This is a genomic window from Pseudoalteromonas sp. CO325X (genome assembly GCF_004208955.1).
Classification (GTDB): Bacteria; Pseudomonadota; Gammaproteobacteria; order Enterobacterales; family Alteromonadaceae; genus Pseudoalteromonas; species Pseudoalteromonas ruthenica.
In genome coordinates this window covers 57,672-173,014 of sequence record NZ_SGPG01000010.1, presented here as the reverse complement: position 1 = coordinate 173,014, position 115,343 = coordinate 57,672, and the positions used below count along the sequence as shown (strand labels likewise).

General features: G+C 47.1%; 105 protein-coding genes and 2 pseudogenes (2 of these 107 cut by a window edge). 42 read left to right on the top strand and 65 right to left on the bottom strand.

Features of this window, described 5'->3' with window-relative positions; all coding sequences use genetic code 11:
• The 4 genes in view from EXT46_RS04150 to EXT46_RS04135 are tightly spaced (at most 8 nt apart) and all read left to right on the top strand, a layout consistent with a single transcriptional unit that may run on beyond the window.
• Positions 1 to 417, top strand: the 3' portion of a protein-coding gene (locus EXT46_RS04150) for an enoyl-CoA hydratase (protein ID WP_022944551.1). Its footprint begins 363 nt before the window's first position; 417 of the gene's 780 nt are visible here — the last part of the coding sequence; its start codon lies beyond the left edge, outside the window; its stop codon occupies positions 415 to 417.
• Entirely contained in the window at positions 417 to 1,550 is a 1,134-nt protein-coding gene (locus EXT46_RS04145; protein ID WP_022944550.1) for an enoyl-CoA hydratase/isomerase family protein, read from the top strand. The genes EXT46_RS04150 and EXT46_RS04145 overlap by 1 nt, the downstream gene beginning before the upstream one ends.
• Before the next feature lie 8 nt (positions 1,551 to 1,558).
• On the top strand, positions 1,559 to 2,446 hold the full coding sequence (gene mmsB, locus EXT46_RS04140) for a 3-hydroxyisobutyrate dehydrogenase (protein ID WP_130145392.1): 888 nt from the start codon (positions 1,559 to 1,561) through the stop codon (positions 2,444 to 2,446).
• 2 nt (positions 2,447 to 2,448) lie between these two features.
• Positions 2,449 to 3,222: an SDR family oxidoreductase gene (locus tag EXT46_RS04135; protein WP_022944548.1), complete on the top strand. Its 774-nt coding sequence runs from the start codon at positions 2,449 to 2,451 to the stop codon at positions 3,220 to 3,222.
• A 51-nt stretch (positions 3,223 to 3,273) separates the two neighbouring features.
• Here EXT46_RS04135 and EXT46_RS04130 read toward each other — a convergent pair whose 3' ends face one another.
• Complete coding sequence (locus EXT46_RS04130) at positions 3,274 to 5,007, bottom strand: hypothetical protein (RefSeq protein WP_130145390.1); 1,734 nt, start codon at positions 5,005 to 5,007, stop codon at positions 3,274 to 3,276.
• 160 nt (positions 5,008 to 5,167) lie between these two features.
• Here EXT46_RS04130 and EXT46_RS04125 point away from each other — a divergent pair, with 160 nt between their 5' ends.
• Both EXT46_RS04125 and rmf read left to right on the top strand, forming a co-directional pair.
• A complete protein-coding gene (locus EXT46_RS04125) occupies positions 5,168 to 6,985 on the top strand; it encodes a protein kinase (protein ID WP_130145388.1) in 1,818 nt (605 codons plus the stop codon).
• Between the two features lie 455 nt (positions 6,986 to 7,440).
• Entirely contained in the window at positions 7,441 to 7,611 is a 171-nt protein-coding gene (gene rmf / locus EXT46_RS04120; RefSeq protein WP_026111006.1) for a ribosome modulation factor, read from the top strand.
• Between the two features lie 61 nt (positions 7,612 to 7,672).
• Here rmf and fabA read toward each other — a convergent pair whose 3' ends face one another.
• Positions 7,673 to 8,188 carry a bifunctional 3-hydroxydecanoyl-ACP dehydratase/trans-2-decenoyl-ACP isomerase gene (gene fabA, locus EXT46_RS04115; protein ID WP_026111005.1) on the bottom strand — a complete coding sequence of 172 codons (516 nt, stop codon included), beginning with the start codon at positions 8,186 to 8,188 and terminating at the stop codon, positions 7,673 to 7,675.
• 238 nt (positions 8,189 to 8,426) lie between these two features.
• Here fabA and EXT46_RS04110 point away from each other — a divergent pair, with 238 nt between their 5' ends.
• Genes EXT46_RS04110 through EXT46_RS04100 form a run of 3 tightly spaced genes read left to right on the top strand, consistent with a single transcriptional unit; the run spans position 8,427 to position 10,567 of the window.
• Positions 8,427 to 9,290, top strand: a complete 864-nt coding sequence (locus tag EXT46_RS04110; RefSeq protein WP_022944216.1) for a 6-carboxytetrahydropterin synthase — start codon at positions 8,427 to 8,429, stop codon at positions 9,288 to 9,290.
• Positions 9,283 to 10,143 (top strand): M23 family metallopeptidase, encoded by an 861-nt coding sequence (locus EXT46_RS04105; RefSeq protein ID WP_130145386.1) that lies wholly within the window; start codon positions 9,283 to 9,285, stop codon positions 10,141 to 10,143. The genes EXT46_RS04110 and EXT46_RS04105 overlap by 8 nt, the downstream gene beginning before the upstream one ends.
• Positions 10,133 to 10,567 carry an acyl-CoA thioesterase gene (locus EXT46_RS04100; RefSeq protein WP_022944214.1) on the top strand — a complete coding sequence of 145 codons (435 nt, stop codon included), beginning with the start codon at positions 10,133 to 10,135 and terminating at the stop codon, positions 10,565 to 10,567. The genes EXT46_RS04105 and EXT46_RS04100 overlap by 11 nt, the downstream gene beginning before the upstream one ends.
• A gap of 89 nt (positions 10,568 to 10,656) precedes the next feature.
• Here EXT46_RS04100 and EXT46_RS04095 read toward each other — a convergent pair whose 3' ends face one another.
• From EXT46_RS04095 to EXT46_RS04065, 7 genes are all read right to left on the bottom strand, one after another.
• Complete coding sequence (locus tag EXT46_RS04095) at positions 10,657 to 11,739, bottom strand: hypothetical protein (protein ID WP_130145384.1); 1,083 nt, start codon at positions 11,737 to 11,739, stop codon at positions 10,657 to 10,659.
• A 44-nt stretch (positions 11,740 to 11,783) separates the two neighbouring features.
• A complete protein-coding gene (locus EXT46_RS04090) occupies positions 11,784 to 13,103 on the bottom strand; it encodes a Na+/H+ antiporter family protein (RefSeq protein WP_130145382.1) in 1,320 nt (439 codons plus the stop codon).
• Between the two features lie 3 nt (positions 13,104 to 13,106).
• Positions 13,107 to 15,047, bottom strand: a complete 1,941-nt coding sequence (locus tag EXT46_RS04085) for a DUF3488 and transglutaminase-like domain-containing protein (protein WP_130145380.1) — start codon at positions 15,045 to 15,047, stop codon at positions 13,107 to 13,109.
• On the bottom strand, positions 15,044 to 16,021 hold the full coding sequence (locus EXT46_RS04080; protein WP_165381051.1) for a DUF58 domain-containing protein: 978 nt from the start codon (positions 16,019 to 16,021) through the stop codon (positions 15,044 to 15,046). The genes EXT46_RS04085 and EXT46_RS04080 overlap by 4 nt, the downstream gene beginning before the upstream one ends.
• A 1-nt stretch (position 16,022) precedes the next feature.
• Complete coding sequence (locus EXT46_RS04075) at positions 16,023 to 16,931, bottom strand: MoxR family ATPase (protein ID WP_045978794.1); 909 nt, start codon at positions 16,929 to 16,931, stop codon at positions 16,023 to 16,025.
• 11 nt (positions 16,932 to 16,942) lie between these two features.
• The gene (locus EXT46_RS04070; protein ID WP_022944208.1) at positions 16,943 to 17,323 is read right to left on the bottom strand and encodes a response regulator; all 381 of its coding nucleotides are present in this window, start codon (positions 17,321 to 17,323) and stop codon (positions 16,943 to 16,945) included.
• Positions 17,324 to 17,735: 412 nt separating this feature from the next.
• On the bottom strand, positions 17,736 to 18,266 hold the full coding sequence (locus EXT46_RS04065; protein ID WP_130145376.1) for a cold shock domain-containing protein: 531 nt from the start codon (positions 18,264 to 18,266) through the stop codon (positions 17,736 to 17,738).
• A 254-nt stretch (positions 18,267 to 18,520) separates the two neighbouring features.
• On the opposite strand from EXT46_RS04065, the gene EXT46_RS04060 reads away from it, so the two are divergent.
• Positions 18,521 to 18,754: a hypothetical protein gene (locus EXT46_RS04060; protein WP_130145374.1), complete on the top strand. Its 234-nt coding sequence runs from the start codon at positions 18,521 to 18,523 to the stop codon at positions 18,752 to 18,754.
• A 39-nt stretch (positions 18,755 to 18,793) separates the two neighbouring features.
• Here the strand turns inward: EXT46_RS04060 and EXT46_RS04055 are convergent, their stop codons facing one another.
• The 6 genes from EXT46_RS04055 to EXT46_RS04030 all read right to left on the bottom strand — a co-directional run bounded on the left by EXT46_RS04055 (position 18,794) and on the right by EXT46_RS04030 (position 24,761).
• Positions 18,794 to 19,186 carry an MAPEG family protein gene (locus EXT46_RS04055; RefSeq protein ID WP_022944205.1) on the bottom strand — a complete coding sequence of 131 codons (393 nt, stop codon included), beginning with the start codon at positions 19,184 to 19,186 and terminating at the stop codon, positions 18,794 to 18,796.
• A 151-nt stretch (positions 19,187 to 19,337) separates the two neighbouring features.
• Positions 19,338 to 20,051, bottom strand: coding sequence for an SIMPL domain-containing protein (locus EXT46_RS04050; protein ID WP_165381050.1), 714 nt, complete (start codon positions 20,049 to 20,051; stop codon positions 19,338 to 19,340).
• A 100-nt stretch (positions 20,052 to 20,151) separates the two neighbouring features.
• Positions 20,152 to 21,708, bottom strand: a complete 1,557-nt coding sequence (locus EXT46_RS04045) for a SulP family inorganic anion transporter (protein ID WP_045978789.1) — start codon at positions 21,706 to 21,708, stop codon at positions 20,152 to 20,154.
• 110 nt (positions 21,709 to 21,818) lie between these two features.
• Positions 21,819 to 22,277 (bottom strand): Lrp/AsnC family transcriptional regulator, encoded by a 459-nt coding sequence (locus tag EXT46_RS04040; RefSeq protein WP_022944202.1) that lies wholly within the window; start codon positions 22,275 to 22,277, stop codon positions 21,819 to 21,821.
• Between the two features lie 68 nt (positions 22,278 to 22,345).
• Positions 22,346 to 22,987 (bottom strand): MBL fold metallo-hydrolase, encoded by a 642-nt coding sequence (locus EXT46_RS04035; RefSeq protein WP_130145370.1) that lies wholly within the window; start codon positions 22,985 to 22,987, stop codon positions 22,346 to 22,348.
• 4 nt (positions 22,988 to 22,991) lie between these two features.
• Complete coding sequence (locus EXT46_RS04030) at positions 22,992 to 24,761, bottom strand: M14 family metallopeptidase (protein ID WP_130145368.1); 1,770 nt, start codon at positions 24,759 to 24,761, stop codon at positions 22,992 to 22,994.
• Positions 24,762 to 24,880: 119 nt separating this feature from the next.
• Between EXT46_RS04030 and EXT46_RS04025 the strand changes: the two genes are divergently transcribed.
• Positions 24,881 to 25,708: an SDR family oxidoreductase gene (locus EXT46_RS04025; protein ID WP_130145366.1), complete on the top strand. Its 828-nt coding sequence runs from the start codon at positions 24,881 to 24,883 to the stop codon at positions 25,706 to 25,708.
• A gap of 72 nt (positions 25,709 to 25,780) precedes the next feature.
• On the opposite strand, the gene rplT is transcribed toward EXT46_RS04025, so the two are convergent.
• The 4 genes from rplT to thrS form a co-directional block, all read right to left on the bottom strand.
• Positions 25,781 to 26,140, bottom strand: a complete 360-nt coding sequence (gene rplT, locus EXT46_RS04020; protein ID WP_022944198.1) for a 50S ribosomal protein L20 — start codon at positions 26,138 to 26,140, stop codon at positions 25,781 to 25,783.
• Positions 26,141 to 26,155: 15 nt separating this feature from the next.
• Complete coding sequence (rpmI, locus tag EXT46_RS04015; protein WP_022944197.1) at positions 26,156 to 26,356, bottom strand: 50S ribosomal protein L35; 201 nt, start codon at positions 26,354 to 26,356, stop codon at positions 26,156 to 26,158.
• A 208-nt stretch (positions 26,357 to 26,564) separates the two neighbouring features.
• Positions 26,565 to 27,125 (bottom strand): translation initiation factor IF-3, encoded by a 561-nt coding sequence (gene infC, locus EXT46_RS04010; protein ID WP_022944196.1) that lies wholly within the window; start codon positions 27,123 to 27,125, stop codon positions 26,565 to 26,567.
• 60 nt (positions 27,126 to 27,185) lie between these two features.
• Complete coding sequence (gene thrS / locus EXT46_RS04005) at positions 27,186 to 29,096, bottom strand: threonine--tRNA ligase (protein WP_022944195.1); 1,911 nt, start codon at positions 29,094 to 29,096, stop codon at positions 27,186 to 27,188.
• A gap of 246 nt (positions 29,097 to 29,342) precedes the next feature.
• On the opposite strand from thrS, the gene EXT46_RS04000 reads away from it, so the two are divergent.
• Complete coding sequence (locus tag EXT46_RS04000) at positions 29,343 to 29,783, top strand: DUF3010 family protein (RefSeq protein WP_022944194.1); 441 nt, start codon at positions 29,343 to 29,345, stop codon at positions 29,781 to 29,783.
• Positions 29,784 to 29,823: 40 nt separating this feature from the next.
• Here the strand turns inward: EXT46_RS04000 and EXT46_RS03995 are convergent, their stop codons facing one another.
• Positions 29,824 to 30,846 (bottom strand): DNA topoisomerase IB, encoded by a 1,023-nt coding sequence (locus tag EXT46_RS03995; protein WP_130145364.1) that lies wholly within the window; start codon positions 30,844 to 30,846, stop codon positions 29,824 to 29,826.
• Positions 30,847 to 31,132: 286 nt separating this feature from the next.
• Here EXT46_RS03995 and EXT46_RS03990 point away from each other — a divergent pair, with 286 nt between their 5' ends.
• The 3 genes from EXT46_RS03990 (at position 31,133) to EXT46_RS03980 (ending at position 35,435) form a co-directional block, all read left to right on the top strand.
• A complete protein-coding gene (locus EXT46_RS03990) occupies positions 31,133 to 31,573 on the top strand; it encodes a PA2169 family four-helix-bundle protein (protein WP_022944192.1) in 441 nt (146 codons plus the stop codon).
• A gap of 186 nt (positions 31,574 to 31,759) precedes the next feature.
• Positions 31,760 to 33,475 carry an AMP-binding protein gene (locus tag EXT46_RS03985; RefSeq protein ID WP_130145362.1) on the top strand — a complete coding sequence of 572 codons (1,716 nt, stop codon included), beginning with the start codon at positions 31,760 to 31,762 and terminating at the stop codon, positions 33,473 to 33,475.
• Between the two features lie 115 nt (positions 33,476 to 33,590).
• Entirely contained in the window at positions 33,591 to 35,435 is a 1,845-nt protein-coding gene (locus tag EXT46_RS03980) for an ABC transporter ATP-binding protein (RefSeq protein ID WP_130145360.1), read from the top strand.
• A gap of 185 nt (positions 35,436 to 35,620) precedes the next feature.
• On the opposite strand, the gene EXT46_RS03975 is transcribed toward EXT46_RS03980, so the two are convergent.
• From EXT46_RS03975 to lrp, 10 genes are all read right to left on the bottom strand, one after another.
• Positions 35,621 to 37,420: an ATP-binding protein gene (locus tag EXT46_RS03975; RefSeq protein ID WP_130145358.1), complete on the bottom strand. Its 1,800-nt coding sequence runs from the start codon at positions 37,418 to 37,420 to the stop codon at positions 35,621 to 35,623.
• Positions 37,421 to 38,614, bottom strand: a complete 1,194-nt coding sequence (locus tag EXT46_RS03970; RefSeq protein WP_130145356.1) for a hypothetical protein — start codon at positions 38,612 to 38,614, stop codon at positions 37,421 to 37,423.
• Positions 38,615 to 38,785: 171 nt separating this feature from the next.
• The gene (locus EXT46_RS03965; protein WP_130145354.1) at positions 38,786 to 39,082 is read right to left on the bottom strand and encodes a hypothetical protein; all 297 of its coding nucleotides are present in this window, start codon (positions 39,080 to 39,082) and stop codon (positions 38,786 to 38,788) included.
• Between the two features lie 223 nt (positions 39,083 to 39,305).
• Positions 39,306 to 39,725: an MAPEG family protein gene (locus EXT46_RS03960; RefSeq protein ID WP_130145352.1), complete on the bottom strand. Its 420-nt coding sequence runs from the start codon at positions 39,723 to 39,725 to the stop codon at positions 39,306 to 39,308.
• Positions 39,726 to 39,827: 102 nt separating this feature from the next.
• The gene (serS, locus tag EXT46_RS03955) at positions 39,828 to 41,123 is read right to left on the bottom strand and encodes a serine--tRNA ligase (protein WP_022944186.1); all 1,296 of its coding nucleotides are present in this window, start codon (positions 41,121 to 41,123) and stop codon (positions 39,828 to 39,830) included.
• Positions 41,124 to 41,131: 8 nt separating this feature from the next.
• Entirely contained in the window at positions 41,132 to 41,515 is a 384-nt protein-coding gene (gene crcB / locus EXT46_RS03950; RefSeq protein ID WP_022944185.1) for a fluoride efflux transporter CrcB, read from the bottom strand.
• Positions 41,502 to 42,785 carry a replication-associated recombination protein A gene (locus EXT46_RS03945; RefSeq protein ID WP_053911930.1) on the bottom strand — a complete coding sequence of 428 codons (1,284 nt, stop codon included), beginning with the start codon at positions 42,783 to 42,785 and terminating at the stop codon, positions 41,502 to 41,504. The genes crcB and EXT46_RS03945 overlap by 14 nt, the downstream gene beginning before the upstream one ends.
• 46 nt (positions 42,786 to 42,831) lie before the next feature.
• Positions 42,832 to 43,476, bottom strand: coding sequence for an outer membrane lipoprotein chaperone LolA (gene lolA, locus EXT46_RS03940; protein ID WP_130145350.1), 645 nt, complete (start codon positions 43,474 to 43,476; stop codon positions 42,832 to 42,834).
• A gap of 9 nt (positions 43,477 to 43,485) precedes the next feature.
• On the bottom strand, positions 43,486 to 46,113 hold the full coding sequence (locus tag EXT46_RS03935; RefSeq protein WP_130145348.1) for a DNA translocase FtsK: 2,628 nt from the start codon (positions 46,111 to 46,113) through the stop codon (positions 43,486 to 43,488).
• 124 nt (positions 46,114 to 46,237) lie between these two features.
• Positions 46,238 to 46,717, bottom strand: a complete 480-nt coding sequence (gene lrp / locus EXT46_RS03930) for a leucine-responsive transcriptional regulator Lrp (protein ID WP_022944181.1) — start codon at positions 46,715 to 46,717, stop codon at positions 46,238 to 46,240.
• A 141-nt stretch (positions 46,718 to 46,858) separates the two neighbouring features.
• Between lrp and ald the strand changes: the two genes are divergently transcribed.
• Complete coding sequence (ald, locus tag EXT46_RS03925) at positions 46,859 to 47,980, top strand: alanine dehydrogenase (protein ID WP_022944180.1); 1,122 nt, start codon at positions 46,859 to 46,861, stop codon at positions 47,978 to 47,980.
• A gap of 307 nt (positions 47,981 to 48,287) precedes the next feature.
• Here the strand turns inward: ald and EXT46_RS03920 are convergent, their stop codons facing one another.
• The 3 genes and pseudogenes from EXT46_RS03920 to EXT46_RS03910 all read right to left on the bottom strand — a co-directional run.
• Positions 48,288 to 48,950: a hypothetical protein gene (locus EXT46_RS03920; protein ID WP_130145346.1), complete on the bottom strand. Its 663-nt coding sequence runs from the start codon at positions 48,948 to 48,950 to the stop codon at positions 48,288 to 48,290.
• A gap of 799 nt (positions 48,951 to 49,749) precedes the next feature.
• On the bottom strand, positions 49,750 to 50,592 hold the full coding sequence (locus EXT46_RS03915; protein WP_240701082.1) for an IS3 family transposase: 843 nt from the start codon (positions 50,590 to 50,592) through the stop codon (positions 49,750 to 49,752).
• 11 nt (positions 50,593 to 50,603) lie between these two features.
• Positions 50,604 to 50,879 (bottom strand): annotated as a pseudogene (locus EXT46_RS03910) (transposase); the annotation flags it as partial.
• Positions 50,880 to 51,054: 175 nt separating this feature from the next.
• Between EXT46_RS03910 and EXT46_RS03905 the strand changes: the two are divergent.
• Positions 51,055 to 52,198: pseudogene (locus tag EXT46_RS03905) on the top strand (IS110 family transposase).
• Between the two features lie 32 nt (positions 52,199 to 52,230).
• Here the strand turns inward: EXT46_RS03905 and EXT46_RS03900 are convergent.
• The 3 genes from EXT46_RS03900 to pssA all read right to left on the bottom strand — a co-directional run bounded on the left by EXT46_RS03900 (position 52,231) and on the right by pssA (position 54,884).
• Positions 52,231 to 52,434, bottom strand: coding sequence for a hypothetical protein (locus EXT46_RS03900; protein ID WP_130145342.1), 204 nt, complete (start codon positions 52,432 to 52,434; stop codon positions 52,231 to 52,233).
• Positions 52,435 to 52,677: 243 nt separating this feature from the next.
• Positions 52,678 to 53,292, bottom strand: a complete 615-nt coding sequence (locus EXT46_RS03895) for a hypothetical protein (RefSeq protein WP_130145340.1) — start codon at positions 53,290 to 53,292, stop codon at positions 52,678 to 52,680.
• 266 nt (positions 53,293 to 53,558) lie between these two features.
• Positions 53,559 to 54,884 carry a CDP-diacylglycerol--serine O-phosphatidyltransferase gene (gene pssA, locus EXT46_RS03890; RefSeq protein ID WP_130145338.1) on the bottom strand — a complete coding sequence of 442 codons (1,326 nt, stop codon included), beginning with the start codon at positions 54,882 to 54,884 and terminating at the stop codon, positions 53,559 to 53,561.
• A 261-nt stretch (positions 54,885 to 55,145) separates the two neighbouring features.
• Between pssA and trxB the strand changes: the two genes are divergently transcribed.
• From trxB to infA, 4 genes are all read left to right on the top strand, one after another.
• Entirely contained in the window at positions 55,146 to 56,096 is a 951-nt protein-coding gene (gene trxB / locus EXT46_RS03885; RefSeq protein ID WP_045978766.1) for a thioredoxin-disulfide reductase, read from the top strand.
• A 30-nt stretch (positions 56,097 to 56,126) separates the two neighbouring features.
• Entirely contained in the window at positions 56,127 to 56,870 is a 744-nt protein-coding gene (gene aat, locus EXT46_RS03880; RefSeq protein WP_130145336.1) for a leucyl/phenylalanyl-tRNA--protein transferase, read from the top strand.
• Positions 56,836 to 57,540, top strand: a complete 705-nt coding sequence (locus tag EXT46_RS03875; protein WP_022944172.1) for an arginyltransferase — start codon at positions 56,836 to 56,838, stop codon at positions 57,538 to 57,540. The genes aat and EXT46_RS03875 overlap by 35 nt, the downstream gene beginning before the upstream one ends.
• A gap of 97 nt (positions 57,541 to 57,637) precedes the next feature.
• Complete coding sequence (infA, locus tag EXT46_RS03870) at positions 57,638 to 57,856, top strand: translation initiation factor IF-1 (RefSeq protein ID WP_010560183.1); 219 nt, start codon at positions 57,638 to 57,640, stop codon at positions 57,854 to 57,856.
• A 68-nt stretch (positions 57,857 to 57,924) separates the two neighbouring features.
• On the opposite strand, the gene clpA is transcribed toward infA, so the two are convergent.
• Both clpA and clpS read right to left on the bottom strand, forming a co-directional pair.
• On the bottom strand, positions 57,925 to 60,192 hold the full coding sequence (gene clpA, locus EXT46_RS03865; RefSeq protein ID WP_130145334.1) for an ATP-dependent Clp protease ATP-binding subunit ClpA: 2,268 nt from the start codon (positions 60,190 to 60,192) through the stop codon (positions 57,925 to 57,927).
• 26 nt (positions 60,193 to 60,218) lie between these two features.
• Positions 60,219 to 60,536, bottom strand: a complete 318-nt coding sequence (clpS, locus tag EXT46_RS03860; RefSeq protein ID WP_053911292.1) for an ATP-dependent Clp protease adapter ClpS — start codon at positions 60,534 to 60,536, stop codon at positions 60,219 to 60,221.
• A gap of 200 nt (positions 60,537 to 60,736) precedes the next feature.
• Between clpS and cspD the strand changes: the two genes are divergently transcribed.
• The 9 genes from cspD to EXT46_RS03815 all read left to right on the top strand — a co-directional run bounded on the left by cspD (position 60,737) and on the right by EXT46_RS03815 (position 69,519).
• Complete coding sequence (gene cspD, locus EXT46_RS03855; RefSeq protein WP_022944168.1) at positions 60,737 to 60,958, top strand: cold shock domain-containing protein CspD; 222 nt, start codon at positions 60,737 to 60,739, stop codon at positions 60,956 to 60,958.
• Between the two features lie 303 nt (positions 60,959 to 61,261).
• Positions 61,262 to 63,484, top strand: a complete 2,223-nt coding sequence (locus EXT46_RS03850) for an NADP-dependent isocitrate dehydrogenase (protein WP_130145332.1) — start codon at positions 61,262 to 61,264, stop codon at positions 63,482 to 63,484.
• 64 nt (positions 63,485 to 63,548) lie between these two features.
• Positions 63,549 to 64,184 carry a pseudouridine synthase gene (locus tag EXT46_RS03845; protein ID WP_130145330.1) on the top strand — a complete coding sequence of 212 codons (636 nt, stop codon included), beginning with the start codon at positions 63,549 to 63,551 and terminating at the stop codon, positions 64,182 to 64,184.
• Positions 64,177 to 64,620, top strand: a complete 444-nt coding sequence (locus EXT46_RS03840) for an NUDIX hydrolase (protein ID WP_130145328.1) — start codon at positions 64,177 to 64,179, stop codon at positions 64,618 to 64,620. The genes EXT46_RS03845 and EXT46_RS03840 overlap by 8 nt, the downstream gene beginning before the upstream one ends.
• Before the next feature lie 83 nt (positions 64,621 to 64,703).
• On the top strand, positions 64,704 to 65,804 hold the full coding sequence (gene mnmA / locus EXT46_RS03835) for a tRNA 2-thiouridine(34) synthase MnmA (protein ID WP_130145326.1): 1,101 nt from the start codon (positions 64,704 to 64,706) through the stop codon (positions 65,802 to 65,804).
• A 1-nt stretch (position 65,805) separates the two neighbouring features.
• Positions 65,806 to 66,408 (top strand): high frequency lysogenization protein HflD, encoded by a 603-nt coding sequence (gene hflD, locus EXT46_RS03830; RefSeq protein ID WP_045978760.1) that lies wholly within the window; start codon positions 65,806 to 65,808, stop codon positions 66,406 to 66,408.
• Positions 66,409 to 66,476: 68 nt separating this feature from the next.
• A complete protein-coding gene (purB, locus tag EXT46_RS03825) occupies positions 66,477 to 67,844 on the top strand; it encodes an adenylosuccinate lyase (RefSeq protein WP_130145324.1) in 1,368 nt (455 codons plus the stop codon).
• Positions 67,845 to 67,909: 65 nt separating this feature from the next.
• Positions 67,910 to 69,052, top strand: coding sequence for a cupin domain-containing protein (locus tag EXT46_RS03820; RefSeq protein ID WP_130145322.1), 1,143 nt, complete (start codon positions 67,910 to 67,912; stop codon positions 69,050 to 69,052).
• 8 nt (positions 69,053 to 69,060) lie between these two features.
• On the top strand, positions 69,061 to 69,519 hold the full coding sequence (locus EXT46_RS03815) for a GNAT family N-acetyltransferase (protein ID WP_022944160.1): 459 nt from the start codon (positions 69,061 to 69,063) through the stop codon (positions 69,517 to 69,519).
• On the opposite strand, the gene EXT46_RS03810 is transcribed toward EXT46_RS03815, so the two are convergent.
• The 5 genes from EXT46_RS03810 to EXT46_RS03790 form a co-directional block, all read right to left on the bottom strand.
• Positions 69,503 to 69,925, bottom strand: a complete 423-nt coding sequence (locus EXT46_RS03810) for a DUF4826 family protein (RefSeq protein WP_130145320.1) — start codon at positions 69,923 to 69,925, stop codon at positions 69,503 to 69,505. The genes EXT46_RS03815 and EXT46_RS03810 overlap by 17 nt on opposite strands.
• Before the next feature lie 83 nt (positions 69,926 to 70,008).
• Positions 70,009 to 71,250, bottom strand: coding sequence for a lipoprotein-releasing ABC transporter permease subunit (locus tag EXT46_RS03805; RefSeq protein ID WP_130145318.1), 1,242 nt, complete (start codon positions 71,248 to 71,250; stop codon positions 70,009 to 70,011).
• Positions 71,247 to 71,945 carry a lipoprotein-releasing ABC transporter ATP-binding protein LolD gene (gene lolD / locus EXT46_RS03800; RefSeq protein WP_130145316.1) on the bottom strand — a complete coding sequence of 233 codons (699 nt, stop codon included), beginning with the start codon at positions 71,943 to 71,945 and terminating at the stop codon, positions 71,247 to 71,249. Before lolD ends, EXT46_RS03805 begins: the two co-directional genes overlap by 4 nt.
• Positions 71,938 to 73,146, bottom strand: a complete 1,209-nt coding sequence (locus tag EXT46_RS03795; RefSeq protein WP_130145314.1) for a lipoprotein-releasing ABC transporter permease subunit — start codon at positions 73,144 to 73,146, stop codon at positions 71,938 to 71,940. Before EXT46_RS03795 ends, lolD begins: the two co-directional genes overlap by 8 nt.
• Before the next feature lie 101 nt (positions 73,147 to 73,247).
• Entirely contained in the window at positions 73,248 to 74,141 is an 894-nt protein-coding gene (locus EXT46_RS03790; protein ID WP_240701081.1) for a LysR substrate-binding domain-containing protein, read from the bottom strand.
• Between the two features lie 89 nt (positions 74,142 to 74,230).
• On the opposite strand from EXT46_RS03790, the gene EXT46_RS03785 reads away from it, so the two are divergent.
• A complete protein-coding gene (locus tag EXT46_RS03785; RefSeq protein WP_053911303.1) occupies positions 74,231 to 75,358 on the top strand; it encodes an S-(hydroxymethyl)glutathione dehydrogenase/class III alcohol dehydrogenase in 1,128 nt (375 codons plus the stop codon).
• Positions 75,359 to 75,366: 8 nt separating this feature from the next.
• Complete coding sequence (fghA, locus tag EXT46_RS03780) at positions 75,367 to 76,215, top strand: S-formylglutathione hydrolase (protein WP_130145310.1); 849 nt, start codon at positions 75,367 to 75,369, stop codon at positions 76,213 to 76,215.
• A gap of 23 nt (positions 76,216 to 76,238) precedes the next feature.
• On the opposite strand, the gene EXT46_RS03775 is transcribed toward fghA, so the two are convergent.
• On the bottom strand, positions 76,239 to 77,756 hold the full coding sequence (locus tag EXT46_RS03775; RefSeq protein WP_240701079.1) for a BCCT family transporter: 1,518 nt from the start codon (positions 77,754 to 77,756) through the stop codon (positions 76,239 to 76,241).
• Positions 77,757 to 77,918: 162 nt separating this feature from the next.
• Positions 77,919 to 79,811 (bottom strand): beta-ketoacyl synthase, encoded by a 1,893-nt coding sequence (locus EXT46_RS03770; protein ID WP_130145306.1) that lies wholly within the window; start codon positions 79,809 to 79,811, stop codon positions 77,919 to 77,921.
• Between the two features lie 122 nt (positions 79,812 to 79,933).
• On the opposite strand from EXT46_RS03770, the gene EXT46_RS03765 reads away from it, so the two are divergent.
• On the top strand, positions 79,934 to 80,929 hold the full coding sequence (locus EXT46_RS03765) for a helix-turn-helix domain-containing protein (protein ID WP_130145304.1): 996 nt from the start codon (positions 79,934 to 79,936) through the stop codon (positions 80,927 to 80,929).
• Between the two features lie 7 nt (positions 80,930 to 80,936).
• On the opposite strand, the gene msrA is transcribed toward EXT46_RS03765, so the two are convergent.
• Positions 80,937 to 82,163 carry a peptide-methionine (S)-S-oxide reductase MsrA gene (gene msrA, locus EXT46_RS03760; protein ID WP_240701080.1) on the bottom strand — a complete coding sequence of 409 codons (1,227 nt, stop codon included), beginning with the start codon at positions 82,161 to 82,163 and terminating at the stop codon, positions 80,937 to 80,939.
• Between the two features lie 204 nt (positions 82,164 to 82,367).
• On the opposite strand from msrA, the gene EXT46_RS03755 reads away from it, so the two are divergent.
• The 5 genes from EXT46_RS03755 (at position 82,368) to EXT46_RS03735 (ending at position 88,093) form a co-directional block, all read left to right on the top strand.
• Positions 82,368 to 83,669: an MFS transporter gene (locus tag EXT46_RS03755; protein WP_130145300.1), complete on the top strand. Its 1,302-nt coding sequence runs from the start codon at positions 82,368 to 82,370 to the stop codon at positions 83,667 to 83,669.
• Between the two features lie 78 nt (positions 83,670 to 83,747).
• A complete protein-coding gene (pxpB, locus tag EXT46_RS03750; protein WP_130145298.1) occupies positions 83,748 to 84,416 on the top strand; it encodes a 5-oxoprolinase subunit PxpB in 669 nt (222 codons plus the stop codon).
• Positions 84,409 to 85,350 (top strand): biotin-dependent carboxyltransferase family protein, encoded by a 942-nt coding sequence (locus EXT46_RS03745; RefSeq protein WP_130145296.1) that lies wholly within the window; start codon positions 84,409 to 84,411, stop codon positions 85,348 to 85,350. Before pxpB ends, EXT46_RS03745 begins: the two co-directional genes overlap by 8 nt.
• Positions 85,351 to 85,623: 273 nt before the next feature.
• Positions 85,624 to 87,300: an asparagine synthase B gene (gene asnB / locus EXT46_RS03740; RefSeq protein ID WP_130145294.1), complete on the top strand. Its 1,677-nt coding sequence runs from the start codon at positions 85,624 to 85,626 to the stop codon at positions 87,298 to 87,300.
• A complete protein-coding gene (locus EXT46_RS03735) occupies positions 87,281 to 88,093 on the top strand; it encodes a PhzF family phenazine biosynthesis protein (RefSeq protein WP_165381049.1) in 813 nt (270 codons plus the stop codon). Before asnB ends, EXT46_RS03735 begins: the two co-directional genes overlap by 20 nt.
• Here EXT46_RS03735 and egtD read toward each other — a convergent pair.
• On the bottom strand, positions 88,073 to 89,041 hold the full coding sequence (gene egtD / locus EXT46_RS03730) for an L-histidine N(alpha)-methyltransferase (RefSeq protein WP_130145290.1): 969 nt from the start codon (positions 89,039 to 89,041) through the stop codon (positions 88,073 to 88,075). The two genes, EXT46_RS03735 and egtD, sit on opposite strands and share 21 nt — an antisense overlap.
• On the bottom strand, positions 89,034 to 90,230 hold the full coding sequence (egtB, locus tag EXT46_RS03725; RefSeq protein ID WP_240701078.1) for an ergothioneine biosynthesis protein EgtB: 1,197 nt from the start codon (positions 90,228 to 90,230) through the stop codon (positions 89,034 to 89,036). Before egtB ends, egtD begins: the two co-directional genes overlap by 8 nt.
• Positions 90,231 to 90,429: 199 nt before the next feature.
• Between egtB and EXT46_RS03720 the strand changes: the two genes are divergently transcribed.
• Both EXT46_RS03720 and EXT46_RS03715 read left to right on the top strand, forming a co-directional pair.
• Complete coding sequence (locus EXT46_RS03720; protein ID WP_130145286.1) at positions 90,430 to 92,595, top strand: S46 family peptidase; 2,166 nt, start codon at positions 90,430 to 90,432, stop codon at positions 92,593 to 92,595.
• A gap of 258 nt (positions 92,596 to 92,853) precedes the next feature.
• Positions 92,854 to 94,434: a BCCT family transporter gene (locus tag EXT46_RS03715; RefSeq protein WP_130145284.1), complete on the top strand. Its 1,581-nt coding sequence runs from the start codon at positions 92,854 to 92,856 to the stop codon at positions 94,432 to 94,434.
• A 52-nt stretch (positions 94,435 to 94,486) separates the two neighbouring features.
• Here the strand turns inward: EXT46_RS03715 and EXT46_RS03710 are convergent, their stop codons facing one another.
• The 7 genes from EXT46_RS03710 to EXT46_RS03680 all read right to left on the bottom strand — a co-directional run bounded on the left by EXT46_RS03710 (position 94,487) and on the right by EXT46_RS03680 (position 104,060).
• Entirely contained in the window at positions 94,487 to 95,194 is a 708-nt protein-coding gene (locus tag EXT46_RS03710; RefSeq protein ID WP_130145282.1) for a 3'-5' exonuclease, read from the bottom strand.
• Positions 95,194 to 97,089: a DUF294 nucleotidyltransferase-like domain-containing protein gene (locus EXT46_RS03705; protein ID WP_130145280.1), complete on the bottom strand. Its 1,896-nt coding sequence runs from the start codon at positions 97,087 to 97,089 to the stop codon at positions 95,194 to 95,196. Before EXT46_RS03705 ends, EXT46_RS03710 begins: the two co-directional genes overlap by 1 nt.
• Before the next feature lie 88 nt (positions 97,090 to 97,177).
• Complete coding sequence (locus tag EXT46_RS03700) at positions 97,178 to 100,264, bottom strand: efflux RND transporter permease subunit (RefSeq protein ID WP_130145279.1); 3,087 nt, start codon at positions 100,262 to 100,264, stop codon at positions 97,178 to 97,180.
• A 3-nt stretch (positions 100,265 to 100,267) separates the two neighbouring features.
• Positions 100,268 to 101,284, bottom strand: coding sequence for an efflux RND transporter periplasmic adaptor subunit (locus EXT46_RS03695; protein WP_130145277.1), 1,017 nt, complete (start codon positions 101,282 to 101,284; stop codon positions 100,268 to 100,270).
• A 303-nt stretch (positions 101,285 to 101,587) separates the two neighbouring features.
• Positions 101,588 to 102,658: an endonuclease/exonuclease/phosphatase family protein gene (locus EXT46_RS03690; protein WP_130145275.1), complete on the bottom strand. Its 1,071-nt coding sequence runs from the start codon at positions 102,656 to 102,658 to the stop codon at positions 101,588 to 101,590.
• Positions 102,659 to 102,784: 126 nt separating this feature from the next.
• Positions 102,785 to 103,015, bottom strand: a complete 231-nt coding sequence (locus EXT46_RS03685) for a DUF6500 family protein (RefSeq protein WP_053911322.1) — start codon at positions 103,013 to 103,015, stop codon at positions 102,785 to 102,787.
• 58 nt (positions 103,016 to 103,073) lie between these two features.
• Positions 103,074 to 104,060 carry a rhodanese-related sulfurtransferase gene (locus tag EXT46_RS03680; RefSeq protein ID WP_022943844.1) on the bottom strand — a complete coding sequence of 329 codons (987 nt, stop codon included), beginning with the start codon at positions 104,058 to 104,060 and terminating at the stop codon, positions 103,074 to 103,076.
• A 165-nt stretch (positions 104,061 to 104,225) separates the two neighbouring features.
• Between EXT46_RS03680 and EXT46_RS03675 the strand changes: the two genes are divergently transcribed.
• Both EXT46_RS03675 and EXT46_RS03670 read left to right on the top strand, forming a co-directional pair.
• The gene (locus EXT46_RS03675) at positions 104,226 to 105,575 is read left to right on the top strand and encodes a DEAD/DEAH box helicase (RefSeq protein WP_045978736.1); all 1,350 of its coding nucleotides are present in this window, start codon (positions 104,226 to 104,228) and stop codon (positions 105,573 to 105,575) included.
• A complete protein-coding gene (locus tag EXT46_RS03670) occupies positions 105,575 to 106,414 on the top strand; it encodes a S1-like domain-containing RNA-binding protein (protein WP_130145273.1) in 840 nt (279 codons plus the stop codon). Before EXT46_RS03675 ends, EXT46_RS03670 begins: the two co-directional genes overlap by 1 nt.
• An 18-nt stretch (positions 106,415 to 106,432) precedes the next feature.
• On the opposite strand, the gene EXT46_RS03665 is transcribed toward EXT46_RS03670, so the two are convergent.
• From EXT46_RS03665 to gyrA, 10 genes are all read right to left on the bottom strand, one after another.
• Complete coding sequence (locus EXT46_RS03665; protein ID WP_022943841.1) at positions 106,433 to 106,816, bottom strand: hypothetical protein; 384 nt, start codon at positions 106,814 to 106,816, stop codon at positions 106,433 to 106,435.
• Between the two features lies 1 nt (position 106,817).
• Positions 106,818 to 107,525: an orotidine-5'-phosphate decarboxylase gene (gene pyrF, locus EXT46_RS03660; protein ID WP_130145271.1), complete on the bottom strand. Its 708-nt coding sequence runs from the start codon at positions 107,523 to 107,525 to the stop codon at positions 106,818 to 106,820.
• Positions 107,526 to 107,536: 11 nt separating this feature from the next.
• Positions 107,537 to 108,673: a lipopolysaccharide assembly protein LapB gene (lapB, locus tag EXT46_RS03655; protein WP_130145269.1), complete on the bottom strand. Its 1,137-nt coding sequence runs from the start codon at positions 108,671 to 108,673 to the stop codon at positions 107,537 to 107,539.
• A 2-nt stretch (positions 108,674 to 108,675) separates the two neighbouring features.
• Positions 108,676 to 108,972, bottom strand: coding sequence for a LapA family protein (locus tag EXT46_RS03650; RefSeq protein WP_045978733.1), 297 nt, complete (start codon positions 108,970 to 108,972; stop codon positions 108,676 to 108,678).
• Positions 108,973 to 108,993: 21 nt separating this feature from the next.
• On the bottom strand, positions 108,994 to 109,281 hold the full coding sequence (gene ihfB / locus EXT46_RS03645) for an integration host factor subunit beta (protein ID WP_022943837.1): 288 nt from the start codon (positions 109,279 to 109,281) through the stop codon (positions 108,994 to 108,996).
• A 61-nt stretch (positions 109,282 to 109,342) separates the two neighbouring features.
• Positions 109,343 to 111,010: a 30S ribosomal protein S1 gene (gene rpsA, locus EXT46_RS03640; protein ID WP_022943836.1), complete on the bottom strand. Its 1,668-nt coding sequence runs from the start codon at positions 111,008 to 111,010 to the stop codon at positions 109,343 to 109,345.
• A gap of 95 nt (positions 111,011 to 111,105) precedes the next feature.
• Positions 111,106 to 111,822 carry a (d)CMP kinase gene (gene cmk, locus EXT46_RS03635; protein WP_130145267.1) on the bottom strand — a complete coding sequence of 239 codons (717 nt, stop codon included), beginning with the start codon at positions 111,820 to 111,822 and terminating at the stop codon, positions 111,106 to 111,108.
• A 154-nt stretch (positions 111,823 to 111,976) separates the two neighbouring features.
• Positions 111,977 to 113,257: a 3-phosphoshikimate 1-carboxyvinyltransferase gene (gene aroA, locus EXT46_RS03630; RefSeq protein ID WP_130145265.1), complete on the bottom strand. Its 1,281-nt coding sequence runs from the start codon at positions 113,255 to 113,257 to the stop codon at positions 111,977 to 111,979.
• Positions 113,257 to 114,339, bottom strand: coding sequence for a 3-phosphoserine/phosphohydroxythreonine transaminase (gene serC / locus EXT46_RS03625; protein ID WP_045978730.1), 1,083 nt, complete (start codon positions 114,337 to 114,339; stop codon positions 113,257 to 113,259). Before serC ends, aroA begins: the two co-directional genes overlap by 1 nt.
• A 129-nt stretch (positions 114,340 to 114,468) precedes the next feature.
• Positions 114,469 to 115,343 carry the final stretch of a DNA gyrase subunit A gene (gene gyrA, locus EXT46_RS03620; protein WP_045978729.1) on the bottom strand. 1,798 nt of this gene lie beyond the right edge of the window, so only the last 875 of its 2,673 coding nucleotides appear in the window; its start codon lies off the right edge, out of view; the stop codon is at positions 114,469 to 114,471.

Below are 115,343 nucleotides of genomic sequence, written 5' to 3'. Positions count from 1 at the left end.
ATCGCCGAAGAGCAAGCGCAGATGGCCTTACCTGAGGCAAAAGTGGGTCTGCTTCCGTGTGCTGGTGGCACTCAAAATCTGGCGCTCTTAGTTGGTGAAGGTTGGGCTAAGCGCATGATTTTGTGTGGTGAGCGTATTAAAGCAGACAAAGCGCATAGCATAGGCTTAATTGAAGAGGTCGTTGGCAGCGGTGAAAGCTTAGATAAAGCTCTTGCCCTCGCTGAGCAGGTAGGTGAGCAAAGCCCAGTCGCGGTCAGCTATTGTAAAACTCTAATACAACAGGGTCGTCATGGCGATATTCGCAGCGCTTTGCCACTTGAACGCGAGTTATTCGTGAAGCTATTCGACACCCAGGACCAAACCGAGGGCGTTAACGCGTTCCTTGAAAAGCGTAAAGCGAAGTGGGTGAATGGCTAATGGACGAACTTATCCCGTTAAATAATCAAGACGCCGAAGTTGTCTTTGAACTGGCTCAGTGCAGCAACGGCTCTAAAATTGGATTGGCAACGCTCAATGTCCCTAAGGCTCTCAACGCGCTGAACTTGAATATGATTCGCTTGCTTGATAAGCAATTGAAGCATTGGGCCGATGACGATGAATTAGCCTTTGTAGTTCTTAAGGGGATGGGTGATAAAGCGTTTTGTGCTGGTGGTGATGTCGTCAGCTTGCACAGCGCTATGGCTACAGGGGAGCCTGCAGACTATGGGCAAACCTTTTTCAGTGAGGAATATCGTCTTGATTATGCTATCCACTGTTACAACAAACCGATTGTTGTGTGGGGCGATGGTATTATCATGGGCGGCGGTATGGGCCTAATGGCTGGCGCCAGTCATCGGGTGGTCACTGAGCGCTCAAAGCTTGCAATGCCAGAGATCACCATTGGCTTATACCCTGACGTAGGCGCGAGCTACTTTTTGCAAAAAGCTCCGGACAACATTGGCTTGTTCTTAGGCCTGACCGGGGCATTGATGAATGCCGATGATGCGCGCTTCGCTGCCCTTGCCGATCACAGTATCGATAGCAACAAGTTTACCGCCTTACTGGCAACCTTGTGCGAGCAGAGTTGGGGCAAAGTGGCTGCACTGAATCATGATAAGCTCACTCAACTTTTGAAGAAGTTTGATGGTGAGTCAAAAACCATGGAAAAAGGTGGCCTGCGCACTCATTTGAATACCATAAATCGTATGAGCGAATACAGCGATTTAGCGGGTAAGGTAAACTACCTTACGGGTATAGAAAGTGATGATAAATGGTTAGCTAAAGCCGTAAAAACGCTGAAGCATGGATGTCCGCTAAGTGCTCACCTGGTATTTGAACAACTTAAGCGTGCTCAAGGGCTGTCACTCAAAGCCTGCTTCAAAATGGAGCTGGGTATGTCGGTGACGTGCTGTGAAGTGGGTGAGTTTCAAGAAGGGGTGCGCGCATTGCTGATAGACAAAGACATGAGTCCGCAGTGGCAATACCCCAGTTTGCAAGAGGTACCTGAGTCGGTAATTGAGCGCTTTTTTAATCGCCAGTGGCGTGAACACCCACTTGAAACCCTAGTCTAGGAGGCAGCATGGCAAAAATAGGATTTATTGGTTTAGGTAATATGGGTGCGCCTATGGCGCGTAACCTAATTAAGGCCGGCCACGCGGTGAGCGTGTTTGATCTCAATAAACAGGTGGTCAACGAGCTTGCCGATGAAGGCGCGCATGCAGGTACAACCGCTGATGAGGTCACTCACGGCGCACAGTTTGTGATCTCCATGTTGCCAGCTGCAAAGCATGTTAAGTCGCTGTACTTGGCAGACGATGGTTTAATCCATCATTTAGCCAGTGACACCGTAGTGATTGACTGTTCAACCATTGATGCGGCCAGTGCCACTGAAGTCGGACAAGCCTTAGCCGATAAGGGCATTGCCTTTGTCGATGCGCCCGTCTCGGGCGGGGTCGCTGGAGCCAGTGCTGGTACCTTGACCTTTATTGTTGGTGGCGCTAAGACTCACTTTAATGCCGTGCAACCGGTCCTGGAAGATATGGGGAAAAATATCTTCCATGCTGGCGATATTGGCGCCGGTCAGGTGGCAAAAATCTGCAATAACATGCTGCTGAGTATTTTAATGGCCGGGACCAGTGAAGCTCTGCAAATGGGCATTAATCACGGCTTAGACCCCAAAGTGCTGTCGGACATCATGGTCAATAGCTCGGGGCGGAACTGGACGTTAGAATTGTACAATCCTTGCCCTGGGGTACTGGAAAACGCGCCATCAAGCAATAACTATCAGCCCGGTTTTATGGTCGATTTAATGGCCAAAGATTTGGGCTTAGCACTGGAAGCCGCGCAGAATTCTGGCTCGGCTACCCCTTTAGGGGCGCTTAGCAAAAACTTGTACACCCTGCTACAAAACCAAGGGGCAGGGGCGCAAGACTTCAGTGCTATATTCAATTTATTCGAGAAGAAGTAACTATGGAATTAAACAACAAAGTAGTCGTCGTCACCGGTGGTGCCCAAGGTTTGGGATTATCGATGGCCGCTATGGCGGCGAAAGCCGGTGCACATTTGGCGCTGATTGATATGGACAGCGCTTTATTAGACGAGGCGATAGCACAGCTAAAAACTCACAGCACGCTCGCCGATGCCAAAATCCAAGGCTATATCTGCAATGTCAGCGTTGAACAAGAAGTTGAGCAGACATTCGCTGCTATAGCAAAAGACTTTGGTGCTATCCACGGCTTGATAAACAATGCCGGCATCTTGCGTGATGGTTTATTTATCAAGGCGAAAGAGGGCAAGGTGGTCGATAAAATGTCACTAAGCCAATTTCAATCGGTCATTGATGTTAACCTGACCGGGGTGTTCTTGTGCGGGCGCGAAGCCGCCGTGCACATGGTGGAGCACGCCGAGGGCGGGGTGATTATTAATATGTCCAGCGTCGCTCGTTCCGGAAACATGGGGCAAACTAACTACTCAGCTGCTAAAGCGGGTGTAGTGGCCATGACCACAAGCTGGGCTAAAGAGCTTGGTCGTTATGGTATTCGCGTGGGTGCTATTGCACCTGGCGTGATCCGCACTAAAATGACCGATGCAATGAAGCCTGAAGCGAAAGAGCGTCTTGTTAAAATGAAGCCGGTGGGCCGTTTAGGTGAAGCAGAAGAAATCGCGCATACGGCGAAGTACATCTTCGAAAATGATTTCTTTACCGGTCGCGTGGTCGAGATAGACGGCGGTATTCGCTTGTAGTATTGGCAAGCTAAATAAAACAAAGGGCGCCGTTGGCGCCCTTTTTAGTGGTTATTTACTTTTGCTGATATTGGTTTCAGATTTCATCTCAATGCCGTTGTCGGTGATATCTGTTGTCAATGATAGCTTCATGTTTTGCTTAGCCAACGAGTGGATTTCAGGTGGCAATTCTTCACCTGTACTGGCGGCGGCTTCGAGAACAATGTCCATCATCGGTGCAAATTGCAGGCTCATACCTAATACACCATTGGCATCCACGGCTTGTGAACTCATGTCAGCGGCGAGCGCCGTTGATTTTTCACCATTGTATACGGTGATGTGTTGACCGTTTATAGCCAGTTGAGCATCCACATTACCGCTGGCAGGCACAGGCATAATTTCATTCATCGAAATAGGCGTGCCATCACTAGGGATTTCAATTTGTGCTAGCTGCGGCACTAATCCTTTTGCGGTGTTTATGAGTGTGGTTGGATCATCGGCGCTAAGCGTGACTAACGCATCAATATCACTTACTTGTGGGGTATAGCCACTGAAATCCATCACCACATTTTGTACGCTAATGCTGATCCCTTTTACTCCAGCAGCCATGCCGGTGGCCATCGCCATAGCCATTGGGTTTGATTGTTTCGCTTGCTGTTGTGCCATCATTAGCGGCTCACAGGTAAACTCAGCCTGCGTAAATGCGCTCCAAACGGTATTAGCAAGTGGTGCAAGTTTACCCACATCGATACCGTAGCCGACGCTAAATAAGCCATCGTCTTTATTGGTCACGTGACTTGGAATAAAGCCGCGAACAGTTTGTAACGCGCCCAAAATATCTTTGTCCGTGCTTTCAATCACAATATCCGCATCAAAGTCGGCGCTGCTGTCACTGACTTTGACATTTGACGTGCCAGAGACGATAGCGGGCCATTTCGCTGCAATAGCTGGAATGTCTGCTTTACAACCAGGGGTGCGCAAAGCTTGTATTGCTTGTGCTTGGCCCATTTTCGAAAGGATGGCATCAAGCATACTGCTTAAACGTGAAGGTTTGTCAGCGACTGCTGCTGAAGCTAATGCTTCAAAGTTAACGTAGCTAATCGAGCTGCCGTCCCACTGATACTTATTGATGTAGTCATTAACACGATTGGAGCTGTTTAAACTTGTTTGCGCTTTTTCAGTGGCAAGGGCTAAGGCAAGGTCATCTTGATTGTTGAATTCACTATCTAGGGTCACTGTTAGCCAGTTATCTTTAATCGCAGCGATAATCGCCACGGAGCTGCTGTCATCAAGTGCAAGGGTAAAGCGGGTGTAAGACTGCGAATTCAATGATTCATCAGCGTAGCTCACGCCTGCGTTGTCGGCTGCTTTTTTCAGCGTATTGATAAAATTTTGCGGCTGCTCGAGCTCAGCGCGCATGACCGGCATTAAACCAATAGCGTACCCTAGGTAGCGTAGGTCATTACCAATGCCCCACGTTTGCGTATAACTGCCATCGCGTACGCTGCTCTCGTACTGGTTTAGTAGTTCGAAGAAGAATACGGCGTTAACGTTTCCTTGAGCCTTTGCACGTTCGATAGCTTGGGTGAGCTCTTCGTCGGTGCCGCTGGACATCATGTCAGAGGGTAACAACTGTGCGTATTGCTTATATGGAAACGGTTTTAACTGTGAAGCAAAAAAGACAGTATCAGCAGGCACATAATCTAGCTCAGCCATACTCGCGCCGCCGCCAGCACCTTGGTTTGAATAATAAAGGCCTGCCGCCACAGCAGCGGCAACAGCACCGCCGATTAGTACTTTTTTCATGGGAATTCCCTTTCGTTGTCGTTCAAAGCGTAAAAGAATACGTTATTGCCGTTTTTAGGACAAGCATTTTAGGCGCGCAAAGTGGTGCTTTATGTTGTCGAATATGTAACAAAAAGCGTAAACTTAGCAATTAGTTAGCAGATAACACCCAGAGGCAAGCTTGGCGCAACGGGCAATCACCAATTTTTATATTAATGAAGAGCAATCTATTTATTTGCTCTCCCATCGCGATGCTAAAAAGCATAAGCAATGGCTGAATATATGCATTAAACAGCTCACCATGCTGGGCTATAAAAATGTTGAGTTAATTGGCTCCGGCGCATTTGGTTTTGTGTTCGCAGGTATTGATGATAGGCAACAACACTGGGTGTTTAAATTCTCTCGTATTACCTTAGCGCAATCGGTGCGCGATAGGCTTGAAGACGAAGCCTATATGCTTTCACGTTTTGATCATCCGATGATCCCGCAATTTTATGCCTTTGAGCGGGTAAAAAAACAAGGCATATTGATGATGGCGCGAGCCGAGGGTGAAGACTTAGAACAATTATCTATTCGCCAAGGCAAGTTTACTGCCAAGCAACTTCTCGATTTAGCGCTGCAGCTCCACCAGTTATTACACGTATTACGAGACTACCGAGGTGGGATCACTCCTATGCCCGTTGTTCATGGGGATATTAAGCCTTCCAATTTGGTCTGGGATGAGCGCAGCAAAACCTTGTCATTGGTTGATTGGGGGAGCTCTGTTTATGCGCAGCTGGATGCCAGTGGGCAGCCCATTGCCGCAAATGTGATGGACTTAATGTCTGCAGATGTAACCAATACCAACGCGCGCATGGGGGATGTCTACTTTATTGGTGATGAGCAAATGTCTGGGGCGCAATCGTCTCCGCGTTTTGACGAGCAGGGGGTGGCGTCAACGTTGTACGCGCTGGCGTCAGCGCAGTCGTGCCGTTTTGGTGCGCAAGTGATACCTGCTTCATCGCTGGGGTTGCCTAAAGAATTTGCCCGGGTGATTGATGCTATGCTCAGTAAAGACAAGGCAACGCGCGACGCCGGCGGCGACTATTTTATGCGTAATATGCCGACCATGGCCCGCGCCTATGTTCCTGACAATCCGGTGGTCCGAGATAAAGCATTGATCCCAGTTTGGAAGGCGCAGGTAGCGACTTTGCCCGATACGGTAGTGTACAGCTCGCGTAAGCAGTTTTTGCGTCAGGCAGACAGTCAACAGCGGTTGGTTGATGTTAATGATGCGCAATTGGAGCGCTATTACCGAGAATTTTTATTTGACACCGGTGATACTGAAAAAGCGTTTTTGGCAGCGATCAGCCGCTTGGCGAAGTACCCCGTTGTGGGCGGTTTGAGCTTTCACTGGAAGCAGTCATCACTGTTTGTTGAATCAAGCTTGATCTTGTATGACGAGTCATTAGAGCCTTCATTCCAAGATGCGGTAGATAACACCGTGAAGTTGGCGCAAGGGATCACCCAAAAAGGGTTGTTTAAATGTTGTTTATTCGATGCCCGACAGACAATTCAACTTGAGCGTGATGCCACCGGCGCCTTTAAGTTCGAGCAACTGCCACAATTGCATTATGACGTTATTAATATACCCGGTACTGAGATGCTGAGGCCGCATTCTTATTTTGAAGATGGTAAAGACCCGGATGAGCAGCTACAGCTTCCCAAGAAAATCATTCAATGCGTATTTGAGCTTAATAAAATCCACCACACCGGATGCATCATTTTTGAATCTTTACCCCAACGTTTGAAGATACACCATTATTATCGGTTATTGGATGCCAGCCAAGAAGAGCGGTTTAGCCAATTACTTGATGAGATTATGCAATACGCGATGGCCATTGACGGCATAGGTGTTGCGGGCTTTATGAAACTCCCTTACAAAAACACGCGAGAGTTCGAATTGTGCGCCGTGCAGAGCGAAGACTTCCTGGCAAAAAATCCTAAAAAACATAATTGAGCCAGTAATCTCGTGCACAGTGCATGACTAAGCACATAACAAAGCCAGCGTGGTGTTGAACTTAGAGTTAATGTTATTCATGGACATAAATTATGGCAAATTTGTGTCAAATTAAGGGTTGAATTTAAGGTCAATAGACGGCAGATTAGAACTAAGGGCAGGAACTTTTTTAGCGAAACCACTGTCTTTATTTACAAGCGTTAGGCGCGTGTTTGGTCATTTAAGCGCGCGCTAAAATCCACGTAAAAATAGTCCAATAAAAAGGTCGGCGAACGCGAGGTACGACCACTGAAATTTTTCAAAACTAAATTTAATCCGCGCTCAGCCAGTTAGGGTTTGTCAATAGGCAAAGGTTAAATTTGTTGATTGCAAGTGACAGTTTTATTAACTATCCATTAAATGTAGATGACCGATTCACTACAACGTATCAAAACTATAATGGTGAGGACTTACCTATGAAGAGACAAAAGCGTGATCGTCTAGAACGTGCACATTCTCAAGGTTATAAAGCAGGCATGGCAGGCCGTTCAAAAGAACATTGCCCCTACCAACAAATAGATCCACGATCACAATGGCTCGGAGGGTGGCGTGAAGCCGTCGAAGACCGCTCTATGTATAAAGTATAAAGAGCAAAGGAATAAAAGAACGCCGCAATTACGCGGCGTTTTTCGTCTCTAGCGTCTACATTTAAAAAGCGCTGGTATCTTGGAATAAACCCACTTTTAGATCTTTAGCTTCATAAATAACGCGGCCGTCTACTTCCACTGTGCCATCGGCCATACCCATGAATAATTTACGCTTAATCACGCGTTTCATCTGGACACGGTAAGTTACTTTTTTAGCAGTAGGCAAAATTTGTCCGGTGAATTTTACTTCACCTACACCCAGGGCACGCCCTAAGCCAGGGCCGCCAGACCAACCAAGGAAAAAGCCAACGATCTGCCACATTGCATCGAGGCCAAGGCAACCGGGCATCACCGGATCGCCTTTAAAGTGACAATCAAAAAACCATAGGTCGGGGTTAATATCGAGTTCAGCGACAATTTCGCCTTTACCGTACTGCCCACCATCATCAGTGATTGAGGTGATACGGTCCATCATCAACATGTTATCGATAGGCAAGCGGCAGTTACCTTCGCCGAACATTTCACCTTGGCCACATGAAACCAAGTCTTCTTTGGAGTAGCTATTTTTTTGTTCCATAACACACTTTATTGTCGAAAATTTGCCAGCTACTTTAGCGTACACTTGTACGCTAAACAACTCTGAACAGTGCTTTAGGATGCTATTTTTACGCCATTTTTGTGTCTGTAGTGTGACTGCTTCGTTATGGCCACGTAGCAATGTTGGATTTATCACCAAGGATTCAAATTCAGGCAGCATTTTTACTTCATCCCTTGTATAATTGCGACATCTTTTCAACTGCATGCAAGGACAGTGTATGACGCTCTTCGTCAACGACTTAACCGTGATTGATTTCTCCTTTTTTTGCCCCCAGCGCGGCCCGGTTGGTGAGAGTTGGATTGTTGACTTGACTTTAGACGGCGATTTAAACGATGAATCTATGTTGCTTGACTTTGGTTTAGTGAAAAAACAAATCAAGGGCATTATTGATAACAGTGTTGACCACACCCTGGCGGTACCCACTAAAGCCAATATCGATATCCTTCAGGGCGATGACAAAGTGACGCTGGAAAGTAACTTTGGCGATAACAACGAACACCATTTCGCCATGAGCGGCCCAAAGCAAGCGGTTTGCTTGATTGACGCACCGAGTATTAATGAGCAAGTAGTGACCGAGTATCTAGTCGCAGAAATCACTCCTCAGCTGCCAGAGAACGTCAAAGGTATTACTTTGACGTTGCGTGCTGAGCAGCATCAGAGCTTTTATTATCATTATTCTCATGGCCTAAAAAAACACGACGGCAACTGCCAGCGAATTGTTCATGGCCACCGCTCAACGTTAGGCGTTTGGCTAGATGGTATGGCTATGCCTAGTGTGCAAAAGCAGTGGGCGCAGCGTTGGGCTGATATTTACTTGGTCAGCGAAGAGGACGTGGTGGAGGCTGCACACTTACAAGATATAAGCGCAGCACCGGGAGACATCTGTAGCCGTTACCATGCTAATCAAGGTGAGTTTGAATTGGCAATCAGTGCAAAGCGTACTGAGGTACTGCCTTGTGATACCACAGTCGAATGTATCGCCGATTATATGGCCAAGCAAATTAAGCAAGCTTACCCGGATAAGCAAGTAGAGGTTCGCGCCTATGAAGGTGTAGGCAAAGGGGCGATTGGTTATGCTTAAACGTATGGCAATTACCGCCTTGCTCCTAGGGGCATCATTGTGTGTGCCCATTAATGGCGAAGCCCAAGAGCTGCCGACCCCATTGATTAAAGGTCAGTTGACCCAAGGCGGTATGGTTATAGGGCAGCTACAAGATGCTAAAAAGGTCGTTTTTGCTGAGCGCGAGCTTAAGCTTAGCAAAGATGGCTATTTTGTTTTTGGCTTCGGCCGTGATGCACAAACTGATCAGCAATTAAAGTGGCAAAGCCAAGATGAGCAATGGCATCAACTTGATTTCAGCATTGCTGAGCGTGAGTATCAAATAGATAAAATAGAAGGTGTGGCAAGTAAATATGTCGCCCCGCCTGAAAAGGTTTTAGAGCGCATCCGTAACGATGCAAAACTGGTTCGCCAAGCGCGTGCTAACAACAGTGAACGCACGGCGTTCCTTGAGCCGGTATATCGTCCTGCAGTGGGTCGAATTTCCGGTGTGTATGGCAGCCAGCGTTACTTTAACGGCACCCCTAAACGGCCACACTTTGGTCTCGACATCGCTAACAAGACAGGTACACCTATCTACGCACCAATCAGTGGTGAAGTCGTGATGGCGCATCCTGAGCTTTATTATTCCGGTGGCACCGTTATTTTAGACCATGGTTATGGCATTACCTCCACTTATATTCACATGCATAAGGTGTTGGTTGATGTGGGCGATACCGTGAAAACCGGCGATGTGATAGGGCAAATAGGGGCTACTGGCCGGGTAACTGGCCCCCATTTAGATTGGCGTTTCAATTGGTTTAATGAACGATTGGATCCACAATTACTTATGATTGATACATTAGCGAGTGAAGTTAATACGAATGAGCAGTAAGTTAGATAAAGAAGCCGTTGTTGCACAGCGCATAGAAGATTCGGAAACATCGGTAACTAAAACCGTGTTTCCTGGGCGTACCAACCACCATAATACCTTATTTGGTGGCGATGCACTGGCATGGATGGATGAAGCGGCATTTATTGCAGCAACCCGTTTTTGTCGCAAACCATTAGTGACCATTTCGTCCGACCGTGTTGATTTTAAAGAAGCAATACCGGCGGGCACATTTGCTGAATTGGTTTCTCGCGTAGTCCATGTGGGCAATACCAGCTTAAAAGTGGATGTGGAGATATTTCTTGAAACCATGCACCGCGATGACAAACATTTAGCGATTCGTGGCAGCTTTACCTTTGTTGCTGTGGATGACAATCACAGGCCAACGCCTGTAGTGTGCGAACGCATGCTCAACGGGTTTAAATAAACACTTATTGTTAGGCCGCAGAATCGCGGCCTTTATTCCACCAATAAGTGAACACATCATACAATGTGTGGTTTTTACATACCGTAGCATCACTGTGAAGGGTAGTAATATTCGGCTTTGACAACGCCGCCCATGTCTAACCCCAATAGCAATGAAACGGACTGCTCATCGCTGCTCAGTGGCAATAGGCTTAATACGCCGCCATGATAGTCGGCACTTGTATCATAGTGAAAGCGCTGCCATTGCTCGCCACCATTATCACTTACGTCGACATAAAGAGGCTGGGGGGCACGTTTTTGACTCTTGTTCCATCCAGCACTAATTAGCGTGTGAGTATTTTCTGTATAGATAAAATCAAAATAGAAACGATAGGGTACCTGTTCATCTCGGTAGATTTGTGTCCACGTTTCGCCTTGGTCGGCACTTTTCATTAAGCCACCTTCACCACTGATAATAATCTCCTCCTGGGAAGTGGTTTTAATCGCTTTAATTGTGCTCGGGGCAGGAAACAAGTCGTGGTATTCCTGCTGTGCAAGGTTTTCCAAATCTACGCGACGCAATATTGGGTTTTCGATTGCACCTTGGCCACCGTACCACAGCATATTGCCGCTTTTGTGCATAGAGGCCGTCATGCCGGTAGCCGCATACCCATATTCTCCTGCCAGCACTTGCCAACTTACTCCATCATCATAGGAGGCCGAAAGAACCAAGTTCCCGGTCCCGTATAAGGCTGATTCGGTGCAATAGAGTGCGTAGATGTGTTCACTTTCGCTTGGGGCAAAACGATGCTCAATATGACTTAGCTCTTCGTTCATCGACACTTTCGTCAGTGTCGAGCGTTGGGCTGGGCGAGTGGCATAGAAAAGCTCGGTGCTGTTTGCACACATGGCACTGATAGGGGCTGAGGTCGTGGCTACTTTCTGCCACTGAGTAAACGTATCATTGCTGGATTTAAATAAGCCGGTGTCAGTCCCGGCATAAATCGCATCGTTGAAATGAACCAGGTGATTAATGCGCTCGCCCGACAGCCCCGCATCTGTAAAGGTAATACCTGAAGGTGTTGGCTCAGGTTCAGGGGCTGGCTCTATCGGTGTTGAAGTTGCGTTATCGCTGCCGCCGCAGCCAGTTAACGTGGCACAAATAACACTGAGTAATGTTAGTTGCTTGAACATCTCACCTCCTTGTGTGGGTACTAATTGACTAAAATCTGTCCCCTTTATAGCACAAGGGCCGCTAGCCACCCAAACAAAACCAGTGGAATATTAAAATGTAAGAAGGTTGGTACCACGGTATCCCATATGTGGTCATGTTGGCCGTCGACATTCAATCCTGAAGTGGGCCCGAGTGTTGAATCTGACGCCGGTGAACCTGCATCACCCAGGGCGCCCGCCGTGCCTACTAATGCAGCCGTGGCCATTGGGGAAAACCCCAGTTGCAAACACAAAGGAACGAAAAGTGCTGCAATAATTGGAACTGTAGAAAATGAGCTGCCGATCCCCATGGTAATGAGTAGTCCTACTAGCAGAATAAGCGCCGCCGCTAATGGTTTGTTGCCTTGAATCATATCTGCGGCACTGGTAACGAGTGAATCAACATGACCGGTGGCTTTCATAACTTCGGCAAACCCTTGCGCTGAAATCATAATGAAGCCGATCATCGCCATCATCGCCACTCCTTTGGAGAACACATCTTGATTTTCATGCCATTTAACAATGCCAAACACAGTAAACACAATCACCCCAACAAGACCACCGAGAATCATCGATTGACTCAGAAATTGAGCTGCGAGTGACAGCACGATTGCCACAGAGCCTATGGCTAAGACCTTTGATGGGTGGGCTATTGCATTCTCAGTCTCTTCTGTAGCGAGCGATATATTGTTATAGCTGCGGTTTTTGCGATAACTGATAAAAAGCGCAACACATAAGCCGAAAACCATGCCCAGTGCCGGGATCACCATAGCTAGAGGAACGCTGGTTTTGTCGATTGATAAGCCATTCTCGACCAAATTTAAATGCAAAATGTTGTATAAATAAATACCCCCAAAGCCATAAGGTAACACCATATAAGCCGTAGCTAAGCCGAAGGTGAGTGTGCAGGCGAGGGCGCGGCGGTCTAACTTTAAGCCATTCGTGATACCTAACAGCGGTGGAATGAGTATAGGAATAAAAGCGATATGAACAGGAATGAGATTTTGTGATGCCAAAGAGCAAAAGAGAATCACTGAAAGCACCGCAAAAGATAAAAACCGCGAAGAAATATGCTCTTGCCCCATCATTTTCAATAGTCGACGAGCGAGTAAAGTGGTGAGGCCAGATTTCGAGATAGCCACTGCAAAGGCGCCGAGCATAGCATAACTGAGAGCAATTTCAGCGCCGCCTGAGAGGCCATTATTGAACGCTTCCACCGTAGTTTTTAAAGGTAGTCCAGCGATTAATCCGCTGGTTACAGCTGCGACAGTCATTGCCACGATTACGTTCACTCGTAACAGGGTGAGTGCAAGCATCAAAATGACGCCAATTAATACCGAATTCATATTCTAGCCTATTATTTTTATTGCTTTTTTTACCTGTTTTACAAGGTCTTTTTTCTGTGCTTTAGTGAGCGGGCGTTGCTTATAAGCGGCCAATGTATAAAGCTGCTCTATACGTGCAAGTGGGGTTGCCGCGCCGGGGCAGTGTGTGGCTAATTGTGCCAGCTTTTGCTTGGGTGTGCTATTTTGCGAGCTAAGCAGTGCCTGTTTATCTGCATATAAAAACAGCCTATTCAGCCATTTAGCGCTGAAGCTCATTGACTGCTGTTGTTTGCGACTACCCAATAACAATAACCCAAGCAGAACAAGTGCAACCACGCAAAGGGCCAACACCATGCTGTACTGTGCTATTTGGTTACCAAGTAAATCTTTAAGCACGCTTTTTTGTTTTTGTTGATCAAAACCAAGCACCCACTTTGTCCAGCTGTAATCGAGCTCTTCCAATGTTAATCGCAACCAATTCAATGCCTCTATATGGCTCAACTGCAATAAGCCGACATCAAGGTTATCCATAAACTCTTGTTGCAGCTCTTGAACCTGAGAGAGCGAGCCATTCAATCGCTCTGGCGCGACCACACTGGTTGCATCAAAACGCTGCCATTGATTGCCATCATAATACTCAACCCAGGCGTGGGCATCATACTGATATACACGCAGGTAATTACCCTGTTCACTTTGCTCTCCTCCCAAATACCCTGATACCACACGTGCGGGGATCCCGGCAGCACGCATTATAAATGCACTTGTACTAGCATAATGGCCACAAAAGCCACGCTTAGTTTGGGTGAGAAATACGTCAAGGGAATTGTCATCGGTGATCGGCGTTGGAGTCAACGTATAGCTAAAGCCTTGTTGTTCATAAAAGCCCATCAGTCGGCTAGCAAACTGGTTTGCCGTGTTTGTACTTTGACTCAACTGCCGGGCTAACGCTCTTGCCTGCGGATTCCCATCCGTTGGCAGTAGGCGGTTAAGACGTGATTGGTAATTAGTCAGGACACTTGCTTGCACCGGTCGGTAAAGCAATGGGTATTGAAAGCTCGATGCTGCTGACTCTTTGCGCTTAAGTAAACCGCCTCGTAAATTCTCTACTTTTTGACTCGGGCTAACACTGTCTTGCAATGCATATAGCCAGCGGTTTGCGGAGCTTTCTAAGTACACAGTGGCCTGAGCGCTATAGCTCTGCCAGTCTATATATGTACGAGGGCGAGGAGGGCGCTGCGCTTTTATCCATGCTTTGCCGTCGAATTCTTCATGATTAAGCGCTCGCCAATAATAGGGGGGCGCTGGAAGTTGCCCTGGAAACTCAGCACGAAACACCAAGTCATCGGACTTCGCCAGATTGGCAATATTGAACGGGTCTATACGCTCATTAAGGCCTGTTTTAGCACCGCCAGCGCCAGGAAGTTTCCAAAATGCAGGTACTTTAGGAATAAATAACAACAATAACGCAGCGATGGGGATTGCCATAGCGAACGAGCCAAGTGCTTGAAAGTAGGCTCGTTTGGGCGTGCGAGCGCCATGTAAGGCGGCTAAAGATGCCAGTAAACAAACGTAAAATATGCCTACTAATATTGAGCTATATAAAGACTGTTGATAAAGGAACACAGTCGATAATGAAAAGAAGGTAAGCACAATGACAGTCGATAGCTGCTTGGACGTTTTCGCTTGTAAGAGCTTTAATATTGCTGCCTGTAACAGCATTGACACGAACAGTAGGACACTTTCATCATAGCTGACCGACACAAACAGCACACCTAAACAAGCCGCAGCCAATAAGTTAGTAGCCAGTGCACCTGGGCGAGTCAATGACTTGTTTGCCAGTAACAAATTCCAAAGACACAGTAACAATAACAGGCTCAGCATTAAGGAGGGGAGTTCTGCGCCTATTAACGTGAAAATACCGATGTAGATGACACTGAGCACCGTGCTAACAAAAGACAGCATCATTTCTCTCCATTTTTAAATAAAGCCAGTGCACGCAATGCATTAGTATAATGGGAGGGGCTGTTATCAGCATCAAACTGAGTACTGCCAATACGCAGCGCAAGCTTTGTTTGGGTGCTTTTCGCCTGCTCAATGGAATAGGCCATTGCACTCAGGCGTTGCTCAACACTGCCTTGCAGTGATGCGTAGTCGAGCATATATTGCGCATCCTGATAAGATACAAACTCTTTCACTAACAACTGCTCACGCTTGGCAAAGTGTTTCCAAGAAATGCGGCGGTAGTCAGCGCCCTGTTTATATTCATTCAAGGCATAAAACTCTTCATTTCCTGACTGCGGCTTAAGCGCGTTCACTTCACCTTGATTTTCACTGGCCTCATAGGTCAGTGCAGTATTGTGCGCTTGTGCAGATGGATAAACAAAGTAATGGGCATGTGGCTCTAGATAGCTCCATACTTTAGCGAGGCCAAATGGGAATCCCGTTGAAATCTGAAGTCGTGTTGCTGGATACTTGCCACGGGAACATTTACGGCCACTTACAAGCACGACCTGGGCATCTTGGCTAACGCGTTCAACTTCCTTACATTGACCTTGCCACGTTACTTTAACGCCATAGCTGGTACGCGAGTTATTGCATACAGTAATATTCAATACAGGTGTTTGGTTCGCAAAAACATCACTAATATTATTAAATTTGACCTCGAGGCCCTTTAAGTTGGTATAGGCCTGAATTAACGACATCAATACCAACACCAACATTAAATAAGAGACAACTTGCACTAGGTTATTCTGATAATTGGCGGCCAAGATAAAGTTCAACACGGCAATAAGTAAAAAGCCCAAGCCCAGCTTAGATGGCAGCACATATAACGAACTGTGACCCAGTGTCAGGTGCTTTTTTTTGTGTTTATCACGCAGCAGTAGGGATTCTATTCGCGTTCGTATGGACGACCATCCCTGTTGCATTGTTGCGAGCATACTAAAGCGGAACCTTGACGCGAGCGAGAATATCACTGCATACAGAGCCTTGACTATAAACGTCATGCGGATTAATACGATGCTCACAAATACTAGCGAACACAGCTTGCACATCTTCTGGCATAACAAAGTCACGGCCTTCCATAAATGCCCAAGCCCGTGCACCTTGGGCGAGCGCGATGCTGGCACGAGGAGATAAAGGGTGACTGATATCTTTATCATGACGGGTGTGAGTCACGAGTGACAAGATATAATCAACAACGGTATTGGCTATAGTGACCTTATCAACATTGGCCTGCATGGCTTGTAATTGCTCGGCACTGATAATGGCATCAATCGCTTTATCACGCTGAGGAATATGGCCACGAATGAGTTGTTTTTCCGCATCGGCTGGGGGGAATCCTAAGCTTAAGCGCATAAAGAACCGGTCTAGCTGTGACTCTGGCAATGGAAAGGTGCCGGATTGATGCTGTGGGTTTTGCGTTGCAACCACAAAAAATGGAGTAGGGAGCGTATATCGTTCAGAGTCGATGCTAACACAGCCTTCTTCCATGGCCTCAAGCAAGGCACTCTGTGTTTTAGGGCCCGCGCGGTTTATTTCGTCGGCGAGTACCACTTGGCTAAATACCGGACCTTTATGAAACGAAAAGCGCTGCTCTTGAGTGTTAAAAATGCTTGCCCCCAGAATATCTGCTGGTAACAAATCACTGGTAAATTGAATACGTTGATAACTCATCCCCAGGGCTTGTGCCAAACCATGCGACAGGGTTGTTTTACCCATACCTGGAAGATCCTCTAATAATAAATGGCCGCGCGCTAACATTGCACACAGAGCTAACTTTATTTGCTGTTCTTTGCCATAAATAACATCAGCTAGGCCTAAGGTCAGCTGTTTTAATTGTTCTTGCATAAGGGGGCTTATTAATTTAGTTCTAAACGCTTCATAACCATATCAACCTTATTCGCGTTGAATGGTTTGCTAATGTATTCTTGCGCACCGAATTCCCAGCTATGTTCTACGTTTTCCTGGGAGTTATGATCAGCGCAAAGGATAATTCGACTGTGGGGATGTAAATCTTTTAGGTAACTGACGACGTCGCAACCATCAGTGTCTGGGAGCGCTATATCCACAAATATCACCTCAGGTTCCAGTTGTGATAACAGCGGTTTGGCCTCTGCGACATCTGTAGCAACCGCAACTTGGTCGTAACCCAGCTCGGTGAGGATGGTGGTCAAAGAACTTCGCATGGACTGATCATCATCAATGATCAGAATCGGCTCCAAAGGGCGAACAAACTCCATAATACGTCTTTTTATTCGTGGTTTGGTTACTAATACTATGCGATAAGCGCATATTGCTCAATACAACCATAGACTAAAGCGCAGTAACTAACTAGGAAATTGTATAAATTGGTAAATGAACAACACTTGTCACAACATACTAAAAGCCGTAACCACTCTAAAATGTCCGATACCGTCTAGTATTGGACTTTTAGTGTCGGTTTCTATGATAGTTATCTGGTTATTATAGTGACCACCTATAAATTAGATTATGTTAAATAGCGTTTAAACCTATTTAACCAACATCAATCGTCTAGTTAATGTATGACACAAACAAGCCTCTTTCGCTTTGAACCCATCAATCTCACTCTCGTACAGAGCAAAGCGTTCATTACGGTTCATCGTTAAAAGCTTGTAGCTAGGCATTTATCTTTTAAAACCTTGAGTCACTCTCACAAGGGTTGCCATCGTTATCACCGTCCATTTTTGTATTCGGACAATTTCGAATGAAAAACACAGCTTCTTCTCGCGATCTCATTTGGCTACAGTACTGGCGCCCATCACACTTGAATGTTTGTCGTGGCGTGGTGTCGAATGCGGTGTCTGGGATTTGTTGAATAGCTCTTGGACTGCCGACTTGCTCGGTAAAATCTAAATAGTTAAATAATAAAACCGACATAACCCCAACCACTAATACAGGCACTAGCTTATTCGCACCCGCCTTGTTGGTGCTTTTTGAGGTTTTGAATTTCTTCGCGGCAACTCCCTCTATACGAGCATTTGTCGCGCGCGTTTTCCCTTCATGCCTTTCAACTTCAAAGTGAATATAGTCGCCTTGTTTTGGCGGTCGACTCATGTGCTTAAGCGTTGAAATGTGAATGAAGGTATTTGATGAAAGCTCTGCTGCGCTGATGAAACCGAACCCTTTATCGTCATTCCAATTGACTAGCTTACCGCGATACATGTGCTCATCCTTGTTAGCAAATAAAGCTGCGATATTACAAATAATTACCAAGAAAATCTATAAATTACTCGTTGAATCAATCCGCTAACAGCCATTACAGAAAAGGTTTGGCTACAGTTCCTCAGTCTTTGTCGGCGCTTGTTTTAAATCGTTACACTTTTTGCGTTGCAAACGAACGCTTTGAATATAAAAATTACCTGAGTTACCGCACGTATAGTCAAAATTTTAACAGTGTGGGCATTAAGGAGAAGTCAATGAAGTACGCAATCATCATCTTAACTGCAGCACTGGCTGGCTGCGCATCCCCTGAACAACAGCAATCATTTGAACAAGCTATGCTAGAGCAAGCAAACTGCTCTGGTGAGGTTGAGCAAAGTTATCGTATGACCTTTTATAGCTCAGACAAGCCAGAGAATGTGGGTAAAACCGAGCTGCAAAAAAAATGCAACCCGATCCCTACCCATAGTGATTTTGAGAAAAAGAAATAGCCATTTTCGTTAGGTTAAAATAACAAAATAATCAGGGCTTTATAAATAGAGCCCTAACGTCGCATCGAGCAGTAAGCTAATCGCCAATAAAACGATGACAGAGAATGTCAGCACCATGCTCACCACGCGAATCTTAAGCTGCTCATTGCTTTGGGCGATATTGCTTGCGTGCAGTAACCTCCCTAATACTAAGGCGGCACCAAATAGGTGGCAATAATGACTCGCTAAGCCTTGATACTCATTGAGAAAAAGTAGAATCAGTGCAAATGGCACATACTCAATGAAGTTTCCGTGTGCGCGAATAGCGCGTATTAAGCCTTCATCTTCGCCTGTACCTATGGATTTTTGAGCTTTGCGCCGTGCTTTAACAACATACATACTCAACTGCACGTAAACCAGCGCTAAAATTGCAGCGTAAATTGAGACTATCACCCTAACCCCTTAACAAATCAAAATTTGAGTAAGAACTTACAGGGCTTGGAGTAAAAAGAAAAGTGCCGACGGTAAACAAAATGCGTTTAGCCGCCGGCAGTTGGAGAGGTCGTTTCGATATCATGACTGCATCATGATAATTTCTATACCCTTAGTCCTCGAGCAAAAACACCGCGTTCACTTTCGCAGTGACTTTGATTTCACCGATGTTGTAAGCATCTTCCACTTTCGCGCTACCGGCGCTATCAGCTCGTACCATCATGGCCTCGACCTGCGGCATTGGACGCGCGTAATCTTGTTGGGCACTGATACTATAGACCTTTTCAATGCGGGCGTTGAAACCTTCTGCGTAGGTACTAGCTTTGGCATTTGCATCTTTGAATGCTTTTTGCTGCGCTTGGCTAAAAAGCTCATCATGATTGGTTAAACCAAATTGCGACTGCCCTACTTGATTAGCCCCTTGCTGAATAAGGCCTTGCAGAGTTTGCGCATAGCTATCAATATTGCGCAAAATAATGCTGAGGTTACGACTGACTTCATAACCGTCAAATTCGTTGGTTTGAGTATCGCGGTTATAACGCGTTTTGCTGCGCACATTCAGTTGGCTAGCGTGAATATCTTTGCTGGCAACTCCCTGCTCTTTTAACGCCAGAATCATGGCCGCAAGTTTGTCATCGGCCGCTTTCTTTGCCGCAACAACATCCTTGCTGTGTTCATTGACACTGACATTCAACGTGACCTTGTCGGGAGTGGCCCACACTTCCCCTACACCAGTAACTTGAACGTGAGGTTCATCAGGGATACTGACAGCATGAGCGCCGAATGCGATGCCTGATGTAAGTATTAGAGAAATAAGCTTTTTCATGTTTTTACCCATTAGCAAATAATGCTATCCAGTTTAGGGTGAAAACGTTAATTGTGCCTGAATAAAAAAGGCCAGCATGACGCTGGCCTGTTATTAAATGTTATCCGAGTTTATCGGAAGCAACCCGGTATTTGGGGTCTTCGATAACATTGATCTCGACTAAATCGCGCGCTTTATGCAGTAGTTGCTTACAGTCAGGGCTAACATGACGTAGGTGTAAGGTTTTACCTTGCTTGGTGTATTTCTCAGCAAGGTTATCTATAGCTTCAATGGCACTGTGATCAGCAACTCGGCTATGCTTGAACTCTACAATGACATCTTTAGGGTCATTCTTAACATCAAATAACTCAATAAAGTTTTTCACTGAGCCAAAGAACAAAGGTCCATGTAACTCATATACTTTTGACCCTTCTTCATCAATGTAGCTTTCGGTGTAAATATGTTTAGCATGCTGCCAAGCAAACACTAGCGCAGAGACAATAATACCCACGCAGACCGCAATGGCTAAGTCTGTGGCCACAGTTACGGCACTGACCAAAAAGATAACGAAGGCGTCAGATTTAGGTACTTTGCGCATAATGCGGAAGCTTGACCATTCAAAAGTGCCTATAACCACCATAAACATAACGCCAACCAGTGCCGCCAAAGGCACCATCTCAATATAGCTAGCGGCAAACAAAATGAAGGCCAGAAGCATCAGAGCAGCTGTCACACCCGATAAACGACTGCGGCCACCCGAGTTGATATTAATCATTGATTGGCCAATCATGGCACAGCCACCCATCGCGCCAAAGAAACCACAAGTCAAGTTAGCTGCGCCCTGGCCCATGCATTCTTTATTACTTTGACCACGGGTGTCTGTGATTTCGTCAATTAGCGTAAGCGTTAGTAACGATTCGATCAGACCAATGGCGGCAAGAATAACCGCATAAGGCAGAATAATCTGGAATGTTTCCCAGTTGAGCGGCACTTGAGGAATATGGAATTCAGGCAAACCACCGGCGATTGTGGCGCTGGCATCACCGGTCATATCTTTAACAAAGTCGATAACCGTGCGGGCTTCTAAATCTAACCCTAAAACTAAACCCGTCACCACGACAATCGCTGCCAAACTTGAAGGAATAGCAGTGGTTAGTTTAGGTAAAAAGTGAATGATAGCCATGGTCAAAGCAACCAGACCCAGCATGGTAGCCATCATTTCGCCCTGCATCCACTGCATTTGGCCATCGTCGCCAAGTACTTTAAATTGGCCAAGTTGAGCGAGAAAGATAACAATGGCCAAGCCGTTTACAAACCCCAACATCACAGGGTGCGGCACCATACGAATGAACTTACCAAGTTTAAATACCCCAGCGAGAATTTGCAGTATGCCCATCAACACCACCGTGGCAAACAGGTACTCGACCCCATGGGTCACGACGAGGGAGGTCATGACAACAGCAAGGGCACCGGTGGCGCCAGATATCATGCCCGGGCGACCACCTAATAAAGAAGTTATTAGGCCAACAATAAAGGCAGCGTATAAACCAACCAGAGGGTCTACTTGGGCTACAAAAGCAAAGGCAACGGCTTCGGGGACCAGCGCTAGGGCCACCGTCAATCCAGACAATATATCGTTTTTAGCAGAGCTTGGGGCTTTGCTTAATAAGTTAAACATTCATTCCTCGTGTACGTTAGGCAGAGCTCTTCGAAAAGGCCGCAGAGTCTAGCAAAATACCGAGAAATTAACAATTGAGTAAAAAGCTGAAGGCAGGCTTACTGCCACTTTTACAGTGGCAGTGCGGTGGAGCGCTTAACACAGGTCATAGTCACATTCGAATGTACTTCTTGCACATAGGGAAGGCTTAATAAGTGGTCTCGAACGAACTGCTCATAGCCTTCAATACCCTTGGAGATAATACGCAACATAAAGTCCATGGTACCCGCCATAGTGTAGCATTCAGTGACTTCATCATAGCTCATTATCAGCTTTTCAAAATCTGCGAGCTGGTCTCGGCCGTGGTTAGACAAACGTACATGGGCGTATACAAGCATATCGAAGCCTAGCTGCTTCTCATCTAGCAAGGCCACTTTGCCTTTGATATAGCCCTCCTGCTCAAGACGTGCAATACGGCGCCAACATGGTGATTGGGAAAGGCCGACTTGATCGGCTATTTCGGCGGTCGATAAACTGGCATCCTGTTGCAGCAATGCCAAGATCTGACGGTCAACTTGGTTTAATGACATTGATTTTTCTTTTTTAATTGTGAATTAGGTAAAATTATACATAACGCAAGGGTTTTCGTCTGTACTTTTTAACCGAATTTTCCGCTAATAAACGGGTTTTTATGACGCTCTTGTCCTACAGAGGTCTCTTCACCATGACCGCTAAGCAATCGATAGTCATCATCTAGGCTAAGCACCTCTCGTTTGATAGAAGCGATTAATGTTGGGCCATCGCCTTTAGGAAAGTCCGTCCGCCCTATTGAACCTTTAAAAATCACATCGCCAACTATGGCAAGTTTATGACTATGACAAACAAAAATCACGTGCCCTGGCGTATGTCCTGGGCAATGGCGTACTTCAAATTGCTGCTCACCTAAACTTATGGTGTGCCCATGCTCGAGCCAGGTGTCGGGCAAAAAAGGCACTTGCGGCGCAAAGCCAAACATCTGAGCCTGCTGCGCCAAGGCATCAAACCAAAATTGCTCATCTCGTTGCGGGCCAACAATGTCGATTTGGTAATGTTTGCGCAATGTATCCGCTGCACCAACATGATCTAAATGGCCATGAGTTAGCCAAACTACACTGGGCTCAATGCCGCGCTGTGTTAACGCACGGATGATTTTATCACTATCGCCACCGGGGTCGATAATAGCGGCCTGACCACTTTGTGCGCATTGCAATATGCGGCAATTTTGCATAAAGGGAGTAACAGGAATGGTGGTAATTTTCATAAGTTTAAAACTGCATTAATATTGGGTAGTGCAAATAATGCTGATCATAATACGGTGTTTGCGCATAAAGCCAAGTTCTGCGAGCATCACTGTCGTTTGCAAAGTCTTCATCTTCAAGCTTGGCGTGGTAACGCTCGGCGATATCCGGGTTTGATTCAAGCATTTGCTGGGCATATGGAGCAAGTGCATAGTTCTCAACATACTCAGTGCGCTGAAAAATACTGTGGAAGAAGCCCCACTGGAACAATGAGTCTGGCGCCTCTGGGTGCAGCATATGTGTAGCCAAAAGCCCTAAGGGTTGTGTCGTGCTAACCTTCAGCCACTGTTGATTTACTGTCGTTTTCGCCGTGCTGTAATCAAACTCTGCACTAACGCGAAAGCGTCCCTCAAATGGTGCTTGAGCAAATTGATGATTAACAATACGTGCTTGTGCCAATGGCAACTCGGTGTCTGCTGTAACAGCCTCTATTTCAACCCCCTGCATTTTTAAGGTCGCGATCACATCAGTATACTGGCGTGGAATATAGAAAGCCTTGGGCACATCAACCTCGGTTTTTATCTCCTTTTGCCAGAATATGGGTAACGCATCGTAATGCTTAGGTTTGCCTAAATAACGTACTTCTTTAGCACCGGTTGCTGTGCTTTCATAGTAATCATAGGCAATCCCCTTAAAGGCAATGGTATCAGGCTCTTTGGCATAGCTGCGTTCAACAACGAGGCGTTCTTGCTGCTGCGCTTTAGACTGTGCCACGGCCGCGTTTATATCATCACCATGGCGGGTCAAGGCGGTGATAGCGCCGTCAATGAGCACATAAGTCCCCAATACCCGTTGTTTATAGGGCTTAAGCGAATGGTTTTCTACCAAAATGGTGGGTAAATGGCGTAACTCGCCCCAACCATTTGAATAGCGAGGCCCAGCGACCCACCCAGCAAGACCTTTCGCAAAATCCATTTTATCCATGACGAACACTAAAGGCCCTGGGATATGGCCCATTTCTTCAAGTTTCTGGTCAATGACAGGCGCAATCCATTGATCCATCGCAGCTGTCACTTTTGGTGTGGCGCTGGCGAACGTTGGCGCATAACCATAGGTAATATCGTATTGGTAATCTGCGCCATCGGTAACATGAATATCGAGATATAGACTAGGTTGATACTGATTAACAACCTTAGCTAATGCGCGCACACCAGGGGTATCAAGCTTAGTGAAGTCACGGTTTAAATTGAGGTTTTGACCATTGGTTCGAAAACCCATAACAGCAGGACCGCGCTGGTTGATGCGATTATAGGCACTGGCACGCTCGTGACCGTCGACGTTTAAAATCGGTATAAACAGTAGGTTAACGCTTTTCAAGATATCCAATCGTTTACCGGTGGCAATGTCTCGCAACAACATAAAGCCTGCGTCTTTACCATCAATTTCACCACTGTGAATACCCGCTTGAATCAATAACGTGGGTTTGTCGCTATTAGCAATGTGCGCCGCGCTATTGCTTCCTTGCTCGCTGGCAACCAGCATATTGATATCACGGCCAGCGTCACTTTGACCTATTTTAACTAGGCTGAACTGGGTCGGGTTAGCCTGTTGTAAACGCTTTAAATAGGTCATCGTCGCTTGATAGTCGGGAGAGATCATTCCCCCAGAGTGTTCAAACGCCGTGGTTAACACGCCTTGTTGCTGCATCAACGCTTCACTTTGGCCTTGCCAAGAGATCAGTTTGGGCAAGTGGGCATCAGCGGCTAGGGCCGTGGCTAATAACAAGCTGGTAAACATAATACGCTCTTTTTGTTGTTGTTTTGCTGTATTTGAGTATAACAAGGGGGCTTTAAAGGTGGCCAGGATTGCGACGAAATGGTAGTTTTTCGCTATGACGTTGGCACTGAGTGCAAATTATGAAAACCATTCTTATCACCGGCTGCTCTAGCGGTATAGGCTATTACTGTGCTAAACAACTGCAAAAGCGCGGTTACCAAGTGATCGCTAGTTGTCGCAATGTAAACGACGTACGTGCTCTCAACGAGCAAGGCATCACCTGTGTGCAGCTTGATTACACCGATACTGACTCCATTGAACAAGGGCTAGCCGATGCCCTGGCTTTTAGCGGCGGTAAATTAGACGCTTTGTTCAATAATGGCGCTTATGGCCAACCTGGCGCTGTGGAAGATTTACCCGTGGCGGCGCTGCGCCGGCAATTTGAGACCAATGTTTTCGGCTGGCATCACCTTACCCAATTAGTATGTAAAAAGATGCGCCAACAAGGTCATGGCCGTATCATTCAAAATTCATCGGTGTTGGGGTTAGTCACCTTGCCCTATCGCGGCGCTTATAATGCCAGTAAATTTGCATTGGAGGGATTAACAGATACCTTGCGCTTAGAGCTACAAGGCTCCGGTGTATATATTTCTTTGATTGAGCCTGGGCCGATCAGTTCGCGCTTTCGTGATAATGCACTGCACGCATTTTTAACCTCAGGCATTGATATCGAAAAAAGTGCGCACCGAGATAATTATTTAGCGCAGCAGCGGCGGTTGGAATCCACCAGTGGCCCTCAGCCTTTTACCCTTGGACCTGAAGCGGTTTATAAACGCTTGGTGCATGCGTTAGAGTCGCAGCGCCCGCAGGCCCGTTACTATGTTACCACGCCCACCTATCTATTCGGTTTCCTTAAACGTATTTTACCAAGCAGCTGGCTTGACTGGGTGCTTACCAAGTCGCGCTAATGGCTATAGACGTGATTTTCAGGCATTAAAAAAGGAGCCAAAAGGCTCCTTTCTTCTGCTAACACAGGTAGATTAAGCTGAAAGACCTTCTTTCGCTTTAGCTACTAATGCTGCGAATGCAGTTTGGTCATAAACAGCGATATCTGCAAGGATCTTACGATCGATTTCTACAGAAGTCTTCTTAAGACCGTTGATGAAACGGCTGTAAGACAAACCATTTTGACGAGCTGCTGCGTTGATACGTGCAATCCATAGTTGACGGAAAGTACGTTTCTTCGCACGACGGTCACGGTAAGCGTATTGACCCGCTTTAGTAACCGCTTGGAAAGCTACGCGGTAAACACGTGAACGTGCACCGTAGTAACCTTTAGCTTGCTTTAAAACTTTCTTGTGACGTGCGCGCGCGATAGTACCGCGTTTTACTCTTGCCATTATTCTATACCCCTATTAAGCGAATGGTAACATACGAGAAACTAAGCCGTGATCGTTCTTGTGAACCATTAGCTTAGGACGTAGGTGAAGCTTACGCTTAGAGGTTTTCTTGGTCAGAATGTGACGAAGGTGCGCTTGTTTACGCTTGAAACCACCAGAAGCAGTTTTCTTGAAGCGCTTAGCGGCGCCACGGTGTGTTTTTAGCTTATAAGCCATTGCAATAACTCCAATTGATATTGCTTAAATTTAGCAAGCAGGCGGTTTGAGTTCACAAACACTTTTTTGGCCCAACTTACTCCCAAAACCGGTGAGAGCGCTTAAAAAAGCGCTCTACTTCAACCGGATAGATACAGGTGCCATTGCCTTAGAAGATAAGTCATGTGGCTTGTAAACCTGCACTAATTCGTTAAACGCGCGGAGTATACTATTTTTTAGCCACCGGCGCTAGCATCATGATCATTTGGCGGCCTTCCACTTTTTTCGGGAATGACTCGACCTGTGCCAACTCTTGCAGATCATCTTTAATGCGATTCAAAAGCTCGATACCAATTTCTTGGTGGGCCATTTCACGACCACGGAAACGGATCGTTACTTTTGCCTTATCGCCAGCTTCTAAGAACTTGGTTAGATTGCGAAGCTTAACTTGGTAGTCACCAATGTCTGTACCAGGGCGGAACTTAACTTCCTTAACCTGAATTTGCTTTTGCTTCTTCTTCTGTTCTTTTTGCGCTTTGCTTTTTTCAAAAAGGAACTTACCGTAGTCCATTACCTTACAAACGGGGGGTTCAGCATTTGGGCTGATCTCTACTAGATCGACACCCGCCTCATCCGCCATTGACTGAGCTTCACTCAGGGACACGATGCCTGCTTGTTCACCTTCAAAGTCAATTAGTCGAACTTCTTTTGCCGTAATATCTTCGTTAATACGATTTTTTTGGACCTGTTGTTGGCCCTTTTTTCCGCCTCTAATGGTACGTTCCTCCAAGAATATTAAAAACTAAAAGGGTGTATTCGATACTGTTTGATACACCCTTTCGATCACAAATTACTGTCTTGTTTTAATTTCATTTGTGATTTTAGTGATAAAGTCATCGACTTTAAATTTACCTAGGTCTTCACCTGTACGTGTTCTTACTGCCACTTCTTGCTGCTCTACTTCTTTGTCACCAACAACTAGCAAGTAAGGAATACGTTTTAAAGTATGTTCGCGAATTTTAAAGCCAATTTTCTCATTTCTCAAGTCGGCTGCGGCGCGAATACCCAGTTTATTCAATTTTTGTACAACTTCGTGCACATAATCAGACTGTTTGTCAGTGATATTCATAATCACCACCTGCTTAGGAGCAAGCCAGGTTGGGAACAGCCCTGCGTATTCTTCGGTCAAAATACCGATAAAGCGTTCGATTGAACCCAGAATAGCACGGTGAATCATCACCGGAGTGCGACGCTCATTGTTCTCAGCCACATAAGTTGCGCCAAGACGTCCTGGTAACATAAAGTCTAGCTGTACTGTACCACACTGCCACGCTCGCTCTAAGCAATCATACAAAGTAAATTCAATTTTCGGACCATAGAAGGCACCTTCACCTGGTAGGTATTCGAATTCAATGTCTTTATCGCTCAATGCTTGCGCCAAGGCTTTCTCGGCTTTATCCCACAGTTCATCTTCACCGATGCGCTTTTCTGGGCGTGTAGAAAGCTTTACAACAATCTTTTCAAAACCAAAGGTCGAATAAGTGTCGTAAACCATATCGATACACGCCGTCACCTCTTGCAAGATTTGCTCTTCTGTACAGAACACATGAGCATCATCTTGAGTAAAGCCACGTACGCGCATCAATCCGTGCAACGCACCCGATGGCTCGTTACGGTGACAACAACCAAATTCGGCCATACGCAAAGGCAAATCACGGTAAGATTTCAAACCTTGGTTGAAAATCTGCACGTGACCAGGACAGTTCATTGGTTTAATAGCATACTCACGTTTCTCTGACTCCGTGGTGAACATGGCATCGCCGTATTTGTCCCAGTGGCCTGATTTTTCCCACAGTCCACGGTCCATCATTAGCGGCCCTTTCACCTCTTCATAGTCATATTCGCGCAGTTTTTCGCGAACAAACTCTTCGAGCTCGCGGTAAATGCTCCAACCATCATTGTGCCAAAACACCATACCTGGCGCTTCTTCTTGCCAGTGCCATAAATCTAGGGCTTTACCAATTTTACGGTGATCGCGCTTTTCCGCTTCTTCTAAGCGCTGCAAGTAGCCTTTAAGTTGCTTCTTATCACCCCATGCGGTGCCATAAATACGCTGCAACATTTTATTGTCAGAGTCGCCACGCCAGTATGCACCTGCTACTTTCATCAATTTAAAGTGCTGACAAAAGCTCATATTGGGTACGTGAGGACCACGACACATATCCACGTACTCTTCGTGGTGGTACAAACCAGGACGGTCATCCTTAGCGATATTCTCGTCCAAGATTTCAACTTTATAAGGTTCGCCACGTTGTTCAAACGTGTCGCGGGCCTGTTGCCAGCTCACGGTCTTCTTAACCACGTCATATTTGGTTTTCGCAAGTTCTTTCATACGCTTTTCAAGCGCTTCTAAATCTTCTTGCGTCAGCGAGTGCTCCATATCGACATCATAATAAAAGCCGTTGTCGATAGTTGGACCAATGGCCATTTTTGCATCAGGATACAATTGCTTAATGGCGTGGCCGATAAGGTGCGCACAGGAGTGACGGATAATTTCTAAACCGTCTTCATCTTTTGCGGTGATGATCTCTAACCGTGCGTCTTCGCTGATTAAATCACAGGCGTCAACACGCTCACCGTTAACACGCCCAGCGATGGTCGCCTTGGCAAGGCCTGGGCCGATGTCTTGTGCTACGTCTAACGTGGATACAGGGTTTTCAAATGAACGCTGACTGCCGTCAGGAAGAGTAATTACTGGCATGTTTAATCCTTGTACAGTGGTGACACCTACGCCGCGCCACGTGTATTTATTTGTCTATTTAATAAGTCTAATCAACGCTTATACCAACAAGCATTGCGATGATACTGCCGCCCACACAGCGTGAGCGAGGCGTTATTTTGGCGCGCTATAGAGGTAAATACAAGGCTCGTCTGCTAATTTTCTTAACAAATTTTGTATGCGCTTCTGATATACTAATGCCATTGATAAAAAAGGTGATATTTGACTATGCATACTTGCGGCGTAGAAATAAAAGGCAGTGAAGTTTTACTATGCCTTCTAAGTAAAGAAAATGATGTGTTTGACATCCGTGATGTGCGCCAAACACGTTTTGTTTTAAGCGATGCCAACGATACTGAAGAAATCCAAAAGTTTCATCGCGACTTCAAAAAGCTGATGGAAGATTACCAAGTGGATGCTATCGCCATCAAAGCGCGACCTCATAAAGGAAAGTTCGCTGGCGGCGCGGTTGGCTTTAAAATGGAAGCGGCACTGCAGCTAATAACTAACTTAGATGTGCACATTATTAGTGCCACAGAGATGAAAGAACAGCTTAAGCGCAACCCATTACCTATTGAGTTCGCTGATACGGGACTGAAGAAGTTTCAAGAGCAAGCCTTTATGACGGCGTATGTCGATATTATGCTGCGCACTTACGCTAAGCAGTAATCCCCCCGACAGTAACAGGCCGCAGAAATGGCCTGTTACGTCATCGCCCGGTAATAATCGCTAACGCATGCCTCTCATCCATGTCCAACTCCTCGGCTAAAGAGCGCGGTGTCGCGTCAAAATGCGCAAACGGGTGTTCATTTTCATAGTGTTCGCTGAGGTGTTCTAACACCTTCGGGTGAATATAATACTGTTCGCAAATGTTCGCGGTATTGCCTAACTGCTTGGCAACGAGTTTAACCAGTTGAGACTTAAATTTGCGCCTTGGGTGCGCCTGTACCTGCTCTGCGGCTACGTGGGCAAAGCGGACCGCCATTCGCGTCCCCGCCCAGGTGCGATAATCTTTGGCGCTAAAGTGGCCGCCAAAAACACGGTGGATAAATTCGTTAATATCATCACTTTGTAGGTCATGCCATTGGCCTTGTTGATAATAACGTAGCAAGCTATACCCTTGTTGCTCTGCACTTGAAGCCACTAATTCAGCAAGCTCAGTATCGTCAATGCGCACCTCTCGGTGTTTTGCGTGTTTACCTTTAAAGCTAAATTGTACATGGTCGTTTTTAATATCCACATGCTTGCGTCGAAGCGTGGTTAACCCACAAGTTTCATTGGCTTTGTAATAATTATTATTGCCTACACGAATCGCGGTAAGGTCTAAGATTGCGCACCCAAGCGCGCACACTTTGTCTTTCGTCCAATCAGGTTCTGCCAATAAGGATAAACAGTGCCCTCGCGCATCTGGAAGCTGAGCAGCGAATTCACCTAACTTGGCAAATTTTTTTTGCTGTTGCGCCAATTGCCAATGGGCGTGGTAAATGTATTGTCGCTTTCCTTTGCCATCAACGCCAACGGCCTGCACCTTATTGTACTGGCAAGCGCTAATACGTACATCACGCCACATAGGAGGCACAGCCAACTCTCGCATTCGTTTTAAGTAAGCACGACTGGTTATCTTTTCCTTATCAAGATGGAAGTATTCAAATCCTTTTCCCCGTTTACGACGCGTTGTCGTAAGGGTATTACACTCGTGGTAGGTTGTGCTTGGGGCAACGTTACAATCCATTCTTCTTCCTTCTTTTTCCGATAATAGCTACTACGCAGCACATCTTCACCTGGAGCACTGTGAAAGGTAAAAAATAATACGTTTTGTTGGTTGTACGACTATGACGTTTTTACCGCCTGCGATTGAAAAGCTTTCATAGTTGCCCATGAAAAAGGCGTTGGCTTACACATTCAAGCGTTCGAAGATAAAGATAAAACACTGTTTAATAATGGTTTTTATGTATTCCCTCGATTTGGCACAAGCATTGCTCCTATTAAATCGAATTCAAAATTGAAGGAGCACAATTATGACAATGCAACGTTCAGAGAAAATCACAGACATTATCAAAGTACTAAAGGGTGGCATTGATTTTTACTCCGATGCCAAAGACAACATTGATAGTAATGATGTACGTACCGTGTTCCAAAACATGATCGATGAAAAGCACAAAGCGGTGACCGACTTGCAACCCTTTGCCATTGAAGAGCAAGGCGAAATTGAAACCGGCTCAGACACCCTGGTAGATGTACGTAAAACCTACACTAAGGTGATGAGCGCGATTAAGAGCAACGAAGAACATACGTACATTAAACACCTTGAAGAGGTCGAAGATAAAGTGCTTGAAGAGTTCGACGATGCACTAGAAGAGTCGCAGCCACCTCAGTGCGCACAAGTTCTTTCTCAGCTTCGTGAACGCATGCAAATTTGCCACGATAAAATGAAGGCACTGCAAGAAGCAACGAGCTAAATTATTTCTCTCCCCAAGACGATGTAGCGGGCCCATGGCCCGCTTTTTTATGTCGACAAAAACTAAACCTTTAGTCTAATTCCAACAGAAACCACCTCAAAATAATGGAAAGTGTCGACACTCTGTGCTTGATTAGGTGTTGAAGAACCTAAAATGACAACATCTATCCGGGCAAGGAGGCAGTCAATGCCGCAACAACAAGACAATCACTCCCCTTCACTACCGTTAACGTTGAGCCAGTACCACGGCTCATTTTCAACGCCGCTTAGCGAGCGAACCATCGCCGAGCATCTTGATTATATTGTCGACAAACACCCAGACAATGAGGCGATTGTCGTTCGCCACCAAGGGATCCGTTGGACTTACCGCCAGTATTTACGGGAAATAGAGCGCCTCGCTGCGGGCTTACTCGCTCTAGGTGTGCAGCCAGGGGATCGGGTTGGCATTTGGTCACCCAACAATATTGAATGGTCCTTAGTGCAATTCGCAAGCGCCAAAATTGGCGCCATTATGGTGTGCATTAACCCCGCCTATCGCCCTCATGAGTTGGCCTTTGCCATTAACAACGTGGGTGTAAAGTATTTGGTGATGGCCGAGCAATTTAAAGCATCAAACTACGTTGACATGATCTACCAGCTTGCACCGGAATTAAAAGACGGTAGCAAAACCACCCTGCAAGCGCTGCCCACTTTAGAGCAGGTAATTATTCTCTCCGAGCAACCTTTTGCCGGCATGACATCATTTACGTCGGTTCAACAACTGGGCGAGGATGCGCACTACCAGCAAATGCGGGTTATTGAAGCGCAACTTCGACCCGATGACGCCATTAATATTCAATTTACCTCGGGCACAACCGGGAACCCCAAAGGCGCCACGCTCTCGCACCGCAATATTTTAAACAACGGTTTGCTGGTTGCCCAAGCGATGCACTTTAATGATAAAGACAGACTGTGTATTCCAGTGCCCTTGTACCATTGCTTCGGCATGGTGCTGGGCAATCTAGTGTGTTTGGCCAGCGGTGCCTGTGCGATATTTCCAGCTCCCTCATTCGATGCAATCAGCACCCTAAGCTGCGTTGAGCAAGAGCGCTGTACGGCGCTCCACGGCGTACCAACGATGTTTATTGCGCAATTAGAACACCCCGACTTTCAGCAGTACGACCTTAGCACTTTGCGCACCGGAGTCATGGCCGGCAGCACCTGCCCGCAAGAATTGATGCGCAAAGTACACAGTGATTTTCATATGCGCGAAGTGGTGATTGGTTACGGGCAGACCGAGTGCAGCCCCATCAACCATATTACCCAAAACGACGCACCAATTGACAAACAAGTGCAAACCGTGGGCCGAGCAATGGCGCACACAGAAATTAAAATTATTGATGAACGCGGTCAAATCGCTGCCATTGGTAGCCCGGGTGAAATTTGTGCTCGCGGCTACTGTGTGATGCAAGGCTATTGGGGTGATGAAGCGAAAACTAACGCCACTATCGACGCTGAGGGCTGGCTACACTCTGGCGATTTAGGGGTCATGGATGAGCAAGGTTACGTGACCATCGTTGGCCGTATTAAAGATATGATCATTCGTGGTGGCGAGAACATTTATCCGCGCGAAATAGAAGAAGTGCTGTATTTGCACGATGCTGTCAGTGATGCGGCGGTCTTTGGTATCCCCGATGATAAATTTGGCGAGCAAGTATGCTTGTGGCTCAAAGCAAAGGACAACCGCGATATTGATGAGCCGCAAATTCGGGCCTACCTAAAAGATCAACTCGCCTATTTTAAAGTGCCTAAGTATATTCGTATCGTCGAGGAATACCCGATGACGGTCACCGGGAAATTACAAAAGTTTAAAATGCGCGAAATGATGCTTGCAGAGCTCAATGAACAAGCACAAAGCGCGTAACTAGGTGTCGGCATAGTCATCACAGTGGTGCAAAATTAGCACACTCGTTGCGCTAGGTTTTACGCCGCAAAATCGCTACACTGACGCCTTAAATCAGTTAGTTATGTGTGGTGCTATGCTTTCCTTTTTCGAAAAACTAACCGCCCCTTTTCCCGAGCGCACAACTACCGCGCCACCCAAGGGATTATGGGCTTTTTGCCGTTATTACACCCAAGGCATGGGCTGGCCGCTGGCGGTGATGTCAATCAGCGCCGCCTTATTAGCCATTGTTGAAGTTTCGCTATTTAGCTTTATGGGTCAACTCGTTGACTGGCTTGGACAGACAACCCCGGAACAGCTGTTAAGCACCGAAACCGATACGCTTTGGTTTATGGGTCTGGTCACTATCGTGCTGTTGCCTATTTTAGTGTTTGTTCACTCAGCCGTTCTCCACCAAAGCTTGCTCGGTAATTACCCCATGGCCATTCGCTGGTTGGCGCACCGTTACCTACTGCGCCAAAGCGTGAGCTTTTATGCCGACGACTTTGCCGGGCGCATTGCCACTAAGGTGATGCAAACGTCGTTGGCGGTAAGGGAAACCGTCATCAAGCTACTGGATGTCGCGGTGTATATTGTGGTGTATTTTTCCGCCATGCTGTTCTTTGTTGGCCAGGCAGATTGGCGCTTAATGATGCCAATTTTAGGCTGGCTTGTAGGTTATATTGCAGTGCAGCGTTATTTTATTCCGCGCCTGAAAGCGGTCGCCGAGCAACAAGCCGAAGCCCGCTCACAAATGACAGGCCGTATTGTTGATAGCTACACCAACATCGCCACTATCAAACTCTTCTCTCATTCATCGCGGGAGGAGCAATATGCCCGTGAATCGATGGAGCTGTTTTTAGACCCGGTATATCGGCAAATGCGTTTGGTCACTAAATTACAAGTGAGTGTGCAGCTGCTTAACTATGGTTTGGTGGCGGTGATTGCAGCATTGTCGATTTACCTTTGGTCTATTAGTTTAATCAGCGTCGGCGCCATTGCCATTGCCGTTAGTTTAGCACTTCGCCTTAACGGCATGGCGCAGTGGATTATGTGGGAAGTCAGCGCCCTGTTTGAAAATATCGGCACCGTTGCCGATGGCATGAACACCTTAACGAAACCCATAACCATAACCGACGCAGAGGATGCCAACACGCTGAAGGTGACCCATGGGCGCATCGACTTTAATAACATTACCTTTAATTATGCCAAGCCAATTACCCCGTCACACCCACCGGTGCTCGATGGGCTATCTCTAAACATTGCTGCTGGCGAAAAAGTTGGGGTTGTTGGTCGCTCTGGCGCCGGTAAATCAACCTTAGTTAACCTGTTATTGCGCTTTTATGATGTTGAGCAAGGACACATTCGTATTGATGATGCGCCGATAAACCAGGTGACTCAGGAAAGCCTGCGCCAACATATCGCTATGGTGTCACAAGACACCGCGCTGCTGCATCGTAGCGTGCGCGAAAATATCGGTTATGGCTTAGCCGATGCCACGGATGAGCAAATCATCGCCGCTGCGAAAAAGGCTGAGGCATGGGACTTTGTTAGTGAACTGGAAGACAGTCATGGTAATAAAGGGCTGGATGCGCAAGTGGGTGAGCGCGGCGTTAAGCTATCAGGTGGCCAGCGTCAGCGTATCGCGATTGCTCGCGTACTGTTAAAAGACGCTCCTATTTTAGTACTCGATGAAGCCACATCAGCTTTAGACTCTGAGGTAGAAGCAGCGATTCAAGCGAGCCTAGATACCTTAATGGAAAATAAAACCGTTATTGCCATTGCCCATCGCTTATCGACCATAGCGCAAATGGATCGCTTAGTGGTGATGGACAAAGGCCATATTGTAGAGCAAGGCACACACCAAGAGCTTATCGCCCAAGGGGGGATCTACGCCCAACTGTGGGCCCATCAAACCGGTGGCTTTATAGGAACAGACTAACGAGCAAGGGGCCATACAAGGCCCCTTTTTTCTCAGTTTTAATTTCGTTGAGGAATAAGGTTAACAATAAGTAGTAAAGCGCCCTACTCGGTTATTTAGCTTTGTACTGACATCAAAAAAGGCGAACAATGAGAGCAAAAGTCTTGCACGGTGCAAGACATGCCCCACCATTTCCGCAAACAAAGCTATACCTCTTTTTTATCAACAAGTCCCCAGAGTTCAGCAAGATCAACATCATCGCTGGCAGGACGGCTTTCTTTGCTTTCGATGTAATCTACCTGCATTACAATCGGTAAATCGAAAGCAGTGCCAGTTACAACACATGCTCCTTTAGATAGGTTCGGTATCAAACTTTTAGACATTCGATCTAGCGTGCTAATCGTGTTGTCTATCAGGAACAAGTCCTTATCATTGACAAGCCTATGGATAAAAAAGTTATGAAGTTGAGACATTATCGTAGGTGAAATGTCTGCTGGTCTTTGACTTGATAGGGTCAGATACATCCCAAACTTGCGTCCCTCTTTGATGATCTCTTCGAACATCTCCAGTCTGTAATCTTTCCAGATCTCGTGCTCACGGTTTGATTGTTGCGACAAGATGTTATGTGCTTCATCGATGATGAAGTGCAACGTATTTTTAGGGGGCGTATCGACGTTATCTCTATGTTCTTGATAAAACATCTTCGCTAGCAGCAAAGGCACAATTTTCTTAGTTGCTTGATTACATCCTCTCAACGAAACAACATTCAGTAGCTTGAACTCATCATTTACATTTTCTTTGACAATAAAGATTTTTCGTAGATCATTCACAGCACTTTCAACTCTCTTCAAAAGAGGTTGAATGTGCTCAAACTGAATATTCCCATATGATAAATCTCTAAGTAACTGAAGGTTAATACGCACGACCAGCTCATCTAAAGGATCAATGTTAGCTAGATCTAATGCGTTTAAGATTGGTCTCAGGTTGGCGGTAAAACCCTCATTAGAATCAAAATACTCCCAATTTGGCATCGCTTTACATGCAAATTTCGAGTTTTTATCAAACCAAAAAATGTTACTTAGCTTATCTATTAGAGGGGGGTCTGAAAGGTGCTCTGCGATAACCTTAAGATGAACTAAAGAATCTCTACTTTGCGCTGGACTTACAAAACATAGGTAAAACGTGCCTATGAGGTAGTCCTTTAAACTTTCACCTTTCTTTATGTCTTTTTTTCTTCGCTCAATAATACGGTTGATGAATGGTGTCTGGGTATTAGAAGTTGCTTGAAATAGCAGAGCTAATATCTCAGTGTTCCAAATCTGGTCACTTGCTAACGGTAACTTTTCACCTTCCTTTTTCCCCGTGCTTAGGTTGAATGACTTTTTGTTCTCAGGGGTCTTGATCAATTGGTTACCACTGTATTCACCGTTAAAGTCAATCAATAGAAACTGACTTTTGCCTATCAGCTTCTCTTCAAAATTAGAAAATAACTCCGCATATAACCTAGTGAGCGTGTTAGATTTACCGCTCCCCGTATTACCAAAAATACCAATGTGACTATTAAAAATCCTATTCCATGGAAGTGATACGGGTAGTTCCTCTTTCAGCATTTTTCCAATATTGAACGTTCCATCTGTTCCCTGACTAAAAATGCTGACGACTTGGTGCTCGTTGAGTAAGTAAGCTTTGTCTTTGATCATCGGCATTAGTTTAATGCCGTCTTTAAACTTATTCTGCTCAAAGTAACCGATGGGCTTGGCTTCTACTTTGCGGATATATTGAATTTTTTTGTCTTCTAGTTCAAATCGGTTTTCATCCAGATACTCACCCTCAACAATACACACGATGAGACAAAAGCCACGCTTAACGCCAATGTATTCACGTATAGAAACACCCTTGTACTTCTTTCCATCATGGAACATAGTTTCCAAACTTGACTCATCAAAGATGCGCAGAGTGACTTGAGTACCACGAACCGCAATGACTTCACCAACGTTGATGCTCATTTAGTCGTCACCTCTAAGCAAGTCAGCATTGAATACCGCTTCGTTGAACTTAGTGAAGTCTAAGTTTTCACCGTCGAACTTTATTAGTGTGACGTTCCTATAACCACCAAAGTAGCCATACATAGTTTCATGCTCTTTGTCGTTAAAGCAACAAACGAATACTTGTAGTTTGTGGTTAGACAGTGAACGTTTAATCAAGTTACGAATGTGCTCGTCAGCGAACGAAAAAGCAAAACTAACTAAAATCGAATTTTTCTCTTCCAAATGATAACTGAGCAAGCGAAGCATTTGGTAATAATGCTCCTCGAAAACAGTTTCATGAAACTTCCATTTAGTTGGATTGACGATAGGGAGTTTATCGTAAGAATTCCAAAACGCAGTTAGGATGCCGTCATTAACCTCCACTTTAAGGTCGAGTATATCTTGTGTTGTTTTGGTTTTATCATTCAGAATTTCACTTAGCTGCTTAAGGCTGTCGCGAGCTTCTTCTGGAATTACCCCAGCAATATTGAGAAAATTGTACTCTACCTTAATAGTGTCATTTAACTTACGCCAATAAGCAGAGCCATGCAGATTGATAAAGTTGATTTGTGGTATATCAGATGAGTTTCGTCCGAATACACCTGATTGACAGAGGTAATTATTGAAATTGCGTGCTGATAGGGTTCTTTCGAGAAAGCCACTCGCCCCGTCATTGATGTTGAATTCAAGATTCCCTTTCTTAATCATCTTGTCTGCTACTAATGGGACACAGCCATCGTAGTTAGTAGTGAAAAGGTTACAACGTCTTTGAAAGTCACTCTTCTGCTGCAATAGCCTTACGATAGAGTCGATGAAAATCTCATAATTTTCGATAGTCTCTTTTCTTAGCTCATTTTTTTTACAGACCTCACACTGATCGTCGTTCGTACATTCTTTAGCATGAGGAATATAGATATCACTAAGCTGAAACTTACATACAGGTTCGATAATGTTTTCGTAGTAGTACATAAACAGCAAAGCATGATGACTTTTATACTCTTCTCCCAGTTGATCTAGCTTAGTTGCGAGCGTTTCAATCGTTTCGTTGTTCTCTTCATTATCAGAGTCTTTGAGGGGCAACCATAGAGTCGGGAATAGGCCACTTGAAGCTCCTGCACCGATAAGAAAGTTGAGCTTGTGTTGGTAGATTTCGTTTAAGGGTATAGTTGCCATTTAGACTCGTTACTGAATTGATAAACGTGTTGTTTCATAGTAAATGTATTAGATAAATTCAGTCAAAGAATAGTGTGAATAAATAGTGAATATATCCACCGAATGAAATATTTAAGTCGTTATCAACGGTCGTTACTCGCTCTCAAAAGTCAGATAGCAAACCTGTTGCCACTAAGACATAACAACTTTATAAATTGATACACAATAGAATAGGCTGACAAGAATTCCCGCACCCAAAATGGCTCTCTCTTTAGCTGCTTGCCTAGACTGCTTTTTGAGCACAAATACACTTCTAAATATTGTACTTGGGATAACCAATATCATACCCAGTAACGCTGGGAAAAGGGCTAACATGAACCCGAAAGGCACGTTAATATCTTGGCTTTGCAACGAAATGCCGACAATAAAGGCGATAGCCATCGAGATAGCAAAGGCCCCAACGCCAAGTAAAATAGAAAACAGAGCCATAAAAATCCTTTTTATCTATTGGGCCATTAGCGGCTTATATTAGCCAAGATACTTAAAAAACGCGGAATTTGCCACAGACCCCAAACCGCTTTAATAAAAAAGCGAGTGAGTTCACCCACCCGCTTTCAGTATGCCTCTATCTCTAAGACATTTCACCCGCTTCAAGCTCGTAGATTCTACTGCTCACAGCATTAACAATTAAATACACCCCACACCCAAAAGATTAAAAGAATAAGATTTCCAGTGTGAGTAGCACGAGCATCACGATATTCGCGAGCCAGCCGATCATAAAGAAATAACTCCGGGGGCTGGGGTTGGATTCGGTGGCAATCACGTAGTAAAGCAGCATATGAATGACTCTAGCGCCGACGAATACCGCGCTGGCTATAGCGAAGATGGGCCCTGACACCCCCAAGTGCAGACCGACTAAGGCACAAACAATATACAGCGGCGCGTTTTCTAATGTATTTTGAAACGTTCGGTGGGCACGAAAGATAAATGAGTCATGAGACAGGTTATCATCAATTTTTCCAGGAATAGCGTTATCGGCCCTCGCCTTTACGGTTGACGCCACAAACCACTGCGCTACCAACATCCAGGCAAACAACACCAATGACACCAAAATAACCGCAGAATAGTCCATACTTTCTCCTTGTAATTTGCTTTGTATTAGCTACGGTCAAGGCGTGCGGTGCGATCAAAAAAGGCCGCGTAAAATGCGGCCTTTTCAATAAGCTACTAATAGTTACGCAGCACTGATACGCTCTAACCCACCCATGTAAGGGCGCAGCGCCTGTGGCACTTCAATACTGCCATCCGCCTGTTGATAATTCTCCAAAATAGCCACTAACGTACGGCCCACGGCTAACCCTGAACCATTGAGTGTATGCAGTAGTTCCGGTTTTTTCTCGCCCGCACGGCGGAAACGCGCTTGCATACGGCGCGCTTGAAAGTCGCCCATATTTGAACAAGACGAAATTTCGCGATAGGTGTCTTGTGCTGGCAACCACACTTCTAAGTCATAGGTTTTCATTGCACCAAAGCCCATATCGCCGGTACACAACACTACTTTACGATACGGCAATTCAAGCGCCTGCAAGATTTGCTCGGCATGAGAAGTTAGCTCTTCCAGTGCCTGCATTGAATCTTCAGGTTTAACCAACTGCACTAACTCAACTTTATCGAACTGGTGCTGACGAATTAAGCCCCGCGTATCGCGGCCATAGCTGCCTGCTTCACTGCGAAAACACGGAGTATGCGCAGTCATTCGTACTGGCAGCTCTTTTTCTTCAAAGATTTCGTCACGCGCACAGTTCGTCAGCGGCACTTCAGCGGTAGGGATCAGGCTAAAGCCATCATCGTGCTCACCCAGTTTCTCTGTGTGGAATAAGTCTTCGGCAAACTTAGGTAGCTGACCCGTGCCTAACAAGCTGTCTTTATTCACTAAATAAGGCACATACATTTCGGTATAGCCATTTTTATCGGTGTGCGTATCGAGCATCAATTGCACCAACGCGCGATGCATGCGCGCGATTTGCCCACGCATTACTGTAAAGCGGGCACCCGAGAGCTTCACCCCGGCTTCAAAATCCAGCCCTTTATCCAGCGCCTCGCCTAAATCAACATGATCTTTAACCTCAAAATCATAGCTTTTTGGCTCACCCCAGCGGCTAACCTCGACGTTATCGTCTTCATCGTTGCCTGCTGGAACATCCTCTGCTGGCAAATTAGGCAGGCCTAAAGCAATGTCTTTTAATTCATTGAGGACGGCATCTTGCTCTTTTTTAGCATTTTCGAGCTCATCACCTAAGTTGGCAACGGCATCCAATAAAGGTTGAATATCTTCACCCTTCGCCTTCGCTTGACCAATGGCTTTGGAACGGGAGTTACGCTCGCTTTGTAATTCTTGCGTTTTAGTCTGTAGCGCTTTACGTTGTTCTTCGAGTTGTGCCAGTTTCGCTACGTCTAATTCAAAGCCACGTGCCTTTAAACGGGCTGCTGTTTGCTCTACGTCCTGACGAAGATACTTTGAGTCTAACATGTGAGTTTTTAACCTTTTTGCGTTGTTAGCATGAGGCCTATCCAAGCCATAAATATACACATCCCCACATTAAGGAGGACGTTTAACGCCACTTTCAACCACTGCCCTTGCTGAAGCAACAACAGCGTATCCATGGAAAATGTAGAAAATGTTGTCAGCGCGCCCAAAAACCCGACTCCGAGTGTGACGCGGTGCGGATGCGATAGCATTTCGCGATCCAACAGGCCATATAATATGCCCATTAACAATGAACCGAGAATATTAACCGCCAGCGTGCCAAAAGGGAATCCCTTAGGCAGCAGTTTTAGTGCTAATTCACTTATACCAAAGCGGGCGCAGGCACCCAAGGCCCCGCCAATGGCAATAAAAAAGTAGGTACTAAGAGCGCTCATAGCGCTTCCTGTCGCTTTGCGCATCACGCTCTTGCAAATAAGCAAGCTTATCACTAATGCGTTTTTCTAAACCACGATCGCTCGGGTGATAATAACGGCTGTCAGCAATCTCCTCGGGGAAGAAGTTCTCGCCTGCTGCATAGGCTCCCGGCTCATTGTGGGCATAGCGATAATCCTCGCCGAAGCCCTGCTCTTTCATTAATTGCGTGGGCGCATTGCGGATGTGATAAGGCACATCGAGATGGGCGGTCTCTTTCGCGTGACGTTTGGCCTCATTAAAGGCCATATATACGGCATTACTTTTCGGCGCACTAGCTAGGTATAAGGTGGCTTGAGCTATGGCACGTTCACCTTCGCTGGGGCCAACGCGATGAAAAATATCCCAAGCATTCAGCGCCACCTCCATGGCTTTGGGATCTGCATTGCCGATGTCTTCGGTGGCAATTGCTAGTAGCCGCCGCGCAACGTACAAGGGATCGCCTCCGGCGGTAAGAATACGGCAATACCAATACAATGCTGCGTCCGGAGCGGAGCCGCGCACTGATTTGTGAAAAGCAGAAATCAAATCGTAGTAATGATCGCCCCCCTTATCGTATTGGGCAACCATTTGCGGCGCGACTTGTTTGAGCACCGCCTGATTAATACAGCCTTGGTGTTGCTGCGCCAAATTTGCCGCCACTTCCAGCAGGTTAAGCACACTGCGGGCATCGCCATTGGCGCTGTGGCACAACTGCTCAAGGCTATCTGGCTCGATGGTCACACCTTGCTGGCGAAGAATGTCATCCTGTTGCAGGGCCTGATTCACCACTGCCTGCAAATCTTCCGCTGAAAGCTTTTTCAGCGTGTACACTCTGGCGCGCGACAGCACGGCGTTATTCAATGCAAAAGAAGGATTTTCTGTGGTAGCACCAATAAAGATGAAGGTGCCGTTTTCAACATGCGGCAATAGTGCATCTTGCTGCGACTTATTAAAGCGGTGTACTTCATCCACAAACAATAAGCTGCGTTTGCCTTGTTGTTGCAGCAAGTCGCTGGCACTGGCAACGGCCTCACGGATATCTTTCACCCCGGCGCTGACCGCCGATAACTCCAAAAACTGGGCATCGCTGTGGTGCGCAATAATATGCGCCAGCGTAGTCTTACCGACCCCAGGTGGCCCCCACAAAATTAAGCTGTGACAGTGGCCACTTTTAATAGCTTGGTACAAGGGTTGCTCTGTACCTAATATGTGGCTTTGGCCGATGTACTGATCCAATGTGTGTGGGCGCATGCGCGCCGCCAACGGGCGCACATCGGGGGCAAAATCTAGGGAGAAATTATTCGCCACGGTTTATCTCGGCTTGTGGCGCACGCTGGTCATCAACAAACACGTGCCCAGGAATGGTAAATTCAAACACGCTGTCATCAATATCAACATTGCGCTTGGGCGCATCAAAATGAAAGTGTGAACGCTGACCTGATTGGTCAAGCACCTCAAGCGCCGCAACTTGTTGCTGCTCATCAAAATGCAACGTCAGCTTTTCTACTTGCGCATCTTCAGTATTTTTCGGAGTAATCTCAAAGCCGGCTTCGATTTGCTTGATACTAAACTGCTGCCACAACTCGTCATCTTCTGTGGTGAGCAGAATAAACGGCGTATTATCAATTAGTTTAGAGGTATCCAGTACCGTCACTTGCTCGGCGAAAGGGTCAAAGTAATAGCTATCAACCCCGTTGGAGACAAACAAGGTTTCGTCTGGTTGTTGTTGCTCCCAACGAATTTTCCGTGGTTGCTCTAGTTGCAACGTACCTTTACTTTCACTCACCAGCTGCCCTTGCGGGTCAAACACTTGCTGTGAAAAAGCCGAGCTGAGTGAGTCCAAACCCTTTAGCTGTTGTTGCAGCATCTGTGCGTCGTCGGCAAAAACCGTTGATGAAAACAGGGCGGCACTTGCCACTGCACTGTATAAAAATTGTTTCATATTACTTCCTTAGCCAGCGTTATTCTTAACTAGCACTTCACGGGCGCCATTATGGCCGGGCGAACTGACTAAACCGGAGTGCTCCATTTGTTCAACCAATCGCGCAGCGCGGTTGTAACCAACACGCAGTTTACGCTGTACACTTGATACCGACACACGACCACTTTCAATAACAAAAGCGCAGGCCTCGTCATACAATGGGTCTGATTCATCGTCGCCGTCTTCGGATGTTTCCCCAGGCAGCAATACGTCTTCGACGGCGTCACCATTGAGTATTTCATCCACATAATCAGGTTTACCTCGGGCCTTCCAGTCACTCACAACCGCGTGAACCTCATGGTCGTCAACAAAGGCACCATGAACACGGACTGGCACACTGGTCCCAGGTGGCAAATACAGCATGTCACCCATGCCCAAAAGGTGCTCGGCCCCTTGTTGGTCAAGAATAGTGCGCGAGTCTATTTTCGAGGACACCTGAAACGCCATACGTGTAGGGATATTGGCTTTAATCAGGCCGGTGATCACATCCACCGATGGACGCTGTGTAGCCAATACCAAATGAATGCCTGCAGCCCGTGCTTTTTGTGCGATTCGGGCAATGAGCTCTTCCACTTTTTTACCAACAATCATCATCATATCGGCGAATTCATCAATCACCACGACAATGCTGGGTAACTTGTCTAGCTCTTGCGGCCCATCAGCCATGCCATCTGTATCTTTGAACAAAGGATCTAAAATAGGTTCCCCTGCGGCTTTAGCATCAAGCACTTTTTGGTTGTAGCCCTTAAGGTTACGCACCCCTAAAGCCGACATCAGTTTATAGCGGCGCTCCATTTCACCAACACACCAACGCAGTGCATTGGCCGCTTCTTTCATATCAGTAACCACTTCACACAGTAAGTGTGGGATCCCCTCGTACACCGATAACTCCAGCATTTTCGGGTCGATCATGATCATGCGCACATCTTCTGGTGGCGATTTATATAGCAAGCTTAAAATCATCACATTAACGCCCACTGACTTACCCGAGCCGGTGGTACCTGCTACCAATAAGTGCGGCATTTTAGCTAAGTCTGCAACCACAGGTTGCCCGGCAATGTCTTTACCTAACACCATGGTTAGTGGCGATTTATTTTGCTCAAACTTAGGGGCATTGATCACTTCTGATAAGCGCACGATTTCGCGGTGTTTATTTGGCAGCTCAAGGCCAACATAGGTTTTCCCCGGGATCACCTCAACCACACGCACACTGACCGCAGATAACGAGCGCGCCAAGTCTTTCGACAAACCAGAAATTTTCGCGACCTTTACACCCGGTGCTAAATCGAGTTCAAAGCGTGTAACTACCGGACCGGGATAAACCCCTACAACCGACGCTTGTACGCCAAAATCTTGCAGCTTGCTTTCTACTAACCGAGAGACAGCCTCGAGTTCTTCTTCAGAAATGGGGTTTTTCTGTTTATCCGGCCTATCAAGTAAATCCAACGAAGGAAGCGGCTCCATGGGCGGCTTTTCTTCTAATAGTTGTTCGAATTTCTCTTTGGCTGTTGGCGCCTTTTTTTGTGCCACTGTGGTTGATGCCACTGAATTGTTGGTCTCTTTGTGCGCTGATGCAACACCCGTGTTCACCCCTTTATTTTGGGGCTGTGTACTTGGTGTAGCCTCGGTGGGCGCTTGGTCTAGCTCGTTGAGCGCGCTGACGGTATCAAAGCCCTCATCATCAATGGCGCTAAAATTCATCTCATCGCCGAGCATGGCATCAATATCATCAAATGCCGGATGTTGTTTAGGCGCCTCTTTAGTAGCGCTCTGCGTATCACTGTCACTGCTTTGCTCCTGCCAAGGCTCTTTTTTAGGCTCGGGCGCAAACATAGCCGCAGCTTTATCTAACAATGATTTGTCTTTATTGGCTTCAACTTCAGTTTCAGCGTTATCGCTTTTAATTTCTAGCTTTGGCTCTTGAGCGCTCTGCGTCGCTTCCACTTGTGGATTTGGCTCATTGGCTAAGCTGCGCTGCTCGGCTTCAGCAAACTCACTTTGGTATTGCCCACGTTTGCTTTGCAACCACTGCCAAACAAACAAGGCCGCTTTCATAACATACGCGCCCAAGGTATCAACAAATTGAACCCAAGAAACACCTGTAAGTAAGGTCATGCCGGCAAAGAAAAAGCACAGCAATAGGATAGAGGTACCCGTGAAATTAAATGCTGGCATCATCGCACCGGCAATAACATCCCCCACTACCCCACCGGAAGAAAAATAAAAAATATCGTCAAAATTAATGGAGCTAATAGCGCAAGCGCTCAATGTAAACAGCACTAAGCCGATGAGGCGCAGCGCCAAGGTAACATAATCTAAGCTAAGCACTCTGTGGGGGCGTTTAAAAACGAGATACCCAAACAGTTGAATGGCTGCGGGAACTAAAAACGCCAACCAACCAAAACTAAATAATAAAATATCCGCCACCCACGCACCCGCAGTGCCGGTGATATTTTTAACATCGACAAACTCACCTGTTTGCGACCAGGACGGATCGGCTGGGTCAAAACTCACCAGCGCACACAAAATAAAAATGGCTAGCGCGGTGCTGACTATTAAGCCAGTTTCAAGCAGTCTTTGGACACCATTTAGGCGCATATTCCATTATCCTTATTCTTTCTTTCGATACTACAGCGCATTACTCTTACCTTATCAATTCTCAGCTGAATATGCACTGGGTTTATAATCAGTAATTGTAATCGGCACGAGCATTAACGGGCCCTTAAGGAACTTGTGGACGGATAATTAATGCCTCTTCACCTTTTACTTCTTCCATGACCACATAAGTGCGGCTTTCACTGATATTGGGTAGCTTCAGCAAAATATCGCCAAGCACCTGACGATACTCAGACATATCGGTCACTCGTGTTTTCAGCAAAAAGTCGAAGTTCCCTGATACTAAGTGGCACTCCACAATCTCATCGTGCTTTTTTACCGCTTGGTTAAATTCGTCAAACACATCGGGAGATGTTTTGGTAATGGTCACTTCCACATACACCAACAGCGCCTGACCGAGCTTGGCGGGGTCGACCACCGCTTTATAACCACGAATATACCCTTCACGCTCAAGTTTTTTCACGCGTTCCAAACAAGGGGTCGCACTAAGGCCAATTCGTTTTGCCAATTCAACGTTGGAAATACGGCCATCCCGTTGCAATTCGACTAAAATTTTACGGTCGATACGGTCTAGTTGTGTATACATAGTTAATGAAAGTGGATTTATCTAATTTTACTTTGATTTAAGTGTATTCAACTGGCTTGAAAATGTAAAACAGTGAGACACACTATTTAGGCATAAGTACAATAGTGAAAAATTTTCCTGTTCACAAAAGGTATAGTAACTATGATTATTGGTGTACCAAAAGAGATAAAAAACCATGAGTACCGTGTTGGTATGATCCCAGCCAGCGCGCGCGAACTTATCAACCATGGTCACGAGGTCATTGTTGAAACGAATGCTGGTTTAGGCATTGGTTTTACTGACGAAGATTACATCGAAGTAGGCGCAAAAATCTTACCAAATGCGGCAGATGTGTTCGCCCAAGCAGAGATGATCATCAAAGTAAAAGAGCCGCAAGCTGTTGAGCGTGCGATGCTACGCCAAGATCAAATCTTGTTTACTTACCTTCACCTAGCGCCAGATTTACCACAAACTGAAGACCTAGTGAAAAGCGGCGCTATCTGTATCGCATACGAGACCGTAACCGATGCTAAAGGCGGTTTACCGCTACTTGCGCCAATGTCAGAAGTGGCGGGTCGTATGTCTATCCAAGCTGGTGCTCAGGCACTTGAAAAGTCAAAGCAAGGCCTTGGCATGTTGCTTGGTGGCGTACCGGGTGTTGAGCCTGCTAAAGTTGTGGTTATCGGCGGTGGCATGGTTGGCCGTAACGCAGCCCAAATGGCTGTCGGCCTAGGCGCTGATGTGACCATTTTAGACCGTAACGTTGACGTACTACGTAGCCTTAACGCTCAGTTTGGTTCTCTTGCTAAAGTAGTGTATTCAACTGCCGACGCGCTAGAGAAGCACGTACTGGATGCTGACTTAGTGATTGGTGGTGTACTTATCCCAGGTGCTGCTGCGCCTAAGCTTGTGACTGCTGAGCACATCAAAGCAATGAAGCCTGGTGCCGCGATTGTTGACGTAGCTATCGACCAAGGTGGTTGTATTGCCACTTCAAAGCCAACTACTCATGACGAGCCAACATACATTGTTGATGACGTAGTTCACTACTGCGTAGCGAATATGCCAGGTGCAGTACCACGTACATCAACTTTCGCGCTTAACAACGCGACATTGCCGTACATCATCAAGCTGGCTAACAAAGGCTACAAGCAAGCACTTCTTGAAGACGAGCACTTCCTAGAAGGCCTTAACGTCATCAAAGGTAAAGTAACTTATAAAGAAGTTGCTGAAGCATTTGATATGGAATACCTTGACCCACGCACTGCGGTTGAGAGCCTATAACGACTAGTTATAAGTAACTAAATATAAAGGGCAGATACACTATCTGCCCTTTTTTATTGCCGATTAACAACTGTTCCCGATTATCTACGACCCTACCCCTAATAATGCGAAACTTGTAAGCCTTTAATTTACTCAGTGACTGTTAATGAAGAAAAAGATGAGACGGTTGGACACACTCGATTTTGGACAGAAATGAGTTAGAGTATATATTCGGTAACGCCCCAATAAGGGGCTTTTAATTGTTGGCTAAAATAACGAACGCAGTGAAAAAAGCCAGCCGTAAAAAGTTCTGCACTGTAATGGCTTGTTATGTTGCAAATAAATATTGGCTAATATACTCAGCAATAAATTGCTCTATTTCTGGTTCTGTTTGCCATTTAGACTCAGATACAGCCATGACATGTATTTTAACTTTACGAGCTGCCTTGTCAGTAGGTGCTAGGACCGTTGGCATAATATTAATGTGCGTAGGTATACTTTTCATCTGTGGAAAAGCGTCAACTAATTTAGCTTCAAATCCAGTTTGATTAAGAGTGCTTAGCTTTTTATCTGCTTCATACTCATCCATTCCTTTTGGTACATCGACCAACACTATCTTATTGAGTTTCTGTCTACTTTTTAATAACCCATCCAAATAGAAAGCAATAAACTCTTTTAATTCCCCGGTTTTCTCCCAGCCGTCTTCTGTCGTTACAATGATTCGGTATTTATATGATTCTCCTTTATCGTCACCCGTACTAAAAGTTGTATTAAAAACAGTAGGTAATATATTAAAGTTTACCTTTCTACCTCGAACAGATGGAAACTTTTTCACTACAACAAATTGCAGCTTTTTTATATCCATTTTATTTAAGAAATTTTGCCCTTCGTCCAATGTCCAGCCCTTTGGCATATCAACATTAGTCATTACTTCTACTGGTTGGCATCCTAACAATGCTGTGAAAAGAAGTAAGGCTAATAATTTTTTCAATTTTAACTCCATATAAAAATAAATCTCGATGCTACAAGGCACCATTGCCTTGTCAAGAATTTTTATTCCATATTTTGATCGACATCTCCACATGACCACGATGAACAGATAATCGGAATACGCCTTATGAACTTAACGCTTTGATCAGGCAATTCATTTTCGCAGCGCTCCAGAAATTCGTCAGGGTGCTTGGGTACGATAGCAACTATATTGGAATACTTGAACCTGAAATCTCCGGAATGCCGCCACTCTCGCTCCCATGAGAAATCATGTTTTTCGTGCATAATATTGACCAAAGAGTAGTAATGTACGATCTCCTTATAGTATTGCCCACGCACTTTCTACTTATGAAATGCATCAACTCCTTTAAAGTGGCGCTCAAACTCGCTCAAGAGATACTCACGCAATGTCGTTCTTTCAGCATTGCGATAGATAGCAGGGTTGGTCCCGACTTCAATCATATTTTTCCGCCAAAAAGCTAGCCCATATAGTTGTAATCGTATTCTTCTAGGGAAACCTTCGACAGCCAATTTGTTAATTTGGTCTAGTGGAATTTGAGTAAAGCATATTGTTTTAGATGCCTACTTTAATTGGCTCGTCAATTTCATCTTGTTTATTTTTGGGCTAAAAAAACAATGATGATTGCGTGCCTCAATCCTTTTGTCTTTCAGAATACTAATTAAATTATCTTCAGCATCTATATTTCTTTTGTAAGGTGCACTAAGAATCTAGATATATCAGATCGTTCCAATGATCTCTCCTTTGAAACTGGTCTTCCCCATCAAAAGTAGACAGGTTATTACGCAAACCGTTGTTCATACTCCAGCGGGCTCAGGTAGCCTAACGCTGAGTGACGTCGTTTGCGGTTATAAAATATTTCAATGTATTCAAACATACAGGATTTAACGTGTTGTATCGAGTGGAATTTCTCGGCATAAATCAGCTCAACTTTGAGACGACTGAAGAAGGATTCCATCACCGCATTATCCCAGCAATTGCTCTTTCGGCTCATGCTGATTATCGCACCTGATGAACGCACTAAATCCTGATAGGCCACCGCACGGTACTGCACGCCTCTATCTGAGTGAAGCATCAAACCTGGTTTAACCTCCCTGCGGGCCAGTGCCATGTTGAAAGCATCTGAAATCAGCTTGACCGTCATCGACGTGTCTAATGCCCAACCGACAATCGCCCTTGAGAACAGGTCCATCACAGCGGCTAGATAAAGCCACTGGCCGCGAACACGGATATAAGTGATATCTGATACCCATTTCCTGTTGGCACGCTCTGTGATGAACTGCTGGGCAAGCACATTCCCTTCTACATTCGAGTTTGAATAGCAGCTGCGACTGTAACGAAACGCCTTGCCATTTCTTGCCTTAAGAGCCAGCTCTTGCATAATTTTAGCGACCGTATTGAGGCTACATCGAACACCGCTGGCATTGAGTTCATATGTTATCCTGGGCGCGCCGTAGCGTGCCTTAAAGACCTCATAAGCCTCTTTCACATGATGGGCCAACTCAGCATGTTTCTGTGCTTTATCGCTCGGCTTTCGGCTCAGGTAACGATAAAAGCCAGAGCGTGAGACTTTCGATGCTCTGCACATCAGGGTGATCCGGAACTGGCCTACATACTGCGCAATCAGCGCGTACTTTACTCCTGGCTTTTCGCAAAGTACGCGGCTGCCTTTTTTAAGAATTCATTTTCTTCTTTCAGGTCGTGTAGCTCGCGCTTGAGACGGCGCAGTTCCTCACTTTCATGTTTCGAGTAATCAACGCCTTGAACGGTATTAAATTGCTTGTCGGAAAGACGGTTGAATTGCCTACGCCAGTTATAAATTTGCTGGGCGCTGATCCCCAGCTCTTCGGCGACGGATTTGTTGGTATTTCCGGGTTGCTCCACCCTGCGAACCGCTTCGCGACGAAACTCTTCGGTATAGGCCTGGGTCTAGTCATGAGACACCTCTTTTCTAACTATAGAAGGTGTCTACTTTTTGGGTAAGTCCTCCATATAGGCATAATGACTCCCACACGGTGCTAGCGTGGGTTAGCTTAAAGCCAGAGCCATAATTAGTTTGCAAATTAACTAAACAGCAGAGGCTAGCATGAACAAACATAGCATACTTTTCATTGGCTTAGACACACATAAAGAATTTCATGAGATCGCTTATCTTGAGGACCATCGAGGCGAACAACCCGTGCATTATGGCCGTATTCCTTCGGCTAAAGCGGCCGTTAAAAAGCTTGTCAGGCAATTTGAATCTAAATACCCACACGCAACTTTGCATTTCGTCTATGAAGCATGACCCTGTGGTTACTGGATTTATCGGCTCATTACCAGTCTTGGTCATTGTTGTTATGTGGTTGCCCCGTCACTTATTCCTGAGAAGCCTGGCGAGCGTGTAAAGACTGATAAGCGTCATGCCATTAAGTTGGTCATCTGAAGACCTCACTCCTATTTATGTTCCTGAGCCGGAAGACGAGGCCGTGCGAGACTTATCTCGCGCTAGAGAAACGGCCATGGAAGATTTGAAAGACGCTAAGTACCAACTTAAAGCGCTGCTTCTGCGCAATAACATCAATTACAGTGGAACAGCAAACTGGTCACTCAAACACCTGCGTTGGCTCACTGAGTTGATATTGCCTCATCCTGCTCAACAGATTGTATTACAGGAATACATTCAAACCATCAATGAGCGGATGGATAGACTGAAACGGCTCGACAATGAACTTGAGTATCAGGTCAGAAACTGGCGCTATTTTCCTGTCGTCAAAGCCATACAGGCCATGCGAGTTGTCAGGCTGTTGGTAGCAGCAGGTGTGATTGCAGAGCTCGGCGACTTAACTCGCTTCGACCACCCAAGGAAATTAATGAGTTATGTAGGCTTAGTCCCTTCAGAGCATTCCAGTGGCGGCAAACGTCATTTAGGCGCAATCACCAAATGTGGCAATGGCCGAGCAAGACGGTTGTTAGTGGAAGGAGCGCACAGTTATCGCTACCAGGCAGCAGTGACCACTGAATTGCAAAAACGCCAAGAAGGGTTGCCCAAGCAAGTTGTTGATATGGCCTGGCTCGCACAACTAAGGCTGTGCCGTCGATATCAGCGTCTGATACATAAAGGCAAACACTACAACGTGGTGGTGACTGCTATCGCGCGGGAAATGATTGCCTATATCTGGGCGATTGCCAGAGAGACAGTGTTAAGTCCGGTTAATCCAAAACTACGTATCCCAGGGGTTCCGGCATAAGATGAAAAGCGGCTTTGAGTTAACACATTGGATCAAGCAGCGGGTGTGGCACAATCACCGAGGGCGTTAGGATGGCAGTAATTAGCAATAGTTATTGAACCACGAACATAGACTGAAGACAGTGTGTCGCTGTGAAGCAGCCACGGCGGACTAAGTAAGGTAGGCGCTGCTAATCGACAGATTAGTAATCCACGGATACCACCGGGGCGACGCTTCGCCATGATAACCGACGACATTACTTGCTTCATTCGATGTGTTAACTCAACTTATTGAGGAAAACTGATTATCAAGGGCTTAAAAAGTTAGGCAGGGTTCAGTGTAACCAGCTTGACATGGGGAGTCATACCAACGCCCGCATAAGGGGCAGCAAAACGTAGCGGCAGTTAGTTTAAACTTGGGCGAAGCTCTAAAACTAATCGCCGCGTAGTTTTGATGTCCCAGCCGCGCTTTTCAGCAACGACTTGATGCGTTTGTTATGCCTAAACCCACGATGGGGTTAAACCACCATGGCAAATAGCTCTATCGAATAGATTGTTTACCAAAATTGGTTCATAGATATAATCTTTGTTTAATGGCTCAGTTACCATAGCACCTGGTTGACCAGAGAGCTTTCCTTTAGCCGCTAATGAAAACTGAAGAGTAAGATCGATAACACTCAGATCAAACGAAGTTAGCCAAACGTGTATGTTAACGTCTGAAACGCCTTTACCTTTCTTGATTAAAGCCTCTATTGACTCCTTGCTTGCTAACGAAGGCTCTGGCTCACCTTTGTAATAGACATTGCCCACGGTCAGAAAGAATGGTAGCCCAGGTAATCGGCCTCGGTCTTGTAAATCCTCTATTAACTGAACTGCGTAGGTGGAATATTCTAAACATTTATTTGCAGGCTTAACAAAGCCATTTTTTATAAATTGTTCCTTTAGCTGCTCTACTAACTTTAAATTAAGAGAACGGTAGTCATTTTGATTCCCTGATTTTTCAATTCTATCAATCAAATCCCCCAACACATCTGCATCTAATGACCAAGCTGGGAGCAACTGGTTACCGAGCTTGATAGCTTCCAAAAAATTTTCTTTATATTCAAATTTACACATTGGGGTTCCAAATATCTAGGCATAACACATTTTTAGCGAGCGAATCGCGCATTTTTCTACTGCGCTACCGCTCACTTTTCTGAGTGATATATTTTTAACAGACTAGCTAACTCATTGCCAATATTATTAAAAATAGCCATTGCTCGTTTTTGTATTGCTACAAAAGCACGCGATTGGGTCGTTTTCTTGACTATGTGAGCTATTACGCAAACAAAAAAGCGACCCGTTATGAGTCTCTTTATAAAAGTGAATGCTACGATATGGCTTTAAATGAAGCGTTTTACGACAAAATCCACTTTGACGCGCTTAGCCTGGCCAAGGATCTTTTGCACTGGCTCTGGGTAGTCAGCCATTTGCTCCAGCTCTTTATAGCTGTTCAAGCGGGTACAATGTTGCATAATCGCCTGCTTTTCTTGCTCAATCGCTGCAACCATTTGTCCGTCTTTATCATCAATAAAAATGCCGTTTTCGATATCCAGACCCCAAGCTCGAGGATTAAGGTTATGACCACTTAATAAGTGATAGCGCTTGTCGCTGCATATGCCCTTTAAGTGAAACGAGTTGCTATCATGTTTCCACAGGTACACATTGAGATTACCCGCTTCGATGAAGCGCTTTTGGTTTTTTAGGAACTTGGCCAAAATGGTTTCGTATAAATAAGGCAGAGCCCCTACTTTCGAAAAGCGCTCAGTCGGAGGGATGTAAAAATCATTGGCGGTTTTATCACCGACAACAATAGTTACTTGCTTACCTTGACGTAACAGCCTGCGTAGCGCTCTTAACAGCGGCGTCGGGAAGTTAAAGTAAGGAGTATAAAGCACAAGCTCATTATCGGTAATATCAAACAGTTGCTTGATTAAACGGTTAAGTTTGTTGTTGCGCCGCCCGAGCCCAATAAAAGGACGTACGGTTAAGGGGGCATGACTGTCTTGGCTGCTCTGGCGATAACTTGCTTTTTTCAGTGCCCTGACTAATTGCTTGTGCTCGGCTTTAATGTCGACAAAGGCTGGAATTGGCCGTTTGTCTAAACGCGGCACGGCGTCAGAGGCGATTAAGGTCTGCTCTATAAATTCCACAAAGGCGTCACTTAATTGTGCTTGCTTGATAACAAAATACCGGTCTAAGCGGTAGCGCTCGAAATAGTGTAGATAAACGTTATTCAGGCTCGCGCCGCTGTACAGCAAAGTGTCGTCGATGACGAAGCCTTTGAGGTGCAGTACCCCAAACAATTCCTTTGCTTTTACTGGCACGCCATATACTTGCACGTTGGAGCCGCTTTGCTGCAAGCGCTGGTAATACAAAGCCGCATTGCCCTCGCTTTTGTCGGCACCAATGAGCCCACGCTGAGCACGATGAAAATCGACCAGTACTTTCACTTCCAACTCTGGGTTTTGGCGCGATGCGTCATGTAATGCATCAAGAATTTCCCGACCCGCTTCATCATCTTGAAGGTACAAAGCGGTGATATAAATACGGTGTTTAGCCGAGGCAATCAGCTCAAGCAGTCGCTGCCGGTAGCTTTTTGCATCAAGTAAAATATCAATGTCTTGTTGTTCGAGCGCATAGCCCGCTTGATGTTGCCAAAAATACATGAGGCCCTTATTTTTCTGCGTCGCCGGGGGCGCACCCTCGGGGCGAGTTTATAATTGCCCTAGAACATAGCAAAAAAAATATCACAGGTCATGAAATAACGGTTTGTTATTCGTTATTTGCTGTAATAACGCACAAGTACAGATTTTTTGACATCCTGCGGTTTTAGCGCTGAGTTATGTTTGCAAAATTGTTTACTTATGGATTGTTTTTCTTAGAATCACCCGCATAACTATGTTCACATGAATTAATTGGAAAGTTGTATGAGCGCCAAACACTGTAAATTACTTATTCTTGGCTCCGGCCCAGCGGGATACACCGCAGCCGTCTATGCCGCCCGTGCTAACCTTAACCCAGTGCTGGTTACTGGTATTCAACAAGGCGGTCAGTTAACCACGACCACTGAAGTTGAAAACTGGCCTGGCGATGCCCACGGTTTAACGGGTCCGGCTTTAATGGAGCGTATGAAAGAGCATGCTGAGCGCTTTGAAACTGAAATTGTGTTCGATCACATCAACGAGGTGAATACCCAGGTTCGTCCGTTCGAACTTAAAGGTGACAGCGGCACGTACACAGCCGATGCGCTGATCATCGCCACCGGTGCATCAGCTAAATACCTTGGCCTTGATTCAGAAACTGCCTTCCAAGGCCGTGGCGTGTCTGCGTGTGCGACCTGTGACGGATTCTTCTACAAGAACCAAAAAGTGGCTGTTGTTGGTGGCGGTAACACCGCTGTTGAGGAAGCGCTGTATTTGTCTAACATCGCCTCTGAAGTTCACGTAATTCACCGCCGTGATAGCTTTAGAAGTGAGAAAATCCTTTCTGATCGATTATTAGAAAAGGCTGAAAATGGCAACGTAACTATCCATTGGAATCGTACACTTGATGAAGTGTTAGGTGACGACATGGGCGTAACAGGTGTGCGTATTAAAGATGCCAATTCTGACGCCACCGAAGAGCTTGATGTAATGGGCGTGTTTATTGCGATTGGCCATAAGCCGAACACCGATATGTTCCAAGGCCAGTTAGAAATGAAAGACGGTTATTTAGTTGTTGAATCAGGCCTAAATGGAAATGCTACACAAACCAGTGTGGAAGGTGTTTTTGCTGCCGGTGACGTGTCTGACCACATTTACCGCCAAGCAATCACCTCTGCTGGCACAGGTTGTATGGCGGCGCTCGATGCCGAGCGTTACCTAGATAACTTAAAATAAGTATTGATGGGGCTACGGCCCCATTATTCTATGACTCAATATTTACACCACTTGGGTAGCATTGACGAAGGCTTCCCACACCCGAATACTGCGCTAGAGAACCCTGATGGCCTCCTTGCTATTGGTGGTTGCCTTAGCCCTTCACGCTTAAGCGATGCGTATCGCCAAGGTATTTTCCCTTGGTATAGTGAAGGTGAACCTCTTATGTGGTGGTCTCCTAGCGAGCGCGCCGTCATCGAGCTTGATGATTTCCACGTTAGCCGCAGCCTGCGTAAAAGCGCACGCAAACTCGCTATCAGCGTAAGCGTGAATCAGTGTTTTGCTGAGGTTATCCATCAGTGCAAAGTCCAACGCATAGCGCAAGAAGGTACTTGGATCACAGATGCGATGGAGCACGCATATATCCAAGCTCACCATCAAAACCTTGCCCATAGCGTCGAAGTATGGCAAGGCCCCCGTTTGGTTGGCGGACTTTATGGCATTATGCAGTCACGGGTGTTTTGCGGTGAGTCGATGTTTTTTCGCCAACGGGACTGCTCCAAATTAGCGATGTGGGCGCTAGTGGAATTGCTCAAGCAACATGGTGGAGATTTTATCGACTGCCAAATGATGAACCCCTATTTGGCGCAGTTGGGGGCAACTCCCCTACCCAGAGAGGATTTTTTGGCTAGACTTAAAGAGAGTAATCAATATCCCATTGATTTGTCTTTTTGGCGAGCACAACAACTAGAGTCTCCTTATGGCGCAACACCTTCCCATAAAAATAGGCCTTAGCCAACGTTTTCCTTGTAGTTATCTTGATGAACAAGAAGAACAGCTGTTGGTTATTCTTGATCCCTTATGTTATACCCCACAAGGGTTTGAAGCGCTCTTGCAACATGGCTTTCGCCGTAGTGGTGAACAAATATATCGACCCCATTGCCCCAGTTGCACGGCCTGTGAATCGGTGCGCATATTAGCCAGTGAGTTCACACCTTCACGTTCGCAAAAGCGTAAGCTTAATAAAGTCAAAGAGTTTGCCGTGCATGTGAGTCACTTTGAGCGTCCTGAATACTACCCGCTGTACGAGCGCTATATTAATGAGCGCCACAGTGATGGCAGTATGTATCCCGCTGAGCGCAGTCAGTTTGAAAGTTTCTTACTGTGCAAGTGGATGAACATCGCTTTTATTGAGCTTTGGCATCAAGAGCGCTTGATTGGCGTTGCCGTTACCGATGTTATGCCCAACTCCTTGTCTGCTATTTATACTTTTTTTGACCCGGATTATGAGGCGCTTAGCTTGGGAAGCGTGATGATCCTTAAACAGATAGAGCATGCCCAGAAGCTGGCAAAAGACTTTGTCTATTTGGGATATCAAATCGATGATTGTCGCAAGATGCGCTATAAATTACAGTACCGACCAGCGCAAAGATTGCGTGCAGATGCGTGGATTGCCGTCGAATGAGCACAAATTCGACAAATTCAGTGCCTTGGCTTTACTTATTCGTTGCTTTTCGGCACAATCGCATGCGTTTAACTATCACAGAGGTGTTACGCTAGATATGGCGAAAGAAGACGTAATTGAAATGCAAGGGACGGTACTTGATACCCTACCTAATACTATGTTCCGTGTAGAACTAGAAAACGGCCACGTAGTTGTGGCGCATATTTCCGGTAAAATGCGTAAAAACTACATTCGTATTTTGACTGGTGATAAAGTAACTGTGGAACTTACGCCTTACGACTTAAGCAAAGGCCGCATCGTTTTCCGCGCGCGCTAATTTGCCAGCGAAGCCAGTTTAGCAAAAAGCCCAGCAAGTGCTGGGCTTTTTGCTAAGTGCCACGCACGTTAGGCGGGGCTAAGCTCTTCAGAGTAGTTAAACTCCAGTTTATCGTTTTTGACATCCACTTTCACATCACCGCCATCAACGAGCTGACCAAATAAAATTTCGTTCGCTAATGGTTTCTTAACTTGCTCCTGTATCACTCGCGCCATTGGCCGTGCACCCATGGCTTTGTCATAGCCTTTATGTGCCAACCAAGTACGTGCTTCGTCGGTCAGTTCAAGATTGACTGATTTCTTATCAAGCTGTGCTTGCAGCTCTACCAAGAATTTATCAACCACTTGCAAGATCACCTCGGTATCAAGGTGGTTGAACCAAATGATATTATCCAAACGGTTTCTAAACTCTGGCGTAAACACCTTGTTGATTTCCGCTAACGCATCATGCGATGAGTCTTGCGTGGCAAAACCAATGGAATTTTTCACCGTTTCTTGTACACCCGCGTTGGTGGTCATCACTAAAATAACATTACGGAAGTCCGCCTTGCGGCCGTTGTTATCGGTTAGTGTGCCGTGATCCATAACCTGCAACAAGATATTGTAAATATCGCTGTGTGCCTTTTCGATTTCATCGAGTAGCACAACGGCATGTGGCTGCTTGATCACCGCATCAGTCAATAGCCCTCCTTGCTCGTAACCAACATACCCAGGCGGTGCGCCTATCAAGCGACTTACGGCATGGCGCTCCATGTACTCAGACATATCAAAGCGAATGAATTCAATCCCCAAGCACTTGGCTAACTGTTTAGTCACTTCTGTTTTACCCACGCCCGTTGGACCTGCGAATAAGAATGAGCCCACCGGTTTATCTTCGTTGGCAAGGCCTGAGCGCGACAAACGTATCGCAGAAGATAAAGCCTCAATTGACTGATCTTGACCGAACACCAACATTTTGAGGTTGCGGTCGAGGTTTTTCAGCACTTCTTTGTCGCTTGAAGACACACTTTGCTGCGGAATACGCGCTATCTTAGCGATAATTTGCTCAATATCGGCAACATTAATGGTTTTCTTGCGCTTAGATACAGGCTGCAAGCGTTGATTTGCACCCGCTTCATCAATGACATCAATGGCCTTATCCGGTAAATGACGCTCATTGATATATTTTGCACTTAGCTCTGCCGCTGCACGCAGTGCCTTTTGCGTGTAGCGTATGCCGTGGTGCTCTTCATAACGTTCTTTCAGACCATTAAGAATTTTTGCAGTGTCTTCAACGCTTGGCTCGCTCACATCTATTTTTTGGAAACGACGCACTAGAGCGCGGTCTTTTTCAAAAATGTTCTTAAACTCGTTATAGGTCGTCGACCCCATGCAGCGAAGCTCACCACTTGATAGCAATGGCTTAATTAAATTCGATGCATCCATGACACCGCCCGATGCTGCGCCGGCACCAATAATGGTGTGTATTTCATCAATAAAGAGAATGGCCCCAGGTTCTTTTTGAAGCTGTTTGAGCAAACTCTTTAACCGTTTTTCAAAATCCCCCCGGTACTTAGTACCAGCAAGCAAGGCACCCATATCAAGGGAATAAACCACGCCATCGGCGATAACTTCAGGGACTTCATTGTGAATAATACGATAAGCCAACCCTTCGGCTATGGCTGTTTTACCCACGCCAGCTTCGCCGACCAACAACGGGTTATTCTTTTTGCGCCGGCACAACACTTGAACAGTACGCTCAACTTCTTGATCGCGACCGATCAGCGGGTCTACCTGCCCTTTTTCTGCCTGCACGTTGAGGTTAGTGGTGTATTTGTCGAGAATATTTTGCTCTTCCGACGCTTCACCACCCATTTCCTCGTGAATTTCTTCATGATCACCGAGTTCTTCACCCTCGTCGTCCATGCGCGAAATGCCATGAGAGATAAAGTTCACTACATCGAGGCGATTAACGTCGTTTTTCTTCAATAGGTAAACGGCTTGGCTCTCTTGCTCAGAGAAAATAGCGACCAGCACGTTGACGCCTGTGACTTCACTTTTCCCAGACGACTGCACATGAAACACGGCACGCTGTAAAACACGCTGAAAACCGAGTGTTGGCTGGGTTTCCCGTTCTTGTTCAAGATCTGAGATGACCGGCGTTGTTTCATCAATAAACTCAGATAATTCGTTACGCAACAAACTCAAGTCAACACCGCAGGCAATGAGGGCTTCATTCGCGGATGGATTATCTAGTAATGCCAGCAGCAAATGCTCCACCGTCATAAACTCATGGCGGCGTGTGCGGGCTTCTTTGAACGCGTTGTTCAAGGTAATCTCTAGATCTTTATTTAGCATTGGCAACCCCCAAAACTTTCAAACTTTTATTCCTGCTCACAACTGCAAAGCAGTGGATGCTCATGGTCACGGGCGTAGCGGTTAACCTGCTCTGTTTTGGTATGGGCAATATCTGCAGGGTAGATACCGCAAACCGCTTTACCCTCGTGATGGACCTTGAGCATCACGTCTGTTGCTCTTTCGCTATCCATATTGAAAAACGTTACTAATACTTCAATAACGAAGTCCATGGGCGTGTAGTCGTCGTTATTTAAGATTACCTTAAACTTACGCGGTGGCTGCAGCTTTTGCTTTTGCTCGTCACGACTACGCTCTACAACACCTGAATCTTTCATTCCACTCATATCTAAATATAGTCTTGTCTCTAGATCTCAAGCAAACCTGAAATCAAAAATAAATAAACTGTTAAAAAAATGCACAAAAAACTTGACTGAATGACCAAATAAACTACAGTCAAACGTGGACTGGCTATTCATTCGCCAGTCTAACAAACTATCAGGTTTAGATTAACTAAATTAGTCAACTTATAGAAGGATGTAGAAGTATGGCTTGTGGAAAAGTCAAATGGTTCAACAACGCCAAAGGGTTCGGTTTTATCCAAGAAGATGGTAGCGAAGAAGATATCTTTGCCCACTATTCCACTATTCAGATGGACGGATATAAAACACTGAAAGCTGGCCAAGATGTTACGTTTGAACTGCAACAAGGGCCTAAAGGCCTGCACGCAACCAATATTGCACCAACTGATGGCTCTGAACCGCTTTAATGCGGAAAGACCTAAGTGCTTTTGAGGCGTACGCAGACATTCAACAGTACATCGAAGAGCGGGCTTTGCAGTATTTCGGCTCGCTTTGATCTCCCCCTGACCCCTCCCTCTTTTTTGTTTACCGTAAAATTCTTTCATTTGTGTAAACATTACTTGAATTTTTTCTAATCGCCCTAACGTCTAGGTGAATGGAGCTTTTCTGTTTAGCTTGTTACACTGCCATACAGTAACAGCACGAGTTGGCCGCGCTAAACTAGACTTTAAAAGCGGTCGATACGATACAACGATAAATTAGGACACAAAATGACCTCGAAAATCATTTATACAAAAACTGATGAGGCGCCAGCCCTGGCTACCTACTCACTCCTACCTGTTATTGAAGCCTATTCCAAAGCTGCGGGCGTTGAGGTAGAAACCCGTGATATCTCGCTAGCCGGGCGCATCATTGCGCTATTCCCCGATTTCCTAAATGAAGATCAGCGCATTGGCGATGCACTTGCCGAATTAGGTGAGTTGGCAAAAACACCTGAAGCAAACATTATCAAATTGCCTAACATCAGTGCCTCAATTCCACAGCTGAAAGCGGCTATTAAAGAGTTACAAGCGCAGGGTTATGCCCTTCCAGATTACCCAGATGAGCCAAAGAACGAGCAAGAACAAGACGTTAAAGCACGTTATGACAAAGTAAAAGGCAGTGCGGTAAACCCTGTATTACGTGAGGGTAACTCAGATCGTCGTGCGCCTTCTTCTGTAAAAGCATACGCTCGCAAAAACCCACATTCAATGGGTGCATGGAGCAAAGATTCACAGTCACGTGTCGCGTCAATGCAAGACGGCGATTTCTTCGGCTCTGAGCAGTCAGTGACCGTTGATAAAGCCACTAGCGTGCGTATCGAGCATGTTGACGGTGCAGGTAACACCACCGTATTGAAGCCGGAAGTAAAATTACTTGATGGCGAAATTATTGATGGCTCACGCATGAGCGCAGCAAAATTACAGGCCTTTATTGGCGAACAAATTGATGCTGCGAAAGAGCAAGGCGTGTTGTTCTCGCTGCACATGAAAGCCACTATGATGAAAGTGTCTGACCCAATTATCTTCGGCCACGCGGTCAAGGTGTTCTATAAAGACGTTTTCGACAAGCACGGTGAGCTCTTCAATGAGTTAGGCGTAGACGTTAAAAACGGTATTGGCGATGTGTATGCACGTATCGAAAACCTTGATGAAGCCAAGCGCAAAGAAATTGAAGCGGACATTATGGCCGTGTATGACAAGCGCCCACGCGTAGCCATGGTTGACTCAGACCGAGGCATCACCAACTTACATGTCCCCAGCGATGTGATCATTGACGCGTCAATGCCAGCCGCTATTCGTTCATCAGGTCAAATGTGGAACGCCGATGGCCAGTTGCAAGACGCCGCATTTGTTATCCCAGATCGCAGCTACTCTGGCGTATACGATGCAACCGTTGAGTTTTGTAAAAAGCACGGCGCATTTGACCCAAGCACCATGGGCAGCGTGCCTAACGTCGGCTTGATGGCGCAAAAAGCAGAAGAGTATGGCTCACACGATAAAACGTTTGAGATTAAATCAGCCGGTAAAGTACGCGTTGTCGATGCGAACGGTCACACCTTAATCGAGCACGATGTTGAAGCCGGTGATATTTGGCGTATGTGTCAGGTTAAAGACGCGCCTATCCAAGACTGGGTTAAACTAGCAGTGAATCGTTCACGCGCGTCAAACACCCCTGCGGTATTCTGGTTGAATGAAAACCGCGCCCATGACGCCGAGCTAATCAAAAAGGTGAACACCTATTTACCTCAACACGATACTGACGGCCTAGATATTCGTATCATGGATCCAGTCGCGGCAACGCAGTTCTCATTAGAGCGTATTAAAGAAGGTAAAGACACCATTTCCGTTACCGGTAACGTACTGCGTGACTACCTAACTGACCTATTCCCAATTCTAGAGTTGGGAACCAGTGCAAAAATGCTGTCTATCGTTCCATTAATGAATGGTGGCGGCCTGTTTGAAACTGGCGCTGGCGGTAGTGCACCTAAGCACGTGCAGCAATTCCAAAAAGAAAACCACTTACGTTGGGATTCTTTAGGTGAATTCCTTGCGCTGGCAGCATCATACGAGCACCTAAGCGGTCGCTTTGACAATGCCAAGGCACAAGTGCTCGCCGATACGTTAGATGCAGCAACAGCGAAGTTCTTAGATGAAAACAAATCACCGTCTCGTAAAGTAGGTGAAATCGATAACCGTGGTAGCCACTTCTACTTAACGCTGTTCTGGGCCGAAGCGCTTGCAGCTCAAGATGACGATGCTGATCTAAAAGCACGTTTCACAGAAATTGCAGGTGAGTTGCGTAGCAACGAGCAGAAGATTATGGATGAGCTTAACGGTGCCCAAGGTAAAGCCATGGACATTGGTGGTTATTACCAGCCAAATGAACAACTTGCCTTCGGCGCGATGCGTCCAAGCGAGACATTTAACGCGATTCTAGCTAAACTTAAGTAATCGCCATTAATGCATTGGAAGGCACCCATAATGGGTGCCTTTTTTATTGGAAAAACTAACATTGATGAAACAACCACGTGGATTTAAAAGCGCAAGCGGACATGCACGCACACGCCCGAAAAAAGCCAGCAAGCCCCCGTTGCCGAAAGAGCAAGTAAAAGTCGTGCTGTTTAATAAGCCTTTCGATGTGCTTAGCCAATTCACCGACGCTGAAAAACGGCAAACCCTGGCGGATTTTATTCCAATTAAACATGTGTATGCCGCTGGTCGCCTAGATAGAGACTCTGAAGGCCTGCTACTACTTACTAACTGCGGTAAGTTACAACATCAACTGGCCAATCCGAAAAAAAACACCTTTAAAACCTATTGGGCCCAAGTCGAAGGCGCAGTCAGTAACGAAGCGCTCGAGGCACTACGAACCGGGGTCGAATTAAAAGATGGTCTGACCCGCCCTGCCAAGGTAAGTGTGATTGCCGAGCCACCTCACCTTTGGCCTCGTAACCCGCCTATTCGTGAGCGCAAAAGTGTGCCCACCACCTGGCTGCAAATTGCTATCAGTGAAGGGCGTAACCGCCAAGTAAGGCGCATGACCGCCCATGTAGGCCACCCGACCCTTAGGTTGATCAGAGCCAGTATAGGTGAGTATCAACTGGGTGAGTTACAACCCGGCCAGTACCAGGAACTGCGCCCTTATGCATAAGCCAAATGTCACAGTCGCCATGGTTGTAAAGAGTGCAGAGCGCTATTTACTGGTAGAAGAGCGCGATAAAAGCACCGGGCAGCGCGTATTAAATCAGCCAGCGGGCCATTTGGAAGCGAACGAAAGCTTAATTGCAGCAGCGCAGCGCGAGTTATTGGAGGAAACGGGGATCAACCTCGCGCCGCAAGGCCTGGTGGGTATTTACAGCCTCCAAGCGCGCAATGGCACCCATTACTTGCGATTTTGCTTTTTTGCTGAGCTCGATGAAGCGAGTGAAACCGCTCCCCAAGATAGCGATATTATTGCCTGCCACTGGCTGAACATAGCGCAAATCAAGGAGCAGCCATTGCGTTCGAGCATCGTGCTAACATGCATTGATGACGCCCAAAACCGCCCTGTTTTACCCTTAGAATATCTGCGTCATTGTCAAGACTAAGCGCGCAGCAGTACTTCAAGCCCTTATGTAAGCGTGGTATAATCCGCGCCTTAGTAGCAACGTGATAGTTATTTTCAGTTTTTATGACCGATAACAGCCAAATAAAAGTCATCGTCGGCATGTCCGGCGGTGTAGATTCCTCCGTCTCAGCATACCTGTTAAAAGAGCAAGGCTACCAAGTGGAAGGCTTGTTTATGAAAAACTGGGAAGAAGACGACAATGACGAATATTGTGCCGCCGCCGAAGATTTAAAAGATGCGGAAATGGTATGCGAAAAGCTGGGAATTGAGCTGCATACGGTCAACTTCGCTGCTGAATACTGGGATAACGTGTTTGAGTACTTCTTAGCCGAATACAAGGCAGGACGTACCCCGAACCCAGATATCATGTGCAATAAAGAAATCAAATTTAAAGCCTTTTTAGAATTTGCTGCAGAAGCCTTAGGCGCCGATTACATAGCCACAGGTCACTATGTGCGCCGTGAGCAACGCGGTGATAAGTTTGTTATGCTGCGCGGTGAAGACGACAATAAAGACCAAAGCTACTTTTTGTATACGTTGAGTCATGAACATATCGCGCAAACCCTCTTCCCGGTCGGTGATATTCCCAAGCCACAAGTGCGTGCCATCGCTGAGCAACAAGGCCTAGTCACCCACGATAAAAAAGACAGCACCGGTATTTGCTTTATCGGCGAGCGCAAATTTAAAGACTTTTTACAGCGTTACTTGCCCGCCCAACCCGGTAACATTGAAGACACCGAAGGTGAAGTTGTCGGCGAGCATGAAGGCTTGATGTATCACACCCTAGGACAGCGTAAGGGTTTGCATATAGGCGGTTTAAAAGAAGGTTCAGGTGAGCCTTGGTATGTGGTTGATAAAGACATTGAGCGCAACGTGCTTATCGTTGGTCAAGGCAAAAATCATCCACGGCTATTTAGTAATGGCTTAAACGCCAATAAACTGCATTGGGTTGATCGCATCGGGCCTAAGGGCACGTGCCGACTTACGGTAAAAACCCGCTATCGCCAACAAGATATTCCCTGCACCGTGGTCGCTGGTGAAGACGGCGTCGCACGCGTGCTGTTCGATGAGCCACAAAAAGCAGTAACACCCGGTCAATCGGCGGTCTTTTATGACGGAGATGTGTGCCTAGGTGGCGGCATTATCGACTCGGTGATTAAATAATATGAATGCCAATCAGATCATGGCCCTAGCCGCTATGTGCCAAGTGGCCATTCAAGTACAAAAGCTCGCTAAGTATGGCCAAGCCCAGCAAAGTGATATCGAACCCCTGCTCAATTCGCTGGTAGTTACCGACCCGGATAACGTCGAAGATGTATACGGCTCTCGTCGCGAGCTATACAGCGGCTATCGCGCCCTGGTGGCTCAGCTAAGTGCCGGCACCGAGAAAAATGTCGAACTCGTAAAATATGTCGGTGGCTTAATTCAGCTCGAGCGCATCTTAGCTTCCAAGCCCGAGGCATTGAATAAGTTGGGTAGTGAAATTCAAACCACTAAAAATAAGCTGACTCATTTAGAGCTAATGGATGAGTCCATTATTGCCGCTTTTGCCGAGACATATGCGACGGTAATAAGCCCCCTAGGGCAGCGTATCCAAGTATTTGGTCAGCCTCAACTACTGAAACAAAGCAGCATCCAAAACCGTATTCGCGCCCTGCTATTAGCCGGTATTCGCGCGGCGGTGTTATGGCGCCAGTTAGGCGGTAAACGGCGGCACTTTATTTTTGCCAAGCGCAAGATGTTGGCATTGGCCAAGGAACAACTTTAAACCCCAGCGCCGCCTCCGGCGGCGTACACATAGACATTATCGTTCAAACGTAAAACTTAGGAGTTAATATGGAGCTTTCAGCGTTAACCGCGATCTCTCCGGTAGATGGGCGCTACGGTAGCAAGACCAGCGAATTACGTAGCATTTTTAGTGAATACGGCCTGATCAAATACCGCGTACAGGTAGAAGTACGTTGGTTACAAGCTCTTGCTGCTGCCGAGCAGATCACTGAAGTTCCGGCTTTAAGTAGCAAAGCCAATGCACTCCTCGATGGCATTGTCGCCAATTTCAACGAGCAAGACGCACAGCGTGTCAAAGATATCGAGCGCACCACCAACCATGATGTTAAAGCCGTTGAATATTTACTAAAAGAAAAAGTGGCTGATAACGCTGAGCTTAACGCCATCAACGAATTTATCCACTTCGCCTGCACCTCAGAAGACATTAATAACCTATCTCATGGTTTAATGCTGCGCGAAGCCCGTGACAGCGTATTACTCCCTTACATGGATCAACTGCTTGAGGCCATTAAAGCCAAAGCGGTTGAGTACAAATCGGTGGCGATGATGACCCGCACTCACGGTCAGCCTGCCTCGCCTTCGACCATGGGTAAAGAGTTTGCCAATGTTTACATGCGCTTAAAGCGCCAACGTGATCAGGTTGCGAACATTGAATTGCTTGGCAAAATTAATGGCGCAGTCGGTAACTATAACGCCCACCTAAGTGCTTACCCAGATTACGATTGGCACAGCCACGCCGAGCGTTTTGTTACTAGCCTAGGCCTAAGCTGGAATGCCTTTACAACGCAAATCGAGCCGCACGACTATATCGCCGAGCTGTTTGATGCCGTCGCCCGCTTTAACACCATTATCATCGACTTTGACCGTGATGTGTGGGGTTATATTGCGCTAAACCACTTTAAGCAAAAGACCATTGCCGGTGAGATTGGTTCATCAACCATGCCACATAAAGTGAACCCGATTGATTTTGAAAACTCCGAAGGTAACCTTGGCATCGCCAACGCTATTTTCGCCCACCTAGCGCAAAAACTACCAATTTCTCGTTGGCAGCGTGACCTTACCGACTCAACCGTATTACGTAACTTGGGTGTTGGCATGGGTTATACCTTGATTGCCTACCAAGCAACGTTAAAAGGTGTAAGCAAGCTCGAAGTGAACGAAGAGCGCCTACTGGCTGAGCTCGACCAAAACTGGGAGCTGCTTGCTGAGCCGATTCAAACCGTAATGCGTAAATACGGCATTGAAAAACCGTATGAAAAGCTTAAAGAGCTGACTCGAGGTAAACGTGTAGACCAAGCCGCTATGGCCGAGTTTATCGATACCCTAGCGTTACCTGAGCAAATCAAAGCGCAGCTAAAAGAATTAACACCGGCAAATTATATTGGCCGTGCCGTTGAATTTGTAGAAAACCTATAAGTCCATCGACAGTGATAACATAAAAGCGAAAGGGCTGCCCTTTCGCTTTTTTATTGGGAGAAACTATGTATAGCTTAACAATCAATGAGCTGACTAAAGAACAGTTTTTGCAACACTATTGGCAAAAGAAGCCGCTGCTGATAAAAGCGGGCTTTACTGATTTCAATGACCCACTTTCACCCGAAGAGCTTGCCGGGCTTGCTATGGAAGAAGGGATTGAATCACGGATTGTCACCAATGATGGCAGCTGGCAATGTCTAAATGGTCCTTTTGAAGACTTTAGCGCCCTTGACGAGTCTGACTCAACCTTGCTGGTGCAGGCGGTGGATCACTGGCATCCTGAAGCGAGTCAATTACTGGAACCATTTCGATTTATCCCGAACTGGCGTATTGATGATTTAATGGTTAGTTACTCTACTCCAGGCGGCGGCGTTGGCCCACATTTGGATCAGTATGATGTGTTCATTATTCAAGGGCAAGGTCAACGCCATTGGCGCGTTGGCGAAGTAAATAAGAACCTACGTCAATTCAGTGCTAATAAGGGGTTATTACAAGTCGACCCCTTTGAGGCCGTCATTGACGTGCAATTAGAGCCCGGCGATATTCTCTATATTCCCCCGAATGCACCGCACGAAGGCTATGCTGTGGCCCCCTCGCTGAACTACTCGGTGGGCTTTCGCGCTCCCAACCAAGTTGATTTAATGAGTGCCTTTGCCGATCATCTTATCGATCACGACCTAGGTCAACCTCGCTATGGCGACCCAGAACTGGCAATTCGTAGTAGCCAAGGTCAACTGCATGACCACGAGCTGGAGAACTTACGGGCGCTCATGCATCAAGCGATTGATGATGACAGTGTGTTCTTACGCTTTATTGGCGAAACCTTAAGCCAGCCCAAGCACGACAAAGACTTACTCCCTGTTGAACCCGCCATGTGTGCAGATACAATCTGCGACTATGTGAGCGATTATCCGCATTTATACAAGGCAGGAGGCTTACGAGCCCTATACATTACTCGCGATAACGCGGTGATATTATTTGTCGAGGGACACAGCTTTTCCCTACCGATTGAGCATCTTGGCGCTATACAGGCGTTGTGTGATCAGCAAAGCATCTGTACATCCCAACTTGAGCCTGCGTTAAATTGTTTACTTTTTCGTCAAACCTTGTCTACACTGATCAATGAGGGATACTGGTACAGTGAATAGGAGGGTGTATGTCCTATCAGATCCACCAAGTCGACTGGGGATCACAAGACAACCCAATAAGGCAAATTCGCGAAAGGGTTTTTGTGTGTGAGCTGAATATACCAAAGGCCATCGAGTTTGATGGCCGTGATACAACCGCCCTGCACTTTATTGCCTATGCAGATAACGGCGAACCCGTTGCCACTGCGCGGCTATGTAAAGATGGCTTACTTGGCCGTATAGCTGTGCTACCGCCGCATCGAAACCGAGGCATTTACTCGCAAATGCTCACTTTCATACTGAGCAACGCGGCTAGCAATGGCTTAGAGTCGATATGCATTAACTGCTTACTCGATGAAGTTGAGCGTTTTAAGAACAAGGGTTTCTCGCCGTGTGGATGCGTGTTTATGGAAGCGGGCATCCCAAGGCAACGCCTGCAATGCCCCATTGCACAATGTGATTCAAGCCCTTTTACGATGGTTCATTAACCCATAACGCGTCTTTGTCACACAGCTCATACAAGCCGTGAGCGCGCTTGATTAGCAGTTGTGCAAAGTCGTGTTGGGTTTTATCTAAGTTTTGGCTATTAAGTAGTTGCTCAGCTTGCATTTGCCACTGCAACGAGAAATAGCGCATTGCCTCACGCGCGTTGGTGGCCGCTGTAACCTCAACATGGTCAGCAGGCAAGCGCCCTGTGATCACCCAATAGGTTTTGCCGTTCTGCGCTTTGAATTTCCACACCGCACACAAAGGGGCGAGGAACCGACTGTCTTTGTCGACAACCGATTTAGGCATAATGCCCTTCTCTGCTAAGTGCTTTTGCGCACTTTGGAAACAGTGGCGTTGGAATTCGCGAATTTCTTGTTCTTTTTGCTGTTCTTGTTGTTCTGACATGTTACTACTTTTTTATCTGTTAACGCTGACTTCACTTTACGAATTACCACAGCGTGTTGCAAGAGCTACGACGGATTTTGCCGTTAATTGCCAAGTACTTTTGCAGGGTCCACCTTGCTGGCCTGCCAAGCTGGGTATATAGAGGCTAAAACAGTGATGACAAGGGCAATCACAGCAATAGCAACAATATCTTGCCAATGGATTTGCGAAGGTAAAAAGTCGATAAAGTAGACCCCAGCCAGCTTGTTCTCACCGATAAAGGCACTCCACCAAGCAAAAAGTTCGGTGATGTTCATGGCTAACAATACGCCGATAACAATACCCACTATAATCGCAAACAGCGCTGACACCACACCTTGCAGTAAAAATGCATGCATAATCACAAAGTCACTGGCCCCCATGGTGCGCAATATTGCGATGGCGCTTTGTTTTTCTTTTACTTCCATAAACAGCGACGAAACGATGTTAAAGCTCGCCACCGCGATGATCAAAAAGACGCTTAAATACACAATAGTGCGAACCATTTGAATGTCCGCATAGAGGCTGCCTTGGGTTCTTATCCAGCTATTGACGTACACATAATCACTGAGTGTACGGCCTATGGCCATTGCCTGAGTTTGCGCGGCAAAGACATCATGCAGTGTTACTCTTAGCCCTGTGACCTGATGGTCAGCCATTGAAAAAGCCGATTGCAACCTAGACATAGGCAGGTAAATCAATTGCTTATCAAGCGGCCCATGGCTGTTTAGCATGGCCACCACCCGACCTTGAATGCGGATCGGCGCAGACAGTTCTTTGCTTTTATTCGTCACATCACTCATTAGCAAAGTGATATCATCACCAATATTAACCGCCAGTTGTTTTGCTAGCTGCTGGCCGATAATAAGCTCATTGCCTGCGAGTTGTGTTAAAGGTTTACCATCAATAAAGTCATCTGCTATTGATACTTGGCTTTCAAACTCCGGCACAACCCCCCGAAGCTGAGCGGCGGCAAGTTCACCTCGATATTGCGCCATAGCATTGGCAGCAACAAAAGGCGCCGCGCTGGCTACCCCATCCTGCTCTGCCAGTTGCTGGCGTTTCGCTTGCCAGTTATCAATAGGGGTATCAGCGGCGACATACTCTACATGGGGCACCAAGGCTAGCAGCCGCTCTACCAACTGCTGCTGAAACCCATTAACCACCGAGAGCGCTAATATCAGTACCGCCACACCGAGGATAATGCCAAGACTGGAGCTTTTCGCCATAAAGCCCATAAATCCTGAGTGATGCTGAGATTTACGAAACCGCCGCGCAAGTTGGTAGCTTAGCTGTAGGGCATTCATTGTGCTGTGCCCACCACAGGTTCATGAAGCACCCCTTCATCAAGTTCCACCTGGCGACTCAACTTCCCTGCTAACTCCAAATCATGGGTTACCACCACAAAGCTGGTTCCTAAATCTTGTTGTAACTGAGCAATAAGTTCATAAATACGCTGGGCATTATGTTTGTCTAAGTTACCTGTGGGCTCATCGGCCAAGACTAAGGCAGGCTCGTTAACGATGGCCCGAGCAATAGCAACCCGTTGGCGCTCTCCACCGGATAGCTTGGCAGGCTTATGGCTCAAGCGGTGTGAGAGGCCAACGCGCTCAAGCATAGCTGCAGCCTTTTGCTGGGCTTGTTTAGCGTTGGCCCCAGCGATGAGCAGTGGCATAGCGACATTTTCTAGGGCGGTAAACTCCATCAATAGGTGATGAAACTGATAAATAAAACCAAGGTGCTTGTTACGAAATTGGGCCTGTTGCTTACGACTGAGCGCTGCAACGTCGGTATCACAGATACGTAATTCGCCGCTACTTGGTACATCTAAGGTGCCAAGAATATGCAGCAAAGTACTTTTTCCAGACCCAGAGGCGCCAACAATGGCAACACTCTCGCCGCGCTCTAAAGATAAATCGATGCCTTTTAAAACAGTAATTTCTTCTGCTGCATCGGCATATGTTTTGATTAGGCTTTCACAGCGTAATACTGCATTACTCATATCGTAGAACCTCTGCCGGGCGGACCTGCGCCGCTTTTTTTGCTGGGTATAGCGTTGCTAAAAAGCTCATAAAAATCGCTCCGGCAACAATCGCTAATAAATTAATAGAGGATACCACCACGGGCAGCTCCTGCTGCCCTAGAAGCTGGATTCCTATACTCGCTAAAAGGGTATTCAAATTGCCCACCACCAACAGTGCCAATACGGCGCCGATAATGCTACCAACTACACCGTTGTACATGCCCTGAACCATAAACACGCGAGCCACTTGACGGTAGTTAAGCCCTAATGTTTGCAAAATAGCGACTTCACCTTGTTTTTCTCGCACCATCATGGTCAACGACGAAACAATGTTAAATACCGCCACTAATATAATCAGCCCGAGCAGTAAGCTCATGATACGCTTTTCCATTGCCACTGCTGAAAACAGACTTCCCTGACTTTGCCGCCAATCGGTTATGCCTTCACGCTGGCCGATGGGTAGTTTACGTAGCACCTCATCCACCAAGAAAGGGTCGTTGAGCATCACTTCTAATGGCGCATGCGCTTTATCACGGATGCGCATCACGCGTTGCAATGATTCGCCGGAGGTAAACAAGGTATGCATATCAAGCTCGGACCCAGTACGATAGATGGCGTTAATGGTAAACAATCGCTGTGCAGGAATACGCCCCATGGGGGTATAGGTCGAGACACTGGGAATGGTCACACGCAACGTGTCTCCCAAGCCGACCTGCAAAGAGCGAGCAAGATAGCGGCTGATAGCGATGGTGTAGCGCTGGGCAAAAACCTGGCTACTATCGCCTACTTCAACATGTTCAGTGACATGCTCAGGAAGCGCTTCATAGGGTGCTTGCAGCAATACACCTTGGATATCGGCGCCGCTTTGTACAATCGCCTGCGCTTGATGGTAACGGTTGATAGCTTTGACCTCAGGCATTTGCTGCAACCTCGTCTGCAGTGCTTGTTGCTGCGCTTCACTGCGTTGCTGCATATCGATTTGCAAATGAGGGATCATCGATAACATTGAGCGTTTGAGGTTGTTTTCAAAGCCATCCATCACCGACATAACCGTAAACAAGGCGGTGATCCCTAAGGCGATGCCAGCGATGGAGAAAAACGACACAAAAGACACAAAGGCACTGCCTTTGGAGAGTCGCGAATATCGCAGGCCAATAAATAAACTGACAGGCTTATACATCAACAGGTTAACAGTCCAATTGCAAAGCGATGATGCTAACACAGGGGCCAGCGAATAGGTATCCCAACGCGCCCATCACCTGTGTTTACACATAGCTAGGCTTAAAAATTAGGCTTGAGCGTTTCACTGAGGTGATCGGCAAAGTAATCTAGCAAGGTTTTGGTGGCATTTGCCAAGTAAAGGTTAGCCGGGGTGACGGCCCAAATGGGCTCTTTGCGTATCGCAAATGGTTGCAGTACCTCATGCAAACGCCCCTGTTGTAAATCGCTGCGCACGTAGTAATCAGGCAGTTGCACCAATCCTAGTCCTTGCTTGGCGGCATCCGCCAGTGCCCAACCGCTATTACAGCGCAGCCGGGTTTTAGTGATTTTCACATGGCGCACCCGTTGTTGCTCAGCAAAGCGCCAATAATCCGAATGACCAACTAGGCAATGATGATAGTTGAGTTCGCTTAAAGCATAAGGCTCCCCCTGCTGCTCAAGGTATGAAGGTGCGCCACAAACCACCACAGCGCGTGCACCAATACGCCGTGCGGTGAGGTTGGAGTCAGCCAGTTCACCGATACGGATGGCCAAGTCGATATGTTCTGATATCAAATCTAGAGATTGGTTACTGAGCATCATATTGACGCTCACTTTGGGGTACTTAGCCATAAATCGATGCACCAAGGGCATAATAAATTGCTCACCAAACATCACCGGTGCGGTAATTTTAAGTTGCCCACTGGGCTGCGCTTGTTGCTCTTTGAGAGCCCACTCCCCTTGCTCCAATACCGCTTGCGCCTTTTTAGCATGATGCAACAGCAGCTCACCTTGCTGCGTTAGCACCACTTTACGTGTGCTGCGGATAAACAGCTGAGTATTGTAGTACTCCTCCAAAGCGCTTACCGAGCGGCTTATATGCGCCACGGATGTGCCTAGTTGTTTGGCTGCTTGAGTGAAAGAAGCCGCTTGCGCAGCAGCGACAAACTCGACCATACCTTGCCAGCGCATTATTACCTCTGTGTAAAAGTATATTAATCTGGGCCAAAAAGTATCATATTGTGTAATAATTTCACCACTTTTACATAAACGGGAACACAAAAATGGCCGAATTTATTAAATCAAAAGCTGCTGTAGCCTGGGGTCCAAAGCAACCACTTAAAATTGAAGAAGTGGATGTCATGATGCCTAAGGCCGGTGAGGTGCTGGTTAAAGTCCATGCATCTGGCGTATGCCACACTGACGCATTCACTCTTTCTGGTGAAGATCCAGAGGGCATATTCCCTGCCATTTTGGGCCATGAAGGAGGCGGTGTTGTTGAAGCCGTCGGCGAAGGAGTGACCAGTGTGGCGGTAGGCGATCATGTTATTCCACTTTATACGCCAGAGTGTGGTGAGTGTAAATTCTGTACTTCTGGCAAAACCAACCTGTGTCAGAAAATTCGCGAAACCCAAGGTAAGGGCCTGATGCCAGATGGCACCACACGCTTTTATAAAGACGGTGAGCCAATTTATCACTACATGGGCACCTCTACCTTTTCGGAGTACACGGTTTTACCGGAAATCTCATTGGCAAAAGTGAATAAAGAAGCGCCTTTGGAAGAAGTGTGTTTACTTGGTTGTGGCGTCACCACCGGAATGGGTGCGGTGCTCAATACTGCAAAAGTACAGCCGGGTGATACCGTTGCTATTTTTGGTCTCGGTGGTATTGGCTTGTCAGCCATCATTGGCGCGAAAATGGCCGGTGCAAGCCGTATTATCGGCATTGATATCAACGAGAGCAAATTCGCCCTGGCAGAAAAACTGGGGGCCACTGACTTAGTTAATTCCAATGATTACGACAAGCCTATCCAAGAGGTCATTGTCGAGATGACCGACGGCGGCGTTGATTTCTCGTTTGAGTGTATTGGTAACGTCAATGTTATGCGCAGTGCTCTAGAGTGCTGTCATAAAGGCTGGGGTGAGTCCGTAGTCATTGGTGTTGCTGGTGCTGGGCAAGAGATTTCTACCCGTCCTTTCCAATTGGTTACCGGTCGTGTATGGCGCGGTAGTGCCTTTGGTGGCGTTAAGGGACGCTCAGAGTTACCAGAAATTGTAGAGCGTTACCTAAACAACGAATTTGCTCTTAATGATTTCATAACTCACACCATGGGCCTTGAGGATATCAACGAGGCGTTTGATCTGATGCATCAAGGCAAGAGCATTCGCAGCGTCATCCATTTTGATAAGTAGAGGGTACTATGAGCCTTGAACTGATCTCAAAGAACAAGGTTCACGGCGGTTGGCATAAACGCTACCGCCATGAATCTGCCGTCAATAACTGCACGATGACGTTCGCTATCTATTTACCACCCGGGGTGGATGAAAGTCAGCGCGCGCCGGTGCTGTATTGGCTTTCCGGCTTAACCTGCAACGATGAGAATTTTATGCAAAAAGCAGCAGCATTCAAAAGTGCTGCCGAGCTTGGTCTTATTATCGTTGCCGCTGATACCAGCCCTCGTGGCGAGCAAGTTGCAGACGATAAAGATGGGGCCTATGATTTCGGCCTGGGTGCTGGGTTTTACGTTAATGCCACGCAAGCACCTTATGATCAGCACTACCAGATGTATGATTATATCAATGAGGAACTACCGGCGCTTATTAACGAGCATTTCCCGGTCAGTGGTAAGCAAAGCATCAGCGGCCACTCCATGGGCGGTCACGGCGCGTTGGTATTAGGGCTGCGTAATAGCGATAAGTTTGCCAGTATCAGTGCCTTTGCACCGATAGCGAGCCCCACTCGGTGTCCTTGGGGTGAAAAAGCCTTAACCGGCTATTTGGGCAATGATAAGCAGACATGGCGCGAATATGACAGTAGCTTATTACTGGCAGAGACTAACGCCGAGCAGTGTCCCCCGCTCCTGATCAGTCAGGGGTTGGCGGACGATTTCCTGCAACAGCAGCTTAAACCTGAGCTGCTACAAGCAAGCGCTGATGAAGCGGGCATTGCGCTTATTCTCGAGCAACATCCCGGTTACGATCATAGCTACTTCTTTATTAGCAGCTTTATTGATCAACATTTGCGTTTTCACGCCAAGCACTTAGCTTAATTCCAACCCCCTCCTGAGTGTCATTACTCGGGAGGGGGTTGCTGCGAGTCGTCAAGCAACTCTTGCGTAAAGGCGCGAATAAACCCCACAAGTTGCACAATAAAGATCAGTAAAAAAGGAATACCACCAATTACCGCAATATTGCGGTTAAGCGGTTCATCGGCAATAAGCAGTAATGCAAGGCTTATCACCGCCATCGCTGATGACCACAAAAAGAGTGAGGCGCGCGAGTGCACGCTTTCACAGAGCTGGCGGATCACCAGCAGCGCAGAATCGGCACTGGTGGCCACAAACACCATGAGTAATAGCAAACTGAGCCACGCCAATAGTTCACCAACGCCACCGAGTTGCGAGAAGAAAATAAACACACCTTGAGTGTAATCGGTGCTGATCACGGCAGCTAAATCCGCTTGGGTCTGGCTATCCAATGCCAGTGCTGAGCCCCCTAATACGCTGAACCACACTAAGCTGACCATAGTTGGGATAATAGTCACACCGAGAATGTATTGCCATAGCGGTCGACCTCGAGATATACGCGCTAAAAACAGCCCTACAAAGGGCCCCCACGCCAACCACCAAAAGTAGTAATTATAGGTCCAGGTTGAGGCCCAATCAGCATCTTTTAATTGCGAGTCAAACTGCCATGCACCTGAAACCACCAGCAACAGGTACTCTTTTAGACCATTCCACAAAGTGCTCAAAATCGGCGTTAGTGGCACCGTCAATATCACCAACGCCATCATAATAAACGCTAGATAGACATTGAACTTGCTGAGCACCTGAATACCACGGCGCAGCCCAAAACGAGCTGAAGTAACATACAACGCGGTGATCGCGAGCAGCATTAAGGCACCGACCCAATGTGCGTTTAAACTCAAGCCGTAATGCTCAAGTTTAATGGTGACGCCATTTTTCAATAACATACTGGCATTGGCAATGGTGCCCACCACGCCAAAAAAGATGGCGATAATGGCAACAAAGTAAATAACTCGTTTGATGCGAACTTTATGCTTTACTCCTAAGGAGCACGGCAACGCGTGTAATACCGGAGCACTGAGATCATCGGCGTTTTTTATCGCCCGCGTAACACCGCCGAGCATCAAACCAAATACTGCGTAAAGTGCCCATGCATGAAAGCCCCAATTGAGCATAGTTAACGCCATACTGGCGGCGACTGGCTCGGGATACATGCTGTGCTTAAGAGGCATTTGATGGCTGTGCAATACCGGCTCAGCGACGCCCCAAAACACCAACCCCGAGCCCATACCTGCGGCAAAAAGCATGGCCAACCAGCCGAAAGTGGAAAACTCTTTTTGGGCATCAGCCCCACCCATTTTCCTTCCCGCCAAGGGACTAAAGCACAACATCAACAAAGCGAGCAGGAGCGCGTTTACAAACAGGAAAAAGCCGCTGCCCAAGTAGGCAATCGCTGTTTGAATGGCAGGTTGAATTAACGTTTTTAGGCCCTGGGGCCATAACGCGGTGATCGCCGCAATAGCGACACACACCACCAGCGCTTTACGTTCTAGGGAGTTTTTCACTACGCACCGAGCAATAAAGACAAACGCGTATTTTAGCTACAGGCTGCGCCCGAGGCAATTGCTTTACCGTGATAAAGCAGGCCACCTGAGTGACCTGCTGATATATTGCGCAAATCTCCAAGGATTATGGCAGCAGCCCATAATCAATGAACAATGGTTGCGCTATTTCATATCTGCAAAAGGGTTCTCAATGTTAAGTTTCACCGAGTTTGTAAACCCGGGAATGCGCATTTGCTGCTGATCAAAGTGAATATCTGCCTCATCGATTAGGCCTTCACCAAAGCGATAGATGATGTTGAATTCACCTTGCTGTGCTTGTTGCCAGTAAATTTGCTGCTGAGCGAGAGTACTTTGCAAGCGCTTGTGGTGTTCGCTCATCGCCTGCTCTCCATGGCGTTTAGCCAACATTTTTTTGGTCAATTCGGGGCTTAGCACGGGCGCAGTAGCGTTGTTACCACCAAAGCCCTTTGAGTTGATAAAGGCAACGTCCTGCGCCTCACAATGACGATGGGTCAAACTGATATGTAAGCGGTCATCGTGCACATCATCAGCCACTTTATCGATGGTCGTGATCCCCGGCATGATGTTGGTATCAAACACCCCTAATGCGAAGGCTAGCTGGTCGCCACTGGCCGGTGCGATGGTATGGCCCACATAGGCTTTCGGGGCAACGATAGGCCATTGCTCAATACCATAGGCGCTGGCAATACGGTCGTAAATAGCAGACTCAGTGACGCGATTTTGCGGCGTACTTGAGCCGTGCGCTAATACAAAGCTGCGCTGGGTTAAAGATTCATCGCCAACCATGGCTTGGGCTAGGGCCACAGATTTGGCCATAGTGATGTAATTACCCGGCCCTGGCGCAGTTATTGACTTTTTATACCCATCGGCATTTACAAATACCTCTGGCACACTGCCACGTATTTGCGCCCCCAGCTCTAAGGCTAGGGCATCATCCATAAGAATGGTGACTTGTGCCCCCTCACCTATGGTGAAACCGCAGTTGTCTCCGAACGGGCGGGAAGTACGGCGATAATCAACTTCATCGCTGTTATCAAGCTTTTTCAAATTATCATCGTTGGCCAACGCGCCCATATTCCCGAAGCCTTCAATAATCTCCGGCTCGATGGCACATTCACTTGAAGCAACAATAGCCACGCGCGTACGCCCAGCGGTAATGTCATTCACCGCAGCGCGCAGATTGTATAAAAACGTGGCACAAGCACCCGATGTGGTAAACGTCGTGCCGACACTGCCGGTTACGTAGGCATTGATAAAATCCGTCGACATGGTGTTTAAACCAAGCGCTAACTGCTTAGTACTGACGCGATCACCTTGTAAACGGGAACGAAATAGACCGCCTAAGCCTTCGCTATTGACCTGCCCCGCTACCGAGGCGCTGTAAGTACCAATTTGATCCGGCGCTACAGCACTCATTACTTTTTGCCAATCAAGGCCACTGGAGTGAATAGCATCACTGGCTGCAAAAATTGTCGCTTGCAGCCCCCGAGGCTGATAACGGCTGTTATATAACACCGACGGGTCAAAGCCCGTTGGCAATTGCCCCGCCGCTTTAATCGGGTTATCTCGGAAACTATCATGTTTAAAGGTAAATTCGCCGTTGATACGTACTTCAACTTGGCCTTTATCTAGCTCAGTTATTTGCCAGTTACTGGGCACAGGCGAAGGTAGTTGCCGTGCTCGCGTGGTAAAGGTGATCGCTTGTTCACTGTGACCAGTTAACTTTTGCTGCCAGTGAGTCGCATCCACATCAAAGTGCGTCGCCTCAATGCGGCGAATTAGCGTACCCGATAAAATTTGTTCGCCAAGCTGGCTCTCAACATTGTCAAGAGTAATGGTATTTCCATCGCCATCAACTAATTGCTCTTCTTGCTTACTCACCAAATTCATAAGCGCAGCAAGACCAAGTAAGGTTTCTTGGCGCTGTTGCTGCCCTAAAGCATCGAGGACAACACGACGAAACCCTTGGTTAAACGAAGTACGGCCAGCGGCATTGATGCCACCCATAGCGACAATAACAGGTAATGCTTTCATAATAACTCTAAGACGTTAAGACTATATATGTCTCTAGTGTAAGTGGAACTACACCTAGTCTTTGTGCTTTAATGGCCATATATTTATTAAAAATAGCCAAATTAAAGTGGTCGGAGCTTTGTATGTCCCCTTATAACGTCATGATTGCCCTGTATCCGCATATGCTGGCCACCAGCTTAACCTTGCCGTTTGAGATGCTTCAGGCTGGCTATGCTTATGCCAAGCGCCATGTGCCAAATTGTCGGGCACTGTGCATTGAGCTGCTTAGCCATAACCGAGAGTCGGTTACCGCTCACAGCGGGTTGCCGTTTTTTCCAAGCCGTAACTATGATGATATTTCGCACTGTGATTTATTGATTTTACCGAGTCTGTGGCGTAACCCCAGACCAGTACTGCGCCAACAAAATGCATTGGTAGCGGCATTACGGGCGATGAATTGCAAGCACACAGCCATGATAGGGGTGGGTACTGGCAATTGCTTTTTAGCAGAGGCTGGGTTGCTGGATGGTCACCCTGCCACCACGCACTGGCATTATGCTGCGCAGTTCAAACGTGACTACCCCAAGGTTGATCTAAAACCGGAATACTTCATCACCCAAGCCGAAGGGCTATACAGTGTTGCCAGCCTTAACGCGCTCGCAGATGTGATTGTTCATCTATTAGAAAGCCTTTACGGTCGCGCATGTGCTTTACATGTGCAGCGTAACTTCTCACATGAGGTCCGTAAGCCCTATGAACAGCAGCGTTATTTAGAAGGGATGAATGAACGCCACCCTGATGAGCTAATAGCGCAAATCCAATTTTGGATGAAAAACAACTTAAGCGCTGAGCTGAGTATTACAGAACTTGCAAGCTCCTTTGATATTTCTCAGCGTAGCCTCACCCGGCGTTTTAAACAGGCCGCAGGACTCAGCCCCAACCAATATTGGCGTAAACTGAAAATTCAAAGCGCTCAAGAGCTGCTCGCCAGCTCGAACTTAACGATTAACGACATCGCAATGGAATTAGGCTTTGGTAATCAAGCTCTTCTTAATCGCCTATTTCGTCAAGAGCTGGGGCAAAGCCCCAGTGAGTATCGAGCCTTGGTGCGCAAAAAGCTGTTCGACAGCAGTGGCTGAGACATTGTTACGAACGCCCGTTAAATTCATTGCGAGGCAAAAACTCTAACACCGTCGCGTTGATACAATAGCGCGCCTTGCCATCAGGCCCCTCATTGGGAAACACATGACCTAGATGAATGCCCGACGACTTGGAGCGGATCTCGATGCGCTGCATACCGAAACTGTTGTCTTGATGACGAGTCACTTGCCCTGCCACCGGCTGGGTGAAAGACAACCAACCGGTGCCGGAATTAAAGCGGTCGCGAGTATCGAACAGTGGCGCCCCTGATAGCTTGTCAACAAACACTCCGTCCGGCGTGTTTTTGAACACCTCATATTGCTTACAAAATCGGCTGTCTGTCCCTTTGGCGAATGCCACCCGGTACGCTTCTGAATCACCCAGTTTAAAGGCGCCGAGAGCTTGATAGAATAGCTCAGGTGACATATAACCTTGGTGCGCAGCTACTTCTTGGCCATTTTCTATAAATAAAATGGTGGGGGTGGCGTAAGTCTCGGACGTAATGGTAAGGCCTTGAAGCTGTGAAGCGTAACGTAAATGTACGTCAATCGTGCCCTGATAACTTGCCAACACCTCTTGTTTAAACTTTTCACAATAAGGGCAATAGTTTGGTGAGTCTAAAACGACAATGTGTTTGCCCTCAAGCAGCTGAGTGTTGTCTTGGTGCTCTGTCTCCTTGGCGTTAAACACCACGCCGGTGGAGTGATCCGGACAGTATCCATTGGGATTCTTGCGCAAGTAGTCTTGATGATAGCGCTCAGCCATATGGAACTTATCGAGCGGCTTGATGAGCGTGGCTATCTTGCCGTAGCCCGCCTCGCTCAATAATGCTTGGTATTGTGCTTTTACTCGCTGCGCAAGTTCAGTTTGTTCGTTGCTGTAAGTGAGTATGGTCGAGCGATATTGCGTACCTCGGTCGTTCCCTTGGCGATTGACTTGGGTGGGGTCATGTTGCTCAAAATAAAACTGTAAAATACGCTCTAATGAAATGGCATTGGCATTAAAGGTCACCCTAACCACCTCAGCATAGTTGTTCTCATCATAGCGCCGCTTAGCGGCAATGATATTTTTGTATGTAGGTTTGAAACCACGCCCATCGGCATAGCCTGACTGAGCATCGAGTACCCCAGGGAGCGCTTCAAAGCGTTTTTCAACCCCCCAGAAGCACCCTGCCCCGAGCACAACGCGCTCTTTCGCGACACTCATTTGTGCGTCATTGTTGTCTGCGCCCATCGCTGCTGAGCTGGTCACGAGAAAAATAAGAAGAAAAAACAACTTGTTAAACATGCTAGCCTCATTAAACTAAATGATCATAGATGCCCTGTAAGTACGTAGAGTGAATACAACGGTACCGCCAGACCTATGCTATTGCTTTACGCAGTAGCGTGTCTTTTAGTTGACCGTTCACACCAATAAATTTATTCATTGAGTACACGCATGAAAGACAAACTGACCAAAGAAGCCATATATGAACGCCTCGCCAACGTCGAAGATGCACGCGCTTGTAAAGCCATCGACGAAAATGCCTGCAAAGTGGTACCCGGCAATTACTTAACCTTGCTACTGGCGCAAATTCTCAGCAAGTTTGCTGATGCGCTGCTCAACCCTAAAGTCACCCTACCGTGGTTGATGCAAAGTTTGCAGGTCCCCAGTGCACTGATCGCGTGGCTGGTGCCTATTCGCGAGTCTGGCTCGTTATTACCGCAGCTAGCAATTGCCGACTTTATTCGTACTTTAGCAGTGCGCAAGTGGGTGTGGGTGCTCGGTGCTATAGTGCAAAGTTTCTGTATATTTGCCATGGTTGCAGTGGGGTTAACCTTGCAAGGCACCACAGCAGGGCTTGCTATTATCGCTTTGCTGGTGGTGTTTTCCTTAGCGCGCGGGTTTAATTCCGTCGCCGCAAAGGATGTACTGGGTAAGGTCATCCCCAAGCAGCAACGGGGTAGTTTATCGGGTTTTGCGGCAAGCGCAGCTGGGCTTGCGACCATTACCTTTGGCCTTGGTTTATGGTTTTATCAACAACAAGGGGATAAATCAGCGGTACTCATTGCCTTAACCTGCGGTGCCCTTGTGTGGCTAATGGCCGCCCTCACCTATGGTCGTATTCGTGAATACAGCGGCGCTACAGAAGGAGGTCGAAATGGCCTTCGCCATGCGCTAGGCAAGCTCACTTTACTTAAGACTGATAAACAATTTGCGCACTTTGTGCTAACCCGAGCATTGCTATTGTGTTCGGCGTTAAGCGCCCCTTTTTATATTGTGTTGGCCAGTGAGCAACAGTTCGACTTTTCATTACTCGCTTTATTTATGGGAATTTCCGGCGTCGCCAGCTTAATCTCAGCACCGATTTGGGGGCGTCTCAGTGATTTATCCAGTAAGCATGTGCTCGTCTTAGGTGCCACCTTAGTTAGCATCAATGGTTTTGCCGTTTATCTGGTCGCGACCTACTCCCCTGGTTTGTTGAGTCATATTGCCTTTTTGCCAGCAATGTATCTGGTATTAACTATTGCCCACCAAGGCGTGCGGTTAGGACGCAAAACCTACGTGGTTGATATGGCAGAGGGCAATAAACGTACAGATTATGTGGCGGTAAGCAACACGGTTATAGGGGTCTGTTTATTGGCGTTTGGCAGTTTGGGCTTGTTAAGCCACTGGCTCAACAATGCTGAACTCATTTTAATTTACAGCATTCTCGGCATTGCAGGGGCTATCAGCGCTTTGATGTTGCCACGGGTTTAACTTTATCGCACGCGGTACTTAATTATCCGCATTTATGCTAATTTGCTAGCACAATAACAACAACTCAGTGAGGAGTTTATGGCCACAGCGAGACCTGATCCGCGCTTTTATCATATTGATACCCATACCTTGGTACTCGATTGCAGTGCCATAGACAGCATTGAGCATCAACACAAGCAGCGCATGGTCAATCACTTGGCCAACACATATATAAATCAAGGTGGTTGTATTGATGTGGTCAGCGCCCATCAATGTCTGACTCTGTATTGCGCTCAAGGCACTGATGTTGTGCAGTTGCAACAGCAATTACTAACAGCGTGGCATCAGCTTGACGAAACGACACTCAGTCACGCACACCACGACATCCCCGTGCACTATGGGGGCGAATACGGTATTGATTTAGAAGCCGTAGCTGAGGCCAGCAAGATGAGTGTCAAGGAAGTCATAAAGCTGCACAGTAGCGCCTTGTACGAGGTCGATTTTCTTGGCTTTCAACCTGGCTTCGCTTATATCAGTGGGCTCCCCAAAGCACTGCATTTACCGCGCCTAGACACGCCCCGTACCGAAGTGAAAAAAGGCACCGTCGCCATCGCTCACGATAAAACCGCCATTTATCCTGCGCAATCCCCGGGGGGATGGAACCTGATTGGCTACACTGATCTGTGTTTATTCGACAAACATAATACCCCCCCTGCTTTATTTGCACCTGGTGATACTATTCGCTTTGTGGAGGTAGACCATGATTGAAGTGATAAAAAGCGGCCCACAGCTAAGTATTCAGGATTTGGGGCGATTCAATTATCGCCATTTGGGTGTATCGCAAGCAGGCGCTGCCGACAGTGATGCCCTGCGTATTGCCAACCGATTGGTGGGGAACCCAGATAATACGCCAGCGCTTGAAGTGACCTTAGGCATGGCGCAGCTAAAATTTTGCAGTAGCCAGTGTTTTTCACTCAGTGGCGCCGACATGAGTGCTAATCTCAATGGTGCCCGAGTTGACCCAGGCTGGAGTTATCAAGCCCAGCCTGGTGACATACTGACTTTCGCTTCCAGCGCACTGAACCTGCGCTGTTACCTTGCCTTTGCCGGAGGCATTGCCGCCACCGCAGAACTGGGTAGCTACAGCACCGATATCATGGCCGGTTTGGGCGCCAATCACGGTCGTGCACTCAGTGCGGGTGAGCGAATAGCTATCCACCCGAGCAGCTTTCACCCGCAGGGTTTTGGGGCGCGCTTACCGACCCGCCAGGGGCCTATTCATTTTATCCCGGAGCAACGCGATCATGGCTTAACCGCATCAATCAGAAGCGCTTTTACCGAAGGCCGTTGGCAAGTTGCACCGCAAAGTAACCGCATGGGATTACGACTGCATTGGCCACAGCATGAACGCCTACGCCACTATCTCGGGATCGCCAGCACAGCGGTGAGTCCCGGTACCATTCAATTACCCGGTAATGGCGAGCCCATTGTGTTGCTCAATGATTGTCAGACAACGGGCGGCTACCCTATTCTCGGTCACGTGATCAGTGCAGACTTACCCCGTTTAGGGCAGGCTCGCGCCGGCGCTGAGTTGCAGTTCGAGCCGGTGAGCTTAGCACAAGCAGAGGCGATCAATGCAGCCCACCAGCATGAACTTAACCGCCTTGAAATTGCCATGCGGGGGCGCCAACACGCTCGCTAAGATATCGCGCTTTGGTTTTCGACAAAGTGCACCCCTCACCCTATCTAAGGCGCACCACCTTGGTGCGTCGCAATTACACCTATCGACCGAAAATATGCTAAAGCTGTTGCTTTTCCCCCGCAACAAACTTACTCCGACCTATTATGGTGCATAACAGCTTTTTTATGACTTATTTCAGTGCATTAAATTTGCATTAAAGAGGTAAATTGCGGTGTGACTTGGCAAAATTTTTCTGATACAACAAAGGTGAAGTAACAGGAATGAGGAAAAACCATGTGTTCAATCTTTGCCGTGCTGGATATAAAATCTGGCGCCCAAAAGCTGCGCGAGCAAGCCATAGATATGTCCAAGCTATTACGTCACCGGGGCCCCGATTGGTCTGGTGTTTACAGTAGCGATAATGCCATTTTGGTGCATGAACGACTGGCCATCGTCGGTGTTCAAAGCGGGGCTCAACCTTTGTATAACGCCGATCGAAGTCATGTTTTGGCAGTCAACGGCGAAATTTATAACCACCAACAGCTCGCTGAGGCGCTAACAATCGATTTTGACTTTCAAACGCAAAGCGATTGCGAGGTGATCTTAGCCTTATACGAACAACAAGGCAGTGACTTTTTAGATGACTTAAACGGCATCTTTGCCTTTTGTTTGTATGATGAGCGCAAAAATAAATACCTGATTGGCCGCGATCATATCGGTATCGTGCCCCTTTACACAGGTCGCGACGAGCAAGGCAACTTTTATGTTGCCAGTGAGCTTAAAGCACTGTCACCTATTTGCAATCATATTGAAGAATTCCCTCCGGGCCACTACCTTGACAGTGATATAGGAGAGTATCGCCCCTACTATCAACGCGATTGGCAGCACTTTGACAACGTCAAGAATAATCCCGCAGAAGCCAAAGCCGTACGTGAAGGTTTGGAAGCAGCGGTAAAACGCCAGTTAATGTGTGATGTTCCCTACGGCGTATTGCTATCTGGCGGGCTCGATTCGTCGGTGATCTCAGCAATAACACAAAAGTTTGCCAGTAAACGCATAGAAGATAATGACGCCAGTGATGCATGGTGGCCTCGCCTACATTCATTCTCCATTGGTCTGGAAGGGTCGCCCGACTTAGCCGCCGCAGAGCAAGTCGCCAAACAAATAGGCACCATTCATCACCCCATTCACTTTACAGTGCAACAAGGCATTGATGCCTTAAAAGAAGTGATCTATCACTTAGAGACCTATGATGTCACCACCGTACGCGCGTCCACCCCCATGTATCTGATGGCACGGCAAATTAAAGCCATGGGCATAAAAATGGTGCTCTCCGGAGAAGGCGCCGATGAGCTATTTGGTGGCTATTTGTATTTTCATAAAGCTCCCAATGCACAAGAGTTCCATGAAGAACTTAATCGTAAAGTCTCTAAATTGCATATGTTCGACTGCCTGCGAGCGAATAAATCAATGGCAGCATGGGGAGTGGAAGCCAGAGTGCCGTTTTTGGACAAAGAATTTGTCGATACTGCCATGCGTATCAACCCTGAGGCGAAAATGTGTAAAGACGGGAAAATAGAGAAGCACATTATTCGCCAAGCCTTCGAAGGCTACTTACCCGACGATGTGCTGTGGCGACAAAAAGAGCAGTTCTCCGACGGCGTTGGCTATAGTTGGATAGACTCACTCAAGGACTATGTCGATACCCAGGTTAGTGATATTGATATGGCCAATGCCCACTATCGTTTCCCACTAAACACGCCACAAACCAAAGAGGCGTACTTCTATCGCAGTATTTTCAGTCAACACTTCCCTGGAGAAGCGCCAACCCGGTGTGTGCCTCATGGCAAATCCGTGGCTTGTTCAACCCCTGAGGCTTTAGCCTGGGATGCATCTTTTGCCGATAACGCTGACCCGTCAGGTCGAGCAGCCAACACTCACCAAGCGGCCTATGCAACGCCCAAAGCATAGGCTGTATCCGGCAAAATCAAAGCTTGCGCTGCGCTTGAGTAAACGCTTTGGCTGCAGCGCGCTTTACTTTGCCAAGGTATTCAGTCAGCTATCGGGCCGGGGGGCCAACCCCAGTTGGGTGTTTGATGGGCCACGCTTACAAGCCCATCACTGCCGTCATATTTCAATGCGCTTAGCGCCTGTGATGTGCACCTTTGTGACTAACCACGCTCGTTCACAAGTGATCCAATGGTGGCAAAATGGCCACGCTGTGCGCCGCTGTGGTCACGGCACGCTCGCTCACATTGCGTGCAGCGCCAATGGCAAATCAATGTGCTCCAAAACGGAGCCTCTCAGGGGCGGGCTCGCTGTCAACGCTCAAGCAATGTTAACCTTTGACGCGCTTGAAGCACGCCCTTGCAATGACAACATCTTATCAAAAATCGTAAACCTGCCTTTGACCTTCACTGGCAGCGAACCTTTTGGCTATGATTTCATACAATGTGACAGCGACGATCTTCGCTTCCTTGAAGTGGATTTAGAGCACCTTGCTACGCGCCGCAACGCGCTGATCGTCATCAATAAGCCAAGTCACCTTCAACGACATTGGCAATGTCGCTACTTTGCGCCGCAATTCGGTAACCCGGAGGACTTGGCGACCGCATCAGCCCTCGCCGTGATAGCGCCCTGGCTGCACCGTCATTATGGTCTCAATACCGCAATCATCCACCAGGGTTCGAGTCGCCTTAGCTATAAGTTATCGGGTCAATATGTGCGTATTTTTGCCAAGGTGTTAGCGCTGCGGCTTCACTAAACACAGCGCAAAATCCCCTTGCGAATCGCACCAACTATCAACCAAGGTCAATCCGGCATTGCCAATCAAGGAACTAAAGCTCGCTAACGTGTACTTATGCGAATTTTCGGTGTGAATGGACTCTCCTGCACGAAGCGTAAAACGCTGTTCTCGCACACTGATGCAGGTGTCTTGATTCGCCACCAAGTGCATTTCAACGCGGTGTTGTTCACTGTTGAAGCGGGCCTCATGGCGAAAGTGCTCTAAGCACAGATGTGCGCCTAGCTCGCGCGCAATACGCGTCAGTAGATTACGATTAAACGCAGCGGTAACCCCTTCTCTATCATCATAGGCGGCCAATAATCTCGGTGTCGCTTTAATTAAATCAATACCAATGAGCACACGGCCATCTTGACCACACAGCGTACGTAAATTATGCAGCACTTCAATTGCATGGATGGGGGAAAAGTTGCCTAAGGTTGAGCCTGGGAAAAACACCACATTATTGCTGCTATTCAGGCCATGCTGTTGCACTAACGCCTTGATGGTCGGGCCATGGGTAAAGTCACCATGCAGTGGGTGGATGTTTACGTGGGCAAAGCGCTGGCGCAAACGCTGCTGAGTATACAGCAACATTTCAGTGGAAATCTCCATTGGTATAAAGCCATTTACGTCAGGCATATTATCCAGTAAATACGCGACTTTCTGGCCCGAGCCGCAGCCGGGTTCGATCACGGTTGCCTGTGTCGGTAAGTGCGCGACGATGTCCTGCGCATACTGTGCCAGTAAGGCCAATTCTGTGCGCGTAAGATAGTACTCTTGCAGCGCCGTGATCTGCTCAAACAATTGCGCACCAAAGTCGTCGTACAGGTATTTGCATGGCAGCGTTTTTTGACTTCGCGATAGACCATCAATAACGTCATCCAAAAAGCTCTGACGGCAGGTGAATGGCAATGCATGGTTACTCATAGATTCTGTCCTTGGCGAGGCGAATGCCACTACACATCCACCGTTGATGGGGGTAAAAAAAGTTGCGATACGTTAATCGCGTATGCTGCTTGGGGGTGAAATACGACCCACCTCTGAGCACCTGCTGATTCACCATAAACTTTCCGTTATATTCCCCGGCATCGCCCGCAAATGGCCGAAATCCAGGGTATGGCTGATAGCTACTTAAAGTCCACTGCCAAGCGCAGTCATCAATTTGTGCGATATCACAATGACCTGCTTGAGCTTGCTCCATGGCCCACTCCCACTCAAACTCACTTGGCAACCGCGCACCTTTAAATTGGGCGAAGGCACTGGCTTCATAAAAGCTGATGTGACGCACTGGTGCATTCATCGCAAGCGGGATTAATCCTTGGGGGGTGAATTCATACCAATTGTTATTCTGGTAGCGCCAATACAGCGGCGCTTTTATCTGCTGGCGCTGTAACCAACTAAAGCCATCACTGTGCCAAAACTCACTGCGCTGATAGCCTTGTGCGTCGATAAAGGCCAGATAGTCTGCGTTGGTGACAAGATGTGATGCAATGGAAAACTCATTAATATGGACGCGGTGACGGGGCCGCTCATTGTCAAAACTAAAGCCCGTTTGCGCCCCTATTTGCGCATCTGTGCTAGCAAAATCCAGCCACTGCCTGGGTTGCTCGTTCGAGGGACACACTAAGTGCTCGTCTAAAGTCGGGTACAGCGGATTAACACTGAAGTTATAAAGCATATCCATGCGCATTAACTCTTGGTGCTGCTGTTCATGCGCAATCCCTAAATTGACCCACTCTGCGCACCCATCGCTATCATGCTCAAGGGCAGCAACAACGTGGTTATCAACCCAGTGGCGATAATCCATCACTTGGCGCAATGAAGGACGAGATAACACGCCCCGTTGAGGCCGTGAGAACTGCTCACCGATACCTTGATAATAGGAATTGAACAACACCTTGAAATCAGGATGGAAAGGCTCAGAAACAATCTTTTTTGGTGCAAGTAAAAATGTTTCAAAGAACCAGCTGGTGTGCGCCAAGTGCCATTTCATTGGGCTGACATCAGCCATTGCTTGAATTTGACAATCTTCAGCACTGAGTTTTGCCACCAAGGCTTCGCTGTTTTCACGACACTGGCGGTACTGCTCTATCAACGCATGGGTTGTTTTGGTCACGACACGCACACCTTAAATTATTGTTGTTGTATTTGAGCTTGGTTCCTAAAGCCTAGACGAGCCTCAGTAATTTTCCATTCCCTTGTTTGTAATCGATTATTTACACATCAGTTGTGAACTTAGCAGCAAAAAGTTGCACCAAGGTGGCAGCTAAGAGACACTTTTGTGGCACTAAAATAACAACTAGGAACTCTAGATTATGCGTTTTCGCTCTCTAAGCGCCCTCGCGCTCGCTGTTGCTGCCTCACCGGCACTGGCAGACGAAGGTATGTGGCAACCTCACCAGCTTCCGGAATTGGAATCTGTGTTAAAGCAAAAAGGGTTAGAAATAGACCCTAAGAACATCTCTAAGCTCACCGAATTCCCGATGAATGCAGTTATCAGCTTAGGGGGGTGTACAGCCTCATTTGTGTCGCCTAAAGGTTTAGTCGTCACCAACCATCACTGTGCGTACGGCTCCATTCAATATAATTCCAGTGCCGATAACAATATTCTGGAAAACGGCTTTTTAGCGGAAAAGCCTGAACAGGAATTACCTGCCGCCCCTGGCTCTCGAGTGTATGTAACCGAGCAAGTCACTAATGTCACTGACAAAGTGAACGCCCGGTTAAACGATGATATGGATGGTAATACTCGCTACAAAGCCATCGAAAAAGCAGAAAAATCGCTGGTGGCTGAATGTGAAAAAGACGTGGGTTACCGCTGTAACGTCTATACCTTCCATGGTGGATTGGAATATTACCTGATTAAAGCACTGGAAATTAAAGATGTGCGTTTGGTTTATAACCCAGCCATGGGGATTGGTAAATATGGCGGTGATATTGATAACTGGATGTGGCCACGTCACACCGGCGACTATTCATTTTACCGTGCCTATGTCAGTAAAGACGGCCAACCTGCAGAGTACAGCGAAGATAATGTGCCGTTCACTCCAGATTCTTACCTGAAAGTCAGTGCCAAAGGCGTTAAAGAGGGTGATTTTGTGATGGTTACCGGTTACCCAGGGCGCACCAACCGTTACCGCACTGCCTCTGAAGTGGCACACCAATTTACCCATGTGTACCCTACTGCTAAAGCCTATCGTGAACAAAGCATTGATATCATAAAGGCGCAGGCCCCTGAAGGCTCACAAGCACGTATTGCCTACGAGAGTACTTTGGCTGGACTGGCTAATTATGCGAAAAACTATGGTGGCATGATTGACTCCTATCAAAACACTGATATGCAAACACGCAAAGATGCTTTGGCGCAAAAACTCGCGACTTGGATCAAGGCGGACAACGCGCGTCAGTCACGCTACGGTGATACCCTTACCCAGCTCAATGAGCTGGTAAAGCAATCGCAAGCAACCAGTGAACTGGACTTGATTTTAGGCTACATGGGCCGCAGTGCCATGCTCTCTAGTGCGCAGCGTTTATACCGCCTAGCCAATGAGAAACAATTGCCTGATGCTGAGCGTGAGCCTGGCTACCAACAGCGCGATCAAGCTCGTTTTGAAGCGCGCATGACCAGCCTATCTCGTCGTTACGACGACACTGTGGATAGCGCCATCCTCGCCCACTTTATCGACCTTTATGCACAACTGCCGCAAGCGCAGCGTATTGCATCTTTAGATAAAGCCTTGGGGATTGATAAGGGTTATGATAGCGAGGCCATGCGCCAGCGCATCGACTCTTGGTATGCTAAGACCGAGCTTAACGAACAGCAAGCTCGTATCGATTGGATGAGCAAATCAGTATCAGAGTTCAAACAAAGCGACGATCCGTTTTTGGCCATCGCTGTAGCCACCTATGATGATATGCGCAGCCGAGAAAAGGCGAAAAAGGCGCTCAGCGGTGAATTGGCTAAAGTACGTCCGCAATATATGGCGGCCATTATTGCCTTTTATCAAGAGCAAGGGTTACCCGTCTATGCCGATGCCAATAGCACCTTACGCGTGACTTATGGCACAGTGAAAGGCTACTCACCTAAAGACGCGCTGACCTATACGCCGTTTACAACCTTAGAGGGCATCGCACAAAAGTACACTGGCGAGGCGCCTTTTGATGCACCGAAAAAGCAAATGCAGCTAATTGCCGACAAACAATATGGTGAATACCAAATGTCGTCGCTTGGCTCAGTGCCGGTCAACTTTTTAAGCACCGTTGATACCACAGGTGGTAACTCAGGCTCACCGACATTAAATGGTAAAGCTGAATTAGTCGGCCTGCTGTTTGACGGTGTAAGTGAAAGTATTATCGGTGATTGGGACTATGATCCTAACCTCAACCGCTCCATTCATGTAGACACTCGCTATATGCTGTGGGTCATGGAGCATGTGGATAACGCCGATAACCTACTTGCTGAAATGGATATCGTTCGATAATTTGCAGTGAAATTATTTTTACTCATAAGCGCCTTCGGGCGCTTTTTTGATCGCCCCTTGAAACATCCCCGTAATGTATAAGATTCAAGCTGTTAGACAATTGGTGATTTACATTTACATTTTTGCTTCTAAACTAGTGTAAGTGATATGGGGCCTATTTTAGTTAGTCTACAAACCACCTTTTTTGTGCGCTGGCACGCAGGGTAACTCACATAGGTCTAAGCTCTAAGGGCATTATGACAATAACTAGAGGTATGCATGAGTGAACATCATGATAAGTATAGTATAGAAAATACCGACTACACCGTCGGCCAGGACAACGTGCAGAAATGGGGGTTTGATGTCCATAACCCTGTTTTTGGCGTGAGTGCTGGCCTTATTTTGGTGTTTTTAATCGCCATTTTAGTGACCGACCCGGCCACCGCCAAAGGGGCACTAGATGGTATCAAATGGGATATTATCGGCAACTTTGACGCCTTGTTTATGTGGGCGGCGAACATTTTTGTCATCTTCTGTTTAGCATTAATCGTCTCTCCTTACGGAAATATCCGCTTAGGTGATGAAAGCGCCAGACCAACTCACTCACGTATTTCTTGGTTAGCGATGTTATTTGCAGCCGGTATGGGGATTGGCTTGATGTTTTGGGGCGTCGCAGAGCCGGTTGCCTATTTCACAGGCTGGTATGAAACTCCCCTTGGTGTTGAAGCAAACACACCCGAAGCAGCTAAGGTCGCTATGGGGGCAACCATGTTCCATTGGGGTTTACACCCTTGGGCTATCTATGCAGTTGTCGCGTTATCTTTAGCTTTCTTCGCCTACAACAAGGGCTTACCCCTCTCTATTCGCTCTATTTTCTACCCGTTATTGGGCGATCGCGCTTGGGGCTGGCCTGGTCACATCATTGATATTTTAGCTGTTCTTGCGACTTTATTCGGTCTTGCTACCTCTCTAGGTTTAGGCGCTCAACAAGCCTCTGCAGGGATTAACCATGTGTTTGGCAGCGATGGCGATATTGGCATGCAAGTGGCCGTTATCGCGGGCGTGACCTTGTTAGCCATTGTCTCAGTAGTGCGCGGTATTGATGGTGGCGTAAAGCTGCTCAGTAACGTTAATATGGCCATCGCTTTTGCATTGCTGGTGTTCGTTGGTTTGGTGGGTTTTGCCGCAGCAATGGGCAATGTGCCCAATACCATTATGGGATATATTGAAAACATTATTCCACTTAGTAATCCGCACGGTCGCGAAGACGAAGCCTGGCTCCATGGTTGGACTGTGTTCTACTGGGCATGGTGGATTTCTTGGTCACCGTTCGTTGGCATGTTCATCGCGCGTGTATCCGAAGGCCGTACAATTCGTGAATTCTTAACTGCTGTATTGCTGATCCCTACGCTCGTTACAGTATTGTGGATGTCTATCTACGGTGGTATTGCTATTGAACAAGTTATTGATGGGGTTGGTACCTTAGGTGAGAAAGGCTTGACTGAAGTTCCTCTGGCGATGTTCCAGATGTTTGAACAACTGCCTATGGCAAGTGTCCTTTCTTTTATCGCCATTGTTTTAGTATTGGTATTTTTCATCACCTCATCTGACTCTGGCTCTTTGGTTATCGACTCGATTACCGCCGGCGGTAAAGTAGATGCACCTGTTCCTCAGCGTATATTCTGGGCAACCGTGGAAGGTGCCATTGCCGCTGCATTGCTATGGATTGGTGGTACTGAGGCCATAGAGGCGCTGCAAGCCGGTGCTATATCCACAGGCCTCCCCTTTACCATTGTGCTATTGCTAATGTGTGTAAGCTTAATTTTAGGCCTGCGCACCGAGCCCCGCCCTGGTAAATAGTTAACCTAAGTAAAACGCCGCAATATTGCGGCGTTTTTTTGTATTTAGGGTGTCACTTCCATAACTGCGACAGCGGTGTGTCAGGGCGATAATGATAACGCAACTGCGCTTGCAGTAATTCGGCGGTCGCAAGAGCATCTGTCAATGCGTTATGACCCTGATAGGCCGGCAGATTATAGCGCAGCCGAGTGTCCCCCAAGCGCAAAGAGCCAATCTTATCTTTAAATAGCCGACCTAATAAGCCACGACGTGCTAGTAGCGCTTGGTGCTCAACATCCATGGTATCAATTAACGCAAACTCGATCCCCTCACCTATGCGCCGCTCTAATGCATTGAAGAAGAACGGCCGCTCAATCGCATGGTAGTGAACCACGGCTACATGCCCAGCGAGAGCCTCAATTACAGGCGCTAATACGGCGGTTAAATCCGGAGCATTAGCAATTTCAGAATGGGTAATACCGTGAATAACAATGGACGATTCTGCCAGTTGCTGGCTTGGCTTGACCAACCAATGCCCCGATCGTTGGCAATAAATGCGATGCCAACTAAACGGCACCACACCAATACTGACAATATCATCGTTGCGAGCATCTAAACCTGTGGTTTCAAAATCTAAAGCCGCAAATGGCACATGTTCTAAAGGGGTATCTCCAGCGGGGATACCAGCTTGATAAAACTGCCTCAGTTGCGGCGACTGGCATTGTTTCGCTAGTGCTTGATAACGCGATGGCCAATCAAGCAAAGACGCTTTGTTAGCCATTACTTCAACCCAGCGCCGTTTTGATAGCGGAATTTTAAGAAGCTTTGTGCTTTTTCTAAAATCGCAAAAGCCTCTTTGAGGTTTCGTTGCTCAAAAGGCGATAGCAAATGCGGGTCTAAGTGGTTGTCCGGTGATTCGCCTTGCTCTATTTGCCATGCTTGGTGACGAATACGGGTCATGGCAATGTATTCAAGTGCATCGCGCAGATCCTGTGCCTTGCCTTCAGGCAATAGCTTCGCTTCAATAATATCTTCTAGGCGTTCAAAAGAGTTTTGCTTACGCGAGCTGACCGCTAAGGCATGGACCCGCACCACGTCAGTCAACGGCGCTGTACCACGGCGTTTAAGGTTAATTGAGCGCTTGTGTTCACCATCATGTTCGAGTACGAACCCTTTAAAAAACCCCAGTGGCGGAGTTCTATTTCGCGCATTGGAGGCGATGTTAGCAAGGAAGCGACGGTTTGCTTTGGCTTCTTTAGCAATAAAGGATTTTAGTGCGTCGGCCCATTTAGTTTTGCCCCACACGCCATCGAGGTCAAAAAAGATAGAGCAATGCAGTAGCGCCTGAGGTTTAGGCTCAGCTATCCACGATGCAAATGTGTCTCGCCACTGCGAGCGTGTAAGGCGCCATTTTTTAAACGATGCCATAATTTCACCCTCGCAATAGCTGTACCCGCACGCAGCGAGCCCATCACAGACAAAGTCCGCCAGCGCTTGAAAGTACTCGTCATGCTGCGCTTCATCAAAGCTGTCATCAAGAATAATGGCATTGTCTTGGTCCGTCACTATCAATTGTTCATCTCGCGCCATTGAACCTAACGCGATAAAACAATAAGGGATAGGAGGAGGTCCTAGCTTTTCTTCTGCTAATGCTAACAGCCGTTGTTTAAACGTACGACCAATCACCGCCATCGCAGTGCCTATCATATGTGAATTGGCATCTTCATTAACCATACGCACAAACACAGAGGGTAATTGCCGAGCGTAATGAGTGAGGTCTTCAACGCTTTGCTGCGCGAGGATACCGCGCACTAACAATAGGCTACTTTGCGACTCATAGCGCAAAATATCAGAAAGTGAAATGACACCGATTGGCCGACGTTTATGCAATACCGGCAAATGGTGCAAGTTATCACGCAGCATCGCTAACACGGCTTCAAAGACATAGTCGTTGGCATCTAACAGCGTAAGGTTAGTCGACATAACTTGCTCAGCAGCGATGTCTAAAGACTGCCCCTGCGCCACAACCTTAGTGCGTATATCGCGATCTGTAATAATACCCACGACTTGCCCATCATCTTCTTCTGGGTCATCGCTAAGAGGCTTGTTGGCATCAGTCACCAAGACACTGGATACGCTCTCTTGGGTCATCAAAGCCGCAACCTCCTGGACACTGGCCGTGGTGCTTACAGTAACCACATCACGATGTAATAACACCTTGAGTTTGGCGGTAGTCAAATCATTACTATCAGCTTGCTCAACAACGGCTTGGTGCAAACGAACATTGCCATCTGCTTCAAAATAATCCGCAAATGGCTCAAATTTATCGCAATAGTCACTAAATAGCTCAACACTAATGCAGTACACCAGCGTGTCTTCCATTGCTTTGACGGGAAAGCGCACTTTACGGTTCATCAGTAAGCCCATTTGGCCAAAGATCCCGCCTTCGTCCATACGGTTGTACAAGTCCCCATTGCGCCGATACGACTCTACTGAGCCACTGCGGATCACGTACAAATCGGAAATATCATCGCCATAGTTGAGAATGTCAGAGCCGGCACGGAAATAAGCTACCTCAACCTGTTGAGCAAGATTATTAAGGGCATCTTCGGGGAGATCGTCAAAGGGTGGATGGGCACTCAAAAATTGTGCAATTTCGATTTGCTCAGCTTGCATAGTGCTGCCTTTAAAGGTGCTAATACACTGAGCTTAATACAAAATTGCTGAAAAAAAAATGTCCGCACCGGGTGCGGACATTTATTTATTAATGCGCTTGTTCTAATTCCTGCGCCAATTGTTTGCTTTCATCACCTCGTGGCGAGGTGAAACGCGCCAGTCCTAAGTAAATCACCGGAGTGAGGAATAAGGTAAATAGCACCGCTAACGCCAAACCGCCGAAGACCACCCAACCGATGGCATTGCGCGCTTCAGCCCCTGCACCAGTGGATAAAATCAGTGGTAAGGCCCCCAATAAGGTGGACACTAAGGTCATCGCAATAGGGCGTAAACGCACCAGCGCAGCACGCTCAACCGCCTCTCGCACAGGGTGTCCTCGGTCACGCAGTTGATCGGCAAACTCCACCAGCAAGATTGCGTTTTTAGCAATCAAGCCAATCAGCATCACTAAACCAATCTGCGAATAGATATTCAGCGACGTACCGGTTAGATACAGAGCTAAAATCGCCGACGTGATACCGAAAGGCACTGTGATCATCACCACCACAGCACTGTTAACACTTTCGAATTGCGCTGCCAGTACCAATAACACAATGACAAAGGCCAAGACATAGGTCATCAGTACTTCATTAGCCGTTTCTTCAAAGGTTAATGCCTCGCCTTTGAATGCCAAAGTGATGCCACTGGGCAAGTGCTGCTGCGATAAGTCTCGCAACTGCTCAACAAGCTGCGCCATTGGCATTTCCGGTGGCAGCTCCATATCCATTTCTATGGCGCGGCGCTGCGCATGGCGCTCCAGCTCTGCAGCTACCCCCTCTTCGCTGATATTAGCAACCGAGCTCAACGGCACCAATTGACCATTGCTGGCACCAACATACAGATTTGCTAGGTCGCTAGGAGAATTGATAGTACGATTTTGTGCTTGCAGCATAATCGGGATAGATTGGTCACCGACATTTAAATCCGCCACGTCGTCGCCATTGATGGCTGCGCGTAAGGTGATGGCAATGTCACTTAGATCAACACCCAGCTCTTGTGCCCGACGGCGATCGATATTAACTCGCAGCTGCGGCTGCGACGGCTGATAAGAAATGCGTACTGGCGCCACTTGTGGGATAGCCTTTTCCACTTCAGCGGCGAATTGTTGGGCAGCAACAAAAATTTGCTCATAGTCTTGGCCCAATAATGCCAGCTCGACCCCACCCCCTTGACCGCGCAGATTCAAACTATTAGAACCAAATGCGCGCGCTGGTGCGCCGGGGATATCGCCTAATGGCCCGCGAATTTTGTTAATAATTTCCTGTTGGCTAAAATGACGCTCATCCCAATGCTTTAATGGCACAGTGATAAAGGTAATATTCGGATCCCACTGCCCAACCACGGTGTAGATAGATTCAATTTCGCCACTTTCGACGTAAGGCAACAGAATATCTTCCATTTCCTTGGCTTGGCGGTCCATAAAATTGAGACCGACACCATCAGGCCCACGAGCAAAAATACGAATTTTACCTCTGTCTTCACTCGGTAAAAGCTCATTCTCTAGTTGCGTATACAGTGCCCCCGACGCCACTGCCACCAAAGCACAGGCAATTAACGTAAGCCAAGCATGGTTAAGTACTTTGTGGATACACCAGTTGTAAACATTAGCCAGCGCCTGCCCTACTTTGCCAAACACATGTTTGCCGCCGCTTTTTAATTTTAGTTTCGATGTCAAAGCAGGCACTAAGGACAACGCCACAAAGCTGGATATAATGACTGCCCCGGCTAATACACCACCAAATTCACGAAATAATTTTCCTGCGGTAGAGGGCAAAAATGCGATGGGTACGAAAACAGCGGCTAACACGGCGGTTGTTGCCACCACGGCAAAGAACACCTCGCGCGTTCCCACTACAGCAGCCGCACGACGCCCAAGGCCCAAGCTTCGTTGGCGCTGAATATTTTCACTGACAACAATGGCATCATCCACTATCAACCCGGTCGCTAATACCAGGGCCAGCAAGGTTAAAATATTAATAGAAAAGCCCAGTGCCCAAATCAGCGCTAACGACCCCACCAGCGCCACAGGAATGGCGAAGGCCGGAACTAAGGTGGCACGCCATGAACCAATAAACACCCATAAGGTAATGACCACCAAAATCACGGTGAGCACCAAAGAATTCAACACCTCATCCACTGAGCTGCGGATAAACTGAGCATCATCCGAGGTCAGTGTGAAAGTCATCTCAGGGAAACGCTCACGCATTTGAGTTAATAGCGATAGCACTTCATCAGAAATTTCGATGGTATTAGATTGGGCTTGGCGGATCACTTCCATGCCTATTACAGGCTGGCCATCTAAGCGCACCATGGAGCGTGGGTCGGCCGGGCCAAAATAGACCGCTGCGATATCGGCAATGCGGGTATCATCGCCGACGATAATATCGCCCACCTGCTCGGCCGTGACCGAAGTGGCATCGGCGCGCACGATTAATTGCTGATCATTCGATTTTAAGCTCCCCGCCGGCACATCAAAGGGCGCTTGGCGCAGGGCATCAGCAACATCGGGGACAGTCAGGTTAAAGCTGCTCAGTTTAAGTGGGTCGATACGCACTCGCAGCACCCGCTCTCGGTCGCCATTGAGGCGTACATCAGCGACACCGGGAATGGTCAGAAATTGCGGTGCTAAATCAGTCTCAACTCGCTCTGTTAGCGCTTCCAAGGACAACGCCTCACTGCTGACCGTCAATGACACCACCGCCTCAGCGTCATTATCGGCTTTGATTATTGAAACACGCTCGACCTCTTCAGGGAGTTCGCGTTGAACCCGTGCCACCGATTCTCGCGTTTCGTTCGCGGCATCATCAAGGTTCACACCTGGGCGAAACTCGACCACGATACGAGAACTGCCTTCCTCACTTTGTGCACGAATTGACTTTACGCCACTTACGCGGGCTACTGCGCCCTCAAGCTTGCTCGTCACTTCCGTATCGACCGTTTCCGGAGAGCCACCAGGGAAAGACGCTGACACAGTAATACGGGGGCGGTCGACATCGGGTAGCTCACGCACCTCAACGCCTGCAATAGCGGCAATGCCGGCAATAATAATGAGTAGGTTGAGTACGACGATGAGGACCGGGCGGCGAATCGCCATCGACGGCAAGTCTTGGATGTGGGCAGATGTTTGCTCGCTCATCACTTACTCCTTGCGTGCCAATGCGGGTTGCTCAAAGCGCACACTTTGCTGAGGTCGTAAGCTTTGTACCCCTTCGACTATGAGGTAATCACCGGCATTTAAATCACCGCTTACAAGCAAACGCCCGGATAACCGTTGCGCTATTTTTACATCAACGCGAGTGGCTTTGTTATCGACGCTTTTCCACACATACGGGCCCGTTGCCCCCCATAACAGAGCGGCTTCTGGGACAACCGAATAAGCCTGCCCTTGCATCTTTAGATTGACACGAAAACCCATGCCCGGGATAAACTGTTCATTGTCGTTGGCTATTTTTGCTTTGACACGAATGGTGCGGTTTTGCGCATCGATTCGTGAGTCCATATAAGCGATATCGGCACTGAGTTGTTTTTGCGTGTGCCATGGTACCACGGTGACACTGGCACCATCGCGCAGCATAGGCACAGCTGCTTCTGGGGCTTTAAAGTTAATGTACAAGGCACTGATATCATCAATACTCGCAATCGCGGTTTGCTCGGTGATGCGATCGCCGACTTCCACGTCGGTCAGCCCCATTACTCCACTGAAAGGAGCGCGCACTTGACGGTCTTGCAACTCTGCTTTTGCCACTTGCAGCGCCACTTTGGCTAAGTCTCGCTGCGTCAGCGCATCGTCACGTTCGCTTTTAGGGATAGCACCTTTAGCGAAGCTGTCTTCTAAGCGTTTTAATGTTCGCTCTGCATCAGCTAATTGTATTTGCGCTTCTTGAAGCGCCGCACTTTGCAAGCGTGAATCAAGCTCCAATAGCAAGTCGCCAGCCTGCACTTCATCCCCAGGCTGAAAATACACACCGGTGACGCGGTCCCCCACTGCTGGGTAAAGCACGACCGAGCGAATCGCCTCCGTACTGCCGACCGCCTGAACTTGCTGCTGTGCTCGCTCTTGGCTTACGGCATTGACGACCACACGCTTGCCCTCAGCGGCCAGCGCATTGCTAGATACTATGAAACTACAAATTAATGCACAAAATACCTGCTTCAAGGAACTCCACCTTCATTATTGTTGTTGGCCACAACCATTGGCCGCTTTAAATTAATACTCTGTGTACGTAGTGTAACAGCTCTGTGATCAGCCTTGACGCTAAGCTCGGTCAGTGACCACTGTAATGCGACTAATCGCTTCCCCTTTTTGGGAAATACAATACATAGCGTTATTGAATCACACATAGCTGCAGACTCATGCTGACTTTGCATATCTTTACTTTGTGGATAATCAAGGGGTGATTGTTAGGCTCGACACCGGGTGGATGCGGAAATAAACGCTACTTTGAGCCAATAACTTAGCTCAAAGCACGTCCTCTTTTGTCACTGGCTTTTGCGCCGCTATCTCCTGCGCTTGTTGCTTATCTTGTGCATCTGCGTCTATTCCCTGCTGCTGGTGGCCCTGCTGCGGGGAGAAAGTAAGTGAAGCGTACAATGGGAAATGATCTGAGCCAATATTAGGCAGTGGCCGAATCTCATTTAAGGTGAAATGGCGAGAGTGAAATAAGTGATCCAACGGCCAGCGCACCAAGGGGTAATCAGCATGAAAGGTATTAAATAACCCGCGACCTATACGCGGGTCTAACAGGCCGCTGACTTTTCTAAATAACCGTGTAGTACGCGACCAAGCGACATCGTTTAGATCGCCGGTTATAAGCGTCGGTATCGATTGCTCAGCCACACGTCGAGCCACCACCAATAATTCAGCATCACGGGGAGTAGAATGGCTATTTTCAGTGGGACTCGGTGGCGCTGGATGAAGGAAATGCACCCGCACTTTATTCCCTGAGCGCAGTACCAAGTCGCCATGAATAGATGGCACATCATCCTCGACTAAATAACGTATCTCATTGTTTTCTATGGCTAAGCGCGAATAAACATGCATACCATAGAGGTTATCCAACGGACACTTTATACTATGCGGTCTTTGCGCTAACAACACATCCAGTTGGTCCTGCCACCATTGGTCAGACTCCAAAGTGATCACCACGTCGGGGTTATGTTCATGAATAAGCGCAAGCAGAGCTTTGCTATTGCGGTTGGTCATGAGCACGTTAGAAACCAAAATACTTAGGCTGTTGTCACTATCTTGGCTCTGACAACTATGCACTTCTTTACGCCACACTGGCGTATACGGTAACACCCACCATAATTGCCATAGCAAGCAACCGAGCGTCGCGGTGACCATGAGCCAAGATGCAGTGCTTGCAAAAGAAAGAAAGTATGCTTGCAATATTAGTAAAAGAGTCGCGATGGTCGCAAACTGTAAACGCGGGAAATCAAAACCCCGAACACTCCAATGACCGATAGGTAATAGGGGTAAACAGGTCGCTAAAACGAGAAACAAAGTGACTACCCCAAGCGCCTCAAACATGGCCTTTCCTTCTAATTGTTTTAATTCGGCTTTGCGCCCTGCACAGCTTTTTATAAAAGCACATAAGCTTATGAAAAAAAAGTGCGTTATATACAGTTGATGGTGATAGGTAGGTCGTTGTGGTCGTCACGACGATAAAGACTGCTCATTGATTAATAGGCTCTTTACTTTATGTGCTTTTTCAAAATGATCGAGCCGATGGGTGTGAATCCACCAAGTAGCCGCCTCCATCAGCAGCTCTGGGTCATCATTTTTATTTTTGAAAAAAGCGTAGAAAGATAACCCTACCTGCTCCCCTTTGCGCGCTATTTGTTGCTCGCATTTAGCTATCATTGTGCTGCGTAATGTCGCTCTCATCATCCTTGCTCTTTAAAACGAAAAAGGAAGCGTTCAACACTTCCTTTTCGGTGGCTAATTATTTGCTCGCGGCGCGTTGCTGTTCTTTGAGCTTTTGCTTTTGCTCTTTGCGCTTTTGTAGCATTTCTTGGGCCTCATGGCCAATATGACCCTCACCACGCTGCTTCGCCAAGTCAATTTGCTTTTGACGCTCTGCAAAACGTTGGCGCTGCTCCTCGCTCAAACTGTCATGACAGTGATGACAAGACACACCCTGCATGTACTGCGGCTTTTGCTTATCGTCTTCAGTAATAGGCATACGACAGGCATGACATTGGTCGTATTGACCCTTGTTTAGGTCATGATCCACAGCAACACGGTTGTCGAATACAAAGCACTCACCTTCCCACATGGTCTCTTCCTTAGGCACTTCTTCTAAGTACTTAAGAATACCGCCCTCAAGGTGGTAGACCTCTTCAAAACCCTGCTCTTTCATATAAGCTGTGGATTTTTCGCAGCGAATACCGCCAGTACAGAACATGGCTACTTTTTTGTGCTTTTTAGGGTCAAGGTTTTGCTCCGCCCAATTTGGAAATTCGCGGAACGTTTTTGTTTGCGGATCAACGGCATTTTTAAAGGTACCAATTTCTATCTCGTAATCGTTACGGGTATCCACCAACACCACTTCAGGGTCGCTTATCAACGCGTTCCAATCCTTAGGTTTCACATAGGTGCCCACCACTTCTCGTGGGTCAATACCTTCAACACCCATGGTGACTATTTCTTTTTTCAGCTTCACTTTGGTGCGGTAGAAAGGACATTCATCGTCAAAAGACTCTTTGGTAACGATATTAGCGAGGTTAGGTTGCTTATCAAGCCACCCTAGTAAAGCATCAATCCCTTCGCGTTTACCCGCGACCGTACCGTTGATACCCTCTTTGGCAAGCAGTAACGTACCACGTACGTCATTGGCAAGCATGACATCTAAAAGAGGTTGACGAAGTTGTTCGAAATCAGGCAGCGCAACAAACTTATACAGCGCGCACACGACGTATTGATCAGACATAGTAACTGTTACCTTCAGTGCTTTTAAAACGAAACCGAATCGTAAATCCGGCGCAATGGTCGGCGTATTTTACTGATTGTGGTGAAAAACGCAAAATTCACTGCCAGTGAACTGTCTCATTACGTTATAATAGCGGTGGATAAACTGTAATTTTGGAGAGTTAATTTGCAATTTAGTGATTTGGGTATCGATTCTCGACTGTGTGGGCAACTAACGCATCAAGGTATTACCACGCCCACCGATATCCAAGCGCAGGCCATACCCTTGGCACTCGCTGGCCATGACTTATTTGCGCAATCAAAAACCGGGTCAGGTAAGACGCTTGCCTTCTTATTACCTGCAGTGCAACGGGTTATGAAGCAGCGGGCCCTATCAAAGCGCGACCCCCGTGTAGTAATTGTCACCCCGACTCGCGAGTTAGCGTCACAAGTATACTCACAGCTACGTTTACTGATAGCCGGAACGGCACTGTCGGGAACAAAAGTGATTGGCGGTGAGAACTTTAACGACCAAGTTAAGGCGCTGCGCAAGAATCCACATTTTGTGATTGGCACGCCAGGGCGAATTGCCGACCACCTTGATGGCCGCTCATTACAATTAGGCGGCCTGGAATTGCTCATTTTTGATGAGGCCGACCGCATCCTTGACCTCGGTTTTACCGAGCAAGTTGAGCGTATCAATGCGGCCGCAGATCATCGTCTGCGCCAAAGCCTTTTGTTTTCAGCTACTTTGGAGCACGCTCAGGTCGGTGCGCTCTCGCGTAACCTATTACGCAACCCTAAGGGCGTGACCATTAGTGCCGCCACAGATGAGCATAGCGATATCTCACAGCATCTGTATTTGGCGGATCACCTCGACCATAAAGAGGCCCTGCTCGATCACTTTATTGCCCAAGAGAATGTTGGTCAGTGTATTATTTTTACCGCCACACGAGATGATACCGAGCGCTTGTGTAACAAGCTCACAGCGCAAGGTTTTAAGGCCGTCGCTCTCGCGGGTACGCTGGCGCAAAGCAAACGGCTGGATATTATGGATGCCTTTAGCCGTGGGCTATACCAAGTGTTGGTTACCACCGACGTGGCGTCACGGGGCCTCGATTTGCTTAACGTCACCCATGTAATCAATTTTGACTTGCCAAAACATGCGGAAGAATACATTCACCGTATTGGTCGTACTGGCCGCGCGGGCTTTAAAGGTCATGCCATTTCATTAGTGGGGCCGAAAGATTGGCAAAGTTACCTAGCGATAAACCAATTTATGCGCCGTCCTTTGCCGTTCAGTGAAGTGGAGGGGCTAGTCGGCAAGTTTAAAGGCTTTACTCGTCCAAAACCGCCAGCGAATACAAAGAAAAAGCCCCAGGATAAAACTAAGCCAGCAACATCTAAAAAACCTCTTGCTAAGCGCAAGAAAAGTAAACCTATGCAGGTAAAAGTGGCGCAACCCGCACCGTTTGATCCGAACAGCATGGGCGTAAAACGCAAGCCTAAAAAAAATAACGACACAGAGAGCGAATAATGAGTGAATTAGGTCAATGGCAAACGCTGTTTGTTGAGGAAGTCGCAGGCGAAGGCGCGTATTTGCGAAGCACCGAACTCGGTGAAGTATTTTTACCTGCCTCTGAGCTGCCCGATGATTTACAGCAAGGTGATAGCTTAGGCGTATTTGTCTATTTAGATAGTATGGGCCACGCCACCGCAACTCGAAAAAAACCATTAGCGCAAGTGGGCGATTTTGCTTTTTTACAAGTTAAACAAGTCAACAAAACCGGCGCCTTTTTAGATTGGGGTCTGGATAAAGACTTGTTGGTACCCTTTAACGAACAAAAACCCCGAATGCGAGAGGGAAATAGTTATTTAGTAAAGCTCTACCTGGACAATGCCTCCAAACGTATTTGTGCATCCAGTAACCTCAATAAATTCGTCGGTCACGCAAAGCCTCGTTACCAGCTCAACGATGCCGTTGACATCATGGTGGCTGCTAAAACCGACTTAGGCTACAAAGTGATTGTCGATGATAGTCATTGGGGACTTATTTTTCATAATCGCGTACATCGTCCGCTTTACGTTGGTCAACAGCTTAACGCGTTCGTCTTGCAGTGCCGCGAAGATGACAAGCTTGATATTGTCTTAGAAAAGCAAGGGATAGCAAAGCTAGACCCGCTTAAAGAGCAAATACTGCAAGCGTTAAAAGACGGTAGTGGCGTGTTGCCGCTTGGAGATAAATCTGCGCCGGAGGCCATAAAACGCCAGTTTGGCACCTCAAAAGCGAACTTTAAAAAGGCTATTGGTGGTCTGTTTAAAGATCAACTTATTGATATCGAGGCCACACGAATCACATTAAAAACGCGACCTTAAGTCGCGTTTTCACGTAGATTAGTAGGATTGATAACGAAGGTCATCATAAGGCAATGCGCAGCGTACATAACGCTTAGAATAATCAAGCAATTCTGAGCGGTTACTAATACTCAACGGAGCAAGCCGAAAGATACGCCCTTCACACTCTACACGCTTAATATCATGGCCTTCCATACAATTACCCACTGAACGCCCAGATTCCAACAGCATTGCTTCATTATTGGCGCAAATCGCATAGACACGTTTTGCCAACGCCTCTTTCAGAGCAAATAGATCCACATCTTGGTATTCTACCTGTTCAATCAACAGCGCCAGTGCGCGCGCATTACTTTCTGCGGTGCTCTGGCGATGATAATAGTAACCTGCGGCCACAATGAGGGCTATCAGCAGAATGTATTTCACCTTAGTCTCCTAGACTCTCATTAATCTCAGTTAATACCGCAACTGGATCAGCAGCTTGCGTGATTGGACGACCAATAACCAGATAGTCGCTGCCGCTCGCAACGGCTCGCTCTGGTGTCATTATACGTTTTTGGTCCCCGGCATCGCTTCCTGCTGGGCGGATCCCTGGTGTCACCAGTGTAAACTCTGACCCCAACTGTGATTTTAATAACTGCGCTTCTTGCGCTGAACAAACTACACCATCAAGACCAGCCTGATGTGCAAGCTTGGCTAGATACAATACTTGTTCTTGTGGGGATTTATCAATACCTAATTGTTTTAATTGTATTTCATCCATACTGGTAAGGACGGTCACCGCGATCAGTAACGGCGCTTTGTCACCGAAAGGAGTCAATGCTGCTTTCGCCTTTTCCATCATTGCCACACCGCCACTGGCATGCACATTAACCATCCATACCCCTAATTTTGCAGCCGCAGTCACCGCTTTAGCAACAGTGTTAGGAATATCATGGAATTTCAAATCGAGAAATACATCGAAGCCCAAATCCACCAATTGTTTGACAAAACCGGGACCAAACAACGTAAACATTTCTTTGCCTACTTTTAAGCGGCAAGTGCTAGGTGATAATTGCTTTACAAAAGCTAAGGCTTTGTCTTGGTCGTCATAATCTAAGGCGATCAATACTTTTTTAGAATCAACAGAGCTCATTTTTTTCCTGTTTAAAAACCATCAAGCCCACGGCTTGGCTGTATAGACTCCCAGTGTCGACATGAAGGACATAACCAGTAATGGCTATGGCTTTCAAAACCACAATGCTGACATTGATAGTCTGCCTTGGTGTCTATATATGATTGGATCAGTTTATCTATGGGGTTTAATGCCTCATCGAGTTGGGCATTTTGACCAGCCAATAATTGTAACAGAAAACGAAAGCCACGGATATTCGGCTGTTTCTTCAAGCTTTTGGTGAGAAACTCCATAGCCGCTTGGTTTTCGCCTCGTGTTAATAAATGCTGGCAATAATGAATTTTAAGAAGGACACCGCCTTGCTCTACCAGCTCACTCAACAATTGCTCGAACTGTTGCTGTAAGTTCAAATGATGATAGGCGTTGGCTAGCTTATCAATCACTAACGGTGAGCAGCGGGTAAATTGAGTGACTAAGTCACGCCAATAGTGAATTGCTTGCACATAGTCTTCCCGTTGATAAGCCTGTAACCCAAGTTCATATAAGGGCCGAATACTCGGCTCGCCTACTCCTAAGGCTTGTGACATCAACTCTGTTTGCTGACTGTTAAGGGCTGCCTCACAGTAAAAATTAGCAATCGCAATACGTTGTTGGCTGTGAATGAATAAATGGGCATGACGTTGGTATAACTCAACGCCTTTTTGCCACTCTCGCGTTTGTGAGTATAAGGTGATCAGCGGTTCAATGGCCTGCTGACGCTTCCCTTTAACAAGGATAAGTAGGTGCTCTTCTGCGCTATCAAGCAATCCAGCCAAGATATAGTCCTGTGCTAACTCTAAGCGACTTTCAGTGAGCTGATCTTGATTTAAGTTAGGGTGCTCAAGTAATAACTCATGAATCTTGATGGCGCGGTCAAGCTCGCCCCGCTTGCGAAATAATGCCGCTAAGGTCAAGTAATGCTCAACCGAGTCCGCAGAGACCTCGAGTAATTGAATAAGGTGTTCAAGGCCTTGATCCTCTTCCCTATCAAGCAGGTACTTAAGGCCTTTACTGTATTCGGCGGTGATTTTGCGATTATGTTGATGGGCTTGGTTTTTGGCACTGTTTTTACCCATTATCCAGCCGTAGCCCGCAGCTACAGGCAAGAGTAAAAACAACAGTTCAAGCATGGCTAACCGTCTTTTTCAGTGGCAGGCTCAGGGCCTATGTCATTGTTGGAATCACGGGCTAGCTTGGTATTGCGTCGCTGTAAGCGATAGTTTTGCCACTTTAACTTGGAAAACACACGGAAACTTACAAAGCAACCGACTAATAGGCCAATAACAAAGCACACGCTGATAAGGGCAGCAAGTGGTAGTTGAGCGCTAGCAATAAGATAATTTACTTGAACAGACTGTGGATTTTGCGAACCCAATACGAAGGCAATAAAAACACACAGTACAAAAAGAACGATTTTTACAACCTTCACTCGGTAACGACTCCGTTGTTATTATTGTATGCTCTCGTTAACGCGATCGCGCAATTCTTTGCCTGGTTTAAAATGAGGGACATATTTACCGTCTAGTTCAACGGTTTCGCCGGTTTTTGGATTTCGGCCTGTACGTGGTGCACGGTAATGAAGGGAAAAGCTACCAAAGCCGCGAATTTCGATGCGCTCGGCGCTAGAGAGCGAGCCGGCCATCTGTTCTAGAATTTCTTTTACGGCATTTTCAACATCACGTGCTTGGATGTGTGAGTGTTGTTCTGCAAGCTGTTCTATTAACTCTGACTTGGTCATAATGTTTCCTCAAGTGCTTACAAAAGGAAGGGCTTGCGCCCTTCCTAGACTCGACTAAAGCTTAGTCTTTTTGTGCATTTTTAAATGCAGCAGCCATAGCGTTTTCGAACTGAGGCTCATCTGCCTTCAGTTTCTCAAGCGCTTCTTTCTCTTCAGCTTCGTAAATCGCTTTTACCGAAAGGCTGATAGCGCGGTTCTTACGATCTACGCCAACAAACTTCGCTTCGATTTCGTCGCCTTCAGAAGCAACTGCAGTTGCATCTTCTACACGCTCTTGAGCGATGTCTGCTACACGGATGTAACCTTCAACGCCTTCAGCAAGCTCAACTGTTGCACCTTTAGCATCAACAGCTGTCACTTTACCTTTAACAATAGCACCTTTTTTGTTTGCGTCTAGGTAGTTATTGAAAGGATCCGCTTCGATTTGCTTAACGCCTAGAGAGATACGCTCACGCTCTGGGTCAACTTGAAGAACGATAGCTGTGATCTCGTCACCTTTCTTGTATTCACGTACAGCTTCTTCGCCAGGCGTGTTCCAAGAAATATCAGATAGGTGTACAAGACCGTCGATGCCGCCTTCAAGACCGATGAAGATACCGAAGTCAGTGATAGACTTGATCTTACCAGTAACTTGGTCGCCTTTGTTGTTAAGACGCGCAAATTCCTGCCAAGGGTTCGCTTTACACTGCTTAAGACCTAGAGAAATACGACGACGCTCTTCGTCGATCTCTAGTACCATTACTTCAACAGTATCACCTAGTGATACTACTTTAGATGGGTGGATGTTCTTGTTAGTCCAATCCATCTCAGAAACGTGTACTAGACCTTCTACGCCTTCTTCGATTTCAACGAAGCAACCGTAGTCAGTTAGGTTAGTTACACGACCAGTTAGCTTAGCGCCTTCTGGGTAACGGTTAGCAATTTCTTGCCATGGATCTTCGCCAAGCTGCTTAAGACCTAGAGAAACACGTGTTTTCTCTTTGTCGAACTTAAGTACTTTAACGTTGATTTCGTCGCCAACATTTACGATTTCTGAAGGGTGCTTAACACGCTTCCACGCCATGTCAGTGATGTGTAGTAGACCGTCTACACCACCTAGATCTACGAACGCACCGTAATCGGTAAGGTTTTTAACGATACCTTTAACTTCTTGACCTTCAACAAGGTTAGCAAGTAGCTCTTCACGTTCAGCTGAGTTTTCAGACTCAATAACAGCACGACGTGAAACAACAACGTTGTTGCGCTTCTGGTCAAGCTTGATTACTTTGAACTCTAGCTCTTTACCTTCAAGGTGAGTGGTGTCACGTACTGGACGAACATCAACAAGTGAACCAGGTAGGAAGGCACGGATTGAATCTACTTCAACAGTGAAGCCGCCTTTAACCTTGCCATTGATAACACCAGTAACTGTTTCGTTTTCTTCACACGCTTTTTCAAGGCGAATCCACGCTTCGTGGCGCTTCGCTTTTTCACGAGAAAGAATAGTTTCACCGAAGCCGTCTTCGATAGCGTCTAGTGCTACATCTACTTCGTCACCAACGGCAACTTCTAGTTCACCAGCAGTATTTTTGAACTGCTCTGCAGGAATGGCACTTTCTGACTTTAGGCCAGCGTCTACAAGAACGATGTTGTTCTCGATAGAGATTACGGTACCTTTTACGATTGAGCCCTGTTGAGCTTCAAAATCCTGTAGGCTTTCTTCAAATAACTGCGCAAAATTTTCTGACATACTTAATACGTCTCTATAAGTTAAATTCTCCACATCGCGTCACTGCTCAGCGGGGTTATTAGTAAAACATCAGCATCCTGCCAATGTGAAATAAATTAGTCTTTTATACTCGTATGCGGGAGTTTGCCGGCTAAGACCGCATCTTCTAGGATCTTATTAACCTGAGCGAACACCTGTTCGGCATTGAGCTGCGTTGTATCAACAGTGATAGCATCATCCGCTGGCACAAGGGGTGCCGCGCTGCGATTCATATCACGTTCGTCACGTGCTTTAATGTCCTCGAGTAGACCACCTAGTGTAACATCCAGGCCACGCTCCTTCAACTCTTTAAAACGGCGCTCGGCGCGCTCTTCGGCACTGGCAGTGAGGTAAATCTTCACCTCAGCGTCGGGGAACACCACCGTGCCCATATCTCTGCCATCGGCGATTAAGCCGTTCTCGCTGCGAAATGCGCGCTGACGGCGCAGTAATGCTTCGCGTACACGCGGCAGCGCGGCAACTTTAGACGCCGCAGCGCCGACTTCTTCGTTGCGAATGCCATGGGTGACTTCTTCACCCTCAAGGATAATCTTGCTCGAGTCGGTCTCGTTATCAAACTCGAATTGCACATCTAAATTCGCCGCCAGAGGAACAAGGGCCTCTTCGCTATCTAGGGCTATTTGGTGGTGTAACGCCGCGAGCGCTAACACCCGGTAAATTGCACCACTATCAAGCACGTCCCAGCCTAATTTTTGTGCAAGTAAGCGACACACCGTACCCTTGCCTGAGCCACTTGGCCCATCAATGGTGATCACCGGCATTGATGCCTGCATTCAAACCTCCTGCATGCACAGCAAACATTAAAATCGGCGGTATTATACGCGAACTTTTCTGCAAATTCGCGTCATTACAGTAGTTTTTTAATATTGTTTTGTAACAGATCAAGTATCAGCCTGCTTGCGAAAAAGCGTAAACAGGCTGCAAAGGCTAGTACTGACTGACGTGTGACAGTGTATCAAAATAGGTAGGGAAGGTTTTCGCGGTGCAATTCGGGTCGTTAATAGTGACAGGCCACCCGCCCACAGCAACCAACGAAAAGCACATCGCGATACGATGGTCGTTATAAGTATCGATGGCAACATCATTAATCTCTGCTACCGGGGTGATTTCGATATAGTCTTCACCCTCTATGACCTCAGCGCCCAACTTCTTCAACTCGGTTGCCATTGCATGTAACCGGTCGGTTTCTTTGACTCGCCAATTATAGATATTACGAATTGCCGTTTTGCCCTTTGCAAACAGTGCGACTGTTGCCAGGGTCATTGCTGCATCAGGGATCGCATTGGCGTCAATGTCCACGCCTTTGAGTGTACCTTTGCGCACAACCAACTTGGTATCATACCAATCAATGTCAGCCCCCACCTGCTGCATAACCTTCGCAAAGCCGATATCTCCTTGTACACTTTGCGAGCCAACACCATGAATGGTGATTTCACCGCCAGCAATGGCTGCCGCCGCAACAAAGTAAGATGCTGAGGAAGCGTCGCCTTCAACCATAATGCGTCCAGGGCTTTGGTATGTTTGTCCGCCTTTGACATAGAAGCGTTGATAATTGTCATGTTCAACATGGACACCAAATTTCGCCATCACCCCAAGGGTGATATCTATATAGGGCTTAGAGACTAACTCACCTTTAATGCTGATGTTGGTATCCCCCTGAAACAGCGGAGCGGCCATCAATAAAGCGGTCAGAAACTGACTGGAAATACTGCCATCAATGCTTACTTCCCCCCCGCTGAGTCCTTGACCGTGAATCACCAACGGCGGATAGTGGCGCTGTTTGCTGTAGTGAATATCGGCTCCGAGGGACTGTAGCGCATCCACCAAGTGACCAATCGGACGCTCTTCCATGCGCGGCTCGCCTGTCAGTGTGAAAGAGCCCGAAGTTGCTGCTAGCACCGCAGTCAGTGGTCGAAATGCGGTGCCCGCGTTACCAAGGAACAAAGCTTCATCTGGGGTATCCAGTTCACCGCCCCGCCCGTGCACCACAGCCTGCGTTTTATCATCGCTCAATTCAACCTTAACCCCTAAGGCCGAGAGCGCTGCAAGCATATGACGAATATCATCGCTATCGAGCAGGTTGGTCACCGTGGTATTGCCCTGTGCAAGCGCTGCCAGCAATAAGATGCGGTTAGAAAGACTTTTTGAACCTGGGAGGGTGACCTCGCCATTGACGCCTTTAATTGGCGCTAAATGTAATGACTCCATCACCCATGCTCCTTGGCAAACTCATCCATAAAGGTCACTAGCGCTTCAATACCGGCAACCGGCATGGCGTTATAGATACTCGCACGCATTCCGCCAACAAAACGATGCCCTTCTAACGCCAGCAAGCCCGCTTGTTTAGACAACGCTAAGAAGCGCTCGTTATGACGCTCGTCATTCAACCAAAACGGTACATTCATCAATGAGCGGCAGGCTTTGTCCACTTTATTATTGTAAAACGAGGAGCTATCGATGTAATCGTACAAGATGGCCGCTTTATTTTTATTATGGCGCTGCATAGCTGGAACACCACCGTGCTCCTCGAGATATTTAAATACTTCATCAGCCAGATACCAAGCGAAGGTCGGCGGCGTGTTATACATACTGCCCTGCTTGGCCTCCACCGCGTAATCCAGTATTCCTGGGCGCGGCAGACCTTGGCGCTCAAGCAGCGTCTTACGAACAATCACAATAGCAAGCCCTGAAGGACCAATATTTTTTTGCGCACCGGCGTAAATAACATCAAAGTCATCAACATTGATTTCCCGCGATAGAATCATCGACGACATATCGGCCACGATGGGCGCACTAGGGTGGCGAGGCACGTCAAATAATTCAACACCATCAATGGTTTCATTAGGGCAATAATGAATGTAGCTGGCTTTTTCAGGCAATGGCCATTGCGCCACCGGTGTTACGCCAAACTGACCATCACGGTCATCACGTACGTTCAGTTCAACCACATCGGTGTACTTACGCGCTTCTGTCGCCGCGCCGTCAGACCAAATACCGGTATTAACATACACCGCTGGTGCATCGTCCAAATGCAAATTCATTGGCACAGCGGCAAATTGACCACGACCGCCACCATGCATAAAGAGCACGGCAAAATCATCGCTAATGTTCATTAACCGGCGCAAACGCGCCTCGCACTGTTGCGCCATGGTTAAAAACGGCTCGGCTCGGTGACTCACTTCCATCACCGATACTCCAAGATTTTGCCAATCCAAAAATTCACTCTGTGCCTTTTTCATAACCTCGGGTGGCAACATGGCAGGGCCTGCACAAAAGTTGTATACGCTCATTACTTCTATTTCCTCATTCCATATGCGTATGGATAACACCTAGGACGCTATGCACCACGATTAAGTGCTCGAAAGGTATTATCAACAAATAAAAAAAGCGGCCGAAGCCGCTTTCATATACTAAGAGATTTACTCAGGCGTGTCATCGCCTGCAGTGGGTGCCTGTGAATTTTCTGGCACCTCATTTTGCTCTATCTCGACTAGGTCTTCATCATCGATTTCTTCGATACGTTGTAACCCAACCACAGCCTCACCGTCAATGGTACGGATCAAAATGACCCCCTGCGTGTTACGGCCAACGCGAGACACTTCATTAACACGAGTACGTACTAAGGTCCCGCGATTAGAAATGATCATGATTTCATCATTGTCATCGACTTGCACCGCACCAACTACAGGGCCATTGCGCTCGCTCACTTTAATTGAGACCACGCCTTGTGTCGCTCGACTCTTAGCAGGATACTCTTCTAATGGTGTGCGTTTACCATAGCCATTCTCAGTCACGGTCAGGATAGCGCCATCCCCTTGCGGTACAATTAACGATACCACTTTGACGTCGTCTGGCATCTTGATGCCACGAACACCTGTCGCAGTGCGGCCCATAGGACGCAGAGCGAGCAGTTCTTCGCCCGTTTCAGGGTCACGTTTAACTTCACCCGTTTCAGCGTCGCGTTGTTTCTCATTGAAACGCACTACTTTGCCGTGCTCGGTAAATAGCATGATGTCGTCTTCACCAGTGGTGATACGTGCACCGATTAAGCTATCCCCTTCGTTCAGATTAATCGCGATGATGCCGCTGGCGCGTTGACGGCTATAGGCCGTCAGTGGCGTTTTCTTAACAACACCGCTGGCGGTCGCCATGACAATAAACTTGTCTTCTTCGTATTCACGCACAGGTAATATCGTGGTGATACGTTCATCAGCTTCGAGCGGAAGTAAGTTAACAATCGGCTTACCACGCGCTGCGCGGCTGGCAAGTGGCAATTGATAGACTTTCAGCCAAT

Coding starts and splice junctions, on each gene's coding strand:
- EXT46_RS04025 (WP_130145366.1), top strand. CDS start 24,881: ATGAAAACCATTCTTATCACCGGCTGCTCTAGCGGTATAGGCTATTAC.
- EXT46_RS03755 (WP_130145300.1), top strand. CDS start 82,368: ATGAAAGACAAACTGACCAAAGAAGCCATATATGAACGCCTCGCCAAC.
- aat (WP_130145336.1), top strand. CDS start 56,127: ATGACTCAATATTTACACCACTTGGGTAGCATTGACGAAGGCTTCCCA.
- EXT46_RS04065 (WP_130145376.1), bottom strand. CDS start 18,266: ATGTATCGCGGTAAGCTAGTCAATTGGAATGACGATAAAGGGTTCGGT.
- EXT46_RS04070 (WP_022944208.1), bottom strand. CDS start 17,323: ATGGAGTTTGTTCGCCCTTTGGAGCCGATTCTGATCATTGATGATGAT.
- EXT46_RS03680 (WP_022943844.1), bottom strand. CDS start 104,060: ATGTCTGATCAATACGTCGTGTGCGCGCTGTATAAGTTTGTTGCGCTG.
- EXT46_RS03685 (WP_053911322.1), bottom strand. CDS start 103,015: ATGAGAGCGACATTACGCAGCACAATGATAGCTAAATGCGAGCAACAA.
- pyrF (WP_130145271.1), bottom strand. CDS start 107,525: ATGAGCTCTGTTGATTCTAAAAAAGTATTGATCGCCTTAGATTATGAC.
- EXT46_RS03990 (WP_022944192.1), top strand. CDS start 31,133: ATGACAATGCAACGTTCAGAGAAAATCACAGACATTATCAAAGTACTA.
- purB (WP_130145324.1), top strand. CDS start 66,477: ATGGAGCTTTCAGCGTTAACCGCGATCTCTCCGGTAGATGGGCGCTAC.
- mnmA (WP_130145326.1), top strand. CDS start 64,704: ATGACCGATAACAGCCAAATAAAAGTCATCGTCGGCATGTCCGGCGGT.
- clpS (WP_053911292.1), bottom strand. CDS start 60,536: ATGAGTGGAATGAAAGATTCAGGTGTTGTAGAGCGTAGTCGTGACGAG.
- EXT46_RS03700 (WP_130145279.1), bottom strand. CDS start 100,264: ATGAGCGAGCAAACATCTGCCCACATCCAAGACTTGCCGTCGATGGCG.
- EXT46_RS03960 (WP_130145352.1), bottom strand. CDS start 39,725: ATGGACTATTCTGCGGTTATTTTGGTGTCATTGGTGTTGTTTGCCTGG.
- EXT46_RS03765 (WP_130145304.1), top strand. CDS start 79,934: ATGTCCCCTTATAACGTCATGATTGCCCTGTATCCGCATATGCTGGCC.
- aroA (WP_130145265.1), bottom strand. CDS start 113,257: ATGGAGTCATTACATTTAGCGCCAATTAAAGGCGTCAATGGCGAGGTC.
- EXT46_RS04000 (WP_022944194.1), top strand. CDS start 29,343: ATGCATACTTGCGGCGTAGAAATAAAAGGCAGTGAAGTTTTACTATGC.
- EXT46_RS04095 (WP_130145384.1), bottom strand. CDS start 11,739: ATGTTCAAGCAACTAACATTACTCAGTGTTATTTGTGCCACGTTAACT.
- EXT46_RS03935 (WP_130145348.1), bottom strand. CDS start 46,113: ATGCGCCTAAATGGTGTCCAAAGACTGCTTGAAACTGGCTTAATAGTC.
- lapB (WP_130145269.1), bottom strand. CDS start 108,673: ATGCTTGAACTGTTGTTTTTACTCTTGCCTGTAGCTGCGGGCTACGGC.
- EXT46_RS04040 (WP_022944202.1), bottom strand. CDS start 22,277: ATGTCATTAAACCAAGTTGACCGTCAGATCTTGGCATTGCTGCAACAG.
- msrA (WP_240701080.1), bottom strand. CDS start 82,163: ATGGGCGCAGACAACAATGACGCACAAATGAGTGTCGCGAAAGAGCGC.
- EXT46_RS04100 (WP_022944214.1), top strand. CDS start 10,133: ATGAGCAGTAAGTTAGATAAAGAAGCCGTTGTTGCACAGCGCATAGAA.
- fghA (WP_130145310.1), top strand. CDS start 75,367: ATGAGCCTTGAACTGATCTCAAAGAACAAGGTTCACGGCGGTTGGCAT.
- pssA (WP_130145338.1), bottom strand. CDS start 54,884: ATGTATTTTTGGCAACATCAAGCGGGCTATGCGCTCGAACAACAAGAC.
- EXT46_RS04085 (WP_130145380.1), bottom strand. CDS start 15,047: ATGATGCTGTCTTTTGTTAGCACGGTGCTCAGTGTCATCTACATCGGT.
- EXT46_RS03945 (WP_053911930.1), bottom strand. CDS start 42,785: ATGCGCCCACACACATTGGATCAGTACATCGGCCAAAGCCACATATTA.
- EXT46_RS04105 (WP_130145386.1), top strand. CDS start 9,283: ATGCTTAAACGTATGGCAATTACCGCCTTGCTCCTAGGGGCATCATTG.
- EXT46_RS03805 (WP_130145318.1), bottom strand. CDS start 71,250: ATGAATGCCCTACAGCTAAGCTACCAACTTGCGCGGCGGTTTCGTAAA.
- EXT46_RS03900 (WP_130145342.1), bottom strand. CDS start 52,434: ATGTCGTCGGTTATCATGGCGAAGCGTCGCCCCGGTGGTATCCGTGGA.
- hflD (WP_045978760.1), top strand. CDS start 65,806: ATGAATGCCAATCAGATCATGGCCCTAGCCGCTATGTGCCAAGTGGCC.
- EXT46_RS04135 (WP_022944548.1), top strand. CDS start 2,449: ATGGAATTAAACAACAAAGTAGTCGTCGTCACCGGTGGTGCCCAAGGT.
- EXT46_RS04060 (WP_130145374.1), top strand. CDS start 18,521: ATGAAGTACGCAATCATCATCTTAACTGCAGCACTGGCTGGCTGCGCA.
- EXT46_RS03845 (WP_130145330.1), top strand. CDS start 63,549: ATGAAACAACCACGTGGATTTAAAAGCGCAAGCGGACATGCACGCACA.
- EXT46_RS03770 (WP_130145306.1), bottom strand. CDS start 79,811: ATGAAAGCATTACCTGTTATTGTCGCTATGGGTGGCATCAATGCCGCT.
- EXT46_RS03980 (WP_130145360.1), top strand. CDS start 33,591: ATGCTTTCCTTTTTCGAAAAACTAACCGCCCCTTTTCCCGAGCGCACA.
- EXT46_RS03815 (WP_022944160.1), top strand. CDS start 69,061: ATGTCCTATCAGATCCACCAAGTCGACTGGGGATCACAAGACAACCCA.
- serC (WP_045978730.1), bottom strand. CDS start 114,339: ATGAGCGTATACAACTTTTGTGCAGGCCCTGCCATGTTGCCACCCGAG.
- rpmI (WP_022944197.1), bottom strand. CDS start 26,356: ATGGCTTATAAGCTAAAAACACACCGTGGCGCCGCTAAGCGCTTCAAG.
- asnB (WP_130145294.1), top strand. CDS start 85,624: ATGTGTTCAATCTTTGCCGTGCTGGATATAAAATCTGGCGCCCAAAAG.
- lolA (WP_130145350.1), bottom strand. CDS start 43,476: ATGAAACAATTTTTATACAGTGCAGTGGCAAGTGCCGCCCTGTTTTCA.
- cmk (WP_130145267.1), bottom strand. CDS start 111,822: ATGCAGGCATCAATGCCGGTGATCACCATTGATGGGCCAAGTGGCTCA.
- fabA (WP_026111005.1), bottom strand. CDS start 8,188: ATGGAACAAAAAAATAGCTACTCCAAAGAAGACTTGGTTTCATGTGGC.
- EXT46_RS03975 (WP_130145358.1), bottom strand. CDS start 37,420: ATGAGCATCAACGTTGGTGAAGTCATTGCGGTTCGTGGTACTCAAGTC.
- EXT46_RS03970 (WP_130145356.1), bottom strand. CDS start 38,614: ATGGCAACTATACCCTTAAACGAAATCTACCAACACAAGCTCAACTTT.
- EXT46_RS03985 (WP_130145362.1), top strand. CDS start 31,760: ATGCCGCAACAACAAGACAATCACTCCCCTTCACTACCGTTAACGTTG.
- egtD (WP_130145290.1), bottom strand. CDS start 89,041: ATGAGTAACCATGCATTGCCATTCACCTGCCGTCAGAGCTTTTTGGAT.
- EXT46_RS04130 (WP_130145390.1), bottom strand. CDS start 5,007: ATGAAAAAAGTACTAATCGGCGGTGCTGTTGCCGCTGCTGTGGCGGCA.
- lrp (WP_022944181.1), bottom strand. CDS start 46,717: ATGTATACACAACTAGACCGTATCGACCGTAAAATTTTAGTCGAATTG.
- EXT46_RS03735 (WP_165381049.1), top strand. CDS start 87,281: ATGCAACGCCCAAAGCATAGGCTGTATCCGGCAAAATCAAAGCTTGCG.
- EXT46_RS03745 (WP_130145296.1), top strand. CDS start 84,409: ATGATTGAAGTGATAAAAAGCGGCCCACAGCTAAGTATTCAGGATTTG.
- EXT46_RS04075 (WP_045978794.1), bottom strand. CDS start 16,931: ATGCAAGAACAATTAAAACAGCTGACCTTAGGCCTAGCTGATGTTATT.
- EXT46_RS04045 (WP_045978789.1), bottom strand. CDS start 21,708: ATGTTTAACTTATTAAGCAAAGCCCCAAGCTCTGCTAAAAACGATATA.
- EXT46_RS03710 (WP_130145282.1), bottom strand. CDS start 95,194: ATGGCTAACAAAGCGTCTTTGCTTGATTGGCCATCGCGTTATCAAGCA.
- EXT46_RS03785 (WP_053911303.1), top strand. CDS start 74,231: ATGGCCGAATTTATTAAATCAAAAGCTGCTGTAGCCTGGGGTCCAAAG.
- infA (WP_010560183.1), top strand. CDS start 57,638: ATGGCGAAAGAAGACGTAATTGAAATGCAAGGGACGGTACTTGATACC.
- EXT46_RS03670 (WP_130145273.1), top strand. CDS start 105,575: ATGAGTGAATTAGGTCAATGGCAAACGCTGTTTGTTGAGGAAGTCGCA.
- EXT46_RS03715 (WP_130145284.1), top strand. CDS start 92,854: ATGAGTGAACATCATGATAAGTATAGTATAGAAAATACCGACTACACC.
- EXT46_RS03720 (WP_130145286.1), top strand. CDS start 90,430: ATGCGTTTTCGCTCTCTAAGCGCCCTCGCGCTCGCTGTTGCTGCCTCA.
- EXT46_RS03690 (WP_130145275.1), bottom strand. CDS start 102,658: ATGTTTGAGGCGCTTGGGGTAGTCACTTTGTTTCTCGTTTTAGCGACC.
- crcB (WP_022944185.1), bottom strand. CDS start 41,515: ATGAGCGCTCTTAGTACCTACTTTTTTATTGCCATTGGCGGGGCCTTG.
- EXT46_RS04030 (WP_130145368.1), bottom strand. CDS start 24,761: ATGTTTACCAGCTTGTTATTAGCCACGGCCCTAGCCGCTGATGCCCAC.
- EXT46_RS03705 (WP_130145280.1), bottom strand. CDS start 97,089: ATGCAAGCTGAGCAAATCGAAATTGCACAATTTTTGAGTGCCCATCCA.
- clpA (WP_130145334.1), bottom strand. CDS start 60,192: ATGCTAAATAAAGATCTAGAGATTACCTTGAACAACGCGTTCAAAGAA.
- lolD (WP_130145316.1), bottom strand. CDS start 71,945: ATGAGTAATGCAGTATTACGCTGTGAAAGCCTAATCAAAACATATGCC.
- EXT46_RS04090 (WP_130145382.1), bottom strand. CDS start 13,103: ATGAATTCGGTATTAATTGGCGTCATTTTGATGCTTGCACTCACCCTG.
- serS (WP_022944186.1), bottom strand. CDS start 41,123: ATGTTAGACTCAAAGTATCTTCGTCAGGACGTAGAGCAAACAGCAGCC.
- EXT46_RS04035 (WP_130145370.1), bottom strand. CDS start 22,987: ATGAAAATTACCACCATTCCTGTTACTCCCTTTATGCAAAATTGCCGC.
- pxpB (WP_130145298.1), top strand. CDS start 83,748: ATGGCCACAGCGAGACCTGATCCGCGCTTTTATCATATTGATACCCAT.
- EXT46_RS03820 (WP_130145322.1), top strand. CDS start 67,910: ATGTATAGCTTAACAATCAATGAGCTGACTAAAGAACAGTTTTTGCAA.
- EXT46_RS04050 (WP_165381050.1), bottom strand. CDS start 20,051: ATGAAAAAGCTTATTTCTCTAATACTTACATCAGGCATCGCATTCGGC.
- mmsB (WP_130145392.1), top strand. CDS start 1,559: ATGGCAAAAATAGGATTTATTGGTTTAGGTAATATGGGTGCGCCTATG.
- EXT46_RS03840 (WP_130145328.1), top strand. CDS start 64,177: ATGCATAAGCCAAATGTCACAGTCGCCATGGTTGTAAAGAGTGCAGAG.
- trxB (WP_045978766.1), top strand. CDS start 55,146: ATGAGCGCCAAACACTGTAAATTACTTATTCTTGGCTCCGGCCCAGCG.
- EXT46_RS04110 (WP_022944216.1), top strand. CDS start 8,427: ATGACGCTCTTCGTCAACGACTTAACCGTGATTGATTTCTCCTTTTTT.
- EXT46_RS03850 (WP_130145332.1), top strand. CDS start 61,262: ATGACCTCGAAAATCATTTATACAAAAACTGATGAGGCGCCAGCCCTG.
- rplT (WP_022944198.1), bottom strand. CDS start 26,140: ATGGCAAGAGTAAAACGCGGTACTATCGCGCGCGCACGTCACAAGAAA.
- EXT46_RS03995 (WP_130145364.1), bottom strand. CDS start 30,846: ATGGATTGTAACGTTGCCCCAAGCACAACCTACCACGAGTGTAATACC.
- EXT46_RS03795 (WP_130145314.1), bottom strand. CDS start 73,146: ATGTATAAGCCTGTCAGTTTATTTATTGGCCTGCGATATTCGCGACTC.
- rmf (WP_026111006.1), top strand. CDS start 7,441: ATGAAGAGACAAAAGCGTGATCGTCTAGAACGTGCACATTCTCAAGGT.
- thrS (WP_022944195.1), bottom strand. CDS start 29,096: ATGCCAGTAATTACTCTTCCTGACGGCAGTCAGCGTTCATTTGAAAAC.
- cspD (WP_022944168.1), top strand. CDS start 60,737: ATGGCTTGTGGAAAAGTCAAATGGTTCAACAACGCCAAAGGGTTCGGT.
- EXT46_RS03810 (WP_130145320.1), bottom strand. CDS start 69,925: ATGTCAGAACAACAAGAACAGCAAAAAGAACAAGAAATTCGCGAATTC.
- ald (WP_022944180.1), top strand. CDS start 46,859: ATGATTATTGGTGTACCAAAAGAGATAAAAAACCATGAGTACCGTGTT.
- EXT46_RS03965 (WP_130145354.1), bottom strand. CDS start 39,082: ATGGCTCTGTTTTCTATTTTACTTGGCGTTGGGGCCTTTGCTATCTCG.
- rpsA (WP_022943836.1), bottom strand. CDS start 111,010: ATGTCAGAAAATTTTGCGCAGTTATTTGAAGAAAGCCTACAGGATTTT.
- EXT46_RS04080 (WP_165381051.1), bottom strand. CDS start 16,021: ATGCTCGCAACAATGCAACAGGGATGGTCGTCCATACGAACGCGAATA.
- EXT46_RS04145 (WP_022944550.1), top strand. CDS start 417: ATGGACGAACTTATCCCGTTAAATAATCAAGACGCCGAAGTTGTCTTT.
- EXT46_RS03875 (WP_022944172.1), top strand. CDS start 56,836: ATGGCGCAACACCTTCCCATAAAAATAGGCCTTAGCCAACGTTTTCCT.
- EXT46_RS03895 (WP_130145340.1), bottom strand. CDS start 53,292: ATGTGTAAATTTGAATATAAAGAAAATTTTTTGGAAGCTATCAAGCTC.
- ihfB (WP_022943837.1), bottom strand. CDS start 109,281: ATGACCAAGTCAGAGTTAATAGAACAGCTTGCAGAACAACACTCACAC.